This window comes from Micromonospora sp. WMMD998 (assembly GCF_029581235.1).
Classification (GTDB): domain Bacteria; phylum Actinomycetota; class Actinomycetes; order Mycobacteriales; family Micromonosporaceae; genus Micromonospora.
Map to the genome: position 1 here is coordinate 337,972 of NZ_CP120740.1, position 114,291 is coordinate 452,262.

104 protein-coding genes, 3 tRNA genes and 1 other RNA gene (1 of these 108 only partly in view) are annotated in these 114,291 nt (G+C 73.1%); 51 read left to right on the forward strand and 57 right to left on the reverse strand.

What is annotated here, in order from left to right:
- Positions 1–13 precede the first annotated feature (13 nt).
- The 6 genes from O7619_RS01655 to O7619_RS01680 are packed head-to-tail and all read left to right on the forward strand — an operon-like array spanning position 14 to position 8,105.
- Entirely contained in the window at positions 14–376 is a 363-nt protein-coding gene (locus O7619_RS01655; RefSeq protein WP_282285237.1) for a hypothetical protein, read from the forward strand.
- A gap of 49 nt (positions 377–425) precedes the next feature.
- Positions 426–3,824 (forward strand): ATP-binding protein, encoded by a 3,399-nt coding sequence (locus O7619_RS01660; RefSeq protein WP_282285239.1) that lies wholly within the window; start codon positions 426–428, stop codon positions 3,822–3,824.
- Between the two features lies 1 nt (position 3,825).
- Entirely contained in the window at positions 3,826–5,766 is a 1,941-nt protein-coding gene (locus O7619_RS01665) for an MFS transporter (RefSeq protein WP_282285240.1), read from the forward strand.
- Positions 5,763–6,323 (forward strand): hypothetical protein, encoded by a 561-nt coding sequence (locus tag O7619_RS01670; RefSeq protein WP_282285241.1) that lies wholly within the window; start codon positions 5,763–5,765, stop codon positions 6,321–6,323. The genes O7619_RS01665 and O7619_RS01670 overlap by 4 nt, the downstream gene beginning before the upstream one ends.
- On the forward strand, positions 6,320–7,495 hold the full coding sequence (locus O7619_RS01675; RefSeq protein ID WP_282285242.1) for a M23 family metallopeptidase: 1,176 nt from the start codon (positions 6,320–6,322) through the stop codon (positions 7,493–7,495). Before O7619_RS01670 ends, O7619_RS01675 begins: the two co-directional genes overlap by 4 nt.
- A 10-nt stretch (positions 7,496–7,505) precedes the next feature.
- Entirely contained in the window at positions 7,506–8,105 is a 600-nt protein-coding gene (locus O7619_RS01680) for a hypothetical protein (RefSeq protein WP_282285243.1), read from the forward strand.
- A 6-nt stretch (positions 8,106–8,111) separates the two neighbouring features.
- Here O7619_RS01680 and O7619_RS01685 read toward each other — a convergent pair whose 3' ends face one another.
- Positions 8,112–8,669, reverse strand: coding sequence for a hypothetical protein (locus O7619_RS01685; RefSeq protein ID WP_282288629.1), 558 nt, complete (start codon positions 8,667–8,669; stop codon positions 8,112–8,114).
- Positions 8,670–8,883: 214 nt separating this feature from the next.
- Between O7619_RS01685 and O7619_RS01690 the strand changes: the two genes are divergently transcribed.
- Both O7619_RS01690 and O7619_RS01695 read left to right on the forward strand, forming a co-directional pair.
- Positions 8,884–11,409 carry an FtsK/SpoIIIE domain-containing protein gene (locus O7619_RS01690; protein WP_282285244.1) on the forward strand — a complete coding sequence of 842 codons (2,526 nt, stop codon included), beginning with the start codon at positions 8,884–8,886 and terminating at the stop codon, positions 11,407–11,409.
- A complete protein-coding gene (locus O7619_RS01695) occupies positions 11,409–12,110 on the forward strand; it encodes a hypothetical protein (RefSeq protein ID WP_282285247.1) in 702 nt (233 codons plus the stop codon). Before O7619_RS01690 ends, O7619_RS01695 begins: the two co-directional genes overlap by 1 nt.
- A gap of 63 nt (positions 12,111–12,173) precedes the next feature.
- Here O7619_RS01695 and folE read toward each other — a convergent pair whose 3' ends face one another.
- From folE to O7619_RS01715, 4 genes are all read right to left on the reverse strand, one after another.
- On the reverse strand, positions 12,174–12,779 hold the full coding sequence (gene folE / locus O7619_RS01700; RefSeq protein ID WP_282288631.1) for a GTP cyclohydrolase I FolE: 606 nt from the start codon (positions 12,777–12,779) through the stop codon (positions 12,174–12,176).
- A 122-nt stretch (positions 12,780–12,901) separates the two neighbouring features.
- Positions 12,902–14,896: an ATP-dependent zinc metalloprotease FtsH gene (gene ftsH / locus O7619_RS01705; protein ID WP_282285249.1), complete on the reverse strand. Its 1,995-nt coding sequence runs from the start codon at positions 14,894–14,896 to the stop codon at positions 12,902–12,904.
- Positions 14,897–15,382: 486 nt separating this feature from the next.
- The gene (hpt, locus tag O7619_RS01710) at positions 15,383–15,958 is read right to left on the reverse strand and encodes a hypoxanthine phosphoribosyltransferase (RefSeq protein WP_282285250.1); all 576 of its coding nucleotides are present in this window, start codon (positions 15,956–15,958) and stop codon (positions 15,383–15,385) included.
- A 99-nt stretch (positions 15,959–16,057) separates the two neighbouring features.
- Positions 16,058–16,195, reverse strand: coding sequence for a hypothetical protein (locus O7619_RS01715; RefSeq protein ID WP_282285251.1), 138 nt, complete (start codon positions 16,193–16,195; stop codon positions 16,058–16,060).
- Between the two features lie 150 nt (positions 16,196–16,345).
- Between O7619_RS01715 and O7619_RS01720 the strand changes: the two genes are divergently transcribed.
- Positions 16,346–17,332 carry a helix-turn-helix domain-containing protein gene (locus O7619_RS01720; protein WP_282285252.1) on the forward strand — a complete coding sequence of 329 codons (987 nt, stop codon included), beginning with the start codon at positions 16,346–16,348 and terminating at the stop codon, positions 17,330–17,332.
- Positions 17,333–17,374: 42 nt separating this feature from the next.
- Here the strand turns inward: O7619_RS01720 and tilS are convergent, their stop codons facing one another.
- From tilS to dacB, 3 genes are all read right to left on the reverse strand, one after another.
- Complete coding sequence (gene tilS / locus O7619_RS01725; protein WP_282288634.1) at positions 17,375–18,319, reverse strand: tRNA lysidine(34) synthetase TilS; 945 nt, start codon at positions 18,317–18,319, stop codon at positions 17,375–17,377.
- Between the two features lie 91 nt (positions 18,320–18,410).
- Positions 18,411–19,478, reverse strand: coding sequence for a zinc-dependent metalloprotease (locus O7619_RS01730; RefSeq protein WP_282285253.1), 1,068 nt, complete (start codon positions 19,476–19,478; stop codon positions 18,411–18,413).
- Between the two features lie 66 nt (positions 19,479–19,544).
- Positions 19,545–20,969, reverse strand: a complete 1,425-nt coding sequence (gene dacB, locus O7619_RS01735; protein WP_282288636.1) for a D-alanyl-D-alanine carboxypeptidase/D-alanyl-D-alanine-endopeptidase — start codon at positions 20,967–20,969, stop codon at positions 19,545–19,547.
- A gap of 444 nt (positions 20,970–21,413) precedes the next feature.
- Here dacB and O7619_RS01740 point away from each other — a divergent pair, with 444 nt between their 5' ends.
- Positions 21,414–21,920, forward strand: a complete 507-nt coding sequence (locus O7619_RS01740; protein ID WP_091070192.1) for an inorganic diphosphatase — start codon at positions 21,414–21,416, stop codon at positions 21,918–21,920.
- A gap of 54 nt (positions 21,921–21,974) precedes the next feature.
- On the opposite strand, the gene eccD is transcribed toward O7619_RS01740, so the two are convergent.
- Positions 21,975–23,360 carry a type VII secretion integral membrane protein EccD gene (gene eccD, locus O7619_RS01745; RefSeq protein ID WP_282285254.1) on the reverse strand — a complete coding sequence of 462 codons (1,386 nt, stop codon included), beginning with the start codon at positions 23,358–23,360 and terminating at the stop codon, positions 21,975–21,977.
- A 101-nt stretch (positions 23,361–23,461) separates the two neighbouring features.
- On the opposite strand from eccD, the gene eccCa reads away from it, so the two are divergent.
- The 4 genes from eccCa to O7619_RS01765 all read left to right on the forward strand — a co-directional run bounded on the left by eccCa (position 23,462) and on the right by O7619_RS01765 (position 30,424).
- Positions 23,462–27,409, forward strand: a complete 3,948-nt coding sequence (eccCa, locus tag O7619_RS01750) for a type VII secretion protein EccCa (protein WP_282285255.1) — start codon at positions 23,462–23,464, stop codon at positions 27,407–27,409.
- Between the two features lie 89 nt (positions 27,410–27,498).
- Entirely contained in the window at positions 27,499–28,821 is a 1,323-nt protein-coding gene (mycP, locus tag O7619_RS01755; protein WP_282285256.1) for a type VII secretion-associated serine protease mycosin, read from the forward strand.
- 52 nt (positions 28,822–28,873) lie between these two features.
- Positions 28,874–29,665, forward strand: coding sequence for a phosphatase PAP2 family protein (locus O7619_RS01760; protein WP_282285258.1), 792 nt, complete (start codon positions 28,874–28,876; stop codon positions 29,663–29,665).
- 30 nt (positions 29,666–29,695) lie between these two features.
- Positions 29,696–30,424: a phosphatase PAP2 family protein gene (locus tag O7619_RS01765; RefSeq protein ID WP_282285259.1), complete on the forward strand. Its 729-nt coding sequence runs from the start codon at positions 29,696–29,698 to the stop codon at positions 30,422–30,424.
- A gap of 18 nt (positions 30,425–30,442) precedes the next feature.
- Here the strand turns inward: O7619_RS01765 and O7619_RS01770 are convergent, their stop codons facing one another.
- The 6 genes from O7619_RS01770 to O7619_RS01795 form a co-directional block, all read right to left on the reverse strand.
- Positions 30,443–31,621 (reverse strand): MarP family serine protease, encoded by a 1,179-nt coding sequence (locus O7619_RS01770; protein ID WP_282285260.1) that lies wholly within the window; start codon positions 31,619–31,621, stop codon positions 30,443–30,445.
- A 76-nt stretch (positions 31,622–31,697) separates the two neighbouring features.
- The gene (locus O7619_RS01775) at positions 31,698–32,390 is read right to left on the reverse strand and encodes a CoA pyrophosphatase (RefSeq protein ID WP_282285261.1); all 693 of its coding nucleotides are present in this window, start codon (positions 32,388–32,390) and stop codon (positions 31,698–31,700) included.
- On the reverse strand, positions 32,387–32,995 hold the full coding sequence (locus O7619_RS01780) for a TlpA disulfide reductase family protein (RefSeq protein ID WP_282285263.1): 609 nt from the start codon (positions 32,993–32,995) through the stop codon (positions 32,387–32,389). Before O7619_RS01780 ends, O7619_RS01775 begins: the two co-directional genes overlap by 4 nt.
- Entirely contained in the window at positions 32,992–33,771 is a 780-nt protein-coding gene (gene nth, locus O7619_RS01785; RefSeq protein ID WP_282285264.1) for an endonuclease III, read from the reverse strand. Before nth ends, O7619_RS01780 begins: the two co-directional genes overlap by 4 nt.
- Before the next feature lie 59 nt (positions 33,772–33,830).
- Positions 33,831–35,039, reverse strand: coding sequence for a CapA family protein (locus O7619_RS01790; RefSeq protein WP_282285265.1), 1,209 nt, complete (start codon positions 35,037–35,039; stop codon positions 33,831–33,833).
- Positions 35,040–35,109: 70 nt separating this feature from the next.
- Entirely contained in the window at positions 35,110–35,790 is a 681-nt protein-coding gene (locus tag O7619_RS01795; protein WP_282288638.1) for an adenosylcobinamide amidohydrolase, read from the reverse strand.
- Between the two features lie 172 nt (positions 35,791–35,962).
- Here O7619_RS01795 and O7619_RS01800 point away from each other — a divergent pair, with 172 nt between their 5' ends.
- The 6 genes from O7619_RS01800 to O7619_RS01825 all read left to right on the forward strand — a co-directional run bounded on the left by O7619_RS01800 (position 35,963) and on the right by O7619_RS01825 (position 40,465).
- Positions 35,963–36,640 (forward strand): Crp/Fnr family transcriptional regulator, encoded by a 678-nt coding sequence (locus O7619_RS01800; protein ID WP_007073398.1) that lies wholly within the window; start codon positions 35,963–35,965, stop codon positions 36,638–36,640.
- Between the two features lie 167 nt (positions 36,641–36,807).
- Complete coding sequence (locus O7619_RS01805; RefSeq protein ID WP_281586259.1) at positions 36,808–37,269, forward strand: glycosyltransferase; 462 nt, start codon at positions 36,808–36,810, stop codon at positions 37,267–37,269.
- A gap of 2 nt (positions 37,270–37,271) precedes the next feature.
- Positions 37,272–37,766, forward strand: a complete 495-nt coding sequence (locus O7619_RS01810; protein ID WP_282285268.1) for a hypothetical protein — start codon at positions 37,272–37,274, stop codon at positions 37,764–37,766.
- On the forward strand, positions 37,763–38,620 hold the full coding sequence (locus O7619_RS01815) for a methyltransferase domain-containing protein (RefSeq protein WP_282285269.1): 858 nt from the start codon (positions 37,763–37,765) through the stop codon (positions 38,618–38,620). Before O7619_RS01810 ends, O7619_RS01815 begins: the two co-directional genes overlap by 4 nt.
- Before the next feature lie 2 nt (positions 38,621–38,622).
- The gene (locus tag O7619_RS01820) at positions 38,623–39,690 is read left to right on the forward strand and encodes a radical SAM protein (protein ID WP_282285270.1); all 1,068 of its coding nucleotides are present in this window, start codon (positions 38,623–38,625) and stop codon (positions 39,688–39,690) included.
- A 4-nt stretch (positions 39,691–39,694) separates the two neighbouring features.
- Positions 39,695–40,465: a class I SAM-dependent methyltransferase gene (locus tag O7619_RS01825; RefSeq protein ID WP_282285271.1), complete on the forward strand. Its 771-nt coding sequence runs from the start codon at positions 39,695–39,697 to the stop codon at positions 40,463–40,465.
- A 164-nt stretch (positions 40,466–40,629) separates the two neighbouring features.
- On the opposite strand, the gene O7619_RS01830 is transcribed toward O7619_RS01825, so the two are convergent.
- Positions 40,630–42,669 (reverse strand): aminotransferase class I/II-fold pyridoxal phosphate-dependent enzyme, encoded by a 2,040-nt coding sequence (locus tag O7619_RS01830; RefSeq protein ID WP_282285273.1) that lies wholly within the window; start codon positions 42,667–42,669, stop codon positions 40,630–40,632.
- A gap of 123 nt (positions 42,670–42,792) precedes the next feature.
- Here O7619_RS01830 and O7619_RS01835 point away from each other — a divergent pair, with 123 nt between their 5' ends.
- From O7619_RS01835 to O7619_RS01870, 8 genes are all read left to right on the forward strand, one after another.
- A complete protein-coding gene (locus tag O7619_RS01835) occupies positions 42,793–43,398 on the forward strand; it encodes a TetR/AcrR family transcriptional regulator (protein ID WP_282285275.1) in 606 nt (201 codons plus the stop codon).
- Between the two features lie 25 nt (positions 43,399–43,423).
- Positions 43,424–44,218 (forward strand): TIGR03084 family metal-binding protein, encoded by a 795-nt coding sequence (locus tag O7619_RS01840; protein ID WP_282285277.1) that lies wholly within the window; start codon positions 43,424–43,426, stop codon positions 44,216–44,218.
- The gene (locus O7619_RS01845; RefSeq protein WP_282285278.1) at positions 44,215–45,891 is read left to right on the forward strand and encodes an acyclic terpene utilization AtuA family protein; all 1,677 of its coding nucleotides are present in this window, start codon (positions 44,215–44,217) and stop codon (positions 45,889–45,891) included. The genes O7619_RS01840 and O7619_RS01845 overlap by 4 nt, the downstream gene beginning before the upstream one ends.
- Positions 45,888–47,057: an acyl-CoA dehydrogenase family protein gene (locus O7619_RS01850; protein ID WP_282285279.1), complete on the forward strand. Its 1,170-nt coding sequence runs from the start codon at positions 45,888–45,890 to the stop codon at positions 47,055–47,057. Before O7619_RS01845 ends, O7619_RS01850 begins: the two co-directional genes overlap by 4 nt.
- On the forward strand, positions 47,054–48,655 hold the full coding sequence (locus tag O7619_RS01855; protein ID WP_282285280.1) for a carboxyl transferase domain-containing protein: 1,602 nt from the start codon (positions 47,054–47,056) through the stop codon (positions 48,653–48,655). Before O7619_RS01850 ends, O7619_RS01855 begins: the two co-directional genes overlap by 4 nt.
- 10 nt (positions 48,656–48,665) lie before the next feature.
- Positions 48,666–50,666: a biotin carboxylase N-terminal domain-containing protein gene (locus O7619_RS01860; RefSeq protein WP_282285281.1), complete on the forward strand. Its 2,001-nt coding sequence runs from the start codon at positions 48,666–48,668 to the stop codon at positions 50,664–50,666.
- Positions 50,663–51,826: an acyl-CoA dehydrogenase gene (locus O7619_RS01865; protein ID WP_282285282.1), complete on the forward strand. Its 1,164-nt coding sequence runs from the start codon at positions 50,663–50,665 to the stop codon at positions 51,824–51,826. Before O7619_RS01860 ends, O7619_RS01865 begins: the two co-directional genes overlap by 4 nt.
- 190 nt (positions 51,827–52,016) lie before the next feature.
- Positions 52,017–52,145, forward strand: a complete 129-nt coding sequence (locus O7619_RS01870; RefSeq protein ID WP_282285284.1) for a hypothetical protein — start codon at positions 52,017–52,019, stop codon at positions 52,143–52,145.
- Positions 52,146–52,482: 337 nt separating this feature from the next.
- On the opposite strand, the gene O7619_RS01875 is transcribed toward O7619_RS01870, so the two are convergent.
- Both O7619_RS01875 and O7619_RS01880 read right to left on the reverse strand, forming a co-directional pair.
- Positions 52,483–52,671, reverse strand: coding sequence for a DUF397 domain-containing protein (locus O7619_RS01875; RefSeq protein WP_282285286.1), 189 nt, complete (start codon positions 52,669–52,671; stop codon positions 52,483–52,485).
- On the reverse strand, positions 52,668–53,522 hold the full coding sequence (locus tag O7619_RS01880) for a helix-turn-helix transcriptional regulator (RefSeq protein WP_282285288.1): 855 nt from the start codon (positions 53,520–53,522) through the stop codon (positions 52,668–52,670). The genes O7619_RS01875 and O7619_RS01880 overlap by 4 nt, the downstream gene beginning before the upstream one ends.
- Before the next feature lie 227 nt (positions 53,523–53,749).
- Here O7619_RS01880 and O7619_RS01885 point away from each other — a divergent pair, with 227 nt between their 5' ends.
- On the forward strand, positions 53,750–53,920 hold the full coding sequence (locus O7619_RS01885; protein ID WP_282285290.1) for a hypothetical protein: 171 nt from the start codon (positions 53,750–53,752) through the stop codon (positions 53,918–53,920).
- Complete coding sequence (locus O7619_RS01890; protein WP_282288639.1) at positions 53,914–54,270, forward strand: hypothetical protein; 357 nt, start codon at positions 53,914–53,916, stop codon at positions 54,268–54,270. The genes O7619_RS01885 and O7619_RS01890 overlap by 7 nt, the downstream gene beginning before the upstream one ends.
- On the opposite strand, the gene O7619_RS01895 is transcribed toward O7619_RS01890, so the two are convergent.
- From O7619_RS01895 to O7619_RS01905, 3 genes are all read right to left on the reverse strand, one after another.
- Positions 54,196–55,221 (reverse strand): hypothetical protein, encoded by a 1,026-nt coding sequence (locus O7619_RS01895; protein ID WP_282285291.1) that lies wholly within the window; start codon positions 55,219–55,221, stop codon positions 54,196–54,198. The two genes, O7619_RS01890 and O7619_RS01895, sit on opposite strands and share 75 nt — an antisense overlap.
- Positions 55,218–56,162 carry a transporter substrate-binding domain-containing protein gene (locus tag O7619_RS01900; protein ID WP_282285292.1) on the reverse strand — a complete coding sequence of 315 codons (945 nt, stop codon included), beginning with the start codon at positions 56,160–56,162 and terminating at the stop codon, positions 55,218–55,220. Before O7619_RS01900 ends, O7619_RS01895 begins: the two co-directional genes overlap by 4 nt.
- A 131-nt stretch (positions 56,163–56,293) precedes the next feature.
- Positions 56,294–57,526, reverse strand: a complete 1,233-nt coding sequence (locus O7619_RS01905; protein WP_282285293.1) for a GH25 family lysozyme — start codon at positions 57,524–57,526, stop codon at positions 56,294–56,296.
- A 171-nt stretch (positions 57,527–57,697) separates the two neighbouring features.
- On the opposite strand from O7619_RS01905, the gene O7619_RS01910 reads away from it, so the two are divergent.
- Entirely contained in the window at positions 57,698–58,102 is a 405-nt protein-coding gene (locus tag O7619_RS01910; RefSeq protein WP_282285294.1) for a hypothetical protein, read from the forward strand.
- On the opposite strand, the gene O7619_RS01915 is transcribed toward O7619_RS01910, so the two are convergent.
- From O7619_RS01915 to O7619_RS01945, 7 genes are all read right to left on the reverse strand, one after another.
- The gene (locus O7619_RS01915) at positions 58,089–59,561 is read right to left on the reverse strand and encodes a serine/threonine-protein kinase (RefSeq protein WP_282285295.1); all 1,473 of its coding nucleotides are present in this window, start codon (positions 59,559–59,561) and stop codon (positions 58,089–58,091) included. The genes O7619_RS01910 and O7619_RS01915 overlap by 14 nt on opposite strands.
- A gap of 30 nt (positions 59,562–59,591) precedes the next feature.
- On the reverse strand, positions 59,592–60,050 hold the full coding sequence (locus tag O7619_RS01920) for a hypothetical protein (protein WP_282285296.1): 459 nt from the start codon (positions 60,048–60,050) through the stop codon (positions 59,592–59,594).
- Positions 60,051–60,151: 101 nt separating this feature from the next.
- The gene (locus O7619_RS01925; RefSeq protein WP_282285297.1) at positions 60,152–63,730 is read right to left on the reverse strand and encodes an adenylate/guanylate cyclase domain-containing protein; all 3,579 of its coding nucleotides are present in this window, start codon (positions 63,728–63,730) and stop codon (positions 60,152–60,154) included.
- Complete coding sequence (locus O7619_RS01930) at positions 63,727–64,521, reverse strand: MBL fold metallo-hydrolase (protein ID WP_282285298.1); 795 nt, start codon at positions 64,519–64,521, stop codon at positions 63,727–63,729. The genes O7619_RS01925 and O7619_RS01930 overlap by 4 nt, the downstream gene beginning before the upstream one ends.
- 109 nt (positions 64,522–64,630) lie before the next feature.
- On the reverse strand, positions 64,631–65,092 hold the full coding sequence (locus tag O7619_RS01935) for a RidA family protein (RefSeq protein WP_282285299.1): 462 nt from the start codon (positions 65,090–65,092) through the stop codon (positions 64,631–64,633).
- A 4-nt stretch (positions 65,093–65,096) separates the two neighbouring features.
- Positions 65,097–65,252, reverse strand: a complete 156-nt coding sequence (locus O7619_RS01940; protein ID WP_013289021.1) for a DUF4177 domain-containing protein — start codon at positions 65,250–65,252, stop codon at positions 65,097–65,099.
- Positions 65,253–65,314: 62 nt separating this feature from the next.
- Positions 65,315–65,761 (reverse strand): hypothetical protein, encoded by a 447-nt coding sequence (locus tag O7619_RS01945; protein ID WP_282288641.1) that lies wholly within the window; start codon positions 65,759–65,761, stop codon positions 65,315–65,317.
- A 334-nt stretch (positions 65,762–66,095) separates the two neighbouring features.
- On the opposite strand from O7619_RS01945, the gene O7619_RS01950 reads away from it, so the two are divergent.
- From O7619_RS01950 to O7619_RS01960, 3 genes are read left to right on the forward strand one after another with little or no spacing between them, the layout of a single operon-like run.
- Positions 66,096–66,686 (forward strand): hypothetical protein, encoded by a 591-nt coding sequence (locus tag O7619_RS01950; protein ID WP_282285300.1) that lies wholly within the window; start codon positions 66,096–66,098, stop codon positions 66,684–66,686.
- Between the two features lie 26 nt (positions 66,687–66,712).
- Positions 66,713–67,687 carry an ArsA-related P-loop ATPase gene (locus O7619_RS01955; protein ID WP_282285302.1) on the forward strand — a complete coding sequence of 325 codons (975 nt, stop codon included), beginning with the start codon at positions 66,713–66,715 and terminating at the stop codon, positions 67,685–67,687.
- A 54-nt stretch (positions 67,688–67,741) separates the two neighbouring features.
- Entirely contained in the window at positions 67,742–68,893 is a 1,152-nt protein-coding gene (locus O7619_RS01960; RefSeq protein WP_282285303.1) for an ArsA-related P-loop ATPase, read from the forward strand.
- 19 nt (positions 68,894–68,912) lie between these two features.
- Here the strand turns inward: O7619_RS01960 and O7619_RS01965 are convergent, their stop codons facing one another.
- Positions 68,913–69,233, reverse strand: coding sequence for a WhiB family transcriptional regulator (locus O7619_RS01965; protein WP_282285304.1), 321 nt, complete (start codon positions 69,231–69,233; stop codon positions 68,913–68,915).
- A gap of 358 nt (positions 69,234–69,591) precedes the next feature.
- Between O7619_RS01965 and O7619_RS01970 the strand changes: the two genes are divergently transcribed.
- On the forward strand, positions 69,592–72,018 hold the full coding sequence (locus O7619_RS01970; RefSeq protein WP_282285305.1) for a transglycosylase domain-containing protein: 2,427 nt from the start codon (positions 69,592–69,594) through the stop codon (positions 72,016–72,018).
- A gap of 69 nt (positions 72,019–72,087) precedes the next feature.
- On the opposite strand, the gene O7619_RS01975 is transcribed toward O7619_RS01970, so the two are convergent.
- Complete coding sequence (locus tag O7619_RS01975; RefSeq protein WP_282285306.1) at positions 72,088–72,543, reverse strand: GatB/YqeY domain-containing protein; 456 nt, start codon at positions 72,541–72,543, stop codon at positions 72,088–72,090.
- Between the two features lie 25 nt (positions 72,544–72,568).
- Between O7619_RS01975 and O7619_RS01980 the strand changes: the two genes are divergently transcribed.
- From O7619_RS01980 to O7619_RS01990, 3 genes are all read left to right on the forward strand, one after another.
- Positions 72,569–73,462 carry a metallophosphoesterase gene (locus O7619_RS01980; protein ID WP_282285307.1) on the forward strand — a complete coding sequence of 298 codons (894 nt, stop codon included), beginning with the start codon at positions 72,569–72,571 and terminating at the stop codon, positions 73,460–73,462.
- Positions 73,463–73,537: 75 nt separating this feature from the next.
- Positions 73,538–73,611, forward strand: a tRNA-Pro gene (locus O7619_RS01985).
- 436 nt (positions 73,612–74,047) lie between these two features.
- Complete coding sequence (locus O7619_RS01990) at positions 74,048–75,151, forward strand: ionic transporter y4hA (RefSeq protein ID WP_282288642.1); 1,104 nt, start codon at positions 74,048–74,050, stop codon at positions 75,149–75,151.
- Between the two features lie 67 nt (positions 75,152–75,218).
- On the opposite strand, the gene O7619_RS01995 is transcribed toward O7619_RS01990, so the two are convergent.
- The 3 genes from O7619_RS01995 to O7619_RS02005 form a co-directional block, all read right to left on the reverse strand.
- Entirely contained in the window at positions 75,219–75,692 is a 474-nt protein-coding gene (locus O7619_RS01995; protein WP_282285308.1) for a hypothetical protein, read from the reverse strand.
- A 200-nt stretch (positions 75,693–75,892) separates the two neighbouring features.
- On the reverse strand, positions 75,893–77,635 hold the full coding sequence (locus O7619_RS02000; RefSeq protein ID WP_282285310.1) for a bifunctional metallophosphatase/5'-nucleotidase: 1,743 nt from the start codon (positions 77,633–77,635) through the stop codon (positions 75,893–75,895).
- A gap of 313 nt (positions 77,636–77,948) precedes the next feature.
- Positions 77,949–78,779 carry a histone deacetylase gene (locus tag O7619_RS02005; RefSeq protein WP_282285311.1) on the reverse strand — a complete coding sequence of 277 codons (831 nt, stop codon included), beginning with the start codon at positions 78,777–78,779 and terminating at the stop codon, positions 77,949–77,951.
- A 140-nt stretch (positions 78,780–78,919) separates the two neighbouring features.
- Here O7619_RS02005 and O7619_RS02010 point away from each other — a divergent pair, with 140 nt between their 5' ends.
- Positions 78,920–80,377, forward strand: coding sequence for a sensor domain-containing diguanylate cyclase (locus O7619_RS02010; RefSeq protein WP_282285312.1), 1,458 nt, complete (start codon positions 78,920–78,922; stop codon positions 80,375–80,377).
- A gap of 76 nt (positions 80,378–80,453) precedes the next feature.
- Here O7619_RS02010 and O7619_RS02015 read toward each other — a convergent pair whose 3' ends face one another.
- Both O7619_RS02015 and O7619_RS02020 read right to left on the reverse strand, forming a co-directional pair.
- Positions 80,454–81,512 (reverse strand): aspartate-semialdehyde dehydrogenase, encoded by a 1,059-nt coding sequence (locus O7619_RS02015; protein ID WP_282285313.1) that lies wholly within the window; start codon positions 81,510–81,512, stop codon positions 80,454–80,456.
- 5 nt (positions 81,513–81,517) lie between these two features.
- Entirely contained in the window at positions 81,518–82,783 is a 1,266-nt protein-coding gene (locus tag O7619_RS02020; RefSeq protein ID WP_281586184.1) for an aspartate kinase, read from the reverse strand.
- A gap of 238 nt (positions 82,784–83,021) precedes the next feature.
- Here O7619_RS02020 and O7619_RS02025 point away from each other — a divergent pair, with 238 nt between their 5' ends.
- A complete protein-coding gene (locus tag O7619_RS02025; RefSeq protein WP_282285315.1) occupies positions 83,022–83,789 on the forward strand; it encodes a hypothetical protein in 768 nt (255 codons plus the stop codon).
- Between the two features lie 84 nt (positions 83,790–83,873).
- Positions 83,874–84,404, forward strand: a complete 531-nt coding sequence (locus O7619_RS02030; RefSeq protein WP_282285316.1) for a nitroreductase family protein — start codon at positions 83,874–83,876, stop codon at positions 84,402–84,404.
- Positions 84,405–84,428: 24 nt separating this feature from the next.
- Here O7619_RS02030 and O7619_RS02035 read toward each other — a convergent pair whose 3' ends face one another.
- A complete protein-coding gene (locus O7619_RS02035; RefSeq protein WP_282285317.1) occupies positions 84,429–85,415 on the reverse strand; it encodes a MarR family transcriptional regulator in 987 nt (328 codons plus the stop codon).
- A 78-nt stretch (positions 85,416–85,493) separates the two neighbouring features.
- On the opposite strand from O7619_RS02035, the gene O7619_RS02040 reads away from it, so the two are divergent.
- Together O7619_RS02040 and leuA are read left to right on the forward strand one after the other, a co-directional pair.
- Positions 85,494–86,768, forward strand: a complete 1,275-nt coding sequence (locus O7619_RS02040) for an MFS transporter (protein WP_282285318.1) — start codon at positions 85,494–85,496, stop codon at positions 86,766–86,768.
- A gap of 237 nt (positions 86,769–87,005) precedes the next feature.
- Positions 87,006–88,751 carry a 2-isopropylmalate synthase gene (gene leuA / locus O7619_RS02045; protein WP_282285319.1) on the forward strand — a complete coding sequence of 582 codons (1,746 nt, stop codon included), beginning with the start codon at positions 87,006–87,008 and terminating at the stop codon, positions 88,749–88,751.
- Between the two features lie 116 nt (positions 88,752–88,867).
- On the opposite strand, the gene O7619_RS02050 is transcribed toward leuA, so the two are convergent.
- Positions 88,868–90,301 carry an MFS transporter gene (locus tag O7619_RS02050; RefSeq protein ID WP_282288644.1) on the reverse strand — a complete coding sequence of 478 codons (1,434 nt, stop codon included), beginning with the start codon at positions 90,299–90,301 and terminating at the stop codon, positions 88,868–88,870.
- 111 nt (positions 90,302–90,412) lie between these two features.
- Between O7619_RS02050 and O7619_RS02055 the strand changes: the two genes are divergently transcribed.
- Both O7619_RS02055 and O7619_RS02060 read left to right on the forward strand, forming a co-directional pair.
- Positions 90,413–91,072, forward strand: coding sequence for an HNH endonuclease family protein (locus O7619_RS02055; RefSeq protein WP_282285320.1), 660 nt, complete (start codon positions 90,413–90,415; stop codon positions 91,070–91,072).
- Positions 91,054–91,524, forward strand: a complete 471-nt coding sequence (locus tag O7619_RS02060; RefSeq protein ID WP_282285322.1) for a hypothetical protein — start codon at positions 91,054–91,056, stop codon at positions 91,522–91,524. Before O7619_RS02055 ends, O7619_RS02060 begins: the two co-directional genes overlap by 19 nt.
- A 47-nt stretch (positions 91,525–91,571) precedes the next feature.
- Here O7619_RS02060 and O7619_RS02065 read toward each other — a convergent pair whose 3' ends face one another.
- The 9 genes from O7619_RS02065 to ffs all read right to left on the reverse strand — a co-directional run bounded on the left by O7619_RS02065 (position 91,572) and on the right by ffs (position 101,606).
- Positions 91,572–92,678: an oligopeptide/dipeptide ABC transporter ATP-binding protein gene (locus O7619_RS02065; RefSeq protein ID WP_282285323.1), complete on the reverse strand. Its 1,107-nt coding sequence runs from the start codon at positions 92,676–92,678 to the stop codon at positions 91,572–91,574.
- Positions 92,675–93,661 (reverse strand): ABC transporter ATP-binding protein, encoded by a 987-nt coding sequence (locus O7619_RS02070; RefSeq protein ID WP_282285324.1) that lies wholly within the window; start codon positions 93,659–93,661, stop codon positions 92,675–92,677. Before O7619_RS02070 ends, O7619_RS02065 begins: the two co-directional genes overlap by 4 nt.
- 43 nt (positions 93,662–93,704) lie before the next feature.
- Positions 93,705–94,646 carry an ABC transporter permease gene (locus tag O7619_RS02075; protein WP_348774368.1) on the reverse strand — a complete coding sequence of 314 codons (942 nt, stop codon included), beginning with the start codon at positions 94,644–94,646 and terminating at the stop codon, positions 93,705–93,707.
- A gap of 95 nt (positions 94,647–94,741) precedes the next feature.
- Positions 94,742–95,749 carry an ABC transporter permease gene (locus O7619_RS02080; protein WP_282285327.1) on the reverse strand — a complete coding sequence of 336 codons (1,008 nt, stop codon included), beginning with the start codon at positions 95,747–95,749 and terminating at the stop codon, positions 94,742–94,744.
- Between the two features lie 102 nt (positions 95,750–95,851).
- Positions 95,852–97,522, reverse strand: a complete 1,671-nt coding sequence (locus O7619_RS02085; RefSeq protein ID WP_282285328.1) for an ABC transporter substrate-binding protein — start codon at positions 97,520–97,522, stop codon at positions 95,852–95,854.
- A gap of 183 nt (positions 97,523–97,705) precedes the next feature.
- Entirely contained in the window at positions 97,706–98,299 is a 594-nt protein-coding gene (gene recR / locus O7619_RS02090) for a recombination mediator RecR (protein ID WP_013289050.1), read from the reverse strand.
- A gap of 8 nt (positions 98,300–98,307) precedes the next feature.
- On the reverse strand, positions 98,308–98,616 hold the full coding sequence (locus O7619_RS02095) for a YbaB/EbfC family nucleoid-associated protein (RefSeq protein ID WP_269694699.1): 309 nt from the start codon (positions 98,614–98,616) through the stop codon (positions 98,308–98,310).
- A gap of 125 nt (positions 98,617–98,741) precedes the next feature.
- A complete protein-coding gene (locus O7619_RS02100) occupies positions 98,742–101,408 on the reverse strand; it encodes a DNA polymerase III subunit gamma and tau (protein ID WP_282285330.1) in 2,667 nt (888 codons plus the stop codon).
- A 108-nt stretch (positions 101,409–101,516) separates the two neighbouring features.
- Positions 101,517–101,606, reverse strand: an RNA gene (ffs, locus tag O7619_RS02105) — signal recognition particle sRNA small type.
- A gap of 81 nt (positions 101,607–101,687) precedes the next feature.
- Between ffs and O7619_RS02110 the strand changes: the two genes are divergently transcribed.
- Positions 101,688–101,772, forward strand: a tRNA-Ser gene (locus tag O7619_RS02110).
- A gap of 207 nt (positions 101,773–101,979) precedes the next feature.
- Here the strand turns inward: O7619_RS02110 and O7619_RS02115 are convergent.
- From O7619_RS02115 to O7619_RS02130, 4 genes are read right to left on the reverse strand one after another with little or no spacing between them, the layout of a single operon-like run.
- Complete coding sequence (locus tag O7619_RS02115; protein WP_282285332.1) at positions 101,980–102,624, reverse strand: response regulator transcription factor; 645 nt, start codon at positions 102,622–102,624, stop codon at positions 101,980–101,982.
- Positions 102,625–102,638: 14 nt separating this feature from the next.
- Positions 102,639–103,964, reverse strand: a complete 1,326-nt coding sequence (locus tag O7619_RS02120; RefSeq protein ID WP_282285333.1) for a sensor histidine kinase — start codon at positions 103,962–103,964, stop codon at positions 102,639–102,641.
- Between the two features lie 17 nt (positions 103,965–103,981).
- Positions 103,982–104,752, reverse strand: a complete 771-nt coding sequence (locus O7619_RS02125) for an ABC transporter permease subunit (protein ID WP_282285334.1) — start codon at positions 104,750–104,752, stop codon at positions 103,982–103,984.
- On the reverse strand, positions 104,749–105,474 hold the full coding sequence (locus tag O7619_RS02130; protein WP_282285336.1) for an ABC transporter ATP-binding protein: 726 nt from the start codon (positions 105,472–105,474) through the stop codon (positions 104,749–104,751). Before O7619_RS02130 ends, O7619_RS02125 begins: the two co-directional genes overlap by 4 nt.
- Positions 105,475–105,603: 129 nt before the next feature.
- On the opposite strand from O7619_RS02130, the gene O7619_RS02135 reads away from it, so the two are divergent.
- Positions 105,604–106,218 (forward strand): hypothetical protein, encoded by a 615-nt coding sequence (locus O7619_RS02135; RefSeq protein WP_282285338.1) that lies wholly within the window; start codon positions 105,604–105,606, stop codon positions 106,216–106,218.
- Complete coding sequence (locus O7619_RS02140) at positions 106,215–106,745, forward strand: hypothetical protein (RefSeq protein ID WP_282285341.1); 531 nt, start codon at positions 106,215–106,217, stop codon at positions 106,743–106,745. Before O7619_RS02135 ends, O7619_RS02140 begins: the two co-directional genes overlap by 4 nt.
- 28 nt (positions 106,746–106,773) lie before the next feature.
- On the opposite strand, the gene O7619_RS02145 is transcribed toward O7619_RS02140, so the two are convergent.
- The 4 genes from O7619_RS02145 to O7619_RS02160 form a co-directional block, all read right to left on the reverse strand.
- Positions 106,774–107,487 carry an SLATT domain-containing protein gene (locus O7619_RS02145; protein ID WP_282285342.1) on the reverse strand — a complete coding sequence of 238 codons (714 nt, stop codon included), beginning with the start codon at positions 107,485–107,487 and terminating at the stop codon, positions 106,774–106,776.
- Positions 107,488–107,531: 44 nt separating this feature from the next.
- On the reverse strand, positions 107,532–108,986 hold the full coding sequence (locus tag O7619_RS02150; RefSeq protein WP_282285344.1) for a metallophosphoesterase: 1,455 nt from the start codon (positions 108,984–108,986) through the stop codon (positions 107,532–107,534).
- On the reverse strand, positions 108,983–110,164 hold the full coding sequence (locus O7619_RS02155; protein WP_282285345.1) for a hypothetical protein: 1,182 nt from the start codon (positions 110,162–110,164) through the stop codon (positions 108,983–108,985). The genes O7619_RS02150 and O7619_RS02155 overlap by 4 nt, the downstream gene beginning before the upstream one ends.
- A 161-nt stretch (positions 110,165–110,325) precedes the next feature.
- Positions 110,326–110,412, reverse strand: a tRNA-Ser gene (locus O7619_RS02160).
- Between the two features lie 75 nt (positions 110,413–110,487).
- On the opposite strand from O7619_RS02160, the gene deoD reads away from it, so the two are divergent.
- Positions 110,488–111,195, forward strand: a complete 708-nt coding sequence (gene deoD / locus O7619_RS02165; RefSeq protein ID WP_282285346.1) for a purine-nucleoside phosphorylase — start codon at positions 110,488–110,490, stop codon at positions 111,193–111,195.
- Between the two features lie 63 nt (positions 111,196–111,258).
- Here the strand turns inward: deoD and O7619_RS02170 are convergent, their stop codons facing one another.
- The 3 genes from O7619_RS02170 to O7619_RS02180 form a co-directional block, all read right to left on the reverse strand.
- Positions 111,259–111,702: a nucleoside deaminase gene (locus O7619_RS02170; RefSeq protein ID WP_282288646.1), complete on the reverse strand. Its 444-nt coding sequence runs from the start codon at positions 111,700–111,702 to the stop codon at positions 111,259–111,261.
- Between the two features lie 154 nt (positions 111,703–111,856).
- Entirely contained in the window at positions 111,857–112,384 is a 528-nt protein-coding gene (locus tag O7619_RS02175; RefSeq protein ID WP_282285347.1) for a tRNA adenosine deaminase-associated protein, read from the reverse strand.
- A gap of 363 nt (positions 112,385–112,747) precedes the next feature.
- Entirely contained in the window at positions 112,748–113,098 is a 351-nt protein-coding gene (locus tag O7619_RS02180) for a hypothetical protein (RefSeq protein ID WP_282288647.1), read from the reverse strand.
- 153 nt (positions 113,099–113,251) lie between these two features.
- On the opposite strand from O7619_RS02180, the gene O7619_RS02185 reads away from it, so the two are divergent.
- Positions 113,252–114,007 (forward strand): M23 family metallopeptidase, encoded by a 756-nt coding sequence (locus O7619_RS02185; RefSeq protein ID WP_282285348.1) that lies wholly within the window; start codon positions 113,252–113,254, stop codon positions 114,005–114,007.
- A 57-nt stretch (positions 114,008–114,064) separates the two neighbouring features.
- Positions 114,065–114,291 carry the 5' end (the start) of a PHP domain-containing protein gene (locus tag O7619_RS02190; RefSeq protein WP_282285349.1) on the forward strand. 844 nt of this gene lie beyond the right edge of the window, so the window shows 227 of its 1,071 coding nt (coding positions 1–227); its start codon is at positions 114,065–114,067; its stop codon lies beyond the right edge, outside the window.

Consider the following 114,291-nt stretch of genomic DNA (forward strand, 5'->3'; position numbering starts at 1 on the left):
GCGTTGGGCGACGATGCGGCTGCGCACCGACGACGACATCTACCGGGCCCGCCTGGTCTACCTGGGGCCGCCCGGCTACACCCTTCCGGTCCACCTGCCGTACGCCCAGTACGGCCTGTTCATGCTGCTCGTACCCCTCTACGTGTTCATCCACTGGTTGTTCACGCTCCAGGTGGATCTCTTCCCCGCCTGGGAGATCTCGCTCGCGATCGTGACGACCTCGTTCATCTTCCGGTACGTGGACCCGGACCGGCCGGCGCGCATGGTCATCCGGACCGCGCTGACCGACTGGCGACGCACCCGGGAGCCGGCCGCCGAGCTGCGGGATCCGCGCCTCGTCGCGAGCCGGATCAGGATCCGGGAGGAACTGGCATGACAGGGCGTACGCCGATGGCGCAGACGAACGACGCGGGTGAGGCGGTCGCATGAGTCGCTCTTCCACGCCGGGCTCCCCGGCCGGGCGCCCGGCCGGCCCCTCCGGTAACCGTGCGCGATCGTTCGACTACCCGCCCGACGAGGAGCTGGACGAGGTGGTCCTCGACCCGGCGCTCGTCACCAGCCCCGGGCACGGCCGGGTCGGCGTCTTCCAACCACCGCGTCCACTCACCCCCCGCGGCGCCGAGCCACGCGAGCCGGTGGGCCCCGACGGCGACATCGACTCGCCCTTCCTCGACCTGTTCGGCGGCGCGCAGCCCCGGGTCCGCCGCCCCGCCGCGCCGGCCGCCGGACCGCCCCCACCGGCGCCGGCGATCGAGCCCGTGGTGGCGCCGCCCCGCCGCGGTGTCGGCCGCGACGCGCTGCCCATCCCGCACCAGCCCGCCGTCCCGGTCGAACCGGCACCGCACCAGCCCGACCCGCCGGCCCGGGAACACGCCCCCGGCGTACGCGCGGTGGGGCGACCGCGCCCGGAGCCGGCGCTCGCCGCGCCCGTCGAGCCGCCCGCGCTCGACCCGCCACCGGCGACCCGCAACCGGGTGCCGACGCAGGCGGGTGACCGACTTCCCGTCCTCCGGCCCACCACCGAGCCGGAGCCGACCCCCGAGCCCGTCGTCGCGCCGGTGGCGTCCGCCGACGTGCGCGGCCCCGCTCACCGCGCCGATCGGCGGGAGCCGGAACCTGACCCGCTGGACGCCCGTCCGGTGCCGGCCGCGCCGTCCCGTGATCTCGGCCGGCCGGCGCACCGGGAGGTGGCGCCGCCCCGGCAGCGCTCCGCCGACCGCCGGAACAAGCCGGCCAAGCCGGTCCGGGTCCGCGCCCCGAAGATCAAGTTCGGCGACCGGGATCCCTCGGTCGAGCTCGCCATCACCGAGATCGCCGGGCACCTCACCTTCACTCCCAACACGGTCACCGCCTGGTACTGGCTGCCCGAGGTGCGCTGGGCGTTCCGCCCGGACGCCGAACGCGAGGCGCTGCTCTCGGCAATCTCCGAGCAGTACGCCGGCCTGGCCGGCTTCCGGCTGCACCTGCGTCGCACCACCCGTCCCTTCCCGGCCGACGAGTGGGCCCGCACGATCGACGCGCACACCGCCGCGCCGCTGCCCGACGTGCCCGGCACCACCGGCTGGGCCGACCACCTGGTCGCCGCCCAGCGGCACCTGATGTCGGTCAACCACGCCGAGGGGCAGACCTACCTCGGCGTCACCTTCGCCCGCCGGTCGCTCGGTGACTCGCTCACCGAACGCCTGCTGCGCACGTTCGGCCGGGGCACCGCCGACGGCGAGCGACGCCGGCTCGGCCGTACCGTCGAGCAGTTCGACGAGGTGCTCGGTGCGTTCGGCATGCGGGGTCGCCGGGTGAGCGCGCCCGAGTTGGAGTGGCTGCTCTACCGCTCGGTGGCGCTCTGCATGGCGCCGCCCGGCGTCCTCTCCCCGATCACCAACGGCCGGTGGGAACGCGGCGACCTGCTGGCCCTCACCGAGCAGGTCGAGCGCTACCGCACCCCCTACGGCTCCACGGTCAAGCTGGTCAACCGGATGACCGGCGAGGAACGGCACGTGGCCGTGCTCGCGGTGGGCCGGATGGAGCCGCTGGAGATTCCCGAGCGGCACGAGCCCTGGCTGCACTTCCACGAGCGCCTGCCATGGCCGATGGAGCTGTCCACCCGGGTCGACATCCTCGGCCCCAACGACTCCTTCCGGAACCTCGAACACCGGCTCCGGATGATCCGCTCCCAGCAGCTCGACTACGCCGAGCACGGCATCGACGCGCCGCCCGAGCTGGAACGGCTGGCCAAGCGGGCGCTGGTGATCGGCGACGAGATGACCACCGGGCTGCCGGTCGACTCGGCCCGCGCGCACGGCTGGCACCGGATCGCCGTCGGTGGCCGCACCCGCGAGGAGTGCCTGGAACGGGCCCGCCGGCTCATCCAGCTCTACTCGCGCGAACTACGGATCTCGCTCCAACACCCGAAGAACCAGGACTGGCTGGCCCGCGAGTTCATCCCCGGCGAGCCGATCGCCAACACCGGATACGTCCGGCGGATGCCCGTCAACCTGCTCGCCGCCGCGCTGCCGCAGGCCGCGTCCACCGTCGGCGACCGGCGCGGCGACCTGATCGGCCGCACCGCCGGCACCTGCCGCCGGCCGGTCTTCCTCGACCTGCACTTCCCGATGGAGGTACGCGAGCGCTCCGGCCTCGCCGTCTTCGTCGCCGAGCCGGGCGGCGGCAAGTCCACCCTGCTCGGCGCGCTCGGCTACCTGGCCGCCCGGCGCGGCGCACAGGTGACGCTGCTCGACCCGTCCGGCCCGCTGGCCCGGCTCTGCGCCATGCCCGAGCTGGCCCCCTACTCGCGGGTGCTCAACCTGACCGGGTCCGAGCAGGGCACCCTGGCGCCGTACGCGCTGATCCCCACGCCGCTGCGCAGCGAGTTCCCCACCGGGGCGGCCGGCGACCGGGAGTTCGAGATCGCCGTCTCCAACGCCCGGGCCGAACGCCGGATGCTCGTGCAGGACATCTGCATGATGCTGGTGCCGCCGCAGGTGGCCCGGGAGGCGTCGACCGCCACGCTGTTCCGGCACGCCGTACGCCAGGTGCCGGCCGAGGAGACGTCCACCCTGGACGACGTGGTCGCCTGCCTCCAGGGGCTCGACGACGACGCCGGCCGCGAGCTGGCGAACCTGCTGCTCGACACCGCCGAGATGCCGCTTGCCATGCTCTTCTTCGGCCGGCCGCCGGAAGGGCTGCTCGGCGCCGACGCCGCGCTCACCGTGATCACCATGGCCGGGCTCCGGCTGCCCGACCTCAAGATCGAGCGAGAATACTGGTCGGCCGAGGAGGCCCTGGCCCTGCCGATGCTGCACACCGCGCACCGGCTCGCGGTCCGCCGCTGCTACGGCGGCTCGATGTCGTCCCGGAAACTGGTCGGCCTGGACGAGGCGCACTTCATGGAGGGCTGGCGCTCCGGGCGGTCGTTCCTGGTCCGGCTCGCCCGCGACTCCCGGAAGTGGAACCTGGCCGCGCTCGTCGCCTCGCAGAACCCGAAGGACATCCTCAGCCTCGACGTGCAGAACCTCGTCTCCACCGTCTTCGTCGGCCGCATCGCCGAGGACAGCGAGATCGCCTCCGAGGCGCTGCGACTGCTGCGGGTGCCCGTCGACGACGGCTACGAGGCCACCCTCGCCTCGCTGTCCCAGGCCGACAGCGGATCGGCCAACCGGCTCGGCTTCCGCGAGTTCGTCATGCGCGACGTCGACGGGCGCGTGCAGAAGGTCCGCGTCGACGTGTCGTACGTCGACGGGCTGTTGAGCCACCTGGACACCACCCCCGCCGCGGTCGCCCAGGCCGCCGGGCAACTCCCGACCGTGCTGGCTGACCTGGAGGCGTGACATGGCGAGGGCCCGGGCACGGATCACGGCGCTCCTCATCGCTCTCGGCGTACTCGCCGGGGCCACGATCTCCTGGCCCCTGGTCGGGGCCACACCCGCGTACGCCGCCGGTCCGACCACCCAGGCGCGGGCCGAGCTGTGCAGCACCAAGGAGTGGCAGACCGACTTCCGCGCCTGCGTCGGGAAGCTCAAGGCGGTGAGCGAGGACCAGGTCGAGTGCCGTAACGCGCCGGTGCCGGCCGCACCGGACTCCGGCCTGGCCGGCTGGTTCGCGTCCCGGCCCGACTCGGCCAAGCAGCCCGGCCCGAAGGGCCTCTACAGCGACTACGGATACGCCGGTTACAGCTACACCACGTACGACGTGGACGGCGGCTGCGCCTCGTCCGTGCTCCACCCGGACTACCGCTTCACCACCATGGTGGCGAACGGCGAGTTCATGTTCGCCAACGCGGTCATCGGCGCGTCGAACGCGTTGCGGGAGCGCGCGTGGGACCCGCGGACCATGTGGCGCTGGGCCGACCCGCTCGTGGAACAGGCCACCAAGGCCGTCTACCAGAAGGTGTTCAGCGTCTTCGGCATCATCACCATCTGCGTGGTGGGTCTCTACCTGCTCTGGCGGTCCCGCCAGTCGGACATGAGCAACGCGATGACCACGGCCGGCTGGGCGATCCTGGTGATGGTGGCGGTGACCGCGCTTGCCGCCTGGCCGGTGAAGTCCGCGAACATCGCCGACGACACGCTGATCACCACACTCGGCGTGGTCCACGACGCGGTCGGTCCCTCCACCAAGGACATCCCACCGGACAAGTGCGTCCTGCCGAACCCGAGCGCCTGCGTGGACAAGCGCCCGCCCGCCGTACGGGCCAGCGACACCGCCACCGAGACCATGCTCTACCGCAACTGGCTGCGCGGCATCGTCGGCTCGGCGGACAGCGAAACCGCCAGGAAGTACGGGCAGGCGCTCTACGACGCCAAGTCGTTGACGTGGGAGGAGTCGGAAAAACTCCGTCAGAACCCGGCGACTCGCGAGGCCACCATCAAGGCCAAACAGCAGCAGTGGGCCCGGGTCGCCGAGCAGATCAAGTCGGAGGACCCGGAGGCGTACGAATACCTCCAGGGCACCAAGGACATGGACCGGATCGGCGCCGGCTTCATCGCGGTCCTCGCCTCGCTGCTCTTCGCCATGTTCGACCTGACCGCGTCGCTGCTGGTGCTGCTCGGCTTCCTGATCTTCCGGTGGGCGGTGATCGCCGCGCCGATCCTCGGCACGGTCGGTCTGATGCGCCCGGCCAGCGCCGGGCTACGCCGGCTGGCGAACGCCGTGGTGGCCGCCGTGTTCAACATCGCCATCTTCGGCACCGGGGCGGCCATCTACCTCTTCGCGGTCGATCTGATCATGAACACGGCCACGCTGCCCGGCTGGCTCCAGGTGGTCCTGGTCTGGCTCTGCGGGGTGGTGGGCTGGCTGCTGCTGCGGCCCTACCGGCGGATCACCCAGCTCGGCGGCAAGGACAGCAGCGAGGCGGTCAGCTCGGCCGGTTCGTGGCACCGCCGGTTCTTCCGGGACATGCGGATCGCCGCCCGGTTGGACGTGGCCGAGCCCGGTGGCACCAACGAGCCGGCGCTCGGCCGGCGTCGCGGGGTCGTGGCCGACCAGCGGAGCCTCCGGCCAGAGGCCCGGCACGAGGATCCGGCGCACACCGTCACCACCGTGGAACGGGAACGGCCGGACGGGCGGGAACGGCCGGACGAGGCGCCCCCGACCGAGCGTCCGGGCGGGCGTCCCACCACCGCCCCCCGGCCGCGCCGCGCGCCGTCGACCTGGACCGAGCCGGACGTGCCCGAGGAGGCGCCCTCCTACGCCGTCTACCGGCCGGACTCGGCGGACCGCGGCGGCGCGCCGGCCCGACCGGCGCCGCGGATCCGCACCGAGGCCAGGTGAGACCGGTGCGGCGGGCGGTGGAATTCCTCTTCACCCGGGTCCTCCGGTCCCGGCTCGGCCTGGCGGTGGTGATCGCCGTCCTGGTCTTCGGGGTGATCGGCGCGGCCCGGCTGGTCTCCGGGCCGGCCGAGCCGGGCGGCGGGGTGGCGATCCGCCCCACCCAGCCGATCAGCACGGCGGACCCGGAGGCCGGTGAGGACGGGGTGCTGTCCAGCCCGCCGGTCGCGGTCGCGCCGAGGACACGCCCGGGCGAGGCCACGCCCGAACAGGTCGCGGCACGGTTCGCCACCGCGTGGCTGACCGGCCCGGGCAGCACCGGGGACGCCTGGCAGGCCCGGCTGCGTCCGTTCTCCTCCCCCGCGCTCGAGGAGAAGCTGTCCGGCGCCGACCCGGAGACCGTGCCCGCCCGGCGAACCACCGGCCCGCCGACACTGCGACCACGCACCGAGTCCTTCGTCGAGGCGTCGATCCCGCTCGACCACGGCACGCTCCGGCTCGACCTGGTCGCGGCGGACGGTCCGTGGCTGGTGGACGCGGTCGATTGGGAGCGTCCGTGAGCGCCGGGCCGGCCGCCGCCGCGGCGGTCCGGCGCAAGCTGCGGGTCGGCGTGGTGGCCACCGCCGTCACCGCCGTCCTCACCCTGCTGTGCTGCGTCGGCGGAGCCGGCGCGTTCTTCCTCACCGAACTGGGCGGCGACCGGGAGGACCCGAAGCTCGCCAGCCTGTCCTGCGATCCCGACTACCAGGTGAACCTGACCGGCGACATGCCACGCTTCGCCGAGTACGGCGACAGTCAACTGCGCAACGCCGCCGTGATCATCAAGGTCGGTCAGGACATGAAGCTGCCCGCCCGCGGCTGGGTGATCGCGCTGGCCACCGCGATGCAGGAGTCGGCGCTGCGCAACCTCGCCAACAGCAAGGTCTCGGCGTCACTGGCCCTGCCGCACGAGGGGGTCGGCGCCGATCACGACTCGCTGGGCCTGTTCCAGCAGCGGCCCGGCTGGGGCAGCGTCGAGGAGCGGATGACGCCCTCGTACGCGGCCCGCAAGTTCTACCAGAAGATGGCGAAGGTGCCGAATTGGGAGCAGCGGCCACTGACCGCGGTGGCGCAGCGGGTCCAGGTCAGCGCGTTCCCCGACGCCTACGCCAAGCACGAGGCGCTGGCCGGGCGGATCGTCGACGCGCTCGCCGGCGGGGCGGCCCGGACCGTGGAGATCGCCGGTAGGGCCGTCTGCGACGCCGCCGCCGGGGCCCGGATCGCCGCCTCCGGCTGGACCGCGCCGCTGCCCGGCGGCGTGGTCTCCGGCTTCCGGACCGAGGCCCGCCCGAGCCACGACGGCGTGGACCTGGCCGCGGGCAAGCGGACCGAGATCCACGCCGCCTCGGCGGGCCGGGTGCTGGTCGCCCGCTGCGATCCCGACCACTCCGGCCGGCGGGACTGCGACCGGGACGGCTGGCCGAACAAGGGCGGCTGCGGGTGGTTCGTCGACATCCTGCACGCCGAGGGGTTCATCACCCGCTACTGCCACATGATCGAACGCCCCCGGGTACGCCCCGGCCAGGAGGTCGCGGCGGGCGAGGTGATCGGGCTCTCCGGCACCAGCGGCAACTCCTCCGGACCGCACCTGCACTTCGAGGTGCACCACGACAGCGACCGGTCCAGCGGCGGCGCTGAGAACCCGGTGCCGTTCATGCGCGAACGGGGCGCGCCCCTGGGCGAGAGCAAGTGAGGTCCCGCCCGTGAGCAACCCGCTGCCGGACCCCTTCGCGGACCGCCCGGACTGGGCCCCGCTGCCGCCCCGCCCGGTCGACGTCGTGCCCGCCACCGGCGGCGCCGAGCTGCGCGGTCGCCGTGTGCTTGTCGGCCTCCCCGGCCTCGGCTGGCGTGGCGACCTGCGGGCCGACGAGCGGGTGGTGCAGGGCAGCCGCACCTATGTGCCGGTCATCCCGGAGCACGAGTGGTACCGGGCCGAGTCCGAGCAGGTGGAGGTGTTCGCACCGCTGGTGCCGGTGGAACGGGTCTGGGTGGAGACACTCGGCGAACGGCGACCGGCACCGGCGTCGACCGGATCGGGCATCCGGCTGGTCTCGCTCGACGCGCCGGCCCGCCGGCCGCCCACTCCGGTCTTCGAGGCCGACGCCGTGACCGGGCGGCGGGTGGTGCACGTGGACGGCGGCGTGGAGCGACGCGACCTGCGCGCGGTCACCGAGACCTACTCCGGCGCGGACGGCGACATCTGCCTGCGGGTCGCGCCCGAGCTGGAGTGGTACCGCTGGGCCTGGCGCGGCCAGGCACCCACCACCCTGGAGGTGCCCGTTCACCTGCTCTGGCTGGAGTAGCCGGGCTCAGGCGGCGGGCCGGGCCGCACACACGCCCCAGCCGTCCTCGCGCCTCGCCTCGAACCGCCAGCCCTGCCGGTCGGTCTGGGAAACACCGCCGACGGAGGCCGAGATGATGAGATCGACCTCCACCACCGCGAGGTCGCCCGACTCTTGCACGGCCAGCGGACCCCAGCTCACCGAGATCCGCGTGCCGAACCGCTGTTCCCGGGCGACGAGGTCGTCCCGGAGTGCCCGCACGCCGTCCAGCTCCGACCGTCCACCACAGGTGAACTCCTGCGTCCTGGTGTCGTTGCGGTCCACCAGTAGAGCCCGGAGATAGTTGTCTACCACCACGTCGGGGGCGCTGCGGTCCGGGGCGGTCGCCCGGTCGTAGAGCACGAAACCGACGAGCGCTCCGCCCGTGCAGAGCAACGCCAACACCCCGGCGATGATGGTGAGCGCCGTGCGCAACGGGCGCTTCGGCCGCACCGGCCCCGGAGCGGGCGCGGGGGGCGCCAACTGCTCCGGCGGGGTCCGCTGCGCCGGTACGCGGGATACCTGGGAACCGGCGGGGGGCTGCACTGATTCCACCTCCTGAGGCTATCGGCTGCACGCCGCGTACCCAATGCCTCAGAACTGGCGGATCGTGGCGAACCGCCGGGCGGAGTCCGCCCGGCGATCGGGTGAGGCCGGTCACCGGCGCGCGGCCCACCGCGCCGACCGACATCCCGGTGGCGGGCTCCCGGCTGGGTTACCGTCACAGCTCGGGGGGAAGATGTCGGCCTCGGGGAGAGAGGTGGACGCGGTGGCGACTCCGAAGGCGCGTGCCGGTCGGGCCGCCGCGTTGCATCGGCGGGCCGAGGCCGCGGCGACCGCGGCGGCGGGCATCCTCGACGAGATCCGACCCGCGCCCGCCGACCACCACCGCCAGTACGAGCTGGCCGAGCGCCTGCGGGCGGCGGCCGAGCGGGTGGCGCCCGGGTGGGCCGGCGTGCCGCTGGAGGCGCTGGCCCCGACGACGCCGCCCGGCGACGGGCCACCCCCCTGTGTCCGGGTCGGCGTCGCCGCCCCGCTGGACGACGTCCGCTTTCCCGCGCTGGTGCCCCTGCTGGGCAGCGGCCACCTGACCGTCGACGCGGACGCGACGGATCCGCGGGTGGCCGGGCTGCTGCGGGCGCTGCTGCTGCGCCTGTTCGCGGCGACGCCGGCGGGTGGACTGCTGGCCCGGGTGGTTGACGGCGGGCCGGGCGACACGTTCGGCGGGTTCGCGGCGCTCGCCGACGCCGGCCTGCTGCCGCCGTCCGCCACCGACCTGGCCGGGCTGCGGGCGGTGCTGGCCGAGGCGGAGCAGTGGGTGGGCGCCGGGAACGCCCGGCAACGCGGCCACGACCGTACGCTGCTGCTGGTGGTCGCCGGGTTGCCGGACGGCGTGACCCCGGCGGACCTGGACCGGCTCGCCGACCTGGCGGAGCGGGGGCCGCGGGCCGGGCTGCACCTGGTGGCCGCCGGCTGGCCGGCCGGCAGTCCGCTGCCCCGGGCCACCCCGCTCACGGTGCGCACCGCGTACGCGCTTGTCGGTGATCCACCGCAGGTCGGGTTCAGCAGCCCGGGCGCCGGTTCGCCGGGCGGGTTGAACTCACCCGTGTTCCTGGATGACGATCCGCCGCCGGAGCTGGTCGCCGAGGTGTGCCGGCGACTGGCCCGCCAGATCGAGGACGGTTCCCGGCTGACCCTGGCCGATCTGCTGCCGGCGGACGGGCTGTGGACGGTCGACTCGGTCGACGGGCTGAGCACCACGGTCGGCGACGCGGCCGGGCGGCCGGTGAGTCTCGGCTTCACCGAGCTGACCCCGCACTGGCTGGTGAGTGGCAGGTCGCAGGCCGGCCGGTCGGCGTTCCTCACCGATGTGTTGTTCGGCCTGGCCGCCCGGTACGGCCCGGACGAGCTGGCGCTCCACCTGGCCGACCTGGGCGACGGCGAGTCCTTCGTGGAGTTCCTCCAGACCGAGCGGGACCGGTCCTGGGTGCCGCAGGTGCGCGCCGCCGGGATGGCCGCCGACCGGGAGTACGTCGCCGACCTGTTCGGTGAGTTGGAGGCGGAGTTACGCCGCCGGGAGGAGGCGTCCCGGCGGGCCGGCGGGCAACGCTTCGCCGAGTTGCGCGAGCACTGCCCGCTGCCCCGGATCGTCTGCGTGGTCGACAACTTCCCGCTTGCGCTGCGGGACCGGGACCGGCTCGCCACCGATCTGCTGGCCCGGCTGAGTGCGCTGGCCCGCGCCGCCCGCTCGTTCGGGATCCATCTGGTCCTGGCCGGCGAGGGTGACCTGGGCATCGGCGGCCCGCGGGATCCGCTGCTCGGGCAGTTTCCGGTGCGGGTGGCGCTGCCCGGCGGTTCGGCGGTGCTGGAGCCGGCCAACGATTCGGCGGCCGGCCTGCCGGTGGGCAGCGCGGTGGTGAACACGGCCGGCGGGTTGGGCGGCCCGCGGGGCGCGACCCGGGGCCACGAACGGATGATCCGGTTCCCGGATCCGTACGGCGATCCGGAGGTCCTGACCGACCTGCGGCGGCGGCTGTGGTCGGCCCGCCCGGCGGACGCCGTCCCGCCGGTGGTGTTCGCCGGCTACGCCCGCCCGCTGCTCGCGAACGATCCGCGGCACCGGGCGGCCCTTGCCGGTCGGGTCCACGCGCCGGCGGCGTTGCTGGGTCGGGCGGTGGACGTCCGGCGCAGCACGGTGGCGGTGCCGTTGGGGCCGGCCGCCGGGCGCAACCTGGCCGTGCTGGGCCGGGACGAGGAGGCCGAGCGGCTGCTTGTCACCGCGGTCCGTAGCGCGGCGGCGGCGCACCCGGACGCCGGGCGGTTCGTGGTGGCGGCGTTGGCGAACGGGTCGGCCGAGCCGGCCGGTGTGCTCGCCGCCGAGCTGGCGGGGCGGCATCGGGTGGAGACGGTCGACGCGGCGGGGCTGCGGGTGGCCATCGAGTCGGACGAGCCGGGTTATCTGGTGGTGTTCGGCCTGGATGTGCCGGACGCCGCCGAGTTGCCGCCGGAGTCGCTGCGGTCGCTGCTGTTGGAGGGGCCGCCGGCCGGTCGGCACCTGCTCGGCTGGTGGCGCACGCCGGGCCCGTTGGCCGGGCTGCTCGGTCCGGCGGGTGCGGTGGACAAACTCACCGCCGTGGTGGTCACGGACGTGCCGGGTGGCCGGCTGGAGCGGCTCTTCGACCGGCCGGTGTGGTGGCAGCCCCGTCCCGGCCGAGCGGTGCTCTGGGACGGTCCGGCGGAGCAGGGCACGGTCTTCGTGCCCTTCGGCCCGGAGGGCGGTGCCTGATGAGCGAGACGGGGACGGCGGTGCCCGGGCCGCGGGTGGGTGATCCGACCGTGACGGTGGACCCCGCCGAGTCGGCGTGGGCGGAGTACGTGGCGGCAGCGCGGCAGCTCGACGGGGTACGCCGGGCCGCGGCGACCGCCGCCGGGGAGCAGGCCCGGTCGGTGGCGGGGGCCCGCGAGGAGCTGACCACGGTACGCGAGCGGCTGGCGTCGCAGCAGTCCCGGCTGCGGGGGCTGGGCGTAGCGCCGATCTCGCTGGTTCCGACGCCGCCGGAGGTGACCGAGGCGGCCCGGTCGATGGCGGGCGGACCGTCGGCGGTGCTGGCGGCGCTGCGCTCGGCCGGTGGCTGGGCGGACGCGGCGGATGACGCCTTGGCCGCGCGTGGCCTGCCCCGGCTGGCCCGGTGGCCGGCCCGTCCGCGCAATCTGCTGGTGTACGGGCCGGTGGCGGTCGTGGTCCCGCTGCTCCAGCTCGCGCTCTACGCGGTCGCCGGTCCCGGGCCGGTGGTCGTGGTGGCGCTGCTGGTGGGGCTGCCGCTGCCGGCGGTCGCGTTCATGGTGGGCTGGCTCGCGGTGGGGCGGGTCTTCCGCCCTCGCCCGACGGACCGGGTGGATCGGACGCCCCGGTTCGGCGCCCTGGTGTGCCTGGTCCCGGCGGTGCTGGCCGCCGCCGGCCTGCTGCTGGCCATGCTGCCCGGCTGACCGTTGCGGGACGGCGACGGCCGCGCCTCCCGGTGGGGAGTACGCGGCCGTCGGGAAGCCGGGTCAGCGGTGCATGATCAGCGCCATCGCCTCGGCCCGCGACTTGGCGTCGTGCTGGAGGCCGCCGCGGACCGCCGAGGTGATGGTCTTGGCGCCGGATTTCTGGATGCCCCGCATGGCCATGCACATGTGCTCGCATTCGAGCACCACGATGACGCCGCGTGGCTTGAGGCTGGACATCAGCAGGTCGGCGATCTGGGAGGTGAGCCGTTCCTGCACCTGCGGGCGGCGGGCGTACACCTCGACCAGTCGGGCCAGTTTGGACAGGCCGGTGATCCGGCCGTCCGGCCCGGGGATGTAGCCGATGTGCGCGCTGCCGCGGAACGGCAGCAGGTGGTGCTCGCAGAGGCTCATCACGTCGATGTCCCGGACGAGCACGAGTTCCTCGTGGTTGGCCTCGAAGGTGGTGCGGAGCACCTGCGCCGGGTCGACCCGCAGGCCGGCGAAGAGTTCGGCGTAGGCGCGGGCGACCCGGGCCGGCGTCTCCCGGAGGCCGTCGCGGTCCGGGTCCTCGCCGACCGCGACGAGGATCTCCCGGACCGCCTTCTCGATCCGGTTGAGGTCGACGCTGTCCTCCACCGGACCGCCGGTCAGCCGGCCGCTGATCAGGCGCGCGGCGACGTGGTCGAGCGCGTCGTCCTCGTCGGGCTCGGTAGCGGAAACGGCCGGCTCCCGCTCGGTAGCGGAAACGGCCGGCTCCCGGTCAGGGGAGCCGGCCGTCGGGTCGGTGCTCAGTGCGTACCGTCCGAGTTGTTGCTGGCACCGCCGACCGAGATGCCGTCGGCCGTGGCCCGCGCCTTCTCGGCCGGCGTGAGCACCGGCGGCTCGGTGGAGGGCTGGCGCTTGCCGAAGCCGTGGTAGGGGGCCATCGGCGGGCGCTTGACCACCCGGGCGCAGATCCGGGCCATGTCGGCGGTGGAGAGGGTTTCCTTCTCCATCAGCTCCAGGACCATGTTGTCCAGGACGTCCCGGTATTCCACCAGGATCTCCCAGGCCTCGTCGTGGGCCAGCTCGATCAGCGCGCGCATCTCGCCGTCGATCTCGGCGGCCACCGAGTCGGAGTAGTCCCGCTCGTGGCCCATGTTGCGGCCGAGGAACGGCTCGTCACCGCTGGTGCCGTACTTGATCGCACCGAGCTTGGAGCTCATGCCGTACTGCGTGATCATCGCGCGGGCCAGTTGGGTGGCCTTCTCGATGTCGTTGCCGGCGCCGGTGGTCGGCTCGTGGAAGACCAGTTCCTCGGCCGCCCGGCCGCCCAGCGCGTACGCCAGGGTGTCGATCATCTCGGCCCGGGTCTGGGTGTACTTGTCCTCGGTCGGGAGGACGAGCGTGTGCCCAAGCGACCGGCCCCGGGACAGGATGGTCACCTTGTGCACCGGCGCGGCGTGCGGCAGCGCCCAGGCCACCAGCGCGTGCCCACCCTCGTGGTACGCGGTGATCTTCTTTTCCTGGTCGCTCATCACCCGGGTCCGGCGCTGCGGCCCGGCGATCACCCGGTCGATCGACTCCTCGAGCGAGTCGTTGCTGATCGCCCGCTGCTCCTTCCGCGCGGTGAGCAGCGCGGACTCGTTGATCACGTTGGCCAGGTCGGCGCCGCTGAAGCCCGGGGTACGCCGGGCGACCGCGTCGAGGTCGACGTCGGGCGTGAACGGCTTGCCCTTGGCGTGCACCCGGAGGATGGCCTTGCGGCCCTCCATGTCGGGGGCGTCGACCGGGATCTGCCGGTCGAACCGGCCCGGGCGCAGCAGCGCCGGGTCGAGGATGTCCGGCCGGTTGGTGGCGGCGATCAGGATGACGCCGCCCTTGGTGTCGAAGCCGTCCATCTCGACCAGGAGCTGGTTGAGGGTCTGCTCCCGCTCGTCGTGACCGCCGCCCATGCCGGCGCCGCGGTGCCGGCCGACGGCGTCGATCTCGTCGACGAAGACGATCGCCGGCGCGTTCGACTTGGCCTGCTCGAACAGGTCACGGACCCGGCTGGCGCCGACACCGACGAACATCTCGACGAAGTCGGAGCCGGAGATGGAGTAGAAGGGCACGCCCGCCTCGCCGGCGACGGCGCGGGCCAGCAGCGTCTTACCGGTGCCGGGCGGGCCGAAGAGCAGCACGCCCTTCGGGATCTTGGCACCCAGGGCCTGGTATTTCGCCGGGTTCTGCAGGAAGTCCTTGATCTCGTGCAGTTCCTCGACGGCCTCCTCCGCGCCGGCCACGTCCGCGAACGTGGTCTTCGGCGTGTCCTTGGTGATCATCTTCGCCTTGGACTTGCCGAAGTTGAGCACCCGCGAGCCGCCACCCTGCATCTGCGACATGAAGAACAGCAGCAGGAGCACCAGCAGCGCGATGGGGAGGAGATTGACGAGCAGGCTGACCCAGATGCTGTCCGACGACACCTTGGTGTCGACCGCACCGGTGATCCGGTCCGCCGCCTCGGCCTCGCGGACCTGGTTCCAGACCTGGCCGCCGACCTCGTACGGGAACTGCGCCTCGATCTTGTCGGTGGTGGTGTCGCCGAACTTGGCCTTGTCCTTCAGGTCGAGCTGGAGCGTCTGCTCCTTGTCCTGGAAGACGACCTTGTCGATGCCACCGGAGTTGAGCTGGTTGAGCGCCACGGATGTGTCCACCCGGTGGTAGCTGGGACCAGCGGTGAACAGTTGACTGAGCACAACGGCGCCGAGGATGACCAGGATGATCCAGACCACCGGTCGGCGGAAGAAACGCGTACGTTCCATGCTGTCGTCGGGCACCGAGGCGCCCGCATCCTCCTGATCGACGTCCTGACCGTCTGAATGGTGTCGCCGCCTCGGCGGCGGCCGGGGCCGCCGTGCGGGCCGGCCCGACCCCCGGGGCACGCGAACTGCCGCACCACGGTCATTCGACGGTACACCGTGCGCGCGAGGAGCGAGCTTGCGAGCCCCGCAGTCGCGCACATTTCGAGCCCAGTGCGCGCGAGGAGTGAGCTTGCGAGCCCCGCAGTCGCGCACATTTCGAGCCCAGTGCGCGCGAGGAGCGAGCTTGCGAGCCCGGCACCATTACGCGTACGGCGAACCGGGGGTTGAGCCGGCGTGGCCGGGAGCTCCCCGCCCGATCCGCACCTGCCGCACGGTCACGCGGCCCGAGGGGTCGGGCGTGGAGGGTGCCTCCACGTCACCGGCCCTACCGTAGACCGAAAGGCTGAGAGCCGGCTGAATGTCCGCTGATGAGCGGCCCGGCGGCGCTCAGGCTCGCGCGTACACCTCGGGCTTGAGCACCCCGACGTACGGCAGCTCGCGGTAGCGCTCGCCGAAGTCGAGGCCGTAGCCGACGACGAACTCGGTCGGGATGTCGAAGCCGACGTACTTCACCGGCACCGGCACCTTGACCGCGTCCGGCTTGCGGAACAGGGCGACCACCTCGACGCTGGCGGCGGAGCGCGACTCCAGGTAGCGCAGCAGCCAGGAGAGGGTCAGGCCGGAGTCGACGATGTCCTCGACCACCACCACGTGCCGCCCGGCGATGTCCCGGTCCAGGTCCTTGAGGATGCGGACCACCCCGGACGAGGTGGTGCCCTGGCCGTACGACGAGACGGCCATGAACTCCAGCTCCGCGGGCGGGCCCTGGCGGCCCAGCGCCCGGGCGAAGTCGGCCATGAACATGACCGCGCCCTTGAGCACGCAGACGAGCAGGAGACCGTCCTCGACGTGGGAGTAGTCCGCCGAGACCTGCTTGGCCAGCTCCGCCGTCTTCTCGCGGATCTGCGCCTCGGAGATGATCACGTGGTCGATGTCGGCGTCGTACCAGGAGCCGTCAGCCATGCTCCTAGCCTGCCGTACGCCGGATGGCCTCCGTCGGCGGGGCCGCACCTTTCGGCCCGGTCCCGCCGAGGATCTATGGCACTAATGGAACAAATCACCTCAGCAGGCGCGGGAGCGCCAGCGTCGGCCGTCGTCGGTCGGCTTCCAGTCGGCCGAGTCGCGCGTGTCGGCGGTGAGCCCGAGGGCGCTGGCGCCGAGGAGAAGAAACAGAAACAGAAGAAGCAGCAGAACGGTCACGGCGGCGCTCGCTTTCGCTTGGTGGAGAGTGTTTTCGCCGCCGGTGCGCACCGGACACCCCCAAGTCTGCGGCCCGCCGTCCGCTGCGGACAGTGGCAGGAATGCCCGCCACCATCGATTTCCTGCCACCGGCCGGGTTACCCTCGTCACATGCTCCGTTCAGTCGCCGTCCTCGCGATGGACCGGGTCGCCACGTTCGAGCTGGGCGTGTTCGCCGAGGTTTTCGGCACCGACCGCACCGACGACGGCTTCCCGCTCTACCGGTTCCAGGTCTGCACGCCCGGCGGCCGGGCGGTGCGCACCTCCTCCGGCTTCCACCTTCAGCCGCACGCCGACCTGGCGCCGCTCGAGGAGGCCGACCTCGTCGCGGTGCCCGCGCACTTCAGCGGCGTCACGGTGCCCGGCGACGAGGACCTCGCCGCGATCCCGTCCGACGTGCTCGCGGCGCTGCGGCGGGCGGCCGATCGCGGGGCGTACGTGATGAGCGTCTGCTCGGGCGCGTTCGTGCTCGGCGCGGCGGGCCTGCTCGACGGCCGGGAGTGCACCACCCACTGGCTCTACGGCGACGAGCTCCAGCGCCGCAACCCCCGGGCCCGGGTCCGGTGCAACTCGCTCTACGTGCAGGACGGCCGGCTGCTCACGAGCGCCGGCACCGCCGCCGGGATCGATGCCTGCCTGCACCTGGTGCGCCAGGAGCACGGCTCCGCGGTGGCCACCCGGCTGGCCCGGCGGATGGTGGTCCCGCCGCACCGCGACGGCGGCCAGTCCCAGTACGTCGAGGCGCCGATCCCGAAGGCGCCGGAGGCGCCCACCCTCGAACCGGTGCTGGAGTGGCTGATGGGGCACCTGCACCACGGCGTGACCGTGGACGAGCTGGCCGCCCGGGCCGGCATGGCCCCACGCACCTTCGCCCGCCGGTTCCGCGCCGAGACCGGCACCACGCCGCACGACTGGCTGACCAACCAGCGGGTGCTGCTGGCCCGGCGGCTGCTGGAGGACACCCGGCTCAGCGTGGAGAGCGTCGCCGACCGGGCCGGCTTCGGCGACGCGGCGGCGCTGCGGCACCACTTCACCCGGCGGGTCGGCACCACGCCGCACGCCTACCGGACCACCTTCCGCGAACGCGCCGACGCCTGATCGGCCCGCTGTTAAGCGGGGCCCCCGCCTATACCGGAGGCGTTAAGCGGGGCCCCCGCCTTGCACCAGGCGGCCCGTGTGGCGGCGCACCGGCAGGCCGCCGGGCAGGTGCGCCGGCCCCTGGCCCCGCCAGTCGGTGACCAGGGCGTCGAGCGCGGCCACGTGCCGGTGGGACAGGGCGGCCGGCGCGGCGCCCAACTCCCGCGCCCAGGCGTGCAGCACCCGGGTGCGGACCGCCGCCGGCAGCGCGGCCAGCCCGTCGACCGAGAGCCCGCCACCGGCGGCCCGGACGTCGGCGAGCGCGGCGTCGGCGAGCGCGTCGAGCGCGGCGGTGTCGGCCGCGAGCAGGCGGGCGGTCCGGGCCAGGTTCGCCACCACCGCCGGCCCGAGCGCGTCCACGAGCGCCGGCAGCGCCCCGGCCCGGACCCGGGCGCGGGCGTACGCGGGATCGGTGTTGTGCGGGTCGGCCCACGCCGCCAGGCCGAGCGCGGCACAGGCCGCCCGGGTGTCGGACCGGGCGACGTCGAGCAGCGGGCGCAGCAGCGGCACCCCGTCCCGCTCGCGCCGTTCCGGCATCCCGGCCAACCCGCGCGGCCCGGCGCCCCGGGCCAACGCCAGCAGCACGGTCTCCGCCTGGTCGTCGCGGGTGTGCCCGAGCAGCACGCCGGCCGCCCCGTGCCGCCGGGCCGCCGCGACGAGCGCCTCGTAGCGGGCCTGCCGGGCAGCCGCCTCGGGGCCGCCGGGTCGGCCGGTGACCCGGACCGGGATCACGTCGACGGGGTCGAGCCCGGCCGTGCGGGCCCAGCCGGCGACCGCGTCGGCCCGCTCGGCCGAACCGGGTTGCAGGCCGTGGTCGACGGTCACCAGGCCGGCCGGGCGGCCGAGCCGGGGCGCCACGAAGGCGGTGGCCGCGGCGAGCGCCAGCGAGTCGGCCCCGCCGGAGCAGGCCACCAGCACCGGTCCGTCTCCGGGCAGGTCGGTCAGCAGCCGGCGGACGGCGAGCCGGACGGCGGCGACCGCCGGCGCCGGCGCGGCCGGTGCGCGGGCCGGCGAGGCGGCCGGTGCCCGGGCGGCCGGTTCAGCCGGCGGTCGGGGTGGCACCGGCCGGCCCGTGCACCCGGGACACCCAGGCGTCCGGGTCGCCCAGCTCGTCCAGCCGGGGCAGGGTGAGCGGGGAGGAGAAGATCTTGTTGAAACCGGTCATACCGACCCGGTCGACCACGCCGTGCACGAACTTGCGGCCCTCGGCGTACTGGCGCATCTTGACCTCGATGCCGAGCAACCGGCGGATCGCCTTCTCCAGCGGGTTGCCGGACTCCCGGCGGCGGTTGAACGCCGACCGGATCGACTCGACGCTGGGAATGACCTCGGGGCCGACACCGTCCATCACGAACTCCGCGTGCCCCTCCAGCAGCGTCATCAGCGCGGTCAGCCGGTCCAGCACGGCGCGCTGCGCCGGTGTCTGCACGATGTCCAGCACGCTGGCCCGGCTGTCCGGCTCCCGGACCGCGTCGGAGAGCGTGGCCACCCCGCGGCGCAGGCGCTCCAGCAGGTGCTCGCCGCCCTGCGAGGCGTCCACGAACGCCTGCACCTCGCCGAGGAAGTAGGCGCGCATCCACGGCACGGCGGTGAACTGGGTGCGGTGGGTCACCTCGTGCAGGCACACCCACAGCCGGAAGTCACGCGGGTCGGCGCCGAGCTTCCGCTCGACCTCGACGATGTTCGGGGCCACCAGCAGCAGTTGCCCGGGGTCGCCGGCGAAGACCTCGTACTGGCCGAGCACCCGGCCGGAGAGGTAGGCCAGGATGGTGCCGGCCTGCACGCCGGTGAGCCGGGAGCCGATCGCCTCGGTGAACGCGCCCGGCCGCTTGTCCCCGGAGAGCCGCTCGACGAGCGGGGTGACGACCTCGCGCAACCCGGCGATGTTCGCCGCCGCCCAGTCCCGGCGGTCGACCACCCGCACCGGCGGGTGGGCCACCTGGGCCCGCAGGCCGGTGTAGTCGGCGACGTGTCCGGCGGCCTCCTCGGTCAGCCGGCGCAGGTCACCGACGACGTCGTTGGCCTCGGCGTACGACACCCGGGGGCCCGACTTGCTCAGCGCCCCCGCGGTAGCGGCGGCCAGATCCCAGTCCACGAACTGCGCCATGAACCCACCGTACCCGCGCCGGAACACCCCCACCCCGGCTCGCGCCGGCCGATCGACGGCGGTCGGTCACCGGCAGCCGCAGCCGGCCAGCGCGGAGGTGATCCGGTCGAGCGCCTGCCGGGTGTCGTCGAGCGAGCCCTGCGTCCGGTCGGTGAGCACGGCGAACGTGAGCAACCGGCCGTCGGCGGTGGTCACCGTGCCGGCGATGGCGTTCACCCCGGTCAGCGTGCCGGTCTTGGCGCGTACCACGCCGGCGCCGGCCTTGGTGGCGGCCACCCGGTAGCGGTCGTCGAGCGTGCCGGACCAGCCGCCGACCGGCAGGCCGCCGAAGATCGCGGCCAGCTCGGGGTGACTCCCGTTGCCGGCGAGCGTGATCAGGTCGGTGAGCAGCGACGGGCTGATCCGGTTGGTGCGGGACAGCCCGCTGCCGTCGGCCAGGCTGATCTCGTCGGCGGGCAGCCCCAGCTCGCCGAGCACCTCGTCGGTGGCCGCCGCGCCGCCCGCGAAGGAGCCGGGCTTGCCCCGGGCCAGCGCGACCTGGCGGGCCATCGCCTCGGCGATCACGTTGTCGCTGTCACTGATCATGATGTCGACCAGCCGGATCACCGGCAGCGACTCGACCTTGCCCAGCTCGGCGCCGGGCGCGGTGCCCGACCCGCCGGCGGTCGGCGCGGTCCCCCGGGTCACCTGGGCCGCGCTCCCGGTGAGGCCGAGCAGCTTCGCGAACTGCCGGCCGGCGGTCAGGTCCGGCTGGGGCACCCGCTCGGCGGCGTGGTTGGTCTCCTCGGCCGTGCGCCGCGCCTGCGCCGGGTCCTTCCGCGCGCCGTCGGTCATCAGCGCGGTGATCGCCGCGCCGAACCCGCCGGTGGGGATGTCGGCGTCCCAGCCGGGCTCGAAGACCGGCCCGCTGAACCGCGACGAGTCGACGATCACCCTGGTGGGGGCGGTGCCGCCGAGCGCGGCACGGACCTGGGCGGCCAGGTCGTCCAGGCGGGCCGCGCCCGGATAGAAGGCGTTCTTCTTGTCCACCGCGAGGGTGGGGTCGCCGCCGCCGACCAGGACCACCTCGCCCGGGTTCGCGCCGGCCACCGCCCGGGTGGGGATCCGGTACGCCGGGCCGCGCGCGGCGAGCACCGCGACGGCGGTGGCCAGCTTGGTCACCGAGGCGGGCACGGTGGGTGTGTCCGGCCCGCTGCCGTAGAGCGCCTGACCGGTGCTCACGTCCGCCACCGACACGTGCACCCGGTCGCCGAGCGCGGCGGCGCGTACCAGCGGATCCAGGGCGGCCCGGAGGCCGGCCCCGGTGGGCAGCGGAGCGTTGTCGTCCGGGCCGGCCAGCACCGCCGGCGGGTCGGGCTCGGGCGGCGCGGCGGCCGTACCCGACGGCGTGGTCCCGCCGCCCAGCCAGCCGTCGACCGGGCCGGGCCGGAGCACGGCCACCCCGCCCACCGCGAGCGCCAGGACCAGCACGGCGGCGAGCACGGCGACCAGTCGGGCCCGCCGGCGCGGCCGGACGGCGGGCGGCGGGGCGGACGGCGGCGGGGCGACACCCGCCGGCGGGACCGGTGGACTCACCGGGACCGGGGCAGGCCAGTTTCCCGGCGCTGTCCGGTCGCCCGGGTGGCCGAAGCGGGCCGGACCGGTGGCCGGCGTCGCCGGACGGGTCAGGTTGGCGCCCGGAACGGACACCCGCCCGGCGGCCCCGGTGGGAGCGGAATCGGATCCGGCGGACCGCCGCCCGTCAACCCCCTCGGGGCGGTAGTGTGAATCTTCCCTCCCCACGGACCCCTCCTCCCCCACTCGAAATCACCTTGGGTGACACTACTTCGGTCCGAACACTATGCGGCGGCCGGAGCCGGCGGGGGCGTTCCTCCCGTGCGGGCGGCGAGCCGGTGGTTTCCGTCAGCCAGCGTGGGCAACGAGGGAGCGTGGAAGATGGATTTCGACGTCACGGTTGAGATCCCCAAGGGTCACCGCAACAAGTACGAGGTGGACCACGCGACCGGCCGGATCCGGCTGGACCGCACCCTCTTCACCTCCACCCAGTACCCCGCCGACTACGGCTTCATCGAGGGCACCCTGGGCGAGGACGGCGACCCGCTGGACGCGCTGGTGCTGGTGCCCGAGCCCACCTTCCCGGGTTGCCTGATCCGGTGCCGCACCATCGGTATGTTCCGGATGACCGACGAGAAGGGCGGCGACGACAAGGTCCTCTGCGTTCCCTACGAGGACCCGCGCCAGGAGCACCTGCGGGACATCCACCACCTGGGCGAGTTCGACCGGCTGGAGATCCAGCACTTCTTCGAGGTCTATAAGGACCTGGAGCCGGGCAAGTCGGTCGAGGGCGCGACCTGGGTGGGCCGGGTCGAGGCGGAGGCGGAGATCGTCAACTCCTACCGGCGCGCCAAGGAGGCCGCGGAGCGCGGCGAGACGCTGCACTGACGGCGAGACTTCCCCGGGGCCCGGGTCGCGTTCGCGACCCGGACCCCGTCGTGTTCAGGCGAGCAGGCCACGGGCCCGGTCGTAGAGGTCGAGCACCGCGCAGGCCACCGGGACCACCGCGACCACGAGCGCGGTGTCGGTCAGGTCGGCCAACCGTCCGAGGTACGGCGAGACCGGCCGCCGGGCGTACGTCACGCCGGCGGTGACCGCCGCCAGGGCCAGGGCGAGCCCGCCGACGGCGAGCGCGAGCCGCCCACCCGGCCCGACCCGTTGCGCGAGTACCACGCCGAGCAGGGCGTAGCCGGCCAGCCCGGCGGTGACGGCCGGCACCCGGTGCCGCACCGCCACGAAGAGCCGGGAACGCAGCAGCAGCACGCCGCAGGCCACGGCGACGAGCAGCCGCCCGGCGGTCCCACCGGTGGCCACGAGCACGACGGCGGCGCCCACGGCCAGCGCCGCGTGCCCGAGCAGCATCCCGGTCAGCGCCTCCTCGGCCCGGGCCACGGCCGCGTGCACCCGCCCCCGGTCGGGCAGGTCCCGGGTGCCGGCGGGGGTGGGCAGGGTGAGCGGCGGCAGCGGCAGCTTGCCGACCCGGATGGCCAGCAGCGGCAGCCCGCCGAGCGCGAAGACCAGGACGCCGAGCAGCACGGCCGCGGTGCCGGCCGGGTCGAGCGGCAGCGCGCCGAGGGCGGACGCCGCGCCGCCCGCGCCGGCGGTCACGCCGGCCACCGGAACCCGGGACCGGTGGGCCACGCCGAGCAGGGCGAGCACCGCCACCAGCAGCAGCGCGACGGAGCCGACGAGCAGTTCGGGCGCGCCGAGCCAGCGCAGGCCGGGGAGCGGGCCGACCGGATCGCCCGAGCCGACCGCGAGCGCGCCGGCCGCCGCCGCCCAGGGCAGCGCGTATCCGCCGAGGGCGGTGCCGGCCGGGCCGTCCCCGTACGCCCGGGAGGCGGCGGTGGCGGCGAGCACCAGGATCAGGGCGACCGCGGCGGCGACCGGCCAGCCGCCGGGTTGGCCGGGACCGGCCGACAGCACGGCGACCAGCCCGACGGCGAGCGGCACACCGGCGCCGGCAAGCGTGGCGGCCCGGGTCGCGCCGGCCGACCAGGCGGCCCCGCGACGGCGGGACCCGTCGACGATCGCCTCGACCACGTCGTCGTACTCCAGCTCGGGCCACTCGGCGCGGGCCGGCACGAGGTGCAGCACCTCGCCGTCGCGGACACCCTGCGGCAGCAGCGCCTGGGCGGTGGCGAGCACCGCGCCGTCGGTGCGCCGCAGCACCCACCCGCCGTGCCGTTCGCCGTCGTCGGCGAGCCCCTCCCCGGCGTGCCGGAGCACCTCGGGCAGCAGCTCGGCCAGGGGAACCTGCTCCGGCAGGGCCACGTCGACCCGCCGCCGGGGCGCGCTGATCGTGACCCGGGCGAGCCCGCTTGTCATCGACGTATCTCCATCATCGAGCCGGATCGGTGGGCTGACGGACGAGAGGACTTTACCTACTATGAGCCAGGCTCGGGTTACCGAGAGCCATGGGAGGCTCCGTGTCCACTGTCGTCATCAAGCGGCCACCGCGCCGACCGGCCCCGGAGATCCCGGTCGGCGAGCTGCCCGTCGAGGCGCCGCCGGAGATTCCCACCGCGGCCGGCGGGCGCTGGCAGCAGGCGCTGCTGGTGCTGCCGATGCTCGGCGGGACGGTGGCCATGGCGATGATGTTCGGCCGGGGCGGCGGCGCCTACTCGTACGTGGTGGGCGGGATGTTCGGGCTCTCCTCGCTGGCGATGCTCGTCACCACCTGGGGCAGCGCCGGCCCGAAGAAGTCGGAGCTGATGGGCGCCCGCCGGGAATACCTGCGGCACCTGGCCACGCTGCGCCGCCGGGTCCGGCAGACCGCCGGCGCCCAGCGGGCCGGGCTCGCCTACCGCCATCCGGAGCCGGGGCGGCTCTGGTCCACCGTGGACAGTCATCGGGTGTGGGAACGCCGGCCGGGTGACCCGGACTTCGCCGTGGTCCGGGTGGGCGTCGGGCCGCAGACGCTCGCCACCCCACTGGTCCCGCCGGTCACCCGCCCGCTGGAGGAGTTGGAGCCGATGACCGCCGGGGCGTTGCGGCGCTTCCTGGACGCGTACTCGGTGGTGCCGGACCTGCCGGTGGCGCTGTCGCTGCGCAGCTTCGCCCGGGTCTTCGTACGCGGCCCGGCCGGCGCGGTACGCGGCGTCGGCTCGCCGGAGGCGCAGGCGCTGGCCCGGGCGGTGCTCACCCAGCTCGCCGTCTTCCACGCCCCGGACGAGATGCTGATCGCGGTCTGCGCCGGGCCGGAACGCCGGGACCGCTGGGAGTGGGTGAAATGGCTGCCGCACGCCCACCACCCGACCCGCACCGACGCGCTCGGCCCGGTGCGGCTGGTCACCAGCGCCGCCGCCGACCTGGAACGGCTCCTCGACGACGTGCTCGGCAGCCGGTCCCGGTTCAGCCCGCACGGCCCGGCCACCGACGGACCGCACGTGGTGGTGGTGCTCGACGGCGGCGACCTGACCGGGGCCGCCGACCTGGCCGGCGACGGCGGCGTCGACGCCGTCACGGTGCTCGACCTGGACACCCCGCCGCCCCGGCTGCTCGACCGGTACGCCCTGCTGCTCGACCTCGTCGACGGTCGCCTGCACTCGCACTCCGCGGAGGGGCACGTCGAGGTGGGCGCCGCGGACGCGCTGGCGCCGGCGGACGCCGAGGCGGTGGCCCGGCGGCTCGCGCCGCTGCGGCTGGCCGGCACGGCACGCGGACCTGCCGCGGCACCCGGCGCCGAGCCGGGCCTGCCGGAGCTGCTCGGCCTCGGCGACCCGGACGGCTTCACCGCCGAGCAGGGCTGGGCGCCCCGTGCCGCCCGCGACCGGCTGCGGGTGCCGATCGGGGTGGGCGCCGACGGCGGGGCGATCGACCTCGACCTGAAGGAGTCGGCGCTGGACGGCATGGGCCCGCACGGGCTGCTGATCGGCGCCACCGGGTCGGGCAAGTCGGAGCTGCTCCGCACGCTCGTGCTCGGCCTGGCCGCCACGCACGGCTCGGAGCAGCTCAACTTCGTGCTCGTCGACTTCAAGGGCGGCGCCACCTTCGCGCCGTTCGAGCGGCTGCCGCACACCGCCGCCGTGATCACCAATCTGGCCGACGCGCTGCCGCTTGTCGACCGGATGGTGGACGCGATCAACGGCGAGCTGATGCGCCGCCAGGAGCTGCTGCGCCGGGCCGGCAACTTCGCGAGCGTGCGCGACTACGAGCGGGCGCGCGCGGCCGGCAGCCCGTTGGCCCCGCTGCCGTCGCTGCTGCTGATCTGTGACGAGTTCTCCGAGCTGCTCTCCGCCAAGCCCGACTTCATCGACCTGTTCGTGCAGATCGGCCGGCTGGGCCGGTCACTCGGCGTGCACCTGCTGCTGGCCAGTCAGCGGCTGGAGGAGGGGCGGCTGCGCGGGCTGGACACCCACCTGTCGTACCGGATCGGGTTGCGCACGTTCTCCGCGCTGGAGTCCCGGACGGTGCTCGGCGTGCCGGACGCGCACGAGTTGCCCCGCAGCCCCGGGCACGGCTACCTGCGTTCCGGCACCGACCCGCTGGTCCGGTTCAAAGCCGCGTACGTCTCCGGGGCGGTCCGCCGGCGCACCGGCCCGGCGGGCGGCACCGGCGCCGGCGAGGCACGGGTGCTCGCGTTCTCCACCCACCTGGCGCCGGTGCCCGAGCCGGCCGCGCCGGCCGCCCTCACCGCCGAGGAGGAGAACGGTGAGACGCTGCTCGACCTGCTCGTGGACCGGCTGGCCGGGCAGGGCCCTCCGGCCCACCAGGTGTGGCTGCCCCCGCTGGACGCCGCACCCGCGCTCGACGAGTTGCTCGGCCCGGTCGGCGTCGATCCGGCCCGCGGGCTGACCGTGGCCAATCCCGAGCTGCACGGCGCGTTGCAGGTGCCGGTGGCCGTGGTGGACAAGCCGTTCGAGCAGCGGCGGGACCTGCTCTGGCTGGCCCTGGACGGCGCGGCCGGGCACGTCGCGGTGGTCGGCACCACCCGCAGCGGCCGGTCGGCGCTGCTGCGCACGCTCGTCTGCGCGCTGGCGCTCACCCACACCCCGACCGAGGCGCAGGTCTACTGCCTCGACTTCGGCGGCGGGACCCTCGGCGCGCTGCGCGACCTGCCGCACGTCGGCGGCGTCAGCGGCCGGACCGACGGCACCGCGGTCCGCCGCACCGTCGGCGAGGTCGCCGGCCTGCTCGCCGAGCGGGAGCGGCGGTTCACCGAGGCGGGGGTGGAGTCGATGGCGGCCTGGCGCCGGCGGCGGGCCGCGACGCCGGCGGCCGGGGCCGACCGGTTCGGGGACGTGTTCCTGGTCGTGGATGGCTGGAACACGCTGCGCGGTGAGTACGAGGACCTGGAGCCGCTGGTCACCGAGCTGGCCACCCGGGGGCTGGCGTACGGGGTGCACGTGGTGGCGAGCGCGTTGCGCTGGTCGGACTTCCGGCCCGCGATCCGGGACCTGTTCGGGTCCCGGCTGGAGCTGCGCCTCGGCGACCCGGCCGACTCGGTGGTGGTCAAGCGCGCACTGGCGGCGACCGTGCCGGAGGAGCGGCCGGGGCGCGGGATCACCGCCGGTGGGCTGCACTTCCTCACCGCGCAGCCCCGGGTGGCCGCCCTGGGCGCCGAAACCGGTGACCTGGTCACGTCCGTCGCGCAGGCGTGGACCGGTCCGGTCGCGCCCCGGGTGCGGCTGCTCCCGCCGGTGCTGCCGTACGCCGAGCTGGACCAGACCGCGACCACCGGCCTGGCCTTCCCGATCGGGGTGGCCGAGGCGGACCTGGCCCCGGTGGTGCTGGATTTCGCCACCGAGCCGAACTTCGTCGTCTTCGGCGACGCCGAGTGCGGCAAGTCCTCGTTCCTGCGCGCGCTCGCCACCTCGATCGTCGGCCGCTTCGGCCCGGAGCAGGCCCGGGTGATCCTGGTCGACTACCGGCGCAGCCTGATGGGCGCGATCGAGACGGCCCACCTGATCGGCTACGGCACCGCCGCCCCGCACACCACCGAGCTGATCGAGTCGGCGGCCGGCTATCTCCAGGGGCGGCAGCCAGGGCCCGGGGTGACCCCGGCCGAGCTGCGCAGCCGGTCGTGGTGGACCGGGCCGGAGCTGTTCGTGCTCGTCGACGACTACGACCTGGTGGCCGGTGGGCCGACGAACCCGTTGCGGGCGTTGGAGGAGCACCTCCCGCACGCCCGGGACGTCGGGCTGCACCTGGTGCTGGCGCGGCGTTCCGGCGGGGCCGGGCGGACCGCGTACGAGCCGATCATCCAGCGGTTGCGGGAGTTGTCCACGGCCGGGCTGGTGATGTCGGGCGGCCCGGAGGAGGGTCCCCTCGTCGGGCAGGTGAAGGCCGGCCCGCTGCCGCCGGGCCGGGCCCGTCTGGTCACCCGCCGTGAGGGCGTACGGCTGGTGCAGTTGGCTCATCTCCCGCCCGGATGACCGGACGCGCGGAAGTGCCCCGTGACGGCCGGGACAACCGGTAATCTCCGAGCAGCATGTGTCGGGAGCGACGGAATGGCTGGGGGAATGTGACCAGGGACCGGCAGGGACTTCCCGGCGTGCCGCCCCGGCGTCTCGCCGGGCGGGCACTGCTCGCCGCCGCGGCGGCGCTGGCCGTCACGGCCGGCCCGCTGGTTCCGCCGGCGTCCGCCGCGCCGGCCGCCTCCGTCGCCACCCGGCCGCCCTCCTGGATGGCTCCGCGGCTCGTGTTCCGGGCCGACCAGGTCCGCGACGAGCAGTGGCAGTTGGCGGAGCTGCGGGCGAGGACCGCCTGGAAGACGTCGACCGGGCGCGGCGTGGTGGTCGCGGTGATCGACTCCGGGGTGGACGGGTCCCACCCGGACCTGGCCGGGCAGGTGCTGCCGGGCCTCGACATGGTCGCGCCGGGCGGCACGGACGAGCCGGATCCGGTCGGCCACGGCACCACGGTGGCCGGGTTGATCGCCGGCCGGGCCGACGACGACCGTGGCGTGGTGGGGCTGGCGCCGGACGCGAAGATCCTCCCGATCCGGGTCCTGGACGCCGAGAACCGGTACGACGACGCTTTGATCATCGCGAAGGCGGTGCGCTGGGCGGTCGACAACGGCGCCCGGGTGGTCAACCTGTCGTTGGGCGGCGGCGGGGACAGCCCGGCCCTGGCCGCCGCGCTCGACTACGCCTTCGCCCGGGACGTGGTGGTGGTGGCGTGCACCGGCAACCTGGCCACCTCGACCACGACGAAGGTCTGGTATCCGGCCCGGGAACCGGGCGTGCTGGCGGTCACCGGCCTGGATCGCAACAGCGAGCACCTCTGGTCCGGCGCGATCACCGGCCGCGAGACCATCCTCAGCGCCCCGGCCACCGCTCTCTACGGCGCCCGCTCGCGGGGTGGCTACTGGCGGGTGCAGGGGACGAGCTTCGCCGCGCCGCTTGTCGCCGCCACGGCCGCCCTGGTCCGCGCGCGCTATCCGCGGATGTCGGCCGGCGACGTGGTCAACCGGCTGATCAGCACCGCCCGGGATCTCGGCCCGACCGGCCGGGACGACCGGTTCGGCTACGGCATGATCGACCCGGTGGCGGCGCTCACCGCCGACGTGGCGGCGGTGGGGCACAACCCGCTCGACGACAACGCCTCCCCCGGGGTGGTGGGCTTCGGGCCCGCACCGGGTGCGGACCCGGACACCCGGGCCGCGGCGGCGGGGCAGGGCGGCGACCCGTTCGGCCGCTCGCAGCCGGCCGGGTGGTCGGCCCACCCGGCGGGGCAGGCCGAGCGTTCCACGCCGGGGCGGCTGTGGTCCGGGCTGGCCCTGTTCGTCGCGCTTGTCACCGGCGCCGCGTTGATGGTGCGCCGGTTCCGGCGGGCCCGTCGCTGACCGGCGACGATCACCGGTCTGACCACCCCCCGCGCGGGGTAGTGAACATCGCATGAACAGCACCGGCCCGACGTTTACCCGCGACCGGTCCTGGCGGAGCCGCCGCCTCGACCCCGACCGGTCACTGGGCCTCCGGCTCACCCTGGCCGCCGTCGCGGCGATCCTGGTGCTGGTGCCGTTCGCCCTGCTGGCGCTGCTGGTGCTCGGCGCCTGGCCGCCGCTGCTGCGGCTGGACGCGACGGTCACCGACACGTTCCACGGATACGCGGTGGGCCATCCGGCCTGGGTACGGGCGATGACCGGGTGGACGCACGTCTTCGGGCCCGGCCCGCTGCGGGTGGCCGCCGCGGTGGTGGTGATCTGGCTGTTGCGGCGCGGGGCACGCCGGCTGGCGGCCTGGGTGGTGGCCACCATGGTGGCTGGGGGCCTGCTCGGCGCGTTGCTCAAACTGCTCGTCGGCCGGGACCGACCGGAGCTGCTGGAGCCGGTGTCCCGGGCCGCCGGCTACTCCTTCCCGTCCGGGCACACGCTGACCGCGACGTTGGCCGCCGGGGTCCTGCTGCTGGTCTTCCTGCCCTTCGCCCGCGGCCTGGCCGGGCGGGTCGCGTTGTGGACCGCGGCGGCGCTGCTCACGGTGGTGACCGGGCTGAGCCGGATCGCGCTGGGCGTGCACTGGACCAGCGACGTGGTGGGCGGCTGGGTGCTGGGGGCGGCCGTGGTGGCCGCCACCGCGGCCGGTTTCACCACCTGGCGGCCCGGCGCCGGGCACCGGCCGGTCCGGCCGCTGCGGGAGGGGGTGGAGCCCGAGGTGGTCGAGCCGGGCTCCGAGGATAGATGGGCGTAACGGAAGGTCCGTCAGGGTAAAGGGCGGCTCATGTCCGATGTCGCGGTCCAGATCGCCCGGCGCGTCCTGCTGCCGGTGGCCCTGCTCTTCGCCGCCATGGTGGGCCTGGGCCTGCTGGTCACCCGGGTGCTCACGCACACCTGGCCGTTCACCGTGGAGGACACGGTCAACCGGGAGTTCGCGGGCGACCGGACCTCGGGGTGGAACGACGTCTCGCTGGTGTTCAGCACGCTGGCCAGCACCCAGATGATCGTCGTGGTGACCGTGCTGGCCGCATTGGTGCTGCGGTTGGTGCTGCACCGCTGGCGGGAGCCGATCTTCCTCTGCGCGGCGGTGACCGCGCAGGCGCTGATCTTCCTCTTCACCACCATGGTCATCGACCGGAACCGTCCCGCCGTGGCGCACATGGACTCCTCCCCGCCGACGTCCAGCTTCCCCTCCGGACACACCTCGGCGGCGACCGCGCTCTACGTCGGTCTCGCGCTGCTGCTGGCGCTGCGGGCGCGCAGCACGCCGGCCAAGGTCGCCTGGTGGACGCTGCTGGTGCTGGTGCCGGTCGGCGTGGCGCTCACCCGGATGTACCGGGGCATGCACCACCCCAGCGACGTGGTGGCCTCGTTCGTCAACGGCGGCACCTGTGTGGCGATCATGGCGCGAACGGTGCTCGACCGCACGCTCACCTGGGGGCGCGCGAAGGTGTCGCCGCCGTTCCGGCCGGGCGACGACGTGACGCCGGCGGGCGCCCCGGCGGGCGGCTGACCGCCGCGCCGGTCGGCCTCAGGTGCAGTCGCCGGTGGCCACGCCCCGGGTACGCTCCGCGCCCGCCAGCGCCACCGACCGCGCCTCGGTCGCTGTCACCGCGAAGCCGGTGTTCGGGTCGTCCGCGGCAGCCGCGAAGATCACCCCGAGCACCAGCCCGTTCGAGGAGACCAGCGGGCCACCGGAGTTGCCGCTGCGCACCAGCGCCCGGATCGTGTAGATCTCCCGCGTCACGTCGGCGGAGGAGTAGATGTCCGGCCCGGTGATCCGGTCGACGTCGCGGACCCGGGCGGGCCGGGCGTCGTACGGGCCGTCGAGGGGGAAACCGAGCACGATCGCGTCCGCCCCGCTGGCCGCCGCCCCGGCGGCGAAACGCAGCGACGGCCCGGGCAGCCCGGGGACGTAGAGCACGGCCAGGTCCCGCGCCGGATCGTAGACCACCACCTCGCCGTCGTAGCGCTCCCCGCGCAGTTCCACTGCCACCGAGCGGGTGCCGGCCACCACGTGCGCGTTCGTCATCACCCGGTCGTCGGCGTAGACGAAGCCAGAGCCCTCGATCCGGCGGGAGCAGCTCGGCGCGGAGCCGAGCACCTTCACCACGGACCGCTTGCTGTTGGCGACCACCTGCGAGCCGGCCAGCGCCGGATCGGGCGGGGAGACCTGCCGGGCGTTGGTGCTGCCCAGGCCGCCGAACACGTCGGGAAAGCCGTTGGTGTCGACGGTGTCCCGCAACGCGGTGGACAGCTCCTGGGCGCGGTCGGGCAGCACCCGGTCCACCACGGTGAGCAGCGCGCTGTTCTTGACCGAGGCGGCCAGCCAGGGCACCGACGAGGAGCCCAGCGGCACCGCGACCAGCCAGGCCACGAGCATGACCGCGATGACCGAGATGAACGCGCCGCCAACGTCGTCGACCTTCTTGCCGGTCGGCCCGGTAATGGCGGCGCGCAGGTTGGAGCCGAGCCAACCGGCGAGCGCCTGCCCCAGCACGGCGAGCCCGAAGATCGCCACCAGGGAGATCAACACCCGGGTGCCGCTGGCCGCGAACTGCCGGGCGATCAGCGGGCCGACCTGGAGACCTATCAACGCGCCCAGGAAGAACCCGGAGAACGACAGGGCGCCGATGACGAAGCCCTGACGGTATCCGCTGATCGCGAACACGAGCATGAGCAGCAGCAGTACGAGATCCACGGCGGACACGCCCCCAGGGTACGGGCACCGGGCTCGTAGCCGGCTCAGCGCTCGCTGAACGTGACCTGAGGATGCGTGCGAGTGATCAGCGCACCCGGCTCTCGTCGGCCGCGTCGGTGCCGGCCGAGGGGGCGGGCGTGGCGCCGACCGGCGGCAGTTCCACCACCCGGGAGCGCGGCCAGGGCCGGGCCCAGCCACCCATCTCCAGCAGCCGGTCGATCACCCCGGCGGTGAAGCCCCAGACCAGCATGCCGCGCGCCGAGAAGGCCGGGCCGGTCCAGCCGCTGGGATGGCGTACCCGCATCCGGTTGTCCGGGTCGACCAGCTCGGCCACCGGCAGCCGGGCGACGTGCGCCACCTCGGCCGGCTCGCGCGGGTGCACCGGGTGCGGGTCGTGCCACCAGGCGAGCACCGGGGTGACCACGAAGTCGCTCACCGGGATCCAGAGGCGGGGCAGCTCGGCCAGCACGGTGACGCTTGCCGGGTCGAGGCCGACCTCCTCGTTGGCCTCACGCAGCGCGGTGGCCCGGGCGTCGGCGTCCTCCGGGTCGGCCGCCCCACCGGGGAAGGCCGGCTGCCCGGCGTGGTTGCGCAGGGTCGCGGCGCGCTGGAGGACCAGCACGTCCGGCCCGACCCCGGCCTCCTCGCCGAGCAGCACCAGCACGGCGCTCTCCCGGCCGCCGGTCTCCGGCGTGGTGAGCCGGGTGAAGTCCTCGGCCCGCGCGGTGCCGAGCCGGCCCAGCAGCGGGTCGAACCATCCCGGCGGTCGTCGGGTCATACCCGCACCCCGAGGTGGGTACGGACGAGCGTGGCGAGGCGGGCGTCGTCGAGCGCGCCGGTCCCCTCGATGTGCCGGATCCGCCCGCCGGCGTCGACGAGCACGGTGAGCGGGAACGCGCTGCGTTCCAGCGCGCGCTCGAAGGCGTCGCCCTGGTCGACGAGCATCGGGAAGCCGACCCCGAAGTCCTCGCCGATGGACTGCGCGCCGCCGCGGCTGTCCCGGCTGTTCACGCCGACCACCCGGAACCGGCCGTCGGCCCGCTCGCTGAGCCGCTGGAACGCGGGCAGCTCCTTGCGGCACGGCGGGCACCAGGACGCCCACACGTTGATCACCAGAGGCCCCTTGACCTCGCGCAGCGTGACCGGGGCCCCGCCGGTGAAGCAGTTGAGCGTCAGGTCGGGCAGCGGATCACCGGCGGCGCCGTCCGGCGCGGGCGCGGCCGAGGCCGGTGCCACGGTCAGCGGGGCGCAGTCGGCGAACGGCGACGGGCGTTCCGCCCGGGTGGCCGGCGCCGGGCCGGCCGGCTCCCCGGCCGTGGCGGTGCAGCCCGCCGCCGCCAGCAGCAGCGGGACGAGCAGGAGGGTGAGCCGGCGGTGGTTCACGGCACGTCCGCCACGGTCGCCTGCTGCGGCACCAGGTCGGGGTCGAGGCCGACGGCCGCCGCGAGGTCCCGCGCGCGGGGGCCCTTCAGCAGCTTGGCCGCCGCGGCCGGCTCGGTCGGCCCGGTGCCGTACGCGGGGCAGAGTTTCGCCAGCGTGCACGCGCCGCAGGCCGGCTTGCGGGCGTGGCAGACCCGACGGCCGTGGAAGATGATCCGGTGCGACAGCATGGTCCAGTCGCGTTTGGGGAAGAGCGCGCCGATCGCGTGCTCGATCTTGACCGGGTCGGTCTCGGTGGTCAGCTCCCACCGCTGCACCAGCCGCTGGAAGTGGGTGTCGACGGTGATGCCGGGGACGTCGAAGGCGTTGCCGAGGATGACGTTCGCGGTCTTGCGCCCGATGCCCGGCAGGGTGACCAGGTCGGCCAGCTTGCCCGGCACCTCGCCGTCGTACCGCTCGCAGAGCGCGCGACCCAGGTTGATCAGCGAGCTGGTCTTGTTGCGGTAGAACCCGGTGGGCCGGATCAGCTCCTCCAGCTCCGCGCGGTCCGCCCCGGCGTAGTCGGCGGCGGTGCGGTAACGGGCGAACAGCTTCGGCGTGACCTCGTTGACCTTCTTGTCGGTGCACTGGGCGGACAGGATCGTGGCGACCGCCAGCTCCAGCGCGTTGGCGTGGTCGAGTTCACAGTGCGCGTCGGGATGGGTCTCGGTCAGTATCCGACCGATACGGCGGGCGCGGCGCGTACGGCCGAGGTCGGTCTCGGGGGAGCGCGTGGTCACGCCGGCCAGCCTACGTCGCGGGGCCGACGTGCCGGCGCGCCGACGCGGCCCGCGTGCGCTCAGCCACCCGCCGGGGCGCTGATCTTGCCGGCCGCGTCGAGCTTCGCGCCGGTCTTACCGAAGTCCGCCCGGGTCACCTCGCGCACCAGCCCGAGGCCACGGTCCTGCCGGTCGACGGACGGCCGGCCCACGCCGTTCATCGCGGTCGAGGTGAACGTGCCGCCGACGAACCGCCCCTCGGCGGTGAGCGACACCTTGAGCACGCCGCCCCAGCCGAGCCGGCCGGCGCTGTTCAACGACTTCCCGCCGCCGGCGAAGTTGCCCAGGCTGTAGGCGATCAGCTTGCCCTGGTAGAACTCCATGCCGCGCAGCACGTGCGGGCCGTGCCCGATCACCAGGTCGGCGCCGGCGTCGATGACGGCACGGGAGAAGCGCACCGGGTCGCCCCGGTTCTCCCCGACGTACGTCTCGGTGCCCGGCTTCACCCTGGTCCGGTCGGCGCCCTCGGCGCCCATGTGCACCTGCACCACCACGAGCTGGGCCTGCTCCTTGGCCATCTCGATGACCTGCTTGGCGGCGTCGAGGTCGACCAGGCTGTTCGACCAGGGGTACGACGAGAAGCCGACCACCGCCACCTTGATGCCCTTGACGTCGACCACGGTGATCTCGCCGGGCGCCCCGGTGTGCTTGAGCCCGTGCGCCTCAAGCGCCGACTGGGTGTTCTCGTAGCCCTGCTGCCCGTAGTCGTTGCCGTGGTTGTTGGCCTGGTTGAGCAACTGGAACCCGGCCGAGCGCAGGTGCGCCGCATAGCCGGGCGGCGCCCGGAACTGATAGCAGTCCTTCGGGTTCGGGCCGCACTTGCCGGCACCGGTGTCCTCGGTGAGCGGCTCCTCCAGGTTGCCCATCACCAGGTCGCCCTTGAGCGCGGACTTCACGTCGTCGAAGAAGCCCTTGCCGCCGTTGGGGGGAAGCCGGTCCGGCGCGTTCCCCATGATCACGTCGCCGGTCGCGGTGAGCGAGATCGACGGCTCCTTCGACTCGCCGGCCGCCGGCTGGTCGCCCGTGGCGGGCCCGGCCGAGCCGGTGGATCCTCCGCCCTGCCCGTTCTGCCAGAGCGGGTCGCCGTCGCCGGAGTCCGAGCAGCCGGCGGCGAGCAGGACCGCGAGGAGGGCGACGAGTGCGGCGAGGCGCGAGCCGGCGACGGACCGGCGCGCGGCCGGAGCGGCGGGGCGACGGGCGCGGGACACAGAGGGGGTGGGAGCGTACATCGTCGGCGACGCTACCGTGCCGGGAACGCCGCGACGAGGGCCGAATGGCCGGAGTAGACGTCCGCTCACGTCAGCCCGCCCGCCGGTCGGACCACGGCACCACCGTGCCGGTGCCGCCGTCGCGCACCGCGGCGTGCACGGCGCGGGCCAGCGGGGCACCCCACGCCGAGCGCGGGCCGCCGTACGGGGCCGGCTCGCCGTCGGCCGGGCAGAGCACGGTCACCGCGTCGGTGGCGGTCCCGGTGGCCGGCAGCCCCAGCTCCCAGATCGCCTGCGCCTTCGCCTCGGTGGCCGTGGCCACCGCGTTGACCAGGGCCGCGTCCCCGAGCCGGGCCGGCACGTACGCGACGATGTTGATCGTGCCGACGCGCTGGGCCGGGGTGGCGGAGGCGGGCGCGGCGGTGGAGGCGGGCGCGGCGGCCCACACCGGTGTGCCCAGGCCGACCGTCGCCCAGACCCGGACGCCACCGTCCGCCCGGCGTACCACCTCGGTCACGTCGACGCCGGTCAGCAGCCCTACCCCGGGTCCGGCCAGGTCGAGGCCGTGGGCCAGCTCGGCCAGGTGGGCGGCGGGGTCGTCCCGGTCGTACGACATCGGCACGGTCGCGTTCACCACCCACCCGCGGACGCCGATCCCCCCGCCCAGCGGGGCGGAGCCGACCGCCAGTAACGGCGTCTCGGCCCGCCAGGCCAACAGCGGAATGTCCCACCCGGCCTCCGACCGGCTGGTAAGGATCGGCTCGCCCAGCACACCGGTCACCCTACGATCACAGGTGGGGAGGGGTGGCACCGGCCCGGACCAGGAGCGAGATCCAGGGGTGCACCTCCGATTCCTGCTCACGTGCGCCTAGACTGGCGGCGCGCGAGGGATCAGCGGACGGCGGACCCGGCCGACGGACGGCACGCGCAGGCGGAGGTGCGCGATGGACGAGGTACTGGCCCGCAGCGGGATCTTCCAGGGCGTTGACCCGGAGGCTGCCGAGGCGCTCGCCAAGGAGATGGAGACGATCGAGGTCCGCAAGGGCGAGGTCGTGTTCAACGAGGGCGAGCCCGGAGACAGTCTCTACATCCTTTTGTCCGGCAAGATCAAGGTGGGTCGCCGCGCGGCGGACGGCCGGCAGAACCTGATCGCCGTGATGGGCCCGTCGGACATGGTGGGCGAGCTGTCGCTGTTCGACCCCGGGCCGCGGACGGCGACCGCCACCGCGGTCACCGACACCCGGCTGGTCCGGCTCCGCAAGCAGGCCCTGCGGCCGTGGCTCAACAACCGGCCGGAGATCGCCGAGCAACTGCTCCGGGTGCTGGCCCGCAGGCTGCGCCGGACGAACGACTCGCTCGCCGACCTGATCTTCACCGACGTGCCGGGCCGGGTCGCCAAGAACCTGCTCCAGATGGCCGGCCGGTTCGGCACCCGCGACGGCGGCGTGCTGCGGGTGACCCACGACCTCACCCAGGAGGAGATCGCCCAGCTCGTCGGGGCCTCCCGGGAGACCGTCAACAAGGCGCTCGCCGACTTCGCCTCACGCGGCTGGCTGCGCCTGGACGGCAAGAGCATCATCATCCTCGATCCGGAGCGCCTGGCCCGCCGCGCGCGGGTCTGACCCTCCCGGCCGGCGCTTCCGGCCCCCGATTCGCCCCGGCCCGGTCCGCCCCGCGCGGCCCGGGCCGGTCCCGACGTCCTCACCACTTTTGGTCCCGGGACGGCGCCGACCACCGTCCATCCTGGACCGGGCCGCCCCGATCCGCGACTCTGCGATAGCGTGGCGTGATGGGCCGGCGTTACCGGATACTCCTCGTCTCCAGCAGCGGCGGCGTCCTGCTGGACCTGCTCGCCCTGCGCCCCTGGTGGGAGCGGCACGACCCGGTCTGGGTGGCGGTGCGCGCCCCCGACACCGAGGTGGCGTTGGCCGGGCAGCGGGTGCACTGGCAGCCCGAGCTGTCGACACGCACCCGGCTCCGGGTGGTGCCGGCGACCTGGCGGGCCCTGCGTCTGCTGCGCCGGGAGCGACCCGACGTGGTGGTGTCGGCCGGCACCGGAGTGGCCGTCGGCGTCTTCCTCGCCGCCCGCCTGCTCCGGGTGCCGTCGCTGTGGCTGGAGACGTTCAACATGACCGGGCCCGCCGGGGCCGCCGCCCGGCTCTGCTCCCGGCTCGCCGCCGCGGTGCTGGTCCAGCGGCCCGCCCTGCTGGCCTCCCGGCCCCGCGCGGTGCTCATCGGTGAGCTCTACTGACCATGGCCCGCGTCCTGGTCACCGTCGGCATGGGTCCGTGGCCGTTCGACCGCCTGGTCGCCGCCGTCGCGCCGCTCTGCGCCGCGCACGAGGTGTTCGTCCAGACCGGCACCTCGACCGTGACACCGCCGTGCCCGCACGAGGCGTTCCTGCCCCTGGACGACCTGCGGGAGCGGCTGGCCGCCGCCGACGTGGTGATCACCCACGCGGGCAACACCGTCCGTCTGGTCCAGCGCCTCGGCCGGGTGCCGGTCGCGGTGGCCCGGGAGGCGGCGCGCGGTGAGATGGGCAACGACCACCAGGCCGCCTACCTGCGCGCGGAGGAGCGCACGGGTCGGGTGGTCGCGGTGTGGGACGTGACCGACCTGCCGGCCGTGGTGGCCGGGCACCCGGAGCGGCAGCGGCTGTTGCTCGCCGAACGGCCGCTGCCCGGCGCGGTCGACGGCGAACGGCTGGCCGCCACGCTCGACGCGCTCTGTGCCCGGCTGGTCCGATGAGCCGCGCCGACGAGCGCCCGACCGGGCCGACGAGCCGGGCCGACGCGGCGGCCCGGCAGCCGTTCGACACCCACCCGCTACGCCGGTACGCGTTCGCCTGGGCGGCGCTCGCCGACCGCACCGGCCGGCACCTCGACCTGGGCTGCGGTCCCGGTGACTTCCTCGGCACGCTGCACGAACACGGCACGGTGACCTGCGAGGGCGCCGACCCGCACCCGGGCTACCTCGCCGGGCTGGCCGCCCGCCACCCGGGCCTGCCACTGCACCGGCTCCGGGTCGGCGGGCCGCTGCCGTTCCCCGACTGTCGCTTCGACTCGGTGAGCCTGCTCGACGTGTTGGAGCACGTGCCCGACGAGGCCGCGCTGCTCGCCGAGACGCACCGGGTGCTCGCCCCCGGCGGTCTGCTGGTGCTGACCGTGCCGCGCCGGCACATCTTCAGCTTCCTCGACCCGGACAATGCGAAGTTCGACTTCCCCCGGCTGCACCGCCGGATCTACTCGTGGCGGTTCGGGTCGCAGGTGTGGCACAGCCGGTTCGCCGACCTCTCCGACGACCTGCGCGGCGACATGTCGGTCGGCCGGGACCGGCACACCAACTACCGCACCGGTGAGCTGCTCGACCTGCTGCGCGCGGCGGGCTTCGCGCCGACCACGGTCACCGGCGCGAACCTGTTCTGGCGGTGGTTGCAGATCCCGGCGCTGCTCACCGGCGGGCCGGTGCGCCGGCTGCTGGAGCGCGGCATCCACCTCGACGGCCGGCTGTTCCGCTCGGCCAACCTCTTCGTCGTCGCCCGGAAGCGTCCGGAGACGCCCGTGCGCGAGATCGACACCGACACCGACCGGAGGTGCCCGTGAGCATGGCCGACACCGCACGGCTGGCCTGGTTCTTCGGCCGGCTCGCGGTCAAGGAGCGGGTCGCGCCCCGGCTGCACGTACGGCCGCTCGTCGCCGAACTGTTCCTCACCGACAACTGCAACCTGCGCTGCACGAGCTGCGGCTGCTGGACCACGAACACCAGGGGTGAGTTGTCCACCGAGGAGTGGCGGGACGTCCTGCGCCAACTCGTCGCGCTGCACATCCACAAGGTCAACTTCACCGGCGGCGAGCCGTTGATCCGGCCGGACGCGCTGGCCCTGATGGCGTACGCCCGCGAGGTGGGGGTGCGCCACCTGCACCTGAACACCAACGGCATCCGGCTCACCCCGCCGGTCCTTGCGGAGGTGCTCGCCGCGGGCGTACGCAGCTTCAACGTCTCCGTCGACGGGCCGACGGCGTTGGTGCACGACCGGATCCGGGGCCGGCTCGGCGCGTTCGAGACGACCACCCGGCACCTGCGCAACCTGATCGCGGAGCGCGACCGGCTCGGCCTGAAGGTGCGGATGAACTTCACCGTGATGCGGGACAACGTGGACAGCCTGCCCGGCATCGCGGCGCTGGCCCAGGAGCTGGGCGTGACGCTCTATCTCAACCTGGTCACCGACCGGACGTTCCTGTTCCGCACCGACGCGGTCACCGGGCAGACCGACGTGGCCGGCGACCGGCTCGACGCGGCGCTGGCCGAGCTGGAGGCGATGGCCCGGGCCGACCGGCGGTGGCTGCCGCGCTACTCGGAGCTGCGCTACCTGCGCGGGCACTTCGACGACCTGGTGCAACGTGACCTGCCGTGCGCCGAGTCGCAGCTCAAGCTGATGGTGCACTCCCGGGGCGAGATCGGCGGCTGCTGGGCGCACGACCCGACCGCCTCGGTCCGGCAGCGGCCGATCGCCGAGATCGTCGACGCCCCGGAATACCGCGCCGAGCACGCGAAGCTGTTCCGCAAGGAGTGCGTCGGCTGCGGCAGCAACTACAGCCTCAACCTGCGCTGGCGACCCGGCACCTATCTGGCCGACCGGCAGTGGCGGCGCGGGCGGCGCAGCCTTGTCTGAGCCGATGCGCCCGAGCCAGCCGCTGTACGACGCGCTGGCCCCCGGCTACGAGGAGCACTTCGCGGTGCCGCACCGGCGTGCCTACGACGACCTGGCGTGGGAGCGGGTGCGGGCGCTGCTGCCGCCGGACGCGCCGGTGGTGGACGCCGGTTGTGGGGTGGGCCGCTGGGCTCGGCGGCTGCTCGACCTGGGCCATCCGGTGACAGGTGTGGAGCAGGCGCCGGGGATGATCGCCGAGCTGCGCCGCCGGCCGCCCGGTCCCGGCTTCACCCTGGTCGAGGGCTCGATGACGGACGTGACGCTGCCCGCCACGGCCGGCGCGGTGCTGGCGATGGGTTCCCTGCAATACACCGCCGATCCCGAACGGGCGGTCCGGCACCTGGCCGGTTGGCTGCGCCCGGGCGGGGTGCTGGCCGTGCTCGTCGACTCGCTCGTCGGCCTGGTGCTGGAGCTGGTCGGCGCGGGCCGGGACGACGAGGTGGTGGACCGGCTGGCCCGGCGCCGGGGCGTGTGGCGTGCCGGCGGGCAGGCCGCCGATCTGCACCTGCTGGACCGCGCCCGGCTGGAGGCCGGGTTCGCCGCCGCCGGCCTGGTCGAGGTACGCAGCGCCGGGCTGCTGGTGAGCGCCGGGCCGCTGGGTCGCGTGGGGCTGGCCGCGCGGCTCGCCGCCGACCCGGAGGCGCTGCTGGCGTTGGAGCGCCGGTTGGGCGACGACCCGGTCCTGGCCGACGCCGGCAAGCAACTGCTGGTGACCGGCCGCCGCCCCCCGGCCTGACCAGCCACACCCGCCGCCGCGTCCGGCCTGACCGACCGCACCGGCCGCCGACGCCGCGCCCCAGCCTGACCGGCCGCACCGGCCGCCGACGCGCCCCGGCGTGACCGGCCACACCCACCGCCGGGGCGCGGGTCGGCCGTCCGTGCCGGCGAGCGCGGCCGGGTTCAGCCCAGGCAGCGGCGCAGCGCGGCGACGACCCGTTCGGCCTGTTCCACGGTGAGTTCCGACGACATCGGCAGGGCCAGCGCCTCGGCGTCCAGCCGGTCGGTCACCGGCAGTGGTTCGCCGCCGCCGAGCGGACCCCGGTGGATGGCCGCGAAGTAGGGCTTGGTCTGCACGCCGAGGGCCGCCAGCTCCGCCGCCACCCGGTCCCGCCCGGCGACCAGGGCCACCCAGTGCACCCAGCAGTGCCGGTCCCCGGGGCGGACCTGCTGGAACTCCACCGGCAGGTGGCGCGCGGCGTCCGCGTACACCTCGGCCACCTCGGCCCGCCGCCGGACCAGCGTGTCCAGTTCCGCGAGCTGGTCGACCGCGACGACGGCGTGCAACTCGTTCATCAGCTCCGAGCGGGTCCAGCCGGCGGGCGCGGCGAGCACCGCCTCGGCGGCGTCGGCGGGCAGCACCAGGGCGCCGCCGGCCCCGCCGGCCGAGACCACCTTGGCGAAACTCATCGAGTACGAGTGGGCAAGCGCCTGCTGCGCCACCGGGCGCCCCTGGTGCAGGCTGCCGAGCGCGGCGGCGGAGTCGGCCAGCAGCGCCACCCCGGCCGCGTCGCAGACCGCACGCAGGGCCGGATAGTCGCACGGGTTGCCGAAGGTGTCGACGCCGAGCACCACCCGTACGCCGCCGCGCCCGATCGCGGTGGCGACGGCCGCCGGATCGAGCGTCCAGGTCGCGGCGTCCACGTCGGCGAAGCGCAGCGCGTACCCGAGTTGGACCAGGATCTCCGCGGTCGCGGGAAAGGTGTACGACGGCAGCACCGCCACGTCGCCGGGGCGGGCCGGGCCGACGGTGGCGGCCACCATGATCCGCAGCGCGGCGGTGCCGGACGCGGTGACGAGCACCCGGTGGTCGTCGTCGAGTTCCAGCTCCTTGCCCAGTCGTTCGGTCAGCTCCCGCGTCCACCGGTTGCCGTGCTTGACCTCGCCGCTGGCGAGCGCCTCCTGCTGGCGGGCGGCCACCAGCTCGGGGTTGGCCGGCGGGGGCGGCACGACGACCGGCAGCGGCGGCCGGAACAGCGGGGTCCGGTCGGCGTCCACCTCGGCGACCAGCGCCGCCAGGTGTGGGCGGAGCGGACCGATCCGGTGGCCGGCGGCGGCCAGCCTGTCGGTGACCACCAGCCCGGAGCTGTCCGGCCCGTGGCGGGGTACGGTCCGCAACCGCGACGAGGAGCCGCACAGGTCCCGGATCCAGGTGGCGAGGTCGGTGAGGGGCACCGGTTCCCCGCCGACGTTCCAGACGCCGGCGCCGATCCCGGCGAGCAGGATCGCCGCGAGCGCGCCGGCGGGCAGGAAGCTGCGGACGGCGTCCGCGGTGACCGGCAGCGGCAGCCCCTGACGGGCCCGGCGGACCAGCCGGGTGGCGACCCGGTGCTGTCCCGCGCCGACCACGTTCGCGAGCCGGAGCACGGTCAGCCGGTCAGGGTCGACCGCGCCGGCGACGAGCCGTTCCTGGGCGAGCTTCGCCATCGCGTACGTCCAGCGGCCGGTGGGATCGGCGTCGGCCATGACCCGGGCCAGCGGGGCGGACCGCCAGGGTGGGCAGGGTGTCCGGGCCAGTTCGCGGGCCCGCGCGCACCAGTCGTCGATCTCCCCGACGGTCCACGGCAGTTCGGGTGCGGTGTCCTCGGTCAGTGGACCGGCCGCCGCGCCGTACACCTCGACGGACGAGGTCAGCACCACTCGCCGGCCGGCGAGGCGGGGCAGCAGCCGGGCGGTGCTGACGGCGTTGTCGAGCGGCAGCGTCCAGGGCCGGCGGGGACGCGGCTCGCTGGCGCCGAGCAGCACCACGACGATGCCGGGCGGCAGCTCGGGCGGGTCGTCGGTGAGCAGGTCCACCGGGATCCAGTCGAGGCCGGCGGCGGTGTGCGCCTCGGCCGGCGGATGGCGGTCCACGGTGGTGACCTGCGCCCCGGCGGCCAGCAGCGCATCGGCGGTGGCGGTGCCCAGGAATCCGGAGCCGCCGACCAGCACGAATTGATCCATGTCTCGTGCCCTCCCCGTGAACGGAGCACAGTATCGCCGAATCCGGCCGCCGGAGGTGTCGGATGTCAGCCCCGAGAAAAAGTCAGTCTTGACTGTTTGTTTCCGGGACGGGAGGCTGTCCCCGTGCCCGCCGCACCGACCCGCGTCCCGCAGCAGGAACGCAGCCGCGCCACCCAGGCCCGGCTGCTGGAGGCGACCGTCGATTGCCTGGTGGAGCACGGCTGGTCCGGCACCACGACCACCGTGGTGGCCGCCCGCGCCGGTGTCTCCCGGGGTGCGCAGCTCCACCACTACCCCACCAGGGCCGCGCTTGTCACCGCCGCCGTCGGCCACCTCGCCGAACGCCGGGCCATGGAGCTGCGCACCGAGGCGGATGCCCTGCCGGCCGGCCCGCAACGACTGGACCGGGTGATCGACCTGCTCGGCGTGGCGTTCACCGGGCCGCTCTTCGTCGCCGCCCTCGAACTCTGGGTCGCCGCCCGCACCGACGCCGAGCTGCGCGATGCGCTCGTCCCACTGGAGGCCACGGTGGGCCGGGAGATGCACCGGCTCACCGTCGAACTGCTCGGCGTCGACGAACGCCGCCCCGGCGTCCGCGAGGCGGTGCAGGCCACCCTCGACCTGCTCCGCGGGCTGGGCGTGGCAAACCTGCTCAACGACGACTCGACCCGCCGCGCCGCCCTGCTGCACACCTGGAAACGCCAGCTCGCCACGCTCCTCACCCCCTGACCGGCCCGAACCGCCCGGAGGCGCCATGGTCGACCTGACCGCACTGCTCACGGACCTGGCCGCCGAGTCCGAGCAGCTCGACGCGCTCGTCGCGGAACTGCCGGCGGACGGATGGGAACGCCCGACGCCCGCACCGGGCTGGACCGTCGCGCACCAGATCGCGCACCTGGCCTGGACCGACCACGTGGCCCACCTCGCCGCCACCGACGAGTCGGCGTTCTTCGCCTCGGTCACCGCCGCGCCGGACCTGTCCCGTCTGGTCGAGGACGGCGCCGAGGCGTTCCTCGCCCCGCCGGCCGCGCTGCTGGCCCGCTGGCGGGCCGGTCGGTCCGCGCTCGCGGCGGCCCTGGCCGCCGCCCCGGCCGGCGAGAAGCTGCCCTGGTACGGGACCCGGATGTCGCCCACCTCGATGGCCACCGCCCGGATCATGGAGACCTGGGCGCACGGCGCGGACGTCGCCGACGCGCTCGGCGTCATCCGCACCCCGACCGCCCGGCTGCGGCACGTCGCGCACCTCGGCTTCCGTACCCTCGGGCACGGCTTCGCCGCGCACGGCCGCGCGGTGCCGGCGGACCCGGTCCGGGTCGAGCTGGCCGCACCCGCCGGCGACGAGGTCTGGGCGTTCGGGCCGGCGGACGCCGCCGACCGGGTGACCGGGCCGGCGCTCGACTTCTGCCTGCTGGTGACGCAGCGGCGGCACCGCGCCGACCTGGCCCTGGTCGCGACCGGGCCGGTCGCCGACGAGTGGCTGGACGTGGCCCAGGCGTTCGCCGGACCGCCCGGCGACAAGCGCCAGCCGGCGAGCGGGGCACGCCCATGAGCGTGCTGCGGGTCGGTAACGCCTCCGGCTTCTACGGCGACCGGTTCGCCGCCTGGCGGGAAATGCTCGACGGCGGCGAGCTGGACGTGCTGACCGGCGACTACCTGGCCGAGTTGACCATGTTGATCCTCGGTCGGGACCGGATGCGCGACCCGTCGCTCGGCTACGCGAAGACGTTCCCGCGGCAACTGGAGGGCGTGCTCGGCACCGCGCTGGAGCAGGGGGTGCGGATCGTCACCAACGCCGGCGGGCTCAATCCGGCCGGACTGGCTTCCGCGATCGGCGCGCTCGCCGACCGGCTCGGCCTCACCGTACGGATCGGGTACGTGGAGGGCGACGCGCTCCCCCGGCCGGACGCGCTCACCGCGAACGCCTACCTGGGCGCGTTCGGGATCGCGGCCTGCCTCGACGCGGGCGCGGACGTGGTGGTCACCGGCCGGGTCACCGACGCGTCCCTGACGGTCGGGCCGGCGATCGCCCGCTTCGGCTGGACCCGCGACGACCTCGACGCGCTGGCCGGGGCGACCGTCGCCGGGCACCTGATCGAATGCGGGGCGCAGGTCACCGGCGGCAACTTCAGCTTCTTCACCGAGTTGCCGGACGGCGGGCACCGGCCCGGCTTCCCGATCGCCGAGCTGCACGCGGACGGGTCGTCGGTGCTGACCAAGCATCCGGGCACCGGCGGCGCGGTCACCGTCGAGACGGTCACCGCGCAACTGCTGTACGAGGTGGGCGGGCCGGACTATCCCGGGCCGGACGTGGTGACCCGGCTGGACACGGTGCGCCTGGAGCAGGAGGGTCCGGACCGGGTCCGGGTCTCCGGGGTGCGCGGCACGCCACCGCCGGACACGCTGAAGGTGGGCGTCAACAACCTGGGCGGCTTCCGCAACTCGATGACGTTCGTGCTGTGCGGGCTGGACATCCCGGCCAAGGCGGCCCTGGTCCGGGGGCAGGTGGAGGAGGCGGTCGGCGTCGACGGGCTGGAGTTCACGCTGGCCCGCACCGACCACCCGGATGCCGCCGACACCGAGGCGGCGAGCGCGCTGCTGCACGTACACCTGCGGGACGGCGACCGGGCGCGGGCCGGGCGGGCGTTCTCGGCCGCCGCGGTGGAGCTGGCGCTCGCCTCCTACCCGGGCTGCACGTTGACCACGCTGCCCGGCGACGCGACGCCGTACGGGGTGTTCACCGCCGACACCGTCGCGCAGGACGCGGTGGAACACGTGGCGGTGCTCCCGTCCGGCGAGCGCGTGCCGATCCCGCCGCCGCCCACGACGAAGCGATTGGCGGGGCCCCCGCCTCTACCGAATGCGTTAAGCGGGGCCCCCTCCTTACACCTCAGCCGGCGCGGGGCGTTGGGTGAGGTGGTGGGCGCCCGCTCCGGCGACAAGGCCGGGGACGCCAACCTCGGCGTGTGGGCCCGGACGGACGCCACCTGGTCCTGGCTGCGCGGCTGGCTCACCGTGGAGCGGCTGGCGGACCTGCTGCCGGAGACGGCGACGCTGGCCGTGGAGCGGTACGAGCTGCCGAACCTGCGCGCGGTCAACTTCGTGATCCGGGGGCTGCTCGGGCAGGGCGTGGCCGCGTCCACCCGGTTCGACCCGCAGGCGAAGGCGCTCGGTGAGCTGCTCCGCGCCCGGGTGGTCGACCTGCCGGCGGAGGTGCCGGCATGACCCTCGTGGACACCCCCGAACGCCGCCAGCTCCGCGAGCTGACCCGCGCCTTCGTCACCCGGGAGGTGCTGCCCCACCTGGCCGGCTGGGAGCGGGCCGGCGAGGTGCCCCGGTCGTTGCACGAGACGGCCGCGAAGATCGGACTGCTCGGCATCGGCTTCCCCGAGTCGGTCGGCGGCAGCGGGGGCGACCTGCTCGACTCGATCGTCGTGACCGAGGAGATCATCCGCTCGGGTGGCTCGTCCGGGCTGGTCGCGGCGCTGTTCACGCACGGCATCGCGCTGCCGCACATCGTCGCCGCCTGCGGCGACAGCGCCGGCTCGGGCGCCGGCGGTCCGCAGCATCTCATCGACACCTACGTGCGTCCGACGCTGGCCGGCACCATGATCGGCGCGCTGGCGATCACCGAACCGGACGGCGGTTCGGACGTGGCGGCCATCCGCACCTGCGCGGTACGCGACGGCGACCGCTACGTGGTGAACGGGTCGAAGACCTACATCACCAGCGGCGTCCGGGCGGACTTCGTGACCACCGCGGTCTGCACCGACTTCCCCGGGTCGGGCTCGCTGAGCCTGCTGGTGATCGACAAGGGCACGCCCGGGTTCACCGTGGGCCGGCGGCTGGAGAAGCTGGGCTGGCACTGCTCGGACACCGCCGAGCTGTCCTTCGTGGACGTCCGGGTGCCGGTGACGAACCGGGTCGGGCCGGAGGACACCGCCTTCCTCGCCATCATGCAGCAGTTCGCCACCGAGCGGCTCTCGCTCGCCACGCAGGCGTACGCGACCGCGCAGCGCTGCGTCGACCTGGCGGTGCGGTGGTGCCGGGACCGCTCCACGTTCGGCCGCCCGCTCGCCGGCCGGCAGCTCGTCCGGCACCGGCTGGCCGAGATGCACACCCGCGCCGAGGCGGCCCGCGCGTACGTGCACGAGGTGGCCGAGCGGGTGGCCGCGGGGCAGCCGGTGGTGACCGAGGTGGCGATGGCGAAGAACGTGGCGGTGGCCGCCTGCGACCACGTGGTCGACGCCGCGCTGCAACTGCACGGCGGTTTCGGCTACCTGCGCGACGCCGAGGTGGAACGGCACTACCGGGACGCCCGGATCCTCGGCATCGGCGGCGGCACCACCGAGATCATGAACGAGATCATCGCGAAGGGCATGGGCCTGTGACCGTTCTCCAGACTGCGATCGACACCTCCGCGCCGGCGTTCACGGCCAACCGGGAGGCGCTGCGGGAACGCCTCGCCGAACTGGAGGCGGCGCTCGACCAGGCGCGGGCCGGCGGCGGTGAGAAGTACGTGACCCGGCATCACGGGCGCGGCAAGCTACTCCCCCGGGAACGCATCGAGCTGCTGCTCGACCCGGACAGCCCGTTCCTGGAGCTGTCGCCGGTGGCCGCGTACGGCACCGACTTCCCGGTGGGCGCCAGCACCGTGACCGGCATCGGCGTGGTCGAGGGCGTGGAGTGCCTGATCGTCGCGAACGACCCGACGGTACGCGGCGGCGCGGTCAACCCGTGGTCGCTGGCGAAGACCCGGCGGGCGGGTGAGATCGCGCTTGCCAACCGGCTGCCGATGGTCAACCTGGTCGAGTCGGCCGGCGCGGACCTGCCCAGCCAGGCGGAGATCTTCATTCCCGGCGGGCGGGTGTTCCGCGACCTGACCCGGCTCTCCAAGGCGAAGATCCCCACCGTGAGCGTGGTCTTCGGCAACGCCACGGCCGGCGGCGCGTACGTGCCGGGCATGTCCGACTTCACCATCATGATCCGGGACCGGTCGCAGGTCTACCTGGCCGGTCCACCACTGGTGAAGATGGCCACCGGCGAGGTCACCGACGACGAGTCGCTCGGTGGCGCGGCGATGCACGCCACCACGTCCGGCCTGGCCGACTTCCTCGCCGAGGACGAACGGGACGGGATCCGGCTGGCCCGGCAGTGCGTACGCCGGCTCAACTGGCGCAAGCACGGCCCGCCGCCGCGCACCCCGTCCCCGCTGCCACCCCGGTACGACCCGGAGGAGCTGCTCGGCATCGCCAGCGCCGATCTCAAGGTGCCGTTCGATCCGCGCGAGGTCCTCGCCCGGGTGCTGGACGACAGCGCGTTCGACGAGTTCAAGCCCGGCTACGGCACGGCGCTGGTGACCGGCTGGGGCGAGCTGCACGGCTGGCCGGTCGGCGTGCTGGCGAACGCCCGGGGCGTGCTGTTCAGCGAGGAGGCGCAGAAGGCGACCCAGTTCATCCAGCTCGCCAACGCGGCCGACACCCCGCTCGTCTTCCTCCAGAACACCACCGGCTACATGGTCGGCACCGAGTACGAGCAGCGCGGCATCATCAAGCACGGCGCCCTGATGATCAACGCGGTGTCGAACTCGACGGTTCCGCACCTGACCGTCAACCTGGGCGCCTCGTACGGCGCCGGCAACTACGGCATGTGCGGCCGGGCGTACGAGCCGAGGTTCCTGTTCACCTGGCCGAACGCGAAGTCGGCGGTGATGGGGCCGGCGCAGTTGGCCGGCGTGCTGTCGATCGTGGCCCGGCAGGCCGCCGCCGCCCGGGGACGCGACTACGACGAGGACTCCGACGCGGCCATGCGGATGATGGTCGAGCAGCAGATCGAGTCGCAGTCCGGGGCGCTGTTCCTCTCCGGCCGGCTCTACGACGACGGGGTGATCGACCCCCGCGACACCCGTACCGTCCTCGGGCTCTGCCTGTCGGCGATCCACAACGGACCGGTGAGGGGCGCCGACGGTTTCGGCGTCTTCCGGATGTGAGGGGAGAGCCTTGATCAACACCCTTCTCGTGGCCAACCGGGGGGAGATCGCCCGCCGGGTCTTCGCCACCTGCCGGACGCTCGGCGTGACGAGCGTGGCCGTGCACTCCGACGCGGACGCCGACGCGCCGTTCGTCGCCGAGGCCGACCGGGCGGTCCGGCTACCCGGGAACACGCCGGCCGAGACGTACCTGCGGATCGACCTGATCCTGGACGCGGCCCGCCGCTCCGGCGCGGACGCCGTCCACCCGGGCTACGGCTTCCTGGCCGAGAACGCCGAGTTCGCGGCGGCGGTGACCGACGCCGGCCTGACCTGGGTGGGTCCGCCGGCCAAGGCGATCGCCGCGATGGGCGACAAGATGGCGGCCAAGGCGCTGCTCGCCGACGCGGGCGTGCCGATGCTGCCCACCTGGACCGACCCCGCCCAGGTCACCGACTTCCCGGTGCTGGTCAAGGCTGCCGCGGGCGGCGGCGGCCGGGGCATGCGGATCGTCCGCGACGCCGCCGGGCTGGCCGAGGCCGTCGCGGGGGCGCGCCGCGAGGCGGCGTCGGCGTTCGGCGACGGCACGGTCTTCATCGAGCGGTACGTCGAACGCGGCCGGCACGTCGAGGTGCAGATCTTCGGCGACACTCACGGCACGGTGGTGGCGCTCGGGGTACGCGACTGCTCGATCCAGCGCCGGCACCAGAAGATCGTCGAGGAGGCGCCGGGGGTGCTGCCCGACGGGGTGCGCGAGCGGCTGCACGAGGCGGCGGTGGCGGCCGGGCGGGCGGTCGACTACATCGGCGCGGGGACTGTGGAGTTCCTGCTCGCGCCGGACGGGCAGGTGCACTTCCTGGAGATGAACACCCGCCTCCAGGTGGAGCACCCGGTCACCGAGGCGACCACCGGGCTGGACCTGGTCCGGCTGCAACTGCTCGTGGCCGAGGGCGAACCGCTGCCGGTCCCGGCCACGCCGCCCGCCGAGGGGCACGCGATCGAGGTGCGGCTCTGCGCCGAGGAACCCGCCGAGGGCTTCCGCCCGGCGACCGGCACCCTGCACCGGTTCGTGATCCCCGGTGTCGTCGCCGAGTTCGGGCCGGCGCGCGGGCTGCGACTGGACTCCGGCGTGGTGGACGGCTCGACGGTGAGCGTGCACTACGACTCGATGCTCGCCAAGCTGGTCGCCTGGGCGCCCACCCGCGCCGAGGCGGCCCGCGCCCTGGCCGGCGCGCTGGCCCGGGCCGAGCTGCACGGCGTGGCCACCAACCGGGACCTGCTGGTGCGCGTGCTGCGCAGCCCGGAGTTCACCGCTGCCGACGTGGACACCGGCTTCCTGGACCGGCACCCCGAGGTCTTCGCCCCGCTGCTGCCGGCCGAGCAGCTCCCGGTGGCCGCGCTCGCGGCGGCGCTTGCCGGTGCGGCGGCGCGCCGGGCCGCGGCACCGGTGCTCGCCGGGCTGCCGTCGGGGTGGCGCAACGTGCCCGCTGTCCCGCAGGTCACCCGCTTCACCGACATCGAGATCAGCTACCGCCTCTCCCGCACCGGCGCACTCGCCGAGTGGGAAAGGCGGGGGCCCCGCTTAACGGATTCGGTAGAGGAAGGGGCCCCGCTTAACAACGAGCTGCCCGTGGTGGAGCTGGTGAGCGCCGCGCCGGACCGGGTGGTGCTCGACGTCGACGGGGTGCGGCGCGCGTTCCGCGTACACCGGGTGGGGTCGTCGGTCTTCGTGGACGGCCCGGACGGGGCGGCGAGCCTCACCGAGCTGCCGCGGCTGCCCCCGCCCACCGTTGAGCTGGCGGCCGGGTCGCTGCTCGCGCCGCTGCCCGGCGCGGTGACCCGGGTGCACGTCGAGGTCGGCCAGCGGGTCGCCGCCGGTGACCTGCTGCTGACGCTGGAAGCGATGAAGCTCGAACATCAGGTGCTCGCCCCGGCCGCCGGCGTGGTGGCGGAGCTGCCGGTGCCGCCCGGCGGCCAGGTGGAGACGGGCGCCGTGCTGGCCGTGGTCGACCCCGAGGAGGACCCGCAGTGAACTTCGACCTCACCGACGAGCAGGACCAGCTCCGCGACGCCGTCCGGGCGCTGGGACGCAGGTACGGCCACTCCTACTTCGTGTCGAAAGCCAAAGCCGGGGAGCACACCACCGAGCTGTGGCACGAGGCCGGCCGGCTCGGTTACCTCGGCGTCAACATCCCCACCGAGTACGGCGGTGGCGGCGGCGGCATCACCGAGCTGGCGCTCGTCTGCGAGGAACTGGCCGCGGCGGGCTGCCCGCTGCTGCTGCTCGTGGTCTCCCCCGCCATCGCCGCCACGGTGATCAACAAGCACGGTACGGAGGAACAGCGCAAGCGGCACCTGCCCGGCCTCGCCGACGGCTCCCAGAAGATCGTCTTCGCGATCACCGAGCCGGACGCCGGCTCGAACTTCCACCGGCTCGGCACGGTGGCCCGCCGCGACGGCGACGACTGGCTGCTCTCCGGCCGCAAGGTCTACATCTCCGGCGTCGACGAAGCCGATCACGTGCTTGTGGTGGCCCGGACCGAGGACGCCTCCTCCGGAAAGCTGAAGCCGGCGTTGTTCATCGTGCCGACCGACGCTCCCGGGCTGGAAAAGTCGAAGCTGGACATGGAGATCCTGTCCCCCGAGAACCAGTTCCTGCTCTATCTCGACGACGTCCGGCTGCCCGCCGACGCGCTCGTCGGGGAGTCGCTTGACGCCGGCCTGCCGGCGCTGTTCGCCGGCCTCAACCCGGAGCGCATCACGGTCGCCGCGATGGGCGCCGGCACCGGCCGCTACGCCATCGAGAAGGCGTCGGACTACACCACCACCCGCAAGGTCTGGGGCGGTCGGCCGATCGGCTCCCACCAGGGCGTCGCGCATCCGCTCGCGCACGCGGCCGTGCAGGTCGAGCTGGCCCGTCTGATGATCCACAAGGCGGCCACGCTCTACGACGCCGGCCGCGACCTGGAGGCCGGCGTCGCCGGCAACATGGCCAAGTACGCGGCCGGCGAGGCCGCCGCGCTCGCCGTGGACACCGCAGTCCAGGCGCTCGGCGGGGCCGGCATGACCACGGAGTACGGGGTGGCGACGCTGCTCGGCGCGGTGCGGGCCGGTCGGATCGCCCCGGTCAGCCGCGAGATGATCCTCAACTTCGTAGCCCAGCACGTCCTCGGCCAGGACAAGTCCTACTGACCTGTCGTCTTCTTCGTGGCCGGTGGAACGCCAGGGGTGTCAAACGGAGCCGGAGACACCCGTGGCGTTCCACTCCTGCTCGTCCCCTTCGACGAGTGGAACAGCACGGGTGTCAAACGAGGCCGGAGACACCCGTGGCGTTCCACCGGGCTGGGCGACACGGCGGTGGGAGGCTGCCGGGTGCGGACGGATGAGTGGAACAGGTGCCGGCGGCGAGCTGGTCGACCGGTCCTGGCCGGATCGCTGGATGATCGACGGACCTGACAACCCGACCTGGCGAGCCTCCGACCTGGCGAATCTGCTCCGCGAGACGCGCTGACCCGGCATGCGCCTCGCCGCGGCGCAGATCTTGGAAGCATCCGGCCCCCAGAGGGGAATTACGGTTCCAACTCACCTGGTCTCTTCGGGACGCCGCGCAGGCCGCGAAACGGGCAACTGGCCGCACGGTGGCCTGCTCTCCGGCCGGGTCTCGTCCGCGGAGGGGCGGGCGGCGATCGTTTGGCCAATGATCGACACCAGTTCGGTGACGTGGTGGCATCGTCGGTGGTCGGATACCGCCACGTCACCGAACTGGCGTCCGGTCACCCGGCGGCCCTGGGCAACGCGGGTGTCAAGACGGGTTAAATAGGTGCAAGGTGGCCTGCGCGGAGGACGCTTCAGGCGTCGAAGGTGCCCGATTTGAGAGCCTGGACGAAGCTGGTCCACCCGGGGGACGTGAAGGACAGCGTCGGGCCCTGGCGGTCCTTGCTGTCGCGGACCATGACGACCCGGGGCGGAGTGGCAACCTCGACGCAGTTGCCGCCGCCGTTACTGCGCGTGCTCTTCTTCCAGATGAGCGTGGTCATGTCCGTTCCTCCGCGATCGATGCGATGAGTTTGCGGGACTGCGCTTCGGTGAGCGCCGGCTTCTCCATGGCCGTCCACGCTTCCCCGTAGGTGGCCACCTCGCCTGGCTTGTCGAGGTAGAGCGCGCCAGTAAGGCTGTCGGAGTAGATGATCGACGGCTCAGCTCCCGCTTCGAAGTCGAGAATGGTGAACGTGCCGTTGGTCATGTTGCCCCGATGCAGACCCACGGCGAACGGGATCACCCGCAGGGAGACGTTCGGCTGCCGGCCTACCGTGATCAGACGCTGTAGCTGCTCTACGTCCACGTCGCGTCGGAGAACGGCTTCGTCGAGCAGCACGTCGAGTTGCGGCGCACGCGGGGAGAGTCGCGTGAGAAGCCCTTGTCGGCCGAGGCGGACCGCCACACCCCGCTGGATCTCTTCACGAGTCATCTCGGGGCGGGCCACCTCGTAGACCCGAGTGGCGTATGACTCGGTCTGCAACAGGCCGGGGACGAGTTGCGCCTCGTAGGTGCGGAGGCGAGCGGCGGCGGCTTCCAGCCCGACGTACAGCTCGAACCACTCGGGGATGGCGTCACCGTAGGAGTGCCACCAGCCGCGCCCCTTCGTCTCCTTGGCGAGGCCCATCAGTGCCTCGGTCAACTCCGGCGACGCACGGTAAATCTTGCACATTGCTTCCACGTCGAGTGAGCGCATCGACGTCGCGCCGGTCTCGATGCGCCAGATCTTCGGCGTGGACCACTCGAGCGCGTCGGCTGCCGCCTTCACCGTCATACGCGCTTCCTCGCGGAGCTTCCGCAGATACCGCCCGAGTTGTCGCCTCGGGACGGTCGAACCGGCGTCCGTCGTCACTGATCATTCCTCCTCCACGACTACATACCGGGCGATAGCTCCGCTCGATATGTAACACCTGGCGGCCACGCTGAGCAATCGAATACATCTATGCGAAATGCACTCGTACGTTTCATCCAAGATGTAATGTTGCATATATCGCCCGGTGAGCGAACGATGACCCTGGGTGTGGTGGTCGGATGACCGTGCGTGGCCCGGCCGCCGCGCCCCTCACTGAGGAGGGGCGGATGACCAGGCACATCAGCTACGCGGAATACGTGCTCGCGCTGGCCGAGGAGCTGGCGCGTAAGCACCGTCCGGTGTGGTCGTTGCGCCGGGCCAGGCGGATGTGCTCGTGCGGTTCGCCGCTGCCCTGCCGGGTCAAGCAGCGCGTCCTGATCAACCGGGGACACTGGTGAAGGCCGGTGACCTGCTCCACGTGACGCGCGCCGCCAGTCCGCAGTTCGTCCGGCCGATCTTCTTCCGGCTGATCCGCGAACTCGACTGGACCACCTACGACGGATGGGTCTGGTTGGACGGCTACCAGGTCGACGAGCGCGGCGATGCCACCGCCCGCCGTTCCATCTTCGTCCGCCGGGCGGCGCTCTGCCCTGCCCCGGGTCGCTCCCTCCAGATCTTGGTACCGATCCGCCACAGGAGCGTGCGCGTACCAGGATCGTCCTCGTCCGCGCGGTCAGTCGACGGTGCGGCAGGCGGCGTCGATGCGGTGGACCGGACGGACGCGGCGGCCCAGCCCCTCCAGCAGTGAGTCCTCCACGTGGAAGTCGCGCACCCGGAGCTGACGCCGGGGCAACTCGTCCTCGCTCGGGCAGAGCACCTGCGCGCGGACCTGGCCGATCGGCACGTAACGCACCCCGCCGTGCTCCTGAAGCAGCACCACGTTCACGTCGTCCACGGTGACGACGTGGCCGCGGACGTCCTCCATGATGCCGGACGACGACTCGACCGTGGTCACGGTGAGTGGTAGCACCGGCGTGGTGATCACCGGCAGCGCGGCCCAGACCAGCATGGCCAGGAGCGCCGCCTCGGTGATCGACGCGAGCGGGCGGATCACCGCCGCCGGCAGCGGGCCGGTCACGAAGAGAGCCAGGAACGGGGGTACGAGCAGCAGCACGATGGCGAGCGCCTCCCCCTGCCGGCCGGCGTCGAGCAGGGTGGGCCCGACCAGCCAGAGGTATCCGGCGAAGCCGGCGGTGATCAGCAGCAGTCGCGGCACCCGCGGCTCGGGCAGTCGCGTCAGGTCGAGTTGGAAGGCGGCCACGAACGCCGGCAGCAGCAGCGGCAGGTAGAGCAGGGGCCAGGTGACCAGCGCGAGCAGGAAGCTGGCCACCGCGAACCAGGCCGGCGTGCTGTCGACCCAGCGGGCGAAGAGCGGGCGGTGGAACCCGGGTGGCATCCGCTCCACACTGGCCCGCAGCACCGCGCCGAGCGCGAAGACCGCGACCAGCGCGGTGGAGAGCAGCGGGGCGGCGGTGGTGAGGAAACCAGCCAGCAGGTTCACCGTGCCGACGTTTGCCACCAGCAGCAGCGTGGTCTGCAACTCGCCACCGGCCTCGACGCCGAGCCGGAGCACCGAGAAGACCGCCGGCACCCCGACGACCGCCGTCCAGAAGGACTGGGTGGCCCGGGCGCGGCGCTCGGCCGGGTCGGCGCTCGGCGGCCGGGTGACGGACGACGGGGTCGCCGGCGTGGTGGTCACCGAGGCGCCTTGTCGTCGAAGTCGACAAGCTCCGGCACGTTGAGCGGCTGCGGCTGGGAGCTGTAGAGGTCCTTCCGGAGCCACGGCCCGAGCGTGCGGTTGTACGCGGTCAGCCAGGCGCTGCTGGCCCCGTTTCGCCCCTCCAGGTAGCTCTTCTGGAGGAAGAACGCGACGAGGTCGCGCAGCGCCGGGTCGCCGATCGGCACCCCGATGCCGAGCAGCTCGCTGGTGCCGAAGGGCATGTCGACGAGTTCGAAGTCGGTCGGATACCGGGAGAGGTAGCCGGCCAGGATGGTCTCGTCGGAGCTGACCACGTCGTAGCGCTTCGCGAGGACGCCCCGTACGCAGTCGCCCACCGTCTGCGCCACGTTCGTCTGGATCTGGCGCTTCTCCAGCTCCTTCTCGCTGGTGGAGCCGCCGCTGGTGCAGACCTTCAGGTCCGGACTGCGTAGGTCCTCGATGGTGCGGATGCGGTCGCGCAGCCGGTTCGGCACCAGCACGGCCTGCTGGGTCACGAGGTAGGGCCCGGCGAATCGGACGAGTTTCTCGCGTTCCTCGGTCATCGAGAAGCTGGACACCACCAGGTCGACGGTGCCGCTCTGGAGCGCGCGGACGCGGTTCCCGGTAGCCACCGGGATCCACTCGATGCGCTGGTCGGTGTCGAAGCCGAGCGATCCCGCGATGTAGCGGGCGATCTCGATGTCGAAGCCGACGCGCACGCCGTTGCGCACCTCGCTGAGCAGCGGTTCGTTTCCCGACACCCCGATCTTGATCTTCGCCTGACCGTCGATGTGCGTCTCGTGCAGCTTGTCGAGGACCGAGGGCAGGGCGGGCTCGCGGCGGTTGTCCCAGCCGGCCGCGGCGGCCAGCGTCAGCATCAGCGCCACGGTCAGCGTGGTGGCGAGGGGGAGGAGCCAGCGACGGGAAGACACCTCGGACATCGGGCACCTCGATCACGGACACGGCGACGGGGCACTCAGGGTATCGGCCGGCGCACACACTGTCCGGACGCCGGAAACGGGGCCGCTCCGCCACCGGAGCACGCGGGTGGCGGAGCGGCAGGCGTCGGGACTCAGGCGACGGGGAGCCGGTCGAACTTCTCCCACGCGCCGATGGTGGTGCGGTTGGCGATCAGCGGCTTGTTGCCCGCGCTGTCCGCCGACACGTACCCGCCGTTCACCGTCGCCCGCAGGCTGACCGTGCCGTCCGCGTTGTCGACGATGGTGAACGTCTCCCACGCGCCGACGGCGGCGCGGTTGGCGATCAGCGGCTTGTTGCCGGCGCTGTCCGCCGACACGTACTTGCCGTTCACCCGGGCCCGCAGCGCGACCAGGCCGCCTCCCGCGTCGACCACGTCGAACTGCTCCCACGCGCCCACGCTGTCGCGGTTGGCGATCAGCGGCTTGTTGCCCGCGCTGTCCGCCGAGACGATCTTGTTGTTCGCCCGGGCGCGGAACGCCACCGGCGCGGCGGGCACCGGCGCGCCGGTGAGCTGGGTGAGCGTGGGGTAGTCACCGTTGAACACGTTCTGGCTGTAGCTCGCCGGCTTGCTGGCGTCACCCGGCGCGTACTGCCAGATGGTCTCCGTCGACCAGCCGGCCGGCAGCGCCGGGCGGGTGGCGGTGTAGCCGGCGATGTCGAGCGGGTGGTTGCCGAAGGAGGCGTCGTTGCCGGTGCACGGGTTCCAGTAGTTGGCGTTCGTGTAGATCATCACCGGCCGGCCGAAGCGGGCCTGGAGCTGGTCGGTGAACGCGCGGAGCCAGGCCGACGTCTCGGCGGGGGTCAGGCCGTAGCAGGTGGGCGCGCCGTCCCAGTACGGCCACTCCACATCGATCATCGGCACGAGCGTCTGGGCGTCCTTGGCGAACCGCGCGTTGTCGGCGAAGAAGTTGGCCTCGACGATCGGGTTGCGACCGTCCGGCCGGGTGAAGTGGTAGGCGCCGACGAGCAGCCCGGCGGCCTTCGCGGCGGCGTAGTCCTCGGCGAAGTAGGGGTTGAGGTAGGTCTCCCCCTCGGTCGCCTTGACGTAGGCGAACTTGTAGCCCTGTGCGGCCAGCGCCGGCCAGTCGATCGGCCCGAGGTTGTGGTCGTGGCTGGCCACGTCCACCCCCTGGATGGTGTAACCGGCCGGGACGGCGGCTTTCGCCGAGACGGAACTGACCCGTGCGCCCGGCCTGACGCCGGCGTTCGCCCGGCCGTCGCCGTCGGGGGTGGCGCCGGCCGCACCGGCGGGCGCGGCGGTGCCCAGCGCCGCGCCGAGCACCAGCCCGGCGGCGGCCAACGTCGAGATCCATCGTCGTGACATGGGGCCTGACTCTAATCCGCCACAGTGGTCGCGCGTTGCCCCGTGAGCGCCGTCGGGGCCCGGGGTACGGCGGGTGCCCGATCACCCGACAGGCGGCAGTTTCCGTCGAGGATCGGGAAGACGTCTCGGGCCAGCGGTTGACAGGTCGACCCGCTGGGCCATGCTTGTCGGGTGAGTTCGTACCGGAAGTCCGATGCGCGGGTGAAGGCCGTCGTCGCGTCCCTGGCAACGGTGGCGGCGCTGGTGACCCTTGTGGTGTGGCGACCACCAGGCATCCTGTCGGTCGTCCTGGCCCTGACCTGCGTCGTGCTCGGCATGATCGCCGGGGTGACGATCACCACGGTCCGGCAGTCCGGCGACGCGGGCGAGCCCCCACCGGCCGAGACCTGGCCGCGCCCCGACCCCGGACACGGGTACGGAGTGGACGCCGACACGCTCGAGGCGATCGATCCGCGCGCGGTGCGGAACCTGCGGACCCCGGCCGCCCACCCGGTCGACGCGGACACGCTGGAGACGCTCGACCCGAGGTCGGTGCGGCAGCAGCAGCGCGCCGGGAACGGGCTCAGCGACCGGTGAGCGTGGGGCCGGCGAGCGCGTTCACGCCCTGCCCGGCCAGGCAGCGATAGGTCCGGTCGGATTCCGGGTCGGGCGGCGGCAGCACTTCCAGGTGCCACCCACTCGCGGGTTCGACGCCGCTGACCAGCCGGAACGTGCCGACGTTGCACACCTTGCGGACGGCCGGGTCGGCGGCGACCGCCCGGTACGCCGCCCCGGCGAGCCCGACGGGCAGGTCACCGGCGGCGTACGTCTCCCAGGTGTGCTGGCCGTCGCACGGCACCCGGCTCGCCTCGGCCCGGTCGCGGCGCAGCCGCACCGGGCCGTAGCACTCCAACTCGGGCGCGCAGCGTGCGCCGGCCGGGAGTCGGACGGCGGCGGACGCGCACCCGGGCGACGCAGCCACCCCGGCCACGCCTGTGGTCACCGGTGTCGTCGACACCGGCCGCGGTGGCCCGCCGGCCAGCCAGGCGCCCGCGCCGGCCGAGGCGGCGAGCGCGAGCACGCCGGCCCCGCCGAGGAACCAGCGCCTCGGCCAGCGCCGGCTCCGGGTCGGCACGGTCCGGTGGTCGTCCTCGACGGGAGGTCGCGGGCTCGGCCCGCCGGGACGGCCGTACGGGCCACCGCCGTGCACGCCGCCGCCCGGCGTGCCCGGGTCGAGCGGAAGCGCGGCGAGCATGCCCCGGAGCTCGACGGCGGAGGGGCGCTCACCCGGATCGTTCGACATGCCCAGACGGAGCACGTCGATCAACTCGTCGGGCACCCCGGGCAGGCCGGGAATCGGTTGCTGGAACATCTCCAGCACGGTCACCAGGCTCGGGTTGCGCTCGGACTGCCAGCGCGGCGGGCGGCCGTGCATCACGGCGTAGAGCGTGGCGCAGAGCGCGTAGACGTCGACGGCCGGGCTGGGCGGGCTGTGGCTGAACATCTCCGGCGGCGCGTACGCCGGGGTGAGCACCTCAAGCGTGACCGAGGCGTCGCGCACCTCGGCCAGCACCGCCAGGCCGAAGTCGGCGAGCACCGCCGAGTTGAACTCGGAGTGCAGGATGTTTGCCGGCTTGACGTCGCGGTGCAGCACGCCGGCCGCGTGCGAGTGGGCCAGCGCGTCGGCGATCTTCACGCCGAGGTCGCGGGTCTCCAGTGGGCCCAGCGGCGAGGTGCGCATCCGCTCCGCGTACGAGCCGTCGCAGAGCTCCATGATCAGATAGGGATGCTGGTCGACGGTGACCCCGACGTCGAAGAGGTCGACCACGTGCGGGTGCGACGACATCCGGCCGGCCGCGCGGGCCTCCCGCAGAAAGCGGGCCTGGTCGCGCTCGCTGTCGAGCGTGCGGTTCTCCACCTTGACGGCGACCTCACGGCCGACCGAGATCTGGGTGGCCCGGTAGACGGTGGCGTAACCACCGCGGGCAAACACCTCCAGACCGGTCAGGCCGGGCACGATGGGCAGCCGCAGGGCGCCGGGCGGGGTCTCGGTCACGGCTCGAAAATACCCAACGGTCCCGGTCGGTCAGCGCGCCGCGTCGGACGCCGGCGCCGGGACGGACCCGGCGGACCCGGTCGGTCGCACCGGTCGACGGGCGTCCCACCACAGGCCGGCGGCGGTCGCGAGCGCGCCCAGCCCCTCCCACGCGGCCACCCCGAAGAACCGCCCCGGCGCCACGTCGGAGAGCACCGCGATGGTGAACACGGTGAACGTGACAAGCCGGAACCAGACCGTGAAGCGGTAGAACGGCCGCCACTCGGTGGCGACTGCGAGCAGGTAGTAGACGCCCATGTTGAACGAGGCCATCGAGGACGCGGTGAGGAACGTCCCGGTGTAGTCGCCCGGGCCGCGTTCGGCCGGCACCTCGAAGCCGAGCAGGCGCAACTGCGTCTCCGGCCAGATCAGACCCAGCGCGCCGAGAAGCAACGCGAGGAGCCCGAACACCGCGATCGTCCAGCCGGCGCCGGAGCGCGGCAGCCTCATCGTCCCTCCCCCAGCGGCGATCGCCCGCGCGCACCGCTGCCCCACGCTAACCGGCCGCACCGACATGCACATCCCCGGAACCGGCAGAACCGCTGTTGTCGTCAGCCGGCGGCGAGGCGGGCCCGCAGCGCGTCGGCGGCGGCCCGCTCGCTGCGCTGCTCGGTGGCGTACGCCAGGCGCACCGCCTCCTCGGCGCTGCCCCTCGCCTCCACCTGACGCCCGTCCGCCGCCAGCGCCTCGGCCAGCACCATCCGCGCCACCACCTGACTGCGCACGTCCTCGGCCGGGGCGGCGACCGCCCGCCGCGCCCAGTCCAGCGCCTGCTCCCGCTGGCCGTACGCGAGCAACGCGCTCGCGTACCGGGCCATCGTCTGCCGGCGGGAGAACAGCAACGACGGCGCGTTGGCCGCCCCGGTGGCCACCGGGGCGAGCAGACCCACCGCGGTACCCGGGTCACCGGCCGCGACCCGGGCCATGGCGAGCAGCACCCGCGGCGCGACCTGGGCCGGCGCCTGCGGGTTGTGCGGCTCCACACTGGACAGCACCGACCGGGCCTCCCGTTCGGCGGTCTCGCAGTCACCCATGTCCAGCGCGACGAAGCCGCGCAGCGTGCCGGCCATCCCGGTGAGCAGCGGGTGGGTGGTGCGGTCGGCGTACCCGAGCGCCTCGCCGAACAGGTCGGCGGCGTGCTCCGGCTCGCCCAGCCCACGCGCCACCACGCCGCGCACCACGAGCGCGAAGCCCTGCCCCCAGTCGTCCCCCACCGCCGCGAACTCCCGGTACGCGCGCCGCGCCGCGCGGTCCGCCTCGGCCAGGTCGCCCAGCTCGGCGGTGGCGTACGCCTCGACCGCCCGCAGCGTGCCCACCGCCCACGCCTCGCCGACCCGCTCCCCGAACGGCAGGAACACGTTCGCCAGGCGGCACGCCTCCCGCAGCCGACCGGCGAGCAGCCGGGCGAACGCGGTGGTGCCGCGCAACCAGGCCCGCCCGTACGGGTCCTTCAGCTCGGCGAAGAGCCGGGCGGCCCGGCCGAGCACCGCGTCGGTGCCGGCGAAGTCGCCCCGGGTGGTGGTCACCCAGGCCAGGTTCTGCAACGACCAGGCCTGGCCGCGCGGGTCCTTCGCGGCGAGGCTGACCTGGTAGGAGGCGGCCAGCCGGCTGCTCGCCTGCCCCAGCCGGCCGGCGACGAAGTCGGCCATGCCGAGCCGGCGCATCGCCGAGGCCCGCAGGGTCGGCAGGCCGGCGTCGGTGGCCACCTGCAACGCCTCTGTGTAGCTGCGGTCGGCCCGCTCGGCGTCGCCCAGGGTCTGCTGCGCCTGACCGGCCAGCAGCAGCGCGGCGGCCCGGGTGGCCGCTTCGCCGGCGTTCGCGGCGATCTTCTCGGCCGAGGCGAGCGCGTCGGCCGGACGGCCGATCTGGAGCAGCGCCCGGGCGTGCACCACCCGGTCCGCCGGGGGAAGTCCGCCCCGGGCCAGCTCGGCCGCGCGCTCGGCGTACTCGACGGCGAGCGCCGGCTCCCCGACGCGCAGTGACCGGCGGGCGGCCCGGCCCAGCGCGGCCACGCCGAGGCCGGCGACCGCCCGGGCCGGCGCGTCCGGGCGGAGCTTGACCGCATCGGCGAGCGCGTTCGCCCGCTCGACGTGCGCGGCGACGAAGTCGTCCCGGGCGGCCTCGGTGAACCCGCCCGCGGGGGCGCCGGCCGGGTCCGTGCTCTCCGGCGCGGCCCAGCGGGCCAGTGCGGCGTGCCGGTCGGCCAGCTCGGCCTTGCTCACCCCGGCGTACGCGGCCTCCCGCATCAGCGGCGTGGCGAACGCGAAGCCGGTGCGCGTGCGGTGCAACATCCGGCGTTGCAGCAGCTCCTCGACGGCCCGTTCCCACTCGACCTCGGCCACCGCGGCGGGCCGTCCATCCCGCCCGACCCGCTCCTCGCGCAGCGCCTCGAGCGCGCCGGCGACGGCGGTGTCGCCGACGACCGCGGCGTCGCGCAGCACCGAGCGGGCGTCCGGCGGCAGCGCGTCGATGCGGGCGGCGAGGACGGCGGCCAGGTCCCGGGAGAGCAGCCGGCTGCCGAGCGAGCCGGGGGCCAGGTGCCAGGCCACGTCCGTGCCGCGCCCCGCGCCCGCGGTCAGCGCACCGCGCTCCATCAGCAGGGTGACCAGTTCGGCCAGGTAGAACGGGTTGCCCTGGGCGGTGGCGAGGAGCCGGTCCGCGTCGGGCTGCGGCAGCCGGCCGCCGCCCAGATAGCTGGTGAGCAGCCGGGCCGCGTCCGCGCCGCGCAGCGGCGGCAGCGCGTGCACCTCGGCGTCCGCGAGCCGGGTCAGCACGCCTGCGGTCCGCACCAGCTCGGGGCGGCCGAGCAGCAGCACCAGCACCGGCCCGGCCAGCCGGTTGAGGGCAAGCGCGAGCGCCTTGACCGTCTCGGCGGTGGCGTCGTGCAGGTCGTCCACCACGATCACCATGGGCGCCTCGCCGGCGAGCGCGTTGAGCAGGTCGGCGACCGCGTTCGGCACCGCCTCGGCGTCCGCGGGCGGGGCGGCGGCGTTCCACTCGACGCTGTCCGCGGCGGGCGGCAGTTCGGCGTACCCGAGCAGGGCCAGAAGCTGGTCCACGGCGATCTGCGGCGGGTCGCCGGGGAGCCGGGCGAGACGCTGGCCGAGCCGGCGCAGCCGTTCCTCGACGGCCGCCCGGGTGACCGCGGTCGCCGGGTCGCCGGGCAGGCCGACCGCGGCGCGGACCAGGTCGGCCAGGGGCGCCAGCCGGCGTCGCTCACCGAACGCGGCGCAGCGGACCGAGAGCACCCGGGCGCCGGTGTGCGCCGCGTAGCGGCCGGCGCCGACGTCGTAGCCGGCGGCGAGGCGCTCCACCTCGGCGGCGAACCGGGACTTGCCGATGCCCGCCTCGGCGGTCATCAGCAGCACCCGCGGCTCGCCCCGGTCGATCACCTCGGCGAGCCGGCCGGCGACCCGGCCGATCTCGGTCTCCCGGCCCACGTAGGGCGCCTCGTCGCCGAGACCGGACCGGGTGCCCGGGGCGTCCAGCAGGCCCAGCAGCTCGTACGCCTCGACCGGCTCGCGCTTGCCCTTGAGCCGCAGCGGGCGCAGCGCCCGCCAGGAGGCGACGTGCCGGGTCGCGGCGGAGGTGCGCGCGCCGGCGTAGATCGCGCCGACGGCGGCGGCGTCGGCGAGCCGCGCGGCGGTGTTCACCGTGTCGCCGATGACCGTGTACTCGATCGCGGCCTGGATGCCGGCGATGACGTCCCCGGTGTTGAGCCCGACCCGCAGGCCCAGCGGCGCGCCGCCGCCCCGCTCGTCGTCGAGCACCCGGCGGACGGCCCGCTGCATGGACAACGCCGCCCGCACCGCCCGCTCGGCGTCGTCCTCGTGCGCGACAGGCGCGCCGAAGACCGCCATGATCCCGTCGCCGGTGAGCTTGTCGACGTGCCCACCGAACGTCTTGACCGCGCCGGCCAGGGCGGCCAGCACCCGGTCGGTGACCGCCCCGACCCGCTCCGGGTCGAGGTCCTCCGACCAGGAGGTGAACTCGGAGAGGTCACCGAAGAGCACGGTGACCACCCGACGCTCGGCGGCCGGCAGCGTGGCGGCGGCCGGCAGCGCCGCGCCGCAGTTGTGGCAGAACTTCGCGCCGGGCACGGCGACGGTCCCGCACACCGGGCAGGTCACGGCTGTTCCACCCCGAGGTGTTCGAGCTGGGCGCGGACCGACCATTCGGCGGCCCACCACAGCGACCGGTCCACGTCGGCGTAGACCACGGCGACCACCTCGGCGGCGGTGGTCGCGCCGGCGGCCACGGCGGCGCGCACCTGGTCGAGCCGGGCCCGCCGGTGGGCCAGGTAGGACTCGGCCGCCGCGCCGCAGTCGGCGAGCGCCGGGCCGTGCCCCGGCAGCGCCGGAATCCCCCGGTACGCCGAGAGCAGTTCCAGGCTCGACAGGTAGTCACCGAGGTGCCCGTCCGGGTGGGCGACCACGGTGGTGCCCCGGCCGAGGATGGTGTCGCCGGTCAGCACCGCCGGCTGGTCGTCGTGCTCGACCAGGAGGCAGACCGAGTCGGCGGTGTGCCCGGGGGTGGGCAGCAGCCGGATGCCGAGACCCGGGTCGGGCAGGGTGGCGGCGGTCAGCGGCGTGCCACCGATGGTGTGCGCTGGATCGGCGGCGAGCACCGGCACGCCGCCGAGCAGCTCGCTGCACCGGGGCGCGCCCTCGGTGTGGTCCGGGTGCCCGTGTGTGATCAGCACGAGCCCGACCGGCCCGTGCGCCGCGATCGCGGCCAGGTGCCCCTCGTCGGCCGGACCGGGATCGACCACCACGGCCGGCGCGTCGGGGGTGGGCCGCAGCACCCAGGTGTTCGTCCCGTCGAGCGTCATCGGCCCGGGGTTGGGCGCGCGGAGCAACGTCACCCATGCCGGCAACCCGTCCGCCAGCGCTCCCGCGGCCCCCGTCACACGCCCACCCATGGCAGCGATCGTACGACCCCGCCGGCCACACTCCGCGATCTTGCAGGTCCGGCCCCCGGGTTTGTCCTCGTTCGAGGCTTGTGCCCGGGGGCGGACCCACAGGATCGCGTTATCCGACCTCGACGATGAGTTCCACCTCGACGGGGGCGTCGAGCGGCAGCTCGGCCACGCCGACGGCACTACGGGCGTGCCGGCCGGCCTCGCCGAAGACCGCGCCGAGCAGGTCGGACGCGCCGTTGATCACTCCGGGCTGGCCGGTGAAACCGGACGCGCTGGCCACGAAGCCGGTCAGCTTCACGACCTTGACCACGTTCTCCAGCCCGACCAGCGCGTCGACCGCGGCGAGCGCGTTGAGCGCGCACCGCTGCGCCAGGTCCTTGGCCTGCTCGGCGGAGACGCCGTTGCCGACCTTGCCGGTGGCGAGCAACTTGCCCTCGGCCATCGGGAGCTGACCGGAGACGTAGACGTGCTGCCCGGACTGGACGGCCGGCACGTAGCTGGCCACCGGCGGCACGACCTCGGGCAGTTCGAGACCGAGCTCGGCGAGCTTCGCGTGGGGTCCGTTGCTCATCTGGTCAGCCCTTCGGGCGCTTCAGGTACGCGACGAGCTGCTCCGGGTTCGGGCCGGGCACCACGGAGACCAGCTCCCAGCCGTCCTCACCCCAGTTGTCGAGGATCTGCTTGGTCGCGTGGACCAGCAGCGGGACCGTGGCGTATTCCCACTTCTGCATCGGCGGAAGGCTCCCTTGCCTGACGTGGACTTCGGTCAGGCACAGCCTACGGTCCGGCGGCCTCAGCCAGTCGCGGGACGCTGCTCCGGCGCGGGCGGCTCGCCGCAGGGCCCCTCGTGCTCGTAGCGCTGCGGGCAGCGGCTGCGGTCGGTCAGCAGCAGGTCACAGAAGACGCGGTGCCTGTTGTTCTGGTCGTCCGCCGTGGAGACGGTGGTCTCGCCGGCGTCCAACTCGGCGAGGAAGCCCAGCGAGGTGGCCACGATGCCGGCGAGCGAGGTGGCCGACGCCAGGTCGGGGACCCGCACCGGCAGGTGGATGACGTAGCCGGGCTCCTCCTCGTCCCGGCCTCGGACGGCCGGCCGGACCAGCGTCCGGACCACCTCCGCCGCGGGACGGTACGAGCGCTCGTTGAACGGTGTGCCCGCGCCCGGGCCGTCGGCGTCGCCGGGCCGCGCGGCCCGGTCACCGGGGGGAAACTGGGCTCGGGGAACGTTCTCCGCGTCGCGCATGCGCTGCCTCCGGGCGTCATACCTGCTCATCAACACCACCATGCGGCTCGGCCTCCCCCGGTCCGGTCACCGCTTCGCGACGAACGTAGGGCGCACCCGCCCGCTTCGACAACGGGGCGCGCACATCTGATCACATTAAGTCACATATGCGACACAAGGCTGGTCCGGAACGCGACGGCGGTTTCCCATCCGGTCCGCCACGCGGGCGGGGCTGGCAAGCGGCCCGCCGACCGCTACCCTTCCGGACTGGGCGGTCGCGGTCGCTCGCCCACCACCTCGACCCGTGCCCGTCGCCTGGGGCGGCGACGGGCGCGCCGCAACCCGGGGGAGTCCGATGACCCAACCGCCCGCCGGTGGTGCCACCGGCATGCCCGGCGACCCGATCCCGCAACCGGTGTCCGCCGGAGCCACGCCGCCGGCCGGTCCCGGCCAGCCGGCGCACGCAGCCACACCACCGCCGTACCCGCCGGGGGGTGGCCCGCGTAAGCGCCGGTCCCTGCTGATCGTCTCGATCGTGCTGGTCGCGGCGGTCCTGCTCTGCGGCGGCGGCGGCACGGCCGCGTTCCTCGCCCTCCGCAACAGCGAGGGCGGCCGGGGCGCGGAGGAGCCGCAGGTCGCGGTGGACGGCTTCCTCAAGGCCGTCTACCAGGAACAGGACGCCGAGAAAGCGGCCACGTTCGTCTGCTCCGCGGCCCGCGACGACGACCGGATCGCCGCCAAGGTCGCCGAGGTGCAGAAGTACGCCGGGCAGTACCAGAACCCGCGCTTCCGCTGGACCAACCCGACCGTGGACAACCAGACCGGGGACCGCGCCACGGTCTCCACCCGGGTCACCATGACCACCGCCGACGAGAAGGTCGCCGACCAGGAGTTGCGCTTCACCGTGGTGCGGAAGACGGGTTGGTGGGTCTGCGAGGTCGCCTGATCCCGCCGGCTGGTTAGGCTCGACGGGTGGCAGCGAGTGAGCAGTCGGCCGAGTCCGCCGGCAGATGGCCGGGCCGCCTGCACGTGGTGACCGGCAAGGGCGGCACGGGAAAGACAAGCGTCGCCGCCGCGCTGGCCCTCGGGCTGGCCGGCGGGGGCCGGCGCACCCTGCTCGTCGAGGTGGAGGGGCGGCAGGGCATCGCCCAGCTCTTCGACACCGACCCGCTGCCCTACGAGGAACGGCACCTCACCGACGCCTCCGGCGGCGGTGAGGTGCGGGCCCTGGCGGTCGACGCCGAGGAGGCCCTCCTCGAATACCTGGACATGTTCTACAAGCTCGGCGCGGCCGGCCGGGCGTTGCGCAAGCTCGGTGCGATCGACTTCGCCACCACGATCGCCCCGGGCCTGCGGGACGTGCTGCTCACCGGCAAGGTCAAGGAGGCCACCACCCGCACCAGCGGGTCGCGCCGGGCGTACGACGCGGTGGTGCTGGACGCGCCGCCGACCGGGCGGATCGGCCGCTTCCTCAACGTCACCGCGGAGACCGCCCGGCTCGCCAAGGTCGGCCCGATCAAGACCCAGAGCGAGGGCGTCTCCGCGCTGCTCCGCTCGCCGATGACCTCGGTGCACGTGGTGACGCTGCTGGAGGAGATGCCGGTCCAGGAGACGCTCGACGCGGTGGCCGACCTGACCCAGTTGGGCTTCCCGGTCGGCCGGGTGATCGTCAACGCGGTCCGCCCGCCGGTCCCGGCCGGTCGCGCGGTCAGCGCGGCGGAGCTGAAGCGGGGGTTGGCCGCCGCCGGCCTGCCCACCGACGCGCGGACCGTGGCGGGCCTCGCCGAGGAGGCCCGCGACCAGCGGGTACGCCGTGACCTGGAGGACTCGCTGCGGGGCGATCTGGTGGAGTTGGGGCTGCCCCTGACCGAGCTGCCGCTGCTGCCCGACGGGGTCGACCGGGCGGGGCTGGAGACGCTCGCCGAGGCGCTCGTCCGGGCGGATTGACTCACACCTGCGGCCGGCACGGAGCAGAGAGCCCCTCGGGACCGATACGCTCGATTGGTGCCTTCCGAAGACGCGGCGCCTCCGCTGGACGTCGACCAGATCCTCGCCGACCCGGGCGTGCGGATCGTGGTCTGTTGCGGGGCGGGCGGTGTGGGCAAGACGACCACCGCCGCGGCGCTGGCGCTGCGGGCGGCCGAACGGCACGGCCGGCGGACCGTGGTGCTCACCATCGACCCGGCCCGCCGGCTCGCGCAGTCGCTCGGCCTGACCGAGCTGGACAACACGCCCCGCCAGGTCAAGGGCATCGACGTCGAGGACAGTGGCGGTGAGCTGCACGCCATGATGCTCGACATGAAGCGCACGTTCGACGACGTGGTGCTCCAGCACACCGACCCGGCGAAGGCGGCGGAGATCTTCGCCAACCCCTTCTACCAGGCGATGAGTTCCACCTTCGCCGGCACGCAGGAATACATGGCGATGGAGAAGCTGGGCCAGTTGCACGCCCGCGGCGACTGGGACCTGATCGTGGTGGACACCCCGCCGTCGCGCTCCGCGCTCGACTTCCTCGACGCGCCGGCCCGGCTGTCCCGGTTCCTCGACGGCCGGATGCTACGGCTGCTGCTGGCTCCGGCGCGCAGTGGCGGGCGGAGCATGTTCAGCCTGGTCACGGCGAGCTTCGGGATGTTCTCGAAGGTGGTGCAGAAGGTGCTCGGCGCGCAGTTGCTCACCGACCTGTCCGGCTTCGTCGCCGCGCTCGACTCGATGTTCGGCGGGTTCCGCCAACGGGCCGAGCAGACGTACCGGATCCTCCAGGCCGGGGAGACCGCGTTCCTGCTTGTCGCGGCGCCGGAGCCGGACGCGGTCCGGGAGGCCGCCTACTTCGCCGGCCGGCTACGCGACGAGCGGATGCCGCTGGCCGGGCTGGTGCTCAACCGGGTGCACCGGCCCGCGGCGGCGGGGCTGTCCGCGGAGCGGAGCCTGGCCGCCGCGGAGCGGCTGGCGGCCTCCGGCGGGCACGAGGGCGCCGCGGAGGTGCTGCGCGCGCACGCCGCGCTGGCCCAGCAGGCGGTACGCGAGCAGCGGGTGGCGGCCCGGTTCACCGAGGCGTTCCCGGCGGTGCCTGCGGTGTCGGTGCCGGCGCAGCCCGCCGACGTGCACGACGTCGACGGGCTGCGGACGATCGGCGAGGCGATCAGCCGGCGGTGAACGGCCGACCGCCCGACGGTCAGGTGGCGGTGGTGACCAGCACCTTGTCCTTGCCGGACTTGTCCTTGGCGTTCTTCCTCATGGCCGCCTCGAACATCTTGCGCCAGCTCGTCACCTGCGGGTGCCGGCGCAACAGCGCCCGGCGTTCGCGTTCGGTCATGCCACCCCACACCCCGAACTCGATCCGGTTGTCGAGCGCGTCGGCCAGGCACTCGTACCGAACTGGGCAGCTCCGGCAGATCCTCTTCGCCACGTTCTGTTCGGCGCCCTGTACGAACAACGCGTCCGGGTCCCCGTTCTGACACGCCGCCAGTGACGGCCAGTCAGTGATCATGCCCATCTGTACTCGTCCCCCCTTGCAGTACCTACCGACCTCGTGCGAGCGGCCCGGACTTCCCCCCGGTCGTCCGGCCGTCATCATCATGCTGGGTAGTCGTATGATTACGCAACGTTGTCGGCCAAATCCATCATTCCGGACACTCCCGGCTTACCGGGCCTTCGCCCGCCGACTACCCGTCCCCGGTACGGAAAAACGCCGCGCCGCTCCCCGAGATCGGCGACGACTTCCTGCGGATCTCACGCAACCCCGGACCAGGGCTCGTGCGTTTAGCACAACGAGGCCGGCGCGTGATGGAAATGGGGAAAGTTCCCCGTGCGCCGGCCGTTCCCTGCTCGCGTACCCTGTCGAGGTGACTTGGATGCGGAAACGTGACCACAATGTGCTGACCAACGCCGCATCGCTGCTGATCTGTGGCCTGCTGGCCGGCGTGGTGGTCGCCGCGGCGGCCTTCCCTGCGGTAGCGATGTCCGGCCTTGCCGCCAAGGCGGGCGCCGAGACATTCGGCGCGCTGCCCAAGGAGCTGACGGTGGCCCGCGCTCCGCAGATCACCTATCTGCTCGCCTCCGACGGCAAGACGCCGCTGGCGACCATGTACGACGAGAACCGCAAGGACGTCAAGCTCAAGGACGTCTCGCCGATCATGCAGAAGGCTCTCATCGCGGCGGAGGACCACGAGTTCTACAAGCACAACGGCGTCGACCTCAACGGCGTGGCCCGGGCGTTCGTCAACAACCAGTCCTCCGGCTCCTCCCAGCAGGGCGCGTCGACGCTCACCATGCAGTACGTCCGGCTGGCCATCTCCTACTCGGCGACCCACCCGGCCGACGTGGTCGCCGCCACCGAGGACACCAGCGCCCGGAAGCTGCGCGAGATGAGCCTCGCCCTCCAGGTCGACAAGGAGCTGTCCAAGGACGAGATCCTGGAGCGCTACCTGAACATCGCCGCATTCGGCAACGGCGCGTACGGCATCTACGCCGCCAGCCAGGTCTACTTCGGCAAGCCGCCGAGCAAGCTCGACATCCAGGAGTCGGCGATGCTCGCCGGCATGGTGAAGGCGCCGACCGCGTTCGACCCGACCACGAAGGCCGGCTACCCGGAGGCGGTCGGCCGGCGCGACTACGTCATCCAGAACATGGTGCAGATCGGCGCGATCACCCAGGCGGAGGCGGACGCCGCCAAGAAGATCAAGCTGGTGGTGAAGGACAAGCGCACCCCGAACGGCTGCGTGCAGACCAGCACCAACTCCTGGGGCTTCTTCTGCGACTTCTTCTACCGCTGGTGGCTCGGGCAGGAGACGTTCGGCGGCACCACGTACGACCGTGAGCGGCGGCTGAAGAGCGGCGGCTACACCATCGTCACGAGCATGGACGTGCAGGCGCAGAAGGCCGCCGACAAGGCCGTCCGCAACCACCTGAGCGAGAGCAGCAAGGCGGCCCGGATGGTGGCCGTGATCGAGCCCGGCACCGGTCGGGTCCGGGCCGTGGCGACGAACCGCAAGTTCAAGATCGACGACCCGAAGCACCCGCAGAACAAGCTCGCCAGTGAGCCGAAGAAGGCCAAGAAGAAGATCCGGGGCAACTACCCCAACACGGTGAACCCGTTGATCACCGGCGGCCCGGGCATCTCCGGCTATCAGGCCGGCTCGACCTTCAAGATCTTCACGTTGGTGGCCGCGCTGGAGAAGGGCTACCCGCTCAGCTACCCGATCGACGCCCAGCCGGTCTTCAAGTCGGACTACCCGGTCAAGTTCAACTCACCGGCCGCCTGCCCGGGCACCAGCAAGTACTGCCCGAAGAACGCCAACCCGGCGATGGCCGGCATGCACAACATGTGGAGCGGCTTCAGCTTCTCGGTCAACACGTTCTTCATCGACCTCCAGCAGCGGGTCGGCGCGGAGAACGTGGTCAAGGCGGCGCAGAAGCTCGGCATCACGTTCCGCTCGTCGAATGACGCCCTGCTCGCGGCCGACGCGCACCAGTGGGGCGCGTTCAGCCTCGGCGTCTCGCAGACCACGCCGCTGGAACTCGCCAACGCCTACGCCACGCTCGCCGCCGACGGCAAATACTGCGAGCCGATCCCGGTGCAGGAGATCCGCGGGCCGGACGGCGACAAGCTCGACATCGCCAACCCGCACTGCGAGCAGCGGGTCAGCACCGAGGTGGCCCGCGCCGCCGTGGACGCCGCCCGCTGCCCGGTCGGTGACCACTCCTCCACCTCGAAGTGCGGCCCCTCCGCCACCGCCGGCAACGTCCACGGCATCGTCAAGGCGCCGGTGGCCGGCAAGTCCGGCACCACCGACGGCGACAAGACCTCCGCCCTGGTCGCCATGACCAAGCAGTACGCGGTCGCCGGCATCATGGCCGACCCGGACTGGGCGCAGACCACCCAGAAAATGGGCCATGACGTGAAGAACGGCATCAACCCGGCCGTCTACGAGACGCTGCGCGACGCCATGAAGGGCAAGGAGCGGAAAAACTTCACCCCGCCGAGCGGCAAGATCGTCATGGGTGACCAGCGCTCGATCCCCGGCGTGAAGTGCGAGTCGGTCGACACCGCCAAGTCACGGATCAAGGGCGCCGGCTTCGAGCCGGTCGTCTCCAGCAACCGGGTGCCCTCGGAGTGCCCGGCGGGCAGCGCGGCCGGCACCAGCCCGGACGGGCGCACCATCAAGGGCGGCGTGGTCCTGATCGAGGTCAGCTCCGGCCAGGGCGCGCCGAAACCGGGTAACTCCGGCGGGCCGGACACGCCCCCGAACCCGGGCAACGGGCGGCCTGGACGCCGCTGACCGGGAAGCGACGACAACGGGCGGGCACCCCAAGCGGGTGCCCGCCCGTTCCGTTCGTGCGGACGAACCTCAGAGGCCGAGCTGCCGGCGTACCTCGGCGGCCACCCGGCCCCCCTCGGCCCGGCCCGCCACCGCGGCCTGGGCCGCCTTCATGGCCGGGCCCATCTGCGACTTGCCGGTGAAGCCGCCCGCGGCGAGCGCCCCCGACACCAGCTCGGCCAACTCGTCGTCGGGAAGCTGCTTCGGCAGGTAGCGCTCCAGCACCGCACCCTCCGCGGTCTCCTTGCCGGCCTGCTCGGCGCGCCCGGCGTCGGCGAAGGCGGTCGCCGCCTCGCGCCGCTTCTTCGCCTCCTTGGTCAGCACCGCGAGCACCTCGTCGTCGCTGAGCTCGCGCTTTTCCCGGCCGGCGACCTCGGCGTTGCCGACGGCCGCGAGGGCCATCCGCAGCGTGGAGGTGGTCAGCTCGTCGCGGGCCTTGAGGGCGGCGCGCATGTCGGTGGTGAGACGGTCCTTCAGCGTGCTCATGGACGGTCAAACTACCCTGAACACCATGCGAAAGCGCACACTATTCCGGCTCGCGGCCGGAACCGCCGCCGTCGGCACGGCCACCCTGGCATACGCGTCGCTCGTCGAGCGCAACCTGTTCACCCTCCGCCGGTACGACGTGCCGGTGCTCCCGACCGACGCCGAGCCGCTGCGGGTGCTCCACCTGTCGGACCTGCACATGATGCCCAACCAGCGGCGCAAGCAGGACTGGGTGGCCTCGCTGGCCGCGCTCGACCCCGACCTGGTGGTGGTCACCGGCGACAACATGGCCGACCCGGAGGCGGTGCCCGGCGTGCTGCGCGCCCTCCAGCCGCTGCTCGACCTGCCCGGCGCGTTCGTGTTCGGCTCCAACGACTACACCGGCCCGGTCATGAAGAACCCGTTCACCTACTTCCTGCCCGACCGCGGGTACACCGAGGGCGTGCCGCTGCCGTACGAGGAACTGCGCGGCATCCTCACCGGCGCGGGTTGGGCCGACCTGAACAACGCCCGCACCACGCTGAAAGCCGGCGGGCGGGAGATCGAGCTGGTCGGAGTGGACGATCCCCACATCGAACGCGACGACTACGACGCAGTGGCCGGGCCGGTGAGCGACCCCGGCGCGCTGTCGATCGCGCTCGCCCACTCGCCGGAGCCGGCCGTGCTGGACCGGATGACCGCCGACGGCTTCGGGCTGCTGCTCGCCGGGCACACCCACGGCGGGCAGGTCTGCGTGCCCGGGTACGGCGCACTGGTGACCAACTGCGGGCTGCCCCGCTCGATGGCGCGCGGCCTGCACCGCTGGCCCGGCTCGGACTCCTGGCTGCACGTCTCCGCCGGCCTGGGCACCCACCCGACGGCCCCGATCCGCTTCGCCTGCCCACCGGAGGCGAGCATCCTGACCCTGATCCCCCGCTGACCTCGCCTCACGGCCCGGCGGGGGGTACTGAATTTGATCCCGGAGGCGGGTGGGCTACTATTTGTCGGCACGCCTCGGGGTGTGGCGCAGCTTGGTAGCGCGCTTCGTTCGGGACGAAGAGGTCGTCGGTTCGAATCCGGCCACCCCGACAGAGGTAGAAGTGGTCGAGGCCCCTCCACGGAGGGGCCTCGACCCGTTTCAAGCCTGGTCCTACCACCTCAAGCGGCACGCACCGAGAGTCTTCGCCCAAGACGACGAGGCGCTGATCGTGGCGGCCGAACCGGCCACGAATCCGCACGCCGCAGACACCCATGGCGTTCCACTCACGCTCCGCCCGGCCCACGGGTGGAACAGCATGGATGTCTCCGCGCCCTCTAGACACCCATGGCGTTCCACCCAAGCTTCACCCAGCCCACCAGTGGAACGCCATGGGTGTCTCCGGTGCCGAGCAGATGCCCCGCTCGGGCCGATGCTGCTTGCAATGCGTGATACGACGCGGGTCGGCAGGCCCGACGACGTGCCGGCCGGTGCGCCCGGCTCTGGGCGGTCGTTCGCTCCGCCTGGCAAGGTTGACGCATGCCAGCCATGATCCGATCCCGCCTGACCGATTGGACCACCGTCGCACCCGTGGTCGCGGTGCTCCTGCTCGTGTTCACCTGGGGTCGGGAACTGCCCGGCGTGCTGATCTTCGTGGTCGCCGGCCTGCTCGCGGTCGCCGTCCTGGCGGCCGTCCACCACGCGGAGGTGGTGGCGCACAAGGTGGGTGAGCCGTACGGCTCACTGGTGCTGGCGGTCGCGGTCACCGTGATCGAGGTCGGTCTGATCGTCACCCTGATGATCAGCGGCGGGGACAAGACGCAGGCGCTGGCTAGGGACACCGTCTTCGCCGCCGTGATGATCACCTGTAACGGCATTCTCGGCCTGTCCCTGCTGCTCGGCGCGCTGCGCCGGCAGGTGGCGGTGTTCAACCCGGAGGGCACCGGCGGCGCGTTGGCCACCGTGGCCACCCTCGCCACGCTCAGCATGGTGGTGCCGACGTTCACCACCAGCCGACCGGGACCGGAGTTCTCCCCGGCCCAGCTCGCCTTCGCGGCGGTCGCGTCGCTCGCGCTCTACCTGCTGTTCGTCATGGTGCAGACCGGCCGGCACCGGGACTACTTCCTCCCGGTCACCCAGGAGGGCAGCATCCTGGCCGAGGATCGGGACGGCGACGGGCACGCCGAGCCGCCATCCACGCGTACCGCCCTGGTCAGCCTGGGGTTGCTGGTCGTGGCGCTGGTCGCGGTGGTCGGCGACGCGAAGACCGTCTCCCCGGCGATCGAGACCGCCGTCCAGGCGGCCAACCTGCCGCAGGCGTTCGTCGGCGTGGTCATCGCCCTGCTGGTGCTGGCGCCGGAGACGCTTGCCGCCGCCCGGGCGGCCCGGCGGGACCGGGTGCAGATCAGCCTCAACCTCGCTCTCGGCTCGGCGATGGCGAGCATCGGCCTGACCATCCCGGCGATCGCCATCGCCTCGATCTGGCTGGACGGCCCGCTGCTGCTGGGCCTGGGCGGCACCCAGATGACGCTGCTGGCGCTGACCGCGGTGACTTCCGTGCTCACCGTGGTGCCCGGGCGGGCCACCGTGCTCCAGGGTGGCGTGCACCTGGTGCTGCTGGCCGCGTTCGTCTTCCTCGCCGCCAGCCCGTGACCGACGCCGCCAGCCCGTGACCGACGTCGGCAGGCCCTGACCGGACGCCGCCGGCCCGCACGCATGCTCAGTCGTGCAGCTCGGTGCGGGCGACCTCGGTGAACGCCGCGGTCAGGTAGTCGGCGAGCGGGCGCCCGGTGACCGCCAGCAAATCGGCCACGAGCAGCGGGGCGTGCCGGGCGACGGCCCCCGGGTCGGGCGGGTTCTCGTCGTCGCCCGGGTCGTAGACGCCGAGCGCGCCGGCCAGCAGCACCAGCAGGACGTGCGGGTCGACCTCGGGCCACCACGTTGCGGCCGACCGGACGCAACGCTCCAGCACCTGGCGGACGTCGTCGCCGTCCAGCCCGTCCGGATGCCCCTCCTCCAGCAGCAGCCGGACCACGCCGCCGAGCACCAGCCCGGCCCGGTCGGCGGCGGCGAGGCGTTCCACGGCCGGCCGGTACGCCTCGGCGTCGCGCGCCCGGGCCGCGTCGACCGCGTCCGTGGCGCTCGCGGCGATCTCGCGGGCCGGGGCAGGCAGATGACGCCACGTCGCACTCACCGCCCCAGCATGGCAGACCCCTCCGCTCCCCTCCCCTCCCTGCTCGTTGATCAAGGAGTTTGCGTCGCCGCGCGGCGCGTTCCCGACGCAAACCTCTTGATCAACGCGCCGAGGGTGGGTGCGGACGGCGGGGAGCGAGAGGGGGAGAGAGACGGGAGTGGGCCCCGGAGCTGTGCTCCGGGGCCCGTCGGTGGTGCGGGTCAGGCGGCGGGGACCTCCGCGGTGGTCTGGATCCGGTCCAGCGCCGGCGCGGACACCGGCGACTTCTCGGTCAGGTACGCGGTGAGGGCGTCCAGGTCGATCTGGCCGGTCACCGCGTTGGTGCCGCCGGGCAGCACGCTGAAGCCGTCGCCACCACCTGAGAGGAAGTTGTTCACCGTGACCCGGTAACTGGCGGTGTCGGTCACCGGGGTGCCGTTGATGGTGAGGCTGCCCCGGACCACCCGGGTGCCGGCGCACGGCGTGCCGGCCGGCGCGGTGGTGCCGTCGACGTCGACGACGTAGTGCACGCTCGACGAGGCGTAGAGCACCCGCGCCACGGTGAACTGCTGCTCCAGCAGGCAGTAGAGCTGCGCGCCGGTCAGGTCCAGCGTCACCAGGTTGTTGGCGAACGGTTGGACGGTGAACGCCTCGGCGTAGGTGACCGGGCCGGCGTCGATGTCGGCGCGTACGCCGCCGGGGTTCATGAACGCGGCGACCGCGTTCTGCTCGTTGTCGGTGGCGGCGAGCTGGGAGTCGGCGATGAGGTTGCCCAGCGGCGACTCACCGGTCTGGTAGGTCGGGTTGCCGTTGGCGTCGACCCCGGTCTGGTAGAGGTTCTCCTGGGTCTTGGTGATCGCCTCGGTGGTCTCGCCGACGACCCGGTCGGCGACCGGGCCGAGCGCGGTCTTGTACCGGCTGATCAGCTCGGTCGAGGCCGGGTCCTTGGCCACGTCGCGGGTGACCACGACGTTGTTCGCCGACGCGCTCACCACGTCCCGGGTACGCGGGTCGATCTTCAGGTTGATGTCGGTGACCAGGCGGCCGAACGAGCTGGCGCTGGTGACCAGCTTGCCGTTGATGTTGCAGTTGTACGCGGCGTGGGTGTGCCCGCTGACGATCACGTCGATGGACGGGTCCATCCGGTTGGCGATGTCGACGATCGGGCCGCTGAACCCGGTGCAGTCGTTGATGCCGCCGCCGTTCTGCACGCCGCCCTCGTGCAGCAGCACGACGATGCTCTTGACGCCGAGCAGTCGCAGGATCTTGGCGTACCTGTTGGCGGTGTCGGCCTCGTCGGTGAACCGCAGCCCGGCGACGCCCTGCTGGCTGACGATGTTCGGGGTGCCCTCCAGGGTCATCCCGATGAAGCCGATCGGCACGCCCTTGACGATCTTGATGCCGAACGGCTGCATCAGCGGCAGGCCGGTGGAGGTCTTGAACGCGTTCGCGGAGAGGTACTTGAACTTGGCGCCCTTGAACGGGGTGCCGTCGGCGCAGCCGTCCACCGGGTGGCAACCGCCGCGCTGCATCCGCAGCAGTTCGGTGGCGCCCTCGTCGAACTCGTGGTTGCCGACGCTTGCGAACTCGAGCCCGGCGAGGTTCATCTCCTCGATGGTGGGCTCGTCGTGGAAGGCGGCGGAGAGCAGCGGCGAGGCGCCGATCAGGTCGCCCGCGGCGACCGTGACCGTGCCCTTGCCCTGCTTCTTGGCCGCCGCACGCATGGCCTTCAGGTGGCTGGCCAGGTATTCCGCGCCACCGGCGGACTGCCCGTCGATGGTGCCGCTGGACCCGGTCGGCGGCTCCAGGTTGCCGTGGAAGTCGTTGATCGCGAGCAGTTGGACGTCGACCGGCTTCGAGTGGGCCTCGGCCTGGTCGGGGTGGACGGCGACCGCGGTGAACGCGGTCGCGGCGAGTGCGGCCAGGCCGACGGCGGCCCGGCGGCGCATCCCGGGGACGGACATGGAACTCCTCGTGAGATACCGGCGCGTGGCGGCCGGACGATGGTTCGCCCGGCGGCCCTGATCCGTGCCGTGACAGGGGTCGATCGCGGACGCGGCGATCGGGGGAACGCCGCCCCGCCCGGGGTAGCTTCTCATCCACCGGGCCGCAGGTCGACCTGGTGGCGTGAGGAATCCTGGACGGGCCGGACAACAGGTGCCGGTCTGCCCGACGAGTCCGACATGACGGTCGGGTGAAATTGTCGCGGCACGCGGGCGCGCGACGCGGAGCCGGGAGGACGCCGGCTCCCAGGGACCGGGGAGCCGGCGTCGACGCTCATGTCACGCGGAAAACCTTGCCCTGGCAACCTTCCTCCCCGGAAAAACTCCCGCCGGGCCATCCATCGCGAACCGAACGGTCGATCACACCCGACGGTCCGGCACTCGTGGCGGTCTGTCCGAACTCGACCGTGCCGCCGGAGGGCCGGTCGGAGACCTGGGCGGCGACAAGCGTGCGGAGCGCCGCCCGGGTCCACCGCCCGGCGACGCCCGGTCGGCCCGCCAGGTAGTCGACGATCCGCGCGACGTCCCAGCCGTGCGCCTCCCGCAGCCCGCGCGCCAGCATGCCGGCATAGACCGGAGCCGGTCGGGTCCAGGGCACCTCCACCGCCCGGTGGCCGGCGGTGAAGGTGAGCATCGGCAGGCCGTCGCGGGTGCCGACCCGCAGCAGCGTCTCGTAGCGTCCCGGACCGAGCGTGACCCGGCCGGTGTCGACGGCCGCGAGGATCCCGGCCAGGTCCGCGCCGGGCGGCCGGTACATCTCCTGGGCGGCGATGTCGGCGAACTGCTCGACCGTCACCAGGTAGCCGCGGACCGCCGCGCCGCCCGGCAGCTCCGGGTCGTAGAACGCCATGCCGCCGGTCCAGGCCCGGGACTCGCCGGCGAAGTAGACCCCGCCGGGAATCACCGCCGGCACCGTCCGCCGCGGCGGCCGGCAGTCCCGACAACCCGGGTACGTGCGCAGCCCGCCCGGTGGCCGCCCGCCACGCAGATACCAGTCGAGCCGCGCCGCGTGCAGGTTGGAGCCGTACGCGACGTACCAGAGCAGCGGCACGTCCCGCACCAGCGGGCGCGCCCGGCCGGGTGGCCGACGCGGATCGCTGCGCATCGGCGCCTCCTCGGACCCGGGATATCCACCGTACCCACAGGCCGTCCACAGGCTGTGGATAGCACATGTGTACGAAGGTCGACGGCACCCGGAGATGAGTACATTTGATCGTGACCATCCCCCCTCCCAGCAGGAACGACGTGGATCACGAGCGAGTCCTCCGCGACGTCACGGCACGCCTCCCCACGGCGTCGACCGTGCCCGAGGCGTGCCAGTGGACCGTGGCCGCGCTCGCCCGGCACACCCCGGCGACCGCCACCGTCCTGCTCCGCGTCCACGACCGCCTCCGGTGCGTCGCCGCCACCGGCGCCTGGCAGGTCTTCTCGCACGTGCCGGCGACGGCCGACGGCGCGGCCCCGGCCCGGCGCCGGCCCGAACCGTCGGTGGTGCGGCGGGTCTACACCTCCGGCGAGACCGCCACCGTTCCCGACGTCGCCGCCGATCCCGACTACCTCCCGGTCCGCCCGGACGTCACCGCCGAACTCTGCGTGCCGGTACGCGACCCGGCCGGCGACCCGATCGGCGTGCTCGACCTCCAGTGGAGTGGCCCGGTCACGCTCGCGCCGTGGCGGGCGACCGCCGAACGGCTGGCCGACCGGCTCGGCGCCCGGATCGCGGCGCTCGGCGGGCCGCCGGCCGAGAGCCGCAGCGAGAAACTGCTCCGGCACGCCGCCGCGTTCACCGCCGCCCCGACCGACTGGGACCTGATGGCCGCCGCGATCGCCGCGGCCCGGGACGTGTCCGCGCTCTCCGCCGCCGTGCTGGTGCTCACCGGCCGCCGTGGGCCCCGGCTGGGCGCGGCCACCGACATCCCCGGCGAGTTGGAGACCCGGATCCGGGCCGAGCTGGCCGAGGCCGGTCCGGCCACGCTGGAAAAGATGATCGAGCGCGCGCACCGGTACGGCTCGGCGTACACGCTTGGCGAGGCGGGGCACCCGCCGACCGAGGAATACCTGCCGCTGACCCGGGCCGGCGCGTCCACGCTGGTGGCGGTGCCGGTCGGCGCGCCGTCCGCGGGTGGGGTGCTGCTGGTCGCCGACGAACGGTCGCTGCGGCCGGACCCGACCACGGTCAACCTGATCGAGCTGCTGGCCGGGCAGGCGTGGACCTGCCTCGACCGGCTGCACACCCTGGCACGGCTACGCGAGCAGGCCAGTTCCGACCCGCTCACCGGGCTCCGGCACACCGGGCCGTTCGGGCGGCGGATCGCCAGCGTCACGCCGGGGCGTACCGCCCTGCTGGCGATCGACGTGGACGGGTTCAAGGACGTCAACGACACGTACGGCCACCAGGCCGGCGACCGGCTGCTGGTGGGGCTGGCCCGGGCGCTTGAGGGCGCGCTGCGGCAGGGCGACGAGCTGTACCGGACCGGCGGCGACGAGTTCGTCGCGGTGATCGAGGTGAGCCACCCGCAGGAGGCGGTCGGGATCGCCGAGCGGCTCACCGACGCGGCCCGCCGCGCCGGCCGGACGATAAGCGTCGGCGTCGCGCTGCCCCGCCAGGGCGAACCCCCCGAGCGCACCCTCCACCGCGCCGACCAGGCCCTCTACGCGGTCAAGCGCCACGGCCGGGACGGCGTCCACCTCTCCGCCGCCTGACCCCACCCGTTGATCATGAAGTTGTTGTCACCCCGCCCGGCGTGTCGTGGTGATAACTTCATGATCAACGATCGGGTCAGTGGGTCAGGTCCTTGGCCAGGAGTTCGGCTATCTGGGCGGTGTTCAGCGCGGCGCCCTTGCGGAGGTTGTCGCCGGTCACGAAGAGGTCGAGGGCGCGGGGGTCGTCCACCGCGCGGCGGATCCGGCCGACCCAGGACGGGTCGGTGCCGACCGCGTCGATCGGCATCGGGAACTCACCGGCGGCGGGGTCGTCGACCAGGATCACGCCCGGCGCGTTGCGCAGCGCCTGGCGGGCGCCCTCGGCGTCCACCTCGGTGGCGAAGACCGCGTGCACGGCGACCGAGTGTCCGGTCACCACCGGCACCCGTACGCAGGTGGCGGAGACCTTCAGGTCGGGCAGACCGAGGATCTTGCGCGACTCGTTGCGCAGTTTCAGCTCCTCGGTGGACCAGCCGCCGTCTCCGAGCGAACCTGTCCAGGGCACCACGTTGAGCGCCAGCGGGGCCGGGAACGGGCCCAACTCGTCGCCGACGGCCTGGCGCACGTCACCGGCGCGGGAGCCCAGCCCCCGGTCCCCGGCGACCTTGCCGAGCTGGAGGTGCAGCGCGTCCGCCCCGGCCTGCCCCGCCCCGGAGGCCGCCTGGTAGGAGGCGAGGACCAGCTCGCGCAGGCCGTACTCCCGGTGCAGCGGGGCGATCGCCACGATCATCGCCAGGGTGGTGCAGTTGGCGTTGGCGACGATGCCGCGGGGCCGGTCGTGAATCTGCTCGGGGTTGATCTCCGGGACCACGAGCGGCACGTCCCGCTCCATCCGGAACGCGCCCGAGTTGTCCACCACCACCGCGCCACGGGCCACCGCGACCGGCGCCCACTCGGCCGAGACGCCGTCGGGCACGTCGAACATCGCCACGTCGACGCCGTCGAACGCCTCCGCGGTGAGGGCCCGCACGGTCAGTTCCTCACCCCGGCACGGCACCCGCCGGCCGGCCGAGCGCTCCGAGGCGAGCAGCCGGATCTCGCCCCACACGTTGCGCCGGGACGAGAGGATCTGGCACATCACGGTGCCGACGGCACCTGTCGCCCCGACCACGGCGAGGGTGGGCAGCGACGCCATCGGCGTTACCGCCCGGTGCCGGCGTAGACGACGGCCTCGGTGTCACCACCCAGCTCGAAGGCGTCGTGGATGGCCTTGACCGCCTTGTCCAGGTCGGTGTCCCGGCAGACCACGGAGACCCGGATCTCCGAGGTGGAGATCATTTCGATGTTCACGCCGGCGGTGCCGAGCGCGGCGAAGAAACCGGCGGCGACGCCCGGGTGCGACCGCATTCCGGCGCCGATCAGCGAGACCTTGCCGACGTGGTCGTCGTAGAGCAGGCCCTTGAACTTGACCGGCTCCTGGATCTTGCTGAGCGCGGCCATCGCGGTCGGGCCGTCGGCCTTGGGCAGCGTGAACGAGATGTCGGTGCGACCGGTGCCCTCGGTGGACACGTTCTGCACGATCATGTCGATGTTGATCTCGGCACCGGCCACGGTGTCGAAGATCCGCGCGGCGGCGCCCGGCTCGTCGGGCACCCCGACGATGGTGATCTTCGCCTCGCTGCGGTCGTGGGCGACGCCGGTGATCAGTGCCTGTTCCACGGGAAGGTCCTCCATCGATCCGGTGACCATCGTGCCGGTGTTGGTCGAGTATGACGAACGGACGTGGATCGGCAACCCTGCGCGCCGGGCGTACTCCACGCTGCGCAGGTGCAGCACCTTCGCACCGCAGGCGGCCAACTCCAGCGTCTCCTCGTAGGTGATCCGCTCGATGTGCCGGGCGTTCGGCACGATCCGCGGGTCGGCGGTGAAGATGCCGTCCACGTCGGTGTAGATCTCGCAGACATCCGCGTGGAGCGCGGCGGCGAGCGCCACCGCCGTGGTGTCCGAGCCACCCCGGCCGAGCGTGGTGACGTCCTTGGTGTCCTGCGAGACGCCCTGGAAACCGGCGACGATGACCACCGCGCCCTCGTCCAGCGCCCCCTTGAGCCGCCCCGGCGTCACGTCGATGATCCGGGCCCGGCCGTGCACCGAGGTGGTGATCACGCCGGCCTGCGAGCCGGTGAACGAGCGGGCTTCGTACCCCAGGTTGTGGATGGCCATGGCGAGCAGCGCCATGGAGATCCGCTCCCCGGCGGTGAGCAGCATGTCCAACTCGCGGCCCGGCGGCAGCGGGCTGACCTGGTTGGCCAGGTCGAGCAACTCGTCGGTGGTGTCGCCCATGGCGGAGACCACCACGACAACGTCGTCACCCGCCTTGCGGGCCGCCACGATGCGCTCGGCCACCCGCTTGATCCGCTCGGCGTTGGCGACGGAGGACCCGCCGTACTTCTGCACCACGAGTGCCACGACGGTGCGCTCCCCTCCAGTGACGGCCCTGAGCGTGCCGACGCCGCCGGGTCTCTCGGTCCGGCGGCGCGTGTCAGACCTCTTCAGGGTATCGGGCGGGTCACGCCGCCGGGTCGGGTGATCCCACCATCCGGCCTCGGCGTGGGGCGGCTCACCAGCCTCGGAGGCCACACGGGCCGCAAACGGTACAGCCGTACGGTGGGCTGACCCGGACGGTCGCGGCGCGCAGAATGGCCTGGTGCACGCTCACCGACGCGCGGCCCGCCGGCTGGCCGGCCTGCTCGCGCTCACCCTGCCGGCGCTGCTGGCCGCCTGCGTCGCCGAGCCGCGGGAGGCGACCCCGACCGGTGCCCCCGATCCGGTGTCGGTGCAGGTCGACGCCGCCCGCGACGAACTGGCCGGGCTGGCCGCCGCCGCCCAGGACCGGCACCTCACCGCCACGTACGCCTTCGCGCCGCCCGACGGTGCCTCCCGGCCGGTCGCGGTGACAAGCGCGAACGACGGAAGCTGGCGGGTCGACGTGCCCGGTTGGGGGCGGAACGGCACGGTGGACGTCTCGCTCGCCGGCACCTCGGACGGCCTGTTCCAGTGCGCGTTGCCCTCGGCCGGGTGGACGCGGCCGGCCGGCTGCGTACGCCTCGGCGACGCCGACGACGCGCTGCCACGCCGGTTGGACCCGCGGGTGCAGCACCCGTTCACCGACTGGCTGGAGGTGCTCACCGACCGGCGCGCGCCGCTCGTCGTCTCGCCCGTCACGCCGCCGTCCGGCGTCGACAGCGGTCGGTGCTACACGGTCGACTCCACCTCGGCCTCGCTCAACGCGCCGCTGGACGTGGGCGTCTACTGCTTCGCCGACGACGGCACCCCGGTGGCGGTCCGGGCCACGTTCGGCGCGCTCACCCTGACCGGCGAGCCGGGCCCGGCGCCGGCGACGATCGACCTGGCGGGCGCGGTGACCGAGGGTGAGCCGGTGGATCGGGCCGGACCCACGCCCGAACCGTCGTAGCGGTTTGTCCGTTACGGGTGTCCTTGACCACATTATCCTCACCCGGCCTCCGGTCATAAAACGGTCATCGCGGACGATATGGCGATGACCGACCTGACCCCGCTGCTCGCCTTCCGCTGGAGTCCCCGCGCGTTCGACCCCGACACGGAACTGACCGCCGACGAGGTGGCCAGCCTGCTGGAGGCGGCCCGCTGGGCACCCTCGACCGGGAACGCCCAGCCGTGGCGGTTCGCGCTCGGACACCGGCAGGACGAGACCTGGAAGCGGATCCTGGTCGGCCTGCCCGAAGCCGACCAGGGATGGGCGCGGCACGCCGCCGCACTGCTGCTCGCCGCACACGCCGGCGGCGAACCGGAACGGACCGCGTACGACCTGGGCCAGGCGGTCGCCCACCTCACCGTCCAGGCCACCGCGCTCGGCCTGCACGTACGCCAGCTCACCCGCCTCGACCGCGCCCGCCTCGCCACCGAACTGGACCTGCCCGACGACGTCCGGCCGCTGGCGGTGGCCGCGGTCGGCCGGCTCGGCGACCCTGCCACGCTCCCGCCGGACCTGTACGCCCGGGAGACCGCGCTCCGCCTCCGCCGGCCCCTGCCCGCCCTGCTCCTGCACTGAGCGTCGCCAGCCGGCGCAGCCGGGTCAGGTGCCGCGGGCGGCCCGGAGCAGGGCGGCGCCGACGTCGGTGTTGCGGTAGAGCACGTGCCGCCCGGAACGCGACCGGGCGACCAGCCCGGCCGCGTGCAACGCGGTGAGGTGCTGGGAGACGTTCCCGGCCGACATCCCGGTGAGCCGGGCCAGGTCGGTCGTGGTCACCGCCGAGTCCAGCAGGTGCAGCAGCGCGGCCCGGCCGGCCCCGACCACCCGGGCCAGCGGGTCGCCGGGCGCCGTCGGGGCCCGCTCCCAGAGCGTCCCGACCGCCCGGACCGGGTACGCCCCGGCGGGGAGCGAATCCTCCAGCAGGTTCCACAACACCCGCCGGTCGGTGAACACGCCCGGGTTCAACGCCAGCCCCCGCCCGCGCAGGTCGAAGTCGCGCTCGAACGGGTCGTCACTGACCACCCGGTCACCGAGCCAGCGCAGGCTCGGGTGGAGCTGTTCGAACAACCGACCCGCGCCACCCTCGGCGAGCTGCGCGGCCCGGTGGGCCACGTCGGCATCGAGCAGCGCCCGCATCCGGGGCCAGTCCGCGGCGATCGCCTCGTCGTGCCAGACCCGCACGGCCTCGACGAGCTGCGGCAGCAGCCCCCGGGGATCGGCCAGCAGCGCCTGCCCGAACGGGCTCAGCGGCCGGCGCGGGGTGGTCGCCAGCAGGTCCTGGACCACCACCTCCGGCGGCGTCGCGGCGATCTGGTCGAGCTGCTCGGCCATCCCTACGGCCGGCCGGGCCGCCGGGGTGAGGAAGTCCGGCAGCCAGCGACGCGGCCGGGTCAGCTCCACCAGCGGACGGACCCGCACGGCCACCTCCGGGCGGCGCAGCGTCACCCGGGCCCGGTCGATCCAGGGCAGGTGCACCGCGTAGCGGACCGGGTCGGCCAGCGCCCACATGCTCATCACGGTCTCGTTGGCCGGCGACACGGCGAACCGCACGCCCGCCACGTCGGCCAGGCTGAACCGCAACTCGGACACCCGCACCCCCGCCGCCAGGATTCGGCCCAGCCTAAAACGCTCGACCCGGGCATGGGGGGCACGGTTTGCTCACCGGTCATGGGGGCCAGAGAGAGCATTCGCACCGCCGTTCGACACGTCGTACCGCCGGCCGGGCTGACCCGCGCGCTGGCCGTGCAGGCCATGGTGAACGCCGTCGGCCACGGCCTGTTCCAGGCCGGCAGCGCGGTCTTCTTCACCCGGGCGCTGGGGCTGAGCCCGGCCCAGGTGGGTCTCGGCCTCTCGCTGGCCGCCGGGGCGTCGCTGCTCGGCACCGTCCCGCTGGGCGGTCTCACCGACCGGTACGGCCCGCAGCGGGTCTGGATCGTCGGTCTGCTGCTCGACGCGGCGCTGTTCGCGACGTACCCGTTCGTCGGCGGCTTCACCGGGTTCCTCGCCGTGGTGCTCGCGCTGGCCGTGGTGGGCGCCGCCGCGAACACCGCGCGCCAGGTCTACTCGATCAACGTGCTGCGCCCGGAGGAACGGGTGACCGCGATGGCCTACCAGCGGTCCTCGCTCAACGTCGGCTTCGGGCTCGGCGCGCTGATCAGCGGCCTGGTGCTGGCCGTCGACACGATCTGGGCGTACCGGGGCATGGTCTTCTTCATCGCCACGGTCTTCGTGGTGACCGCCGTCTTCGTGAACCGGCTCCCCCGGCTGCCGGAGGTGACCCGGCCGACCGAGCCGATGAGCCGGTTGGCGGTGCTGCGGGACCACCCGTTCATGACCGTCTCGCTGCTGTCCGGACTGCTCACCGCGCACCAGACGCTCTACCTGACGGTGATGCCGTTGTGGATCCTCACCCACACCGACGCGCCGAAGACGATCATCGCGGCGCTGGTGCTGCTCAACACGGTCCTGATCGTGCTGCTCCAGGTGCGGGCCAGCCGGGGCGCGGACACCGCGCCGGGCGCGGCCCGGGCATCCCGCCGGGGCGCGCTGCTGATCGCCCTGTTCTGCGTGGTCCTGCCGATCTCGGCACAGACCCGGGGCTGGCTGACGGTGGTGGCGCTGGTGGCCGCCGCGACACTGCTCATCCTGGCCGAGCTGATCGAGTCGGCGGGCACCTGGGGGCTCACCGCGACGCTGCCGCCGGCCGCCCAGCGCGGCGCGTACGTGGGCGCGTTCGGGCTCGGCTCGCAGCTCCAGTTCCTGATCGCCCCGGCGGGGCTGACCGCGCTCGGCGTGACCACCGGCGGCTGGGGCTGGTACCCGGCGGCGGGGATCTTCGTGCTGGTCGGGCTGGCGATCGTGCCGGCGGTGGCCCGGGCCGAGCGGACGCCCCGGCTGGGCGAGATGCCGGAGTCCACCCGTACGGTGACTCCGGTCCCATAGTCCGGACCGGCCTTCCCACCGCCCGTCCCACCACGTAGGGTGACCCTGACATGTGGCGGGCCTATCTTCTCCTTGGCTGCCGCGACGGGGCCTGACCGGCCGGCACCTCGTCGCGGAGTTGAACCGCGCCGTCCAGCAATCCGAACCTCTCCTCGGCACCGCCGTGCACCGTCGCCCGGCACATCGCCGACACCTTCCGATCTGCTGACGCCACATGTTTCCAGGGAGCAATCCGAGATGGCTCAACCTGTCACCGACACCGATCCGTTCGCCCGGCAGCGTCCCAGCCGGATGCCGGTCCACCGTTACCTCCCGTACGACAAGCAGTTCCAGGTCGAGCTGCCGGATCGTGCCTGGCCGACCCGTCGCGTCGAGGCCGCGCCCCGCTGGTGCGCCGTCGACCTCCGCGACGGCAACCAGGCGCTGATCGACCCGATGTCCCCCGAGCGCAAGCGCCGGATGTTCCACCTGCTCGTACAGATGGGCTACAAGGAGATCGAGGTCGGCTTCCCGTCGGCCAGCCAGACCGACTACGACTTCGTCCGGCAACTGATCGAGCAGGACCTGATCCCGGAGGACGTCACCATCCAGGTGCTGACCCAGTGCCGGGAGCACCTGATCGAGCGGACCTTCGAGTCGCTGCGCGGCGCCCGCCGGGCCATCGTGCACTTCTACAACTCGACCTCCACGCTCCAGCGCCGGGTCGTCTTCGGCCTGGACCGCGACGGCATCACCGACATCGCCACCCAGGGCGCCCGGCTCTGCCAGAAGTACGCGGAGATCCACACCCCGGACACCGACATCCACTACGAGTACTCGCCGGAGTCCTACACCGGCACGGAGCTGGACTACGCGCTGGAGGTCTGCGCGGCGGTGATCGAGGTGGTCGACCCCACCCCGGACCGGAAACTGATCGTCAACCTGCCGGCGACGGTCGAGATGGCCACGCCGAACGTCTACGCCGACTCGATCGAGTGGATGCACCGGCACCTGCCCCGGCGGGACAGCCTGGCGCTGAGCCTGCACCCGCACAACGACCGGGGCACCGGCGTGGCCGCCGCCGAGCTGGGCCTGCTCGCCGGCGCCGACCGGATCGAGGGCTGCCTGTTCGGCAACGGCGAGCGCACCGGCAACGTCGACCTGGTCACGCTGGGCCTGAACCTGTTCTCCCAGGGCATCGACCCGATGATCGACTTCTCGAACATCGACGAGATCCGGCGCGCGGTCGAATACTGCAACCAACTGCCGGTGCACGAACGCCACCCGTACGCCGGCGACCTGGTCTACACCGCATTCTCCGGCTCCCACCAGGACGCCATCAACAAGGGCTTCGCCGCGCTGCACGCCGACGCGACGGCGGCCGGTGTGCCGGTCGACGAGTTCACCTGGGCCGTGCCCTACCTGCCGATCGACCCGAAGGACCTGGGCCGCACCTACGAGGCCGTCATCCGGGTCAACTCGCAGTCCGGCAAGGGCGGCGTCGCGTACATCATGAAGTCCGAGCACCAGCTCGACCTGCCGCGCCGCCTCCAGATCGAGTTCTCCGGCGTGGTGCAGGGCGTCACCGACCACGACGGCGGCGAGGTCGACCCGGGCACCATGTGGGAGATCTTCGCCCGCAACTACCTGGTCGACCACCAGGTCGACCCGGCGGTCACGCTGGCCGGCTACACCATCGGCACCGTCGACGGCAAGGTCGAGATCGACGCCCGGGTCGGCTTCGGCGGCGAGGTCCAGTCGCTCACCTCGGTCGGCAACGGTCCGATCGACGCGTACGTCAACGCGCTCCAGTCGCTGGGCGTGACGGTACGGGTGCTCGATTACCATGAGCACGCGCTCTCCTCCGGCGGGGACGCGCAGGCAGCCGCGTACGTGGAGTGCGAGGTGGACGGCCGGACGGTGTGGGGCGTCGGGGTGGACGCCAACATCGTCACCGCCTCGGTCAAGGCGGTAACGAGCGCGGTAAACCGCACCCGCGCCTGAGATGTAAGGCGGGGCCCCTTCTTAACGCTTTTTGCATAGGAAGGGGCCCCGCTTAACATGCACCCTCGGCGCGAGCCCTGCGGTGTTAATAGGGGGCCCCGCCTCTACCGAATGCGTTAAGAAGGGCCCCCTCCTTGCTTCCGGGGGCGGTGGATGAGCACGACGGCCAGCAGCGCGCCGGCGAGCAGCAGGCCGGCGCACCACGCCATCGCGCCCCGGTAGGCGTGCGCCAGCGCGCCCTTCTGCTCGTATCCGGTGCCCGAGAGCCCGACCAGCAGCGGCAGCGCCGCCACCGCGAGCAGGCCGCCGGCCCGGGAGGCGGCGTTGTTGAAGCCGCTCGCCACCCCGGCGAACCGGTCCGACACGGCGCCGAGCACCGACGTGGTCAGCGGCGCGACGACGAGGGTCAGCCCGGCGCCGAACAGCACCACGCCGGGCAGCACGTCCGTCCAGTAGGACGCACCCGGGCCGACCCGGCGCAGCAACAACAGGCCCGCCGCGGCGACGACCGGGCCGACGGTCAGCGGCAGCCGGGGCCCGATCCGGGCGGAGAGCGCGCCGGCGCGCGGCGAGCCGACGAGCAGCAGCACCGTCATCGGCACCGTGGCCAGGCCGGTGAGCAGTGCCGACCAGCCGACCACGTTCTGCAGGTAGACGGCGAGGAAGAAGGTGAACCCGCCGAGCGCCGCGTACACCACCACGGTGAACACGTTGAGCACGGAGAAGAGCCGGCTGCCGAACAGCGCGGTGGGCAGCATCGCGGTGTCGCCGCGTCGCCGTTCGACGAACACGAAGACCGCCACGGCGGCCACCCCGACCACCGCCGCGGCGAGCACCGCCGGGGAGGCGCCCTGCGCCGGGGCGTCGATCAGCGCGTACGTGACGCCGCCGAGCGCCAGCGCGCCGAGCAACGCGCCGGTCACGTCGAACCCGTGCCCTCCGCCGGTACGCGAGACCGTCTCGTCGCGGCTCTCCGGCACCCAGCGCATCGCGGCGAGCACCACGCCCACGGCCAGCGGCAGGTTGACGAAGAAGATCCACCGCCAGGAGAACGTGTCGATCAGCCAGCCGCCGACGAGCGGCCCGAGCGCGGTGGACACGCCGGAGAGGCCGGACCAGGTGCCGATCGCCCGCCCCCGGTCGTCCGGGTGGAAGCTGGCCTGGAGCACGGAGAGCGAGCCGGGAGTGAGCAACGCCCCGCCCGCGCCCTGGAGGAACCGGGCGGCGATGAGCCAGCCGGTGTCCTGGGCCAGTCCGCAGAGCACCGACGCGACCGCGAACCAGACCACCCCGAGCAGGAAGATCCGTCGCCTGCCGAACCGGTCGCCGAGCGCGCCGCCGAGCAGCACGAACGCGGCCAACATGAGCAGGTATCCGTTCACGGTCCACTGCAGACCGGACACGGTGGCGTCCAGTTCCGCGCCGAGTCGCGGCAGTGCGACGTTGACCACGGTGCTGTCCAGGAAGACCATGCCGGAGGCGAGGATCGCGGCGAGCAGCGTGCCGCGTCCGGCGGCGGAGCCGGTACGCAGCGCGGGAGCGGGAGAGATCACGGTTGTCCACTCTGCCCGGGTTGCCGCGCCGACGCCACGAATCACAGAAACCGCCGCCGGGTACTGTGCGGACTCGCCCGGAGCACGCAAGCTGGAGAGGTGTCGTCTGTGCGTACGAGATCAGGAGTTCGAGCCGGGTTGACCGCCGCGGTCAGCGCGGTGCTCGCCCTCGGCGCGGCCGGCTGTGACCCCGCGGTCATCGAGCCGGACGCGCCGCCGAGTGCCTCGGGGAACGTGAACCAGCAGCTCGGCGAGCTGACCGTGGCCACTGCCGGGTCGATGAAGGGTTACAGCCGCTCCCGGTTCCCGCACTGGCGGGACACCGGCAAGAACTGTGACGTGCGGGACAGCGTCCTCCAGAAGGACGGCGAGGGCATCAAGCTCTCCGGCTGCAACGTGGTCGGCGGGCGTTGGGAGAGCGTGTACGACGGGGTGGTGCTGACCGACCCGTCGGACGTGGACATCGATCACACCGTGCCGCTGGCGAACGCCTGGCGCTCCGGCGCGGACGAGTGGGACGACTCGAAGCGGGGCGACTATGCCAACGACCTGACCCGCCCACAGCTCATCGCGGTTTCCGCGAGCTCCAACCGGGCAAAGGGTGACCAGGACCCGTCCCAGTGGAAGCCGGCGAACCGGTCGTACTGGTGTCAGTACGCGGCGGACTGGGTGACGGTCAAGCACTACTGGCGGCTGACGGTGACGAGCGCCGAGAAGGCCGCCCTCACCGACATGCTGGAGGGCTGCACATGGGCGAGCAAGCCGTGACTGGGGCGGGTGGCGCACCGGCCCCGGACCCGACGCCGGACGCCGCCGCCGGGGACGCCACGGCGGCCGGCGGTGACCCGACCCCGGCCGGTCCGGCCTCGGCGGGGATGACCGCGGACGGCCGGCAGCCGGCGCCCGCCGACGTCTCCGGCGCGGGAATGTCCGCCGACGCGGCGCCGGGCGCGGCGGGCGCGCCGGCCGGTCCGGCGTCGCGCGCCACCGACATCACCGCCGGTCCGGGCGGGGTGATGACCGACGAGGTCGGCGTGGTGACCGGCGAGTTGACGTTGCGGACCGAGCACGCCGACGGCCGGGTGACGCTGCGGGTGCAGTACAAGGACGCCGACGAGTGGTACGCGGTCACCGGCGGCACCGCGCCGCTGGCCGACCCGGCCGCGCTGGACGCGGTGCACACGGTCGCGGTGGGCCTGCTGAACCGCCCCGAGGGCTGAGCCGAGGTGACGCGCCGGCCCGGTACGGGGGCCGGCGCGTCCTCGGGTCACGAGGTCGGGATGAGTTCGTCCGGTTCGCCCGGTGCCGCGCCGTCGTCCGGCCGGACCAGCTCCGGCTTCACCTCGTGCGGCCGGATCCGGCCGGCCGCGATGTCCTCGGCGTAGTGGCAGGCGACCCGGTGCCCGTCGAGCACCTCACGCAGCGCGGGCCGCTCGTCGGCGCAGCGGGCGGGCTGCGCCCACGGGCAGCGGGTGTGGAACCGGCAGCCGGCCGGCGGGTTCGCCGGTGACGGCAGGTCGCCGACGAGCAGGATCCGCTCCCGACGGTCCTCGACCTGCGGGTCGGGCACCGGCACCGCCGACATGAGCGCCTTGGTGTACGGGTGCATCGGCTCCCGGTAGAGGTCGTCGCTCGACGCCTCCTCCACCAGACCGCCGAGGTACATCACCCCGACCGTGTCGGCGATGTGCCGGACCACCGCCAGGTCGTGCGCGATGATCAGGTACGTGAGGCCCCGCTCCTCCTGCAACTCGTCGAGCAGGTTGAGCACCTGCGCCTGGATGGACACGTCGAGCGCGGACACCGGTTCGTCGGCGACGATCAGGTCCGGCTCCAGCACCAGCGCCCGGGCGATGCCGATGCGCTGACGCTGGCCGCCGGAGAACTCGTGCGGATATTTGCTGAGCGCCGAGGCGGGCAGGCCGACCGCGGCGAGGGCCTCCCGCAGCCGCTTGCCGACGGCCGCCTTGTCCTTCGCCAGGTCGTGCGCCTTGAGGCCCTCGACCAGCAGCGACTCCACCGACTGCCGGGGGTCGAGGCTGGACAGCGGGTCCTGGAAGATCATCTGGATGCGGCGGCGGATCCGGCGCATCGGCTCGTCCTTGAGCGCGCGGAGGTCGGTGCCGTCGAAGACGATCTCACCGTCGGTCGGCTCGACCAGCCGCAGCAGGCCCCGCCCCAGGGTGGACTTGCCGCAGCCCGACTCGCCCACCAGCCCGTACGTCTCGCCCTTGTTGATGGTGAGCGAGACGCCGTCGACGGCGTAGACGTGCCCGATGGTGCGGTCGAAGAGCACGCCGCTCTTGATCGGAAAGTGGACCTTGACGTCGCGCAGTTCGACGAGTGGTCCGGTCCGCTCGGTCGACTCGGTCACGGGACCGCCACCTCCTCCGATACGGGGTTGTTGCAGCGCAGGTCGCCGCCGTTCGCGGTGGGTTCCAGTGGGGGCGTCCCGTCGAGGCAGGCGTCCACCACGTTGTCGCACCGGGGCGCGAACGCGCAGCCCTCCGCCCACGGGATGTTGTCGGCCACCGAGCCACGGATGGCGTGCAGCCGCTCACCCCGCGGCGAGTCGAGCCTCGGCACGGAGCTGAGCAGCCCGTGCGTGTACGGGTGCCGCGGCCGGGCGAACAGCTCGTGTCGGGCGGCCCGCTCCACGATCTTGCCGCCGTAGAGCACGTTCACCGTGTCGCAGAGGCCGGCCACCACGCCCAGATCGTGGGTGATCATGATCAGCGCGGTGCCGGTCTCGTCGACGAGTTGCTTGAGCAGCGTGAGGATCTGCGCCTGGATGGTCACGTCCAGGGCGGTGGTCGGCTCGTCGGCGATCAGCAGCCGGGGCTTGCAGGCGAGCGCGATGGCGATCAGGGCGCGCTGGCGCATGCCGCCGGAGATCTGGTGCGGGTATTCCTTGAGCCGCCGCGTCGGGTCCGGGATGCCGACCGCGTCGAGCAGTTCCCGGGCCTCCTTCAGCGCCACCTTGCGGTCCATGCCGCGGTGCCGTTCGAGCACCTCGGCCACCTGGGTGCCGATCGGGATGACCGGGTTCAGCGAGGAGAGCGGGTCCTGGAAGATCATGCCGATGTCCCGGCCGCGCCGGTCCCGCAGGTCCTCCGGACGCAGCTTCAGCAGGTCGGCCCCGTCGAAGTTGACCTCGCCGGTGACCTTGTTGCCGCGCTTCGGCAGCAGGCCCATGATCGCCAGGCTGGTGACGCTCTTGCCGCAGCCGGACTCGCCGACCAGGCCGACCGTCTGCCCGGGCTCCACGCTGAAGCTGACCTCGTCGACCGCGGTGAACGGTCGCTCACCGCGGCGCTGGAACACGACGCTCAGGTCGCGTACGTCGAGCAGGCTCATCGGGTCACGTCCTCACCGTGCTGGTCATTGGTCCACACCGCCGTCACCGCCGGCTCTTCGGGTCGATGGCCTCGCGCATGCCCTCGCCCAGCAGGGTGAAGCCGAGCGCGACCACGATGATCGCGACGGCCGGGAAGTAGGCCAGCTCGGGCCGGACCTCGAAGTAGCGCTGACCGTCCACACCGAGCATCAGGCCCCACTCCGCGCGGTTGATGTCGGGGTCACCGAGGCCGAGGAAGGACAGCGACGCGGCTTCCAGGATCGCGGTGGAGAGGGTGAGCGTCGCCTGCACGATCACCGCGGTCATCGCGTTGGGGAGCATGTGCCGCAGCACGATCGCCCCGCGCTTGACGCCGAGCGCGCGGGCCGCGAGCACGTGGTCGCTCTCCCGTTGGGCGAGCATCGATCCGCGGAGCAGCCGGGCGAAGATCGGCACGTTGACGATGGCGACCGCGAGGATGACCGTCCACTGGCTGGACCGGCTGGCCATGGCCACCAGGCTGATCGCCAGCAGGAGCGCCGGCAGGGCCAGCATCACGTCGGTGAACCGCATCAGGATGTTGTCGACCCAGCCGCCGAACGCGCCGGCGAGCGCGCCCACGAGCACGCCCAGGGCCAGCCCGATCAGCGTGGCGAGCACGCCGACGAACAGGGTCTGCCGGCTGCCGTGGATCATCCGGGACAGGAAGTCCCGGCCGAGCGGGTCGGAGCCGAGCGGGAACTCGCTGCTGGCGCCGGGGATGTTGTCGACGGTCAGGTTCTTCGTCAGCTCGTCGAAGCGCTGCGCGGGGTCGTGCGGCGCGAGCAGCGGCGCGAAGATCGCGACCAGGACGAACAGCGCCACGATGGACGCGCCGACCATCGCGGTCGGGTTGCGGCGCAGCCGGCGGAGCGCGTCCCGGACCAGGCTCACGCCGCCCTTGTCGGCGGTGGCCTGGGCCAACTGCTCCAGCCGGGCGCGCTTGCGCTCGCCGAGCCGGTCCAGGCCACGGGGCAGGGTGCCCTCGGGCTTCTCCGTGACGGCCGACGGGTCCACGCTCTCGCGCTGGGCGCCGACGGTGGGCTGGATGATCGGGTCGCTCATCGCACACGCACCCTCGGGTCGATGAAGGCGTAGGAGAGGTCGACCAGGAGGTTGACCAGCACGAAGACCAGCGCGGCCAGCAGGATCAGCGCCTGGAGCACCGGATAGTCACGGCCGCCGCTGATCGAGTCGTAGATCAGCGTGCCGAGGCCGCCCCAGTTGTAGACCCGCTCGGTGAGCACGGCGCCGGAGAGCAGCGCGCCGGTCTGCAGGCCGATGGTGGTGACCACCGGCAGCAGGCCGTTGCGCAGGACGTGCCGGCCCCGGATGGTCTTGTGTCGCAGGCCCTTCGCCTCGGCGGTGCGGACGTAGTCCTCGTTGAGCACGTCGAGCACGCTGGCCCGGGTGATCCGGACGATGACGGCGAGCGGGATGGTGGCAAGCGTGAACGCCGGCAGGACCAGGTGCCACAGCGCGTCGCCGGTGGCGTCGAACTCCCGGGTGAGCAACCCGTCCAGCACGAAGAAGCCGGTGACGTCGGTGTTGTTCACCCCGGTGCTGATCCGACCGGAGGGCGGGAACAGGTGCATGTTCTGGGTGAAGACGTCCTTGAGCAGATAGCCCAGGAAGAAGATCGGGATCGAGATGCCGAGCAGGGTGCCGCCGATGCTCAGGTTGTCCAGCAGCCGGCCGCGGTGCCGCGCGGCGAGGTAGCCGAGCGGCACACCGAGCCCGATCGCGATGATCATGGCGGCGGCGGCCAGCTCGACGGTGGCCGGGAAGGCACGGCCGATCACCTCGGTGACCGGGTCACCGCTCCGGATCGAGTTGCCGAAGTCGCCGGTCAGCAGCCGCTGCATGAATTTCGCGTACTGCACAAGGATCGGCTGGTCGTAGCCGAGGGCCTTGATCAGCAGGGCCCGCCGCTCCGGCGTGGCCCGCTCACCGAGCAGCGCCTCGACCGGGCCACCGGGAAGGTTCCGCAGCCAGACGAAGACCAGAGCGGACAGCCCTATCAGGGTCACCACCAGCTGCAGCAGGCGGCGAACTATGACTCGCAACATCTCTCACACACCAGATTCTCGTGAACAGCGGGTCGGCCCGGGCCGGGAGAGAGAGCCCGGCCCGGGCCGATTCCGCGTGTCGCGTCAGCGGTGGGTAACGCCTCAGCCGACGCTGACGGTGTTGAAGCGCTCGTCGGTCAGCGGGCTGGCGACGAGACCCTTGACGTCCTTGGTGACCACGATGGCCGGCGGAGCGTGCCAGATCGGCACGGCCGGCAGCCACTTGGCGGCGATGTCGCGGTTGACCTGCTCCCAGGCCGCCTTCTTGCCGGCCTCGTCGACCGTGCCGTCGGCCTTGCCGATGGCGTCGAACATCTCGGTCATCCCCTGGTCGCCGAACTCGACCTTCTCGCGGCCGAAGAACGTGCCGACGAAGTTGCCCGGGTCGTTGTAGTCACCGGTCCAGCCGAGCAGGTGCAGGTCGTGCTTGCCGAACTGCTGCACGTCGTCCTTGTAGCCACCGTTCCACGGGCGGGCCACACCGTTGACCTTGATGCCGACGGCCTGCAGGTCGTTGGCGAGCACGGTGAAGATCTCCTGCGGGTTCGGCATGTACGGCCGGGAGACGTCGGTCGGGTAGTAGAAGTTGAGCGACAGGTTCTCCGCGCCCGCCTCCTTCAGCAACTGCTTGGCCTTGTCCGGGTTGTACTCGTACTTCTGCACGTCCTGCGCGTAACCGAGCACCGTGTCCGGCATGAACTCGTCGGCGACCTTGGTGCCACCCGGGCCCTTGGTCTGGACGAGCTGCTCACGGTTGAGGGCGTAGGCGATGGCCTGCCGGACCTTGAGGTCCTTCAGCTTCGGGTTCTTCTGGTTGAAGCCGAGGTAGAGGATGTTGAACGCCGGGCGGTCGAGAACCTGGAAGCCCTCACCCGACAGCGCCTTCCGGTCGGCCGGGGCCGGGAAGTCGATGCCCTGGACGGTGCCCGCCCGCAGCTCCTGCTTGCGGGTGTTCTCGTCCTTGATGACCTTGATGACGAGCTTGTCGACCTTGGCCTTCTCGCCCCAGTAGTCGGCGTTGCGCTCCAGGGTGATCTCACCCTTGGCCTTGTCCCAGCCCACGTACTTGAACGGGCCGGTGCCGACCGGGTGCTCGTTGGCGAACGCGCTGTACTCGAACGAGTCGCCGTTCTGCTTGACCGCGTCGGCGTCGTACTTCTTCAGCGCGTCCGGGCTGGCGATCGACAGGGCGGTCAGCGCGAAGGCGCCCGGGAAGGCGCCCTTGTACTTGTTCATGGTGACGACGGCGGTGCCGTCGTCCTTCGCCTCGCACTTGTTGTAGACCGGGTCACCGACGCCCTCGGCCTCGTTCTTGGCGTAGCCCTCGAAGACGTCCGAGTAGTAGATCATCTGCGACTGGGCGGCGGCGCCCTTCATGTTGAACCAGCGGTCGAAGTTGAAGCAGACCGCTGCCGCGTTGAAGTCGGTGCCGTCGTGGAACTTCACGCCCTTGCGGAGCTTGAAGGTCCAGACCTTGCCGTCCGGGTCGTGCTCCCAACTCTCCGCCAGGGCACCCTGCAGCTCGGCGGTGCCGGGCTTGTTCTGCACGAGGGTGTCGTACATCTGGCGGATCGGCCGGAACGACTCACCGTCGTCGTTGAAGATCGGGTCGAAGTTCTTCGGGTCCCCGGCGCCGGCGAAGACGAAGGTGCCGCCGGTCTTGGCGTCCCCACCTTCGTCTTCGCGATCGCTCTTGGCACAGCCGGACGCACCGACCGCCAGGGCGGCCACGGCCGCGAGGGCCACGGCCGTTTTCAGCCTGCTCGCCTGCATCTCTCACCTCTGTCATGCACATGTGTCCACGCCGAGCTGTGACTCAGTCCGTGAGCGGGAGGGTATGGCATGTCACATAGGAGTGGAAAGAGCGGCGGGCAATCGCTATCAAGCCGACACCTTCCGAGGCCGCCTCACATCATGGCCTGGTGGCGGGTACACCCCCACCACCAGGCCATGAACTCAGACCGCCCGACGCCCCTCGAAGGCGCGGCCGAGCGTGATCTCGTCGGCGTACTCCAGGTCGCCGCCGACCGGCAGGCCGCTGGCCAGCCGGGTCACCGCGATCCCCATCGGCTTGACCATCAGCGCCAGGTAGGTGGCGGTCGCCTCGCCCTCGGTGTTCGGGTCGGTGGCGAGAATCAGCTCGCGGACCTCACCGCCGCCCAGCCGGGTCATCAGCTCCCGGATCCGCAGGTTGTCCGGGCCGATGCCCTCCAGCGGATTGATCGCGCCGCCGAGCACGTGGTAGCGCCCGCGGAACTCGCCGGTCCGCTCGATCGCCACCACGTCCTTCGGCTCCTCGACCACACAGAGGACCTCATCGGTACGCCGCGGGTCGCGGCAGATCCGGCACTGCTCGGACTCCGCCACGTTGTAACAGGTCGTGCAGAACCGCACCAGGTCCTTGACCTTGCGCAGCGCGCCGGCCAGCCGGTTGACGTCGGCCGGGTCGGCCGACAGGACGTGGAACGCGATCCGCTGGGCGCTCTTCGGGCCCACGCCCGGCAGCCGGCCCAACTCGTCGATCAGGTCCTGGATGGCACCTTCGTACATCTGCCGGCTCAGAAACCGGGCAGGCCGAGGCCGCCCATCCCGCCCGCGACCGGGCCCATCTTCTTCTCGGTCAACTCCCGGGCCGCCTCGGCGGCGTTGTGCACGGCCGCGACGACCAGGTCCTCCAGCGTCTCCACGTCCTCCGGGTCGACCGCCTTCGGGTCGATCTTGATCGCCTTCAGCTCACCGGTCCCGGCGACGGTGGCCGTCACCAGGCCACCGCCCGCGGTGCCGGTCAGCTCCGCCTCGGCCAGCTCGGCCTGGGCGTTGGCGATCTGCTGCTGCATCTTCTGCGCCTGCTTCAGCATCTGCTGCATGTTCGGCTGTCCACCTGGGCGCACGGACCGCTCCTTCTCGCACTCGTCTGCTCGGCCGCCGCTCAGCCTATCCGCTGGGCGGTCGCACCCCCGCGTAGCAGCCCACCCGTCCGCGGGACGGCGGACTACCGGGCGTCCACCTCGTCGATCTGCTCGGCGCCGAACGCCTCGCGGAGCAGCCGTACCGCCTGCTCCTGGCTGGACTCCCGCGCGGTCCGCTCGTCGATGACCTCGTCCAGCGGCTCGTCACCCGGGTCGAACCCCTCGAAGTTCGCCGCCGCCGGCGCGACGCCGCCGGGGCGTCCCCCGCCGCCGCGCACCGGGCCGTCGAAGTCCGGATCGTACGGCGGCTCGCCGGCCCACTCGGCGTCGGCGGTCTTCCGGGCCGCCGCCTGCCCGGTACGCGCACCGCGCCCTGCCGCAGCCGCCCGGGCCGCCGCGATCGCGCTGCTCACCGGCGGACCTGTGGGCGCGGCCGGTGCCGCCGAGGACGCGGCCGGTTTCGGCGCGGCCGGTGCCGCGGGGGCCGTCGGCACGCCAACTGGTCGAGCGGACGCGGGCCGCTCGTCGGCGCTCGCCACGCCACCCGGCCGGGCCGGCTCGGGCCACTCGTCGGCGCTCGCCGCAGTGTCGCCGCTCGGCGGCTCGGGGCGCCCGTCCGCCGCACCACCCGGTCGGGCCGGCTCGGGCCAGTCCTCCGCGTCGTCGGCGGCGGGAGCCTCACCGGCCCCGGACCGGCCGTCGGAGCCGGGCCGGACCGCCCTGTCCCGGGCGCCCACGCCGCTCGCCCGCCCCGGTCCGCCCGGCGCGTCACCTGACCGCCCGGGTCCACCGGGCGGGCCGCCACCGACGCGACTCGTCCCGTCCGGGCCGCGGGCCCCGTCGCCGGGAGCGGGGACGGCACCGCCCTGCTGCTCCTGATGAGGAGCGGGGGTCGGCGGGCGCGCCGCAGCGGCGGCGCGGGACGAGCCGCCGCCCCGCTCGCCGGCCACCTCGCAGCGGATCTGCCAGCGACCGCCCAACTCCTCGTAGAGCGCGTCGGTGAGCACGGCGGCGTGATCCGCCATCATCTTCGCCAGCACCGTCGACTTCACGGTCAGCACCAGCGTGTCACCGTCCAGGTCACGGACGACGGCATCGCGCATCAGCGCGGCGATCCGCTTGTTGCTCCGATTGACCTTGCCGACCACCTCCGGCCAGACCCGGCGCACCGCGACGGCGTCCAACGCGCCGGGGTTCGCCGCACCCGGGCGGGGCGGCTCGGGCGTGGCCGGGTCGGGCATCACCGCCGACGGCGGCGTCGGACGGCGGACCGGGGCGGTCGGCTCCGGAGCCACCGATCCGGCGTCCGTGCCCGGACCGGCCGGACCGGCGGAGCCGGTGCCCGCTCCCGGGCCGCCGGGGGCTCGGGAACCGGCCGCCGCGGCGGCGGGGGCTCGGGAACCGGCCGCCGCGGCGGCGGCACGCGCGGCGGCGGGCCCGTCCGGCGCATCGGCAGCCGCCGGCGTGCCGGCGGTCGACGGGTGGACCGCGGCGGCAGCCGCGCCCGGGGCGGGAGCGGGTGGGCGTACCTCCTGGGTCGGGGTGGCCGGCGCGGAGCCGGCGGCGGCCGGCGGCGGCTCGACGCCACCCAGGGTGAGCCGGCGTTCCATCCGCTCCAGGCGCTGGAGCAGACCGGCGGACGAGTCGTCCGCGCCGGGCAGGAGCATCCGGGCGCAGATCAGCTCCAGCAGCAGCCGGGGCGCGGTGGTGCCGCGCATCTCCACCAGGCCGTTGTGCACGATGTCCGCGCAGCGGGACAGGGTGGCCGGACCGAGGCGCTGCGCCTGGGCGGCCATCCGCTCGATCTGGTCGGCCGGGCCGTCGATGAGGCCCCGGGCGGCGGCGTCCGGCACCTGCTGGAGCACGATCAGGTCGCGGAGGCGTTCCAGCAGGTCGGAGGCGAAGCGACGCGAGTCGTGCCCGGCCTCGGCGACCCGGTCGACGGTGGCGTACGCGGCAGCGCCGTCACCGGCGGCGAGCGCGTCGCACATCTCGTCGATCAGCGCGGCGTCGGTGACACCGAGCAGCGCGGCGGCCCGGGCGTAGTCGACGCCCTCCGGGCCGGCGCCCGCGATGAGCTGGTCGAGCACGGAGAGGCTGTCGCGCATGCTGCCCCCGCCGGCGCGCACCACCAGCGGGAAGACCGCCGGCTCGACCGTGACGCCTTCTGCCTCGCAGAGCTGCTCGAGGTAGGGGCGGACCACCTTCGGCGGGAACAGCCGGAACGGGTAGTGGTGGGTCCGCGACTTGATCGTGCCGAGGACCTTTTCCGGCTCGGTGGTGGCGAAGATGAACTTGACGTACTCCGGGGGCTCCTCGACCAGCTTGAGCAGGGCGTTGAAGCCGGCCGACGAGACCATGTGCGCCTCGTCGATGATGTAGATCTTGAAGCGGCTGCGGGCCGGGGCGAAGAACGCCTTCTCGCGCAGCTCACGGGCGTCGTCGACACCACCGTGGCTGGCCGCGTCGATTTCGATGACGTCGATCGAGCCGCCGCCGTCGGGAGCCAGCCCGCGGCACGAGTCACACTGCCCGCACGGCTCGGGGGTGGGGCCCTGCTCGCAGTTGAGGGAGCGGGCCAGGATCCGGGCGCTTGAGGTCTTGCCGCAGCCCCGCGGACCGGAGAAGAGGTAGGCGTGGTTGAGCCGCCCGCTGCGCAGCGCCTGCGACAGCGGCCCGGTGACCTGCTCCTGGCCGATCATCTCGGCGAACGTCCGCGGCCGGTACTTGCGGTAAAGGGCCAGTGCCACCCGTCCCGCCTCCTCTCGACCGAGCCATTCTGCGCCGGTCGGCCGCCGGTGACCACCCACCACCGGCGAGCCCCGACCCACGGCGACGTTACCCGGCACCGGAGACAAAAAGGCCTCCCGTGCACCCGGCAGAGCTCGCTTATCCTTGCTGCCTTCCGGCCCTGGGGAGGTTCACGAGATACCGCCGCACGGGAGGTGACGCCAAGCCTACCCGAAGCCGTGTGGATCTTCCGGGAGGGTGGGGTGGCCCGCCGTCGCCGGACCTGTATCCTGGCTCGCGGAGGATTCGCCTAGAGGCCTAGGGCGCACGCTTGGAAAGCGTGTTGGGTTCACACCCTCACGAGTTCGAATCTCGTATCCTCCGCTCTCTTGAGCAGGAAGCGACAGGGCCGGCACCATGAGGTGCCGGCCCTTCTCCGTCCGCTCAGCCGCCGGCCGGCGTCGGCAGGTACGCGGCGAGTAGGCCCGACCCGGATGATCTTCTCGGTCACCGCCTGGTGAAGTAGGTGACGGCGGCTGCGCTCGCCGACGGACGTCCGAGATATCTCGTCGGCGGCGCCGCCGCGTGAGGTCAACCGCCGAGGTGGCGGAGGACGGCCAGGACCCGGCGGTTGTCGCCGTCCGAGGCCGGCAGGCCGAGTTTCGCGAAGATGTTCGCCACGTGCTTCTCGACGACTCCGGCGGTGATGACCAGGGCCGCCGCGATCCCGGCGTTTGATCGCCCCTCGGCCATCAGCGACAGCACCTCGCGCTCCCGCGGGGTCAGTGACGCCACCCCGGTCGTGTCCCGCCCGGCCCGCATCAGGTGGCCGACCACCTCCGGGTCCAGCGCGGTGCCGCCGGCCGCCACCCGGGTCAGCGCGTCCACGAAGTCGGCGACGTCGGCGACCCGGTCCTTGAGCAGGTAGCCGACGCCGGTGGGCCGGTCGGCGAGCAGGCGGGTCGCGTAGCGGGTCTCCACGTACTGGGAGAAGACCAGCACGCCGACGCCGGGCTGGTCGCGTCGGATGTCGACGGCGGCGCGCAGCCCTTCGTCGGTGTGCGTGGGTGGCATCCGGATGTCGACGACTGCCACGTCCGGCACGAAGTCGGCGACCGCGCTCCGCAGCGCGTCCGCGTCGGCCACCGCCGCGCACACCTCGAAGCCGCGGTCGGTGAGCAGCCGGACCAGCCCTTCGCGCATCATCGCGGCGTCCTCCGCGATCACCACCCGCATGTCGTCGTCTCCGTTCACACGTGCGTGGGCAGTTCGATCTCGACACGGGTGGGACCGCCGGCCGGGCTGTGCACGCTCATCCGGCCGTCCACGACGGCGACGCGGCGGGCCAGGCCGGACAGGCCGGGGCCGTCCGGGTACGCGCCGCCGACGCCGTCGTCGGTGACGGTGAGCGTCACGCCGTCGCCGGATCCGCCGACGTCGAGCCCGACCCGGGTCGCCCGGCTGTGCTTGGCCGCGTTCGCGAGCAGCTCGGCGGCGCAGAAGTAGGCGATGGTCTCGATCGCCGGCGCCGGGCGGGCGGGCAGCTCGACGGTCACCGCTACCGGGACGGCGCTGTTCGTGGCGAGCGTCGCCAGCGCGTCACCGAGACCGTTGTCGAGGACTGGCGGATGGATGCCGCGCACCAGGTCGCGCAGGTCGGCGAGGGCGTCCTTCGCGCCCCGGTGGGCGAGCGCGACCAGTTCCCGGGCCTGCGCGAGGTCCGGTGGCGGGCCGTCCGCGCCGAGCTTCTCGGTCGCCATGCCGAGGTTCATCGCCAGCGTGGCCAGCCGGATCTGCGCGCCGTCGTGCAGGTCCCGTTCCAGCCGGCGCATCATGGTGGCCGCGTCGTCGATCGCGCGGGCGCGGCTGACCTGGAGTTCGCGTACCCGCTCGGCGAGCCGGCGCGGGCCGAGCAGCCGCCGCATCGCGGCCACGTCCGCTGTCGTGCCGGCCCGCGTCAACCACGGCGCGACAAGCAGCATGGCCAGGCCGGCCGCGGCGATACCGAACGTGCCGGCGAACGTCCGCGCGCCGATCGCGCCGAACGGCGTCAGCGCCCACACCGGGCCGAGGCGGGTGCCGGGCGGGTGGTTGCGGAACAGCGGCCACCACAGCGGGTAGCTGAGGTTGACCGGGCCGAGCACGTAGCAGAAGACGCCGTACCCCTGTGGGATGGCCAGGGGCACCTTGAGCAGGCCGTATCCGATGGCGCGCCAGCCCGGCCCGTCGGCGACCAGGGCGCCGAGCCGCTTCGAGGGCCGGGGTGGCGGGGCCTCCACCCGCACGTCGAGCAGCCGGTCCGCGAGCCGGCGGTGCGCCGCGCCCGTCGCGCGCCCGATCGGGGCGGCCAGCACGACCAGGAGCGCGACGGTGAGCGGGAACAGCACCAGGAAGATCGGCGCGACGGCCGGCGCGGGCTGCCGGGACATGCCGCCGGTGGCCCAGAGGATGAGCGCGCCCAGGGCCGGCACGAGCGCCGGCACGGCCAGGATCGCCCCCGCGCTGAGCACGCCGACCAGGCAGAACGCCGCCCGGCGCAGGGCCGGCCCGGTGAACGGGGCGCGCAGCGCGGTCATCGGCCCATTGTCGCCGCTCACGCGTCGCGCCGGCGGAGCAGTACGCCGCCGCAGAGGAGAGCCACCGCCGCGTACCCGCACATCAGCAGCACGCTCACCCAGCCGGCGAACAGCCCGGGTATCGGCGCGGTCACCGCGACCGAGTTGAGCAGCATCAGCAGCGGGACGAAGCGGCCGACGGCGATTCCGTTCTCGCCGAACAGACCGATCACGATCGTCGGGACGAGCATCAGCGCGAACAGCGTGCCGATGGCGGCGCCGGAGTGCCGTACGACAGTCCCGATGCCCACCCCGATCAGCGCGGTGGCGGCCAGGTATCCGCCGGTCAGCAGCACCGCGCGGAGGATCTCCGGGTCCGTGAGGGGGGCGGCCGGGATGGCGGTGCCGCGGATCGCGAGCTGTCCACCCAGGTAGCCGGCGAAGCTCGCGGCCAGGCCGGCGGCGAGGGCCGCGCCCCCGCACACGGCGACCTTCGCGACCAGGACGGTACGACGTCGCGGGACGGCGGCGAACGTCGAGCGGATCATTCCGGTGCCGTATTCGCCGGTCACCGCGAGGACGCCGAGCGCGCCGAGGAGCAACTGGGCCAGGATGGCGCCGCTGAGGCTGTTGTCGAGGATCTGGGCGGCGGTGGCGGTCGGGGTGTGTGACCGGTAGCCGAGTCCCACGCCGGCCCCGGCCGCAGCCATCGACACCACCGTCGCGCCCGCCAGCCACCACGTCGACCGGACGCTGCCCAGCTTGATCAGCTCCATCCGGGCCGCGTGCCGGAATCCGTACCCGTTCATGACACTCCCGTCGCGCGATGGTCGGTGACCGGTGAGGTGAGCCGGAGGAACGCGTCCTCCAGGTTGTCGTGGCCGGCCGCGAGTTCGGCGACCGTCGTCTCGGCCAGCAGCCGGCCCCGGCCGATGACCACCAGCCGGTCCGCGGTCAGCGCCATCTCGGCGATCAGGTGGCTGGACACGAACACGGTGCGGCCCTCGGCGGCGAGCCCGCGCAGCAGGTCCCGGATCCAGCGGATGCCCTCCGGGTCCAGCCCGTTGACCGGCTCGTCGAGCAGGAGGACGCCCGGGTCGCCGAGCAGGGCCACCGCGACGCCGAGCCGTTGGCGCATGCCGAGCGAGTAGGTGCCGGCACGCCGCGACGCCGCGTCGGCCAGCCCGACGACGCGCAGTACCCGCTCGACCCGGGAGGCGGGGATGTCGTTGCTCGCGGCCAGTGCCCTCAGGTGTGCGCGCCCGCTGCGGCCGGGATGGAACGCCCCGGTGTCGAGCAGCGCGCCGACGGTCCTCAACGGCCAGGCCAGGTCCGGGTAACGGACCCCGTCGACAAACGCCTCGCCGTGGTCCGGGGCGTCCAGGCCGAGGATCATCCGCATCGTCGTCGACTTGCCGGATCCGTTCGGGCCAAGGAAGCCGGTCACCGCGCCCGGCTGGACCCGGACACTCAGCCCGTCGACGGCGACCCGGCTCCCGTAGCGTTTGGTCAGCTCACGTAGTTCGATCACACAGTCGACGCTAGGCAGCGTCGCCGGTGGTCGACAGCCGGAAACCCTCCGGCTACGACCGGGGGTTTTCCACCACTTCTGTCGTACACATGTTCTATCCACAGCCTGTGGACGCACCTGGGGGATCGGATGAGTTACCAGCTCAGCGCCGTGGTCGCGGACGTCGAGCTGCTCCGCGAGCAGACCGCCGACCTGGACCACGCGGTGCTGGCCGCGCTCCGGCAGGACTTCGCGCTGCTGCCGGTCACCCCGCAACTCGTCGAGGAGCTGACCGGCGGGCTGCCGGACTTCGCCACCGACGAGCCGTGCGCCGTACGTCCGTTCCGGCTCGTCCTCGCCCCGCCGCTGGCGGAGCTGCTGGCCCGCTGGTCGCGCGGCGGGCCGGTGGCCTACCTGGAAGCGGAGTTCGCCGGCGGGCTCGGCCACCAGGCGGCGGTGGTGTGGCTGGGCGGCGAGGTGAGCTGGGGCCCGCGCCACGACGGCGCGCTGGACCGGCCGCGCGCCGAGTGGCCGATCAACGCGGCACTGGCCCGGCTGGGCGCCGAGCCGGGCGCGTGGATCGACCCGTTCGCCGAGCTGGGCCTGCACCTGGAGCGCGACACGGACGGTTGGCTGGCGCACGGCCGGCGGGGGCTGTCCGCCGACTACTGGGACGAGTTGGCCGACGAATGGGAATCGCGCCAATCCGGCCCACACGCGCAACCTCTTCGCCCCGGCCCCGTTGGGGACTGGGGGATTACATGAAATTACGACAATTCGGTTTTATAGCCGCACTGCTGGTCGCCGCTTCCGCCGCCGGGAGCGGCGTCCGTCCACAGGGGCCGGAGGTGGCCGCCCGGCCGGTCGGCACCGCCGAGGTGGTCAGCCTGAACGGCCTGCGCAACGCGGAGTTCGGCGCCACCGAGGACGACCTGACCCGTCGTGGCCTGCTGCGCACCGACGAAGAGGCGTGCGGACCCACGCTTGCCGGACACGGCTCGGTCAGCCCGATCTTCGTCGACGACCGGCTCGTCCTGCTCTGGCTCGACGACCCGATGACCACGCCGGAAGGCATCGGCGCCGGCACGCCGGTCGGCGAGGTGCGCGCCGCGTACCCCGGCGCCGCCGCGCTGCCGGCACCGCCCGGCAGCCACCGCTTCGCCGGGCTGCTGGCCCGCGACGGCGACCGCGGATACCTGTTCCTGCACGACGGCGTCACCGTCCGAAAAATCATCGTCGGGTACGCGAACTGGGCCCGCCGCCTCTTCGACGAGGGCTACGGCCCCTGCTGACGGTTATCGAGCGAAGACACTTCGAACCCTATCGACCCCGAGGAGCTGAGCCTGCCTCTGGACCGGAAAGGCCTGTCTGTCCACGAAGATCCTGTATTCCCGCTTGGAACTCGGTCTGCCACTCTCTGGTCTCGGCCATGATCAGCGCATCCAAATCATCCAAGAATGCCCGGATAATCAGGAAGACGGCATCTGGATCCACTGACCATCCGCTGATGGCGCCAGAGCCTCGCCCGGTGCTTCCCAATTCGTGTTCCCACCACTCAAGTCGGAAACGATCGAGGCGACGCTGTATCGCCTGCACCGCAGCGATGTCGCGGGCCCACGCCGACGACAATCCAAAAAAGTGGTCGAAGGCCGCGCAGCCGCCGGCCGCCGCCAGCAGAACGTAGCCCCATCCGCCGGTGCCCCGACCCGCAGCGGCCGTCACGAGGGGGACGATCGAGCCCCCTATGAGGAGGGCGATGGTCAGCGCTTTCAGGCCCCGGGAAGCCAGTCGCTTCGTCCGCTTGTCGGCGAGGTACCAGTCGATCGAGTCCTCAGCGCGCGTCTCCGCCCACACCCGAACGGCCCGAAGCCACTCCGCGGTGACACCCGCGTCCCCCGGTTGGGGGAAGGGACGGTAGCGGAGGTCACCACGCGGAGCGAACCTACTCCTCCGGCCTTGGGCGATCGAAGGCAAATGATCGCGACCGCCGTACGCCGGATCGGTCGACGCTCGCTCCGCCCCGGTCATGGCCATGGGGTTCTCCTCAGGTGCTGAGGGCCGGCTGCCGCGAGGGCCGGTCATGCGTCATGCAGGGGGACGACGACTCTCATCGACTCGCGGAACTCGACCCCAGGCGCGAATTGGAACATGTTGACGTCCAGCCCGGTGTCGCTCAAGCCGTAGACCCCCAGGCAGTTGTCGCGCATCTGATTCCAGAGCCGGTCCACTTTCACGCTGCAACTCCCGCCTCCAATGATATGCACCGCTCGGTCGAGACTCCACCGCCCTTTGGAATCCCGAGCCGCCCTGGACGTGCTCCCGATAAAAGGGACGTGTTGATGCCCGTGCAGCACCGTGCTGACTCCGGCCTGCTGCAGGTCCTCGATAAGTTGGCCGGCGTCCAACGTCAGGCTGACCGGCCGTTCGGTGTCCGGATCCTCCACCAGAGGAGTGGGCAGGACGTGGTGGTGCAGGACGGCGACGGCCAGCGGCCGTTCACCGTGCGAACGGAGCTGGGCCATCAGCTCGCTGAGCTCCTTGAGAAGGGGGCCATAGAGATCCCGGCCCACATACCCGTACTCCATGGTGCTCTGCGCTCTAGGACGAACAGAGTTGAGCGCGAGCACCAGCAGGTCCCGTCCGTCGTTGGTCGCAAACCAGTGCAACCTATTCAGTTCGAGGCCGTCGCGGCCGTATACCAGTTGCAAGAAGTTCCGGAACGGCCGCTCCGCCGCGTAGCTCCGGGTCATATGACTGTCATCCAGGAGAATATCGTGGTTGCCGGGAACGAGAACGAGTTGTTCGGGAGTCAGTCGCAGGCGGCCAAGGAGCCGCTCGATGAAGGTCTGGGCCTCGAGGAAGCCCTCATTCTCTCCTCTCGTGGTGATGTCTCCCGAAATAACGACGATGCCGACAGGCGGGCTGCCGACCCTCTCAAGTCCTGCCTCGATCGCTTCGTCCAAGGTCTGCCGCAGAGTGGGAACTTCCCGTGGCTGCAACGGAAAGCCGTAGTCCGAACCGAAGTGCAGGTCCGAGAGGTGAAGGATGACAGGGCTGCGAATCCCGATCGGTTCCGTGGTGAACTGGCGAGCCAGAATCTTCCGCGCGTCTGCCGCCTGCGTAGGCACTAAGAATAACGTTGGTTCGCCTGCGGGTACGGCACCGAAACGCCGATTCCACTCACCCTGGTCCACCTGCTCAATGGCGGAGAGGAGAAACCAGGCCGGGAACGAGTCCTCGCGGTAGTAGCTGGGCGTCCGATGGGGTTCAGGGCTGAGGAGGCTGCCGCCTTCAGGGCTGTACGCGATCCTCGTGCAGTACGCCACGAAACGTGTGTCCAACTGGCGGTTGATCAACCCGATGGTCACCGGACAAGCGCGCGCCAACTGCGCCAGCTCGTCGAGCTGACTGTCTTCTGATTCCTTGCGCCACCATGCCCACCACGCCGCCCCCGACTGACTGATGATCTCCCGGTGCACGGGTACCGTCTCGGCTTCGAAATCCCGGAAACGCAACACTGCTGTCACGCTCATCGTGGCATCTCCAGCATGTTCAGCAGTTCTTCCACATCCTCGCCCTCCCGGGCCAACAGGCAGCGGGCGCGTTCTGGCAGGTCATGCTCGCCACCGGCCAGATGGTTCAATGCCGCATAGACACGCTGCGGGTTGAAAATCCGTGCCACCCGATTTCTGGACGTCCAGATGTCGATAAGACTTCGCCGAGATTCCCGACGGCTCACGGAGTCATAGAGATGGTTCGCCAGGCCCGGGACGGAATCGATTAACCGTTCGTCGACAGCAGCCGCAGCATCACGGACCTTCACAACCTGCGTACCCACCACAAAGGTCGACCAGGATTCGTGGGGGGCGTCGACCCGAGGTACAGCCCTCACCGCCGGCAACGACCTCGTCACGTGGACGACCACAAGGTCAGCACGCCGCCACGGCTTGTTCAGCAGCACGCCACCGGCCGACAAGGCGCGCCGCTCGAACAGCGGTATGTCGTAGTCCAGCGCCCCAGCGACGAGTTCCACCCTTCCCACCGACTCCACGAGCCCCAAGATCTCCTCCCGTTCACGAGCCGCCTCGGCCCGTGTGAGCTCCTGGAACAGAGGAAATATGAGACGACCGCCGGCCTCGGCAGCCCGCATTCCGATTTCGAGCCAGGCGAAGAAGTCGTCGATGTACCATGGCGGGTCCAATAGAACGACGGAGAAACCGGGACGAACCCGGACGGCCGACACCTCGCTCCTCTCGACTGGCACCGAGAGTTCGGGAAATCTTGTATGTAGGAATGGGCTGCGATCCACGAGCAGGGCGTCCTGCCCGGTCAACCTGGCGGCTACGGTCGGCATCCCGAGCAGCAGGCTGCGTGTGGCCGGCGCGCGGCGAGCGAGATCCGCCAGAATGGCGCTGCTCTCTTCCGTGAAATACCACTCGCCATCCAGCGGGTGCAACTCCGGGATGCATCGATACGAATCATCCGCGTGTGGCTCGAGAGAAGTTCCCGTCCGGCCCTCAGTCGGTAACCATTGCGCGACCTCAGTCGGAAACATCCCCTTTGCCCGGCGACAGGCGTCGACCAGATCCAGCGCGGGGTCTATCGAGCCCAAGACGGCGCGCACCCGAGAGCGATACCTGGCGCCTTCCCTGTCACTGGCCACGGCTGACTCCGGCTTGCGCTGGGCGACGTCGACGGTGAACGAGGGCATGGGAATCAAACTATCGGACACCGAGTGGCGGTGTTGCTCCGCCGATCGGCTTCCTCGTTGCCACCACCGGCGGGCCGCTGACGCCTGGCGGACGGGCTTAGCCGAACCAGAACGCCCGGTCGATCCTGACGGATCGACCGGGCGCTCTCGCTGTTCACGAGCGGTGGCGGCGGGATTTGAACCCGCGGAGGGCGTAAACCCTCACACGCTTTCGAGGCGTGCTCCTTAGGCCACTCGGACACGCCACCGCCGACGAGGGTACAGGACCACCGGTACCGACGCCGAGCCGGTATCCCGTCGGCCGGCCTGGCAGGATCTTTGTCATGAGTACGCACATCGGCGCTGAGCCGGGAGAGATCGCCGAGCGGGTCCTGATGCCGGGCGACCCGCTGCGGGCCAAGTGGATCGCGGAGACCTACCTCGAGGAGGCCCGCTGCTACACGACGGTGCGCGGCATGCTGGGCTTCACCGGGCGGTGGAACGGCGTCGACGTCTCCGTCCAGGGCTCCGGCATGGGCATGCCGTCCGCCTCCATCTACGCGCACGAGTTGATCAACGACTACGGCGTGAAGACGCTGATCCGGGTCGGCTCCTGCGGCGCTCTGACCGAGGATCTGCGCCTGCGGGACGTGGTGGCCGCGATCGGTTCGTCCACCGACTCGAACATGAACCGGATGCGTTTCGACGGGTTGATCGACTACGCCCCGGTGGCCGACTTCGGGCTGTTGCGTACCTCGGTCGACGTGGCCGAGCGGCGTGGCATCAGCATGCGGGTCGGCCCGATCCTGGCCGCGGACGCCTTCTACACCGACCGGCCGGACCTTTACGACACGCTCGCCGACTACGGAGTGCTGGCGGTGGAGATGGAGTCGGCGGCGCTCTACACCATCGCGGCCCGGTTCAAGGCCCGCGCGCTGACCATCCTGACCGTCAGCGACCACATCAAGACCGGCGAGAAGACCACGTCGCAGGAGCGTGAGCAGACGTTCGGCCAGATGGTCGAGATCGCCCTCGACACCGCCATCGCCTGACCGTCCCGTTGTTAAGAGGGGGCCCCGCCTCTACCGAATGCGTTAACCGGGGCCCCCGCCTTACTACCTAAAGAACGCGCGCAGCAACGCCGCGCTCTCCGGCGCGAGGACGCCGCCGTACACCTCGGGGCGGTGCGGGAGGCGGCGGTCGCGCAGCACGTCCCAGAGCGAGCCGACCGCGCCCGTCTTCGGCTCCCACGCCCCGAACACCACCGTCGGTACGCGGGCCAGCGCGATCGCTCCGGCGCACATGGTGCACGGCTCCAGCGTCACCACGAGCGTGCAGCCGTCCAGCCGCCACCGGCCCAGCCGCTGGGCGGCGCGGCGCAGCGCCAGCACCTCGGCGTGCGCGGTGGGATCACCGCTCAGCTCCCGTTCGTTGCGCCCGACCGCCAGTTCGGCGCCGTCGGGTCCGTAGAGCACCGCCCCGACCGGCACGTCGTCGACGCCCTCGGCGGGCGGCCCGCCGTCCGGGCCGGTGACCGCGACCTGGAGGGCCCGGCGCATCCACAGCTCGTGCCGTTGTCGGCGGCCCACCGTGCCCGGATCGGCCAGCCCCTCGCCCGCGCCGGGTCCGGTACGCGACGCCCCCGAGGTCTCCAGCGCCGGGTCGGTGGCGTCGGCCGGCTCCGCGGCGCCGGGCGTCACGTACTCGCCGGGCTCAGACCTCACGCAGCTCCTCGACCTCGTCCGCGCAGCCGAGCACCTGGCAGATCTCGGCGGTCACGTCGGCCGGCATGTTGCCGTCGTGCGCGCAGAGCGCGAGCAGCTTCTGCGCCGAGATGCCCAGGTCGGCGAGGAGGTCGGCGTCGCCGACCGGGTCGGCCTCCGGGTCCACGGCCGGCTGTTCCTCGGTCTCGTCGTCGCCGCCGGACGGGCGCGGCTCGTCGACCTCCTCCAGGCCGGTGACCGAGGTCTTCAGGTCGCCCACGAGCAACGCGCCCAGTCGGGACTCCTCCGCGTACGCCGAGTCGGAGCCGAACACGCGCAGGTCCTCGCCCTCGTCCAGGCGCAGGACCACCAGGTAGGTGTCGTCCGCCTCGACGAACAGCAGCGAGATGTCCGCGTCCGGCTCGACGTCGCGCAGCCGGTCGGCCGCCTCCTCGATGTCGGTGACTCCCCGCAGGCTCACCTCGCCGGCGCTCCAGCCGCCGTCGACGCGCGCCACGGCAGCAGCGAAGTACGACACGGTCCCCCCAATTTGGCCTCGGCGGCACGCCGACAACTCACGCGATGCACGTTAACCGGTCGGGTCGGCGGGCGACCGGTCAACGCCCCGTAAGGGCCGGCCGTTCCTGGAGAAAGCCGGTCAGCCGGCGACGCGGCGCCGGGTGGCGATCAGTTGGCGAAGCCGCGCGCTGTGCGCCCGCTGCGGCCGTTCGCGCTGCTGAACCGCTCGGGCACCGGCCAACTCGGCGAGGAGTTGAAGGCGACGGCGGCTCCGATCGGGGTCGAGCCGCGGCGGTGTGGTCCAGGCCATACGGCGAGCGTGAACCGTCACCGCCCGTACGTCAAGATGGTCTTCGCTACGCAGCGAAACCGGCACCCAAGGTCACCACAGCGGCCAGTCGCCGGTCTGCGCCCATCCGAGCGCGACGATCGCCGCGGCGATGCTCCAGCCGCCCGCGGTGACGATCGCCACCCCCGTGGCGACCCCGCGGTCGCCGTGGCGGACCAACACCGCAGCCGCCGCCCAGGCCAGCCCGCCGGCCAGCAGCGTCCACCAGGCGTATCCGGCCGCGTCGCGGCCGACCAGCCCGAACAGCAGCAGCCAGGCGAACGTGACCACCGCGCCGATCGCGACGCCCGCGCCGGTGACCGGGTTGGGCTCGCGGTAGCTGGGCCGCGTCGACCCGCCGGACGGGAAGAGCCCCGACGGGGTACGCGGGGGCGGGTGGAACACCGCCGGGCCGGTCCGCTCGGATCCGTCGTGCCACCCGTTCGTCACCGCTGCTCCCTCCCCCGGGCCACACCCGCGACATCACGCACAGTGACACCTCGTCGCGAGTGGGTCTCGGCGTTCGTTCCTACGGTAGTGGTCTGCCAGGATGATCGGATGCGCTCGCCATCGTTCGGACGCCGCGCGCGTCCGGCGTACCCGGTCCTGCTGCTCGTCGCGGCGCTGGCCGCCGGGTGCGACCGGCCCGCCGCGCCCGCCGACGCATGGCGGGACCCGAGCCCGATGGCGACCGCGGCGCAGCCCGCGGCGCCGACGGCCGACCCGGCCCCCTCCGTCGTCCCGTCGACCGCGCCGGCCCCGATGCCGACCCGCGCGGTGACGCGGCGGGTCTTCCCGGTCCGGGCCGGCAACGTCGACTACCACCCGACGCACGGCGGCTATCCGGGCACCGACATCTTCGCCGACTGCGGCGAGCCGGTCGTGGCGGTCACCGACGGCGTGGTGCTCGAGGTGAGCCGGGTGGACCGGTTCGACAAGCGCGGGCCGCTCGGGCCGAACAACGGCGGGCTGTCGGTGTCGCTGCTCGGCGACGACGGGGTGCGCTACTACGGCTCCCACCTGAGCGCGATCACCGCCGGTGTGGACGCCGGGGCTCGGGTCCGCGCCGGGCAGCAACTCGGCAAGGTGGGCCGCACGGGCAACGCGAACAACGTGTGCCATCTGCACTTCGGGCTGTCGCCGAAGTGCGCCGGGCAGGACGACTGGTGGATCCGTCGGGGCGTGGTCTGGCCGGCGCCCTACCTGAACTCCTGGCGCAAGGGCGGCAACCGTTCCCCGGTCGCCGAGGTCACCGCCTGGCAGCGCAAGCACGGCTGTCCGAAGTCGCCGGGCCGCTCCGGCGCGGGCGGGTGACCCGACGCGCGGTCCGCGGGCGGACGGCGGACGCCCGGAGCGCGTAGGTTCCAGGGCATGACTGCCCGGGATCCCATCGCCGACCTGCGCCGGATCGCGTTCCTGCTGGAGCGGGCGAACGAGGCCACCTACCGGGTGCGGGCGTTCCGGTCGGCGGCGAACGCGCTCGGCGCGCTGCCGGCCGGCGAGGTGGCCGAGCGGGCCCGCACCGGGAAGCTGACCGAGCTGGCCGGCGTCGGTGATGTCACCGCCCGTTGCGTGGCCGAGTCGTTGGCCGGAGAGGA

Excerpts from the sequence above, each read along its gene's own strand:
- O7619_RS02185 (WP_282285348.1), top strand. The coding sequence starts at position 113,252 with ATGCGCTCGCCATCGTTCGGACGCCGCGCGCGTCCGGCGTACCCGGTC.
- O7619_RS01975 (WP_282285306.1), bottom strand. The coding sequence starts at position 72,543 with ATGAGCACGCTGAAGGACCGTCTCACCACCGACATGCGCGCCGCCCTC.
- O7619_RS02150 (WP_282285344.1), bottom strand. The coding sequence starts at position 108,986 with ATGAGCGTGACAGCAGTGTTGCGTTTCCGGGATTTCGAAGCCGAGACG.
- O7619_RS02000 (WP_282285310.1), bottom strand. The coding sequence starts at position 77,635 with ATGTCCGTCCCCGGGATGCGCCGCCGGGCCGCCGTCGGCCTGGCCGCA.
- O7619_RS02060 (WP_282285322.1), top strand. The coding sequence starts at position 91,054 with ATGGGCGAGCAAGCCGTGACTGGGGCGGGTGGCGCACCGGCCCCGGAC.
- O7619_RS02015 (WP_282285313.1), bottom strand. The coding sequence starts at position 81,512 with ATGGCGTCGCTGCCCACCCTCGCCGTGGTCGGGGCGACAGGTGCCGTC.
- O7619_RS01875 (WP_282285286.1), bottom strand. The coding sequence starts at position 52,671 with ATGACCACGCTCATCTGGAAGAAGAGCACGCGCAGTAACGGCGGCGGC.
- O7619_RS02115 (WP_282285332.1), bottom strand. The coding sequence starts at position 102,624 with ATGCGGGTGGTGATCGCGGAGGACGCCGCGATGATGCGCGAAGGGCTG.
- O7619_RS01760 (WP_282285258.1), top strand. The coding sequence starts at position 28,874 with ATGAACAGCACCGGCCCGACGTTTACCCGCGACCGGTCCTGGCGGAGC.
- O7619_RS01980 (WP_282285307.1), top strand. The coding sequence starts at position 72,569 with ATGCGAAAGCGCACACTATTCCGGCTCGCGGCCGGAACCGCCGCCGTC.
- O7619_RS01935 (WP_282285299.1), bottom strand. The coding sequence starts at position 65,092 with ATGAGCAACGGACCCCACGCGAAGCTCGCCGAGCTCGGTCTCGAACTG.
- O7619_RS01665 (WP_282285240.1), top strand. The coding sequence starts at position 3,826 with ATGGCGAGGGCCCGGGCACGGATCACGGCGCTCCTCATCGCTCTCGGC.
- O7619_RS01850 (WP_282285279.1), top strand. The coding sequence starts at position 45,888 with ATGACCCTCGTGGACACCCCCGAACGCCGCCAGCTCCGCGAGCTGACC.
- O7619_RS01810 (WP_282285268.1), top strand. The coding sequence starts at position 37,272 with ATGGCCCGCGTCCTGGTCACCGTCGGCATGGGTCCGTGGCCGTTCGAC.
- O7619_RS02005 (WP_282285311.1), bottom strand. The coding sequence starts at position 78,779 with ATGCGCAGCGATCCGCGTCGGCCACCCGGCCGGGCGCGCCCGCTGGTG.
- O7619_RS01765 (WP_282285259.1), top strand. The coding sequence starts at position 29,696 with ATGTCCGATGTCGCGGTCCAGATCGCCCGGCGCGTCCTGCTGCCGGTG.
- O7619_RS01720 (WP_282285252.1), top strand. The coding sequence starts at position 16,346 with ATGCTCCGTTCAGTCGCCGTCCTCGCGATGGACCGGGTCGCCACGTTC.
- O7619_RS02120 (WP_282285333.1), bottom strand. The coding sequence starts at position 103,964 with ATGACCGCGCTGCGCGCCCCGTTCACCGGGCCGGCCCTGCGCCGGGCG.
- O7619_RS01965 (WP_282285304.1), bottom strand. The coding sequence starts at position 69,233 with ATGGGCATGATCACTGACTGGCCGTCACTGGCGGCGTGTCAGAACGGG.
- recR (WP_013289050.1), bottom strand. The coding sequence starts at position 98,299 with ATGTACGAAGGTGCCATCCAGGACCTGATCGACGAGTTGGGCCGGCTG.
- O7619_RS01845 (WP_282285278.1), top strand. The coding sequence starts at position 44,215 with ATGAGCGTGCTGCGGGTCGGTAACGCCTCCGGCTTCTACGGCGACCGG.
- O7619_RS02170 (WP_282288646.1), bottom strand. The coding sequence starts at position 111,702 with ATGCGCCGGGCCCTCCAGGTCGCGGTCACCGGCCCGGACGGCGGGCCG.
- deoD (WP_282285346.1), top strand. The coding sequence starts at position 110,488 with ATGAGTACGCACATCGGCGCTGAGCCGGGAGAGATCGCCGAGCGGGTC.
- O7619_RS02155 (WP_282285345.1), bottom strand. The coding sequence starts at position 110,164 with ATGCCCTCGTTCACCGTCGACGTCGCCCAGCGCAAGCCGGAGTCAGCC.
- O7619_RS01940 (WP_013289021.1), bottom strand. The coding sequence starts at position 65,252 with ATGCAGAAGTGGGAATACGCCACGGTCCCGCTGCTGGTCCACGCGACC.
- O7619_RS01740 (WP_091070192.1), top strand. The coding sequence starts at position 21,414 with ATGGATTTCGACGTCACGGTTGAGATCCCCAAGGGTCACCGCAACAAG.
- O7619_RS01825 (WP_282285271.1), top strand. The coding sequence starts at position 39,695 with ATGCGCCCGAGCCAGCCGCTGTACGACGCGCTGGCCCCCGGCTACGAG.
- O7619_RS01950 (WP_282285300.1), top strand. The coding sequence starts at position 66,096 with ATGACCCAACCGCCCGCCGGTGGTGCCACCGGCATGCCCGGCGACCCG.
- O7619_RS01930 (WP_282285298.1), bottom strand. The coding sequence starts at position 64,521 with ATGGGTGGGCGTGTGACGGGGGCCGCGGGAGCGCTGGCGGACGGGTTG.
- O7619_RS01905 (WP_282285293.1), bottom strand. The coding sequence starts at position 57,526 with ATGTCACGACGATGGATCTCGACGTTGGCCGCCGCCGGGCTGGTGCTC.
- O7619_RS01800 (WP_007073398.1), top strand. The coding sequence starts at position 35,963 with ATGGACGAGGTACTGGCCCGCAGCGGGATCTTCCAGGGCGTTGACCCG.
- O7619_RS01900 (WP_282285292.1), bottom strand. The coding sequence starts at position 56,162 with ATGTCCGAGGTGTCTTCCCGTCGCTGGCTCCTCCCCCTCGCCACCACG.
- O7619_RS01970 (WP_282285305.1), top strand. The coding sequence starts at position 69,592 with ATGCGGAAACGTGACCACAATGTGCTGACCAACGCCGCATCGCTGCTG.
- ftsH (WP_282285249.1), bottom strand. The coding sequence starts at position 14,896 with ATGGAACGTACGCGTTTCTTCCGCCGACCGGTGGTCTGGATCATCCTG.
- O7619_RS01805 (WP_281586259.1), top strand. The coding sequence starts at position 36,808 with ATGGGCCGGCGTTACCGGATACTCCTCGTCTCCAGCAGCGGCGGCGTC.
- O7619_RS01840 (WP_282285277.1), top strand. The coding sequence starts at position 43,424 with ATGGTCGACCTGACCGCACTGCTCACGGACCTGGCCGCCGAGTCCGAG.
- O7619_RS01870 (WP_282285284.1), top strand. The coding sequence starts at position 52,017 with ATGAGTGGAACAGGTGCCGGCGGCGAGCTGGTCGACCGGTCCTGGCCG.
- O7619_RS02085 (WP_282285328.1), bottom strand. The coding sequence starts at position 97,522 with ATGCAGGCGAGCAGGCTGAAAACGGCCGTGGCCCTCGCGGCCGTGGCC.
- eccD (WP_282285254.1), bottom strand. The coding sequence starts at position 23,360 with ATGACAAGCGGGCTCGCCCGGGTCACGATCAGCGCGCCCCGGCGGCGG.
- O7619_RS01920 (WP_282285296.1), bottom strand. The coding sequence starts at position 60,050 with ATGAGGCTGCCGCGCTCCGGCGCCGGCTGGACGATCGCGGTGTTCGGG.
- leuA (WP_282285319.1), top strand. The coding sequence starts at position 87,006 with ATGGCTCAACCTGTCACCGACACCGATCCGTTCGCCCGGCAGCGTCCC.
- O7619_RS02145 (WP_282285342.1), bottom strand. The coding sequence starts at position 107,487 with ATGGCCATGACCGGGGCGGAGCGAGCGTCGACCGATCCGGCGTACGGC.
- O7619_RS02135 (WP_282285338.1), top strand. The coding sequence starts at position 105,604 with ATGAGTTACCAGCTCAGCGCCGTGGTCGCGGACGTCGAGCTGCTCCGC.
- O7619_RS02070 (WP_282285324.1), bottom strand. The coding sequence starts at position 93,661 with ATGAGCCTGCTCGACGTACGCGACCTGAGCGTCGTGTTCCAGCGCCGC.
- O7619_RS01830 (WP_282285273.1), bottom strand. The coding sequence starts at position 42,669 with ATGGATCAATTCGTGCTGGTCGGCGGCTCCGGATTCCTGGGCACCGCC.
- O7619_RS01730 (WP_282285253.1), bottom strand. The coding sequence starts at position 19,478 with ATGGCGCAGTTCGTGGACTGGGATCTGGCCGCCGCTACCGCGGGGGCG.
- hpt (WP_282285250.1), bottom strand. The coding sequence starts at position 15,958 with ATGGCTGACGGCTCCTGGTACGACGCCGACATCGACCACGTGATCATC.
- O7619_RS01695 (WP_282285247.1), top strand. The coding sequence starts at position 11,409 with ATGAGCGAGACGGGGACGGCGGTGCCCGGGCCGCGGGTGGGTGATCCG.
- O7619_RS01945 (WP_282288641.1), bottom strand. The coding sequence starts at position 65,761 with ATGCGCGACGCGGAGAACGTTCCCCGAGCCCAGTTTCCCCCCGGTGAC.
- O7619_RS02125 (WP_282285334.1), bottom strand. The coding sequence starts at position 104,752 with ATGAACGGGTACGGATTCCGGCACGCGGCCCGGATGGAGCTGATCAAG.
- O7619_RS01775 (WP_282285261.1), bottom strand. The coding sequence starts at position 32,390 with ATGACCCGACGACCGCCGGGATGGTTCGACCCGCTGCTGGGCCGGCTC.
- O7619_RS01820 (WP_282285270.1), top strand. The coding sequence starts at position 38,623 with ATGGCCGACACCGCACGGCTGGCCTGGTTCTTCGGCCGGCTCGCGGTC.
- O7619_RS02030 (WP_282285316.1), top strand. The coding sequence starts at position 83,874 with ATGACCGACCTGACCCCGCTGCTCGCCTTCCGCTGGAGTCCCCGCGCG.
- O7619_RS01990 (WP_282288642.1), top strand. The coding sequence starts at position 74,048 with ATGATCCGATCCCGCCTGACCGATTGGACCACCGTCGCACCCGTGGTC.
- O7619_RS01885 (WP_282285290.1), top strand. The coding sequence starts at position 53,750 with ATGACCAGGCACATCAGCTACGCGGAATACGTGCTCGCGCTGGCCGAG.
- O7619_RS01660 (WP_282285239.1), top strand. The coding sequence starts at position 426 with ATGAGTCGCTCTTCCACGCCGGGCTCCCCGGCCGGGCGCCCGGCCGGC.
- O7619_RS01790 (WP_282285265.1), bottom strand. The coding sequence starts at position 35,039 with ATGTACGCTCCCACCCCCTCTGTGTCCCGCGCCCGTCGCCCCGCCGCT.
- O7619_RS01815 (WP_282285269.1), top strand. The coding sequence starts at position 37,763 with ATGAGCCGCGCCGACGAGCGCCCGACCGGGCCGACGAGCCGGGCCGAC.
- O7619_RS02040 (WP_282285318.1), top strand. The coding sequence starts at position 85,494 with ATGGGGGCCAGAGAGAGCATTCGCACCGCCGTTCGACACGTCGTACCG.
- O7619_RS02080 (WP_282285327.1), bottom strand. The coding sequence starts at position 95,749 with ATGTTGCGAGTCATAGTTCGCCGCCTGCTGCAGCTGGTGGTGACCCTG.
- O7619_RS01655 (WP_282285237.1), top strand. The coding sequence starts at position 14 with ATGCGGCTGCGCACCGACGACGACATCTACCGGGCCCGCCTGGTCTAC.
- O7619_RS02095 (WP_269694699.1), bottom strand. The coding sequence starts at position 98,616 with ATGCAGCAGATGCTGAAGCAGGCGCAGAAGATGCAGCAGCAGATCGCC.
- O7619_RS02140 (WP_282285341.1), top strand. The coding sequence starts at position 106,215 with ATGAAATTACGACAATTCGGTTTTATAGCCGCACTGCTGGTCGCCGCT.